The 115343-nt window shown below is 69.7% G+C and carries 107 protein-coding genes and 1 pseudogene (2 of these 108 cut by a window edge); 62 read left to right on the top strand and 46 right to left on the bottom strand.

The window, feature by feature from the left end; all coding sequences use genetic code 11:
• The 8 genes from EGT67_RS04760 to EGT67_RS04725 form a co-directional block, all read left to right on the top strand.
• Positions 1-1132, top strand: the 3' portion of a protein-coding gene (locus EGT67_RS04760) for a cytochrome P450 (RefSeq protein ID WP_127914914.1). 308 nt of this gene lie to the left of the window's left edge; only the last 1132 of its 1440 coding nucleotides appear in the window; the start codon falls outside the window, past its left edge; its stop codon occupies positions 1130-1132.
• A 2-nt stretch (positions 1133-1134) separates the two neighbouring features.
• Positions 1135-1329 (top strand): ferredoxin, encoded by a 195-nt coding sequence (locus EGT67_RS04755; protein WP_127914913.1) that lies wholly within the window; start codon positions 1135-1137, stop codon positions 1327-1329.
• 49 nt (positions 1330-1378) lie between these two features.
• Positions 1379-1930 (top strand): Cif family virulence factor, encoded by a 552-nt coding sequence (locus EGT67_RS04750; protein WP_127914912.1) that lies wholly within the window; start codon positions 1379-1381, stop codon positions 1928-1930.
• Positions 1924-3186, top strand: coding sequence for a hypothetical protein (locus tag EGT67_RS04745; RefSeq protein ID WP_127914911.1), 1263 nt, complete (start codon positions 1924-1926; stop codon positions 3184-3186). The genes EGT67_RS04750 and EGT67_RS04745 overlap by 7 nt, the downstream gene beginning before the upstream one ends.
• Before the next feature lie 27 nt (positions 3187-3213).
• Positions 3214-4839: an acyl-CoA synthetase gene (locus tag EGT67_RS04740; protein WP_127914910.1), complete on the top strand. Its 1626-nt coding sequence runs from the start codon at positions 3214-3216 to the stop codon at positions 4837-4839.
• A gap of 625 nt (positions 4840-5464) precedes the next feature.
• Positions 5465-7804, top strand: a complete 2340-nt coding sequence (locus EGT67_RS04735) for a beta strand repeat-containing protein (RefSeq protein ID WP_164877485.1) — start codon at positions 5465-5467, stop codon at positions 7802-7804.
• A 750-nt stretch (positions 7805-8554) separates the two neighbouring features.
• Positions 8555-9397, top strand: coding sequence for a hypothetical protein (locus EGT67_RS04730; protein ID WP_127914908.1), 843 nt, complete (start codon positions 8555-8557; stop codon positions 9395-9397).
• Positions 9398-9611: 214 nt separating this feature from the next.
• The gene (locus EGT67_RS04725; RefSeq protein WP_127914907.1) at positions 9612-10283 is read left to right on the top strand and encodes a class F sortase; all 672 of its coding nucleotides are present in this window, start codon (positions 9612-9614) and stop codon (positions 10281-10283) included.
• A gap of 23 nt (positions 10284-10306) precedes the next feature.
• Here the strand turns inward: EGT67_RS04725 and EGT67_RS04720 are convergent, their stop codons facing one another.
• Entirely contained in the window at positions 10307-10528 is a 222-nt protein-coding gene (locus tag EGT67_RS04720) for a PLD nuclease N-terminal domain-containing protein (protein WP_127914906.1), read from the bottom strand.
• A gap of 172 nt (positions 10529-10700) precedes the next feature.
• Here EGT67_RS04720 and EGT67_RS04715 point away from each other — a divergent pair, with 172 nt between their 5' ends.
• The gene (locus EGT67_RS04715; protein WP_127914905.1) at positions 10701-12311 is read left to right on the top strand and encodes an amidohydrolase; all 1611 of its coding nucleotides are present in this window, start codon (positions 10701-10703) and stop codon (positions 12309-12311) included.
• Between the two features lie 79 nt (positions 12312-12390).
• Here EGT67_RS04715 and EGT67_RS04710 read toward each other — a convergent pair whose 3' ends face one another.
• Complete coding sequence (locus EGT67_RS04710; protein ID WP_241565896.1) at positions 12391-13497, bottom strand: ABC transporter permease; 1107 nt, start codon at positions 13495-13497, stop codon at positions 12391-12393.
• 142 nt (positions 13498-13639) lie between these two features.
• Here EGT67_RS04710 and EGT67_RS04705 point away from each other — a divergent pair, with 142 nt between their 5' ends.
• The 5 genes from EGT67_RS04705 to EGT67_RS04685 all read left to right on the top strand — a co-directional run bounded on the left by EGT67_RS04705 (position 13640) and on the right by EGT67_RS04685 (position 18193).
• Positions 13640-14224: a TetR/AcrR family transcriptional regulator gene (locus tag EGT67_RS04705; RefSeq protein WP_127914903.1), complete on the top strand. Its 585-nt coding sequence runs from the start codon at positions 13640-13642 to the stop codon at positions 14222-14224.
• A gap of 121 nt (positions 14225-14345) precedes the next feature.
• Entirely contained in the window at positions 14346-15782 is a 1437-nt protein-coding gene (locus tag EGT67_RS04700; RefSeq protein ID WP_206612285.1) for an FAD-dependent oxidoreductase, read from the top strand.
• A gap of 121 nt (positions 15783-15903) precedes the next feature.
• Entirely contained in the window at positions 15904-16875 is a 972-nt protein-coding gene (locus EGT67_RS04695; protein WP_127914901.1) for a restriction endonuclease, read from the top strand.
• A 141-nt stretch (positions 16876-17016) separates the two neighbouring features.
• Positions 17017-17751 carry a DUF1906 domain-containing protein gene (locus tag EGT67_RS04690; protein WP_127914900.1) on the top strand — a complete coding sequence of 245 codons (735 nt, stop codon included), beginning with the start codon at positions 17017-17019 and terminating at the stop codon, positions 17749-17751.
• Positions 17752-17830: 79 nt separating this feature from the next.
• On the top strand, positions 17831-18193 hold the full coding sequence (locus EGT67_RS04685; RefSeq protein WP_127914899.1) for a hypothetical protein: 363 nt from the start codon (positions 17831-17833) through the stop codon (positions 18191-18193).
• 70 nt (positions 18194-18263) lie between these two features.
• Here EGT67_RS04685 and EGT67_RS04680 read toward each other — a convergent pair whose 3' ends face one another.
• The 3 genes from EGT67_RS04680 to EGT67_RS04670 all read right to left on the bottom strand — a co-directional run bounded on the left by EGT67_RS04680 (position 18264) and on the right by EGT67_RS04670 (position 20922).
• A complete protein-coding gene (locus EGT67_RS04680; protein WP_127914898.1) occupies positions 18264-18764 on the bottom strand; it encodes a nuclear transport factor 2 family protein in 501 nt (166 codons plus the stop codon).
• Positions 18765-18876: 112 nt separating this feature from the next.
• Positions 18877-19119 (bottom strand): maltose regulon activator MalT, encoded by a 243-nt coding sequence (locus tag EGT67_RS04675; RefSeq protein WP_127914897.1) that lies wholly within the window; start codon positions 19117-19119, stop codon positions 18877-18879.
• 357 nt (positions 19120-19476) lie between these two features.
• Complete coding sequence (locus tag EGT67_RS04670; protein ID WP_127914896.1) at positions 19477-20922, bottom strand: MFS transporter; 1446 nt, start codon at positions 20920-20922, stop codon at positions 19477-19479.
• Positions 20923-21040: 118 nt separating this feature from the next.
• Here EGT67_RS04670 and EGT67_RS04665 point away from each other — a divergent pair, with 118 nt between their 5' ends.
• Positions 21041-21529, top strand: a complete 489-nt coding sequence (locus EGT67_RS04665; protein WP_241565894.1) for a MarR family winged helix-turn-helix transcriptional regulator — start codon at positions 21041-21043, stop codon at positions 21527-21529.
• Here EGT67_RS04665 and EGT67_RS04660 read toward each other — a convergent pair.
• The gene (locus tag EGT67_RS04660; RefSeq protein WP_127914894.1) at positions 21526-21864 is read right to left on the bottom strand and encodes a hypothetical protein; all 339 of its coding nucleotides are present in this window, start codon (positions 21862-21864) and stop codon (positions 21526-21528) included. The two genes, EGT67_RS04665 and EGT67_RS04660, sit on opposite strands and share 4 nt — an antisense overlap.
• 136 nt (positions 21865-22000) lie before the next feature.
• Positions 22001-22738 (bottom strand): Rv1157c family protein, encoded by a 738-nt coding sequence (locus tag EGT67_RS04655; RefSeq protein ID WP_127914893.1) that lies wholly within the window; start codon positions 22736-22738, stop codon positions 22001-22003.
• Positions 22739-23129: 391 nt separating this feature from the next.
• Between EGT67_RS04655 and EGT67_RS04650 the strand changes: the two genes are divergently transcribed.
• Positions 23130-24398 (top strand): mannosyltransferase, encoded by a 1269-nt coding sequence (locus EGT67_RS04650; protein WP_127914892.1) that lies wholly within the window; start codon positions 23130-23132, stop codon positions 24396-24398.
• Here the strand turns inward: EGT67_RS04650 and EGT67_RS04645 are convergent.
• Complete coding sequence (locus EGT67_RS04645; RefSeq protein ID WP_127914891.1) at positions 24340-24630, bottom strand: 4a-hydroxytetrahydrobiopterin dehydratase; 291 nt, start codon at positions 24628-24630, stop codon at positions 24340-24342. The genes EGT67_RS04650 and EGT67_RS04645 overlap by 59 nt on opposite strands.
• A 33-nt stretch (positions 24631-24663) precedes the next feature.
• Here EGT67_RS04645 and EGT67_RS04640 point away from each other — a divergent pair, with 33 nt between their 5' ends.
• Positions 24664-25056, top strand: coding sequence for a (deoxy)nucleoside triphosphate pyrophosphohydrolase (locus EGT67_RS04640; protein ID WP_127914890.1), 393 nt, complete (start codon positions 24664-24666; stop codon positions 25054-25056).
• 9 nt (positions 25057-25065) lie between these two features.
• On the opposite strand, the gene EGT67_RS04635 is transcribed toward EGT67_RS04640, so the two are convergent.
• Positions 25066-25248 carry a hypothetical protein gene (locus EGT67_RS04635; RefSeq protein WP_005514508.1) on the bottom strand — a complete coding sequence of 61 codons (183 nt, stop codon included), beginning with the start codon at positions 25246-25248 and terminating at the stop codon, positions 25066-25068.
• 130 nt (positions 25249-25378) lie between these two features.
• Positions 25379-26791, bottom strand: coding sequence for an FAD-binding oxidoreductase (locus EGT67_RS04630; RefSeq protein WP_127914889.1), 1413 nt, complete (start codon positions 26789-26791; stop codon positions 25379-25381).
• 113 nt (positions 26792-26904) lie between these two features.
• Between EGT67_RS04630 and EGT67_RS04625 the strand changes: the two genes are divergently transcribed.
• The 6 genes from EGT67_RS04625 to EGT67_RS04600 all read left to right on the top strand — a co-directional run bounded on the left by EGT67_RS04625 (position 26905) and on the right by EGT67_RS04600 (position 33672).
• Positions 26905-28029, top strand: a complete 1125-nt coding sequence (locus EGT67_RS04625) for a LuxR C-terminal-related transcriptional regulator (RefSeq protein ID WP_164877484.1) — start codon at positions 26905-26907, stop codon at positions 28027-28029.
• Positions 28030-28283: 254 nt separating this feature from the next.
• On the top strand, positions 28284-30179 hold the full coding sequence (gene typA, locus EGT67_RS04620; protein ID WP_127914887.1) for a translational GTPase TypA: 1896 nt from the start codon (positions 28284-28286) through the stop codon (positions 30177-30179).
• Between the two features lie 119 nt (positions 30180-30298).
• Positions 30299-32074: an ABC transporter family substrate-binding protein gene (locus tag EGT67_RS04615; RefSeq protein ID WP_127915298.1), complete on the top strand. Its 1776-nt coding sequence runs from the start codon at positions 30299-30301 to the stop codon at positions 32072-32074.
• Between the two features lie 20 nt (positions 32075-32094).
• Positions 32095-32970 carry an N-acetyl-1-D-myo-inositol-2-amino-2-deoxy-alpha-D-glucopyranoside deacetylase gene (mshB, locus tag EGT67_RS04610; RefSeq protein WP_127915297.1) on the top strand — a complete coding sequence of 292 codons (876 nt, stop codon included), beginning with the start codon at positions 32095-32097 and terminating at the stop codon, positions 32968-32970.
• Between the two features lie 35 nt (positions 32971-33005).
• Positions 33006-33215 (top strand): hypothetical protein, encoded by a 210-nt coding sequence (locus EGT67_RS04605; RefSeq protein WP_127914886.1) that lies wholly within the window; start codon positions 33006-33008, stop codon positions 33213-33215.
• A gap of 49 nt (positions 33216-33264) precedes the next feature.
• Entirely contained in the window at positions 33265-33672 is a 408-nt protein-coding gene (locus EGT67_RS04600) for a hypothetical protein (protein WP_127914885.1), read from the top strand.
• 45 nt (positions 33673-33717) lie between these two features.
• Here the strand turns inward: EGT67_RS04600 and EGT67_RS04595 are convergent, their stop codons facing one another.
• Both EGT67_RS04595 and EGT67_RS04590 read right to left on the bottom strand, forming a co-directional pair.
• The gene (locus EGT67_RS04595) at positions 33718-35337 is read right to left on the bottom strand and encodes a 4-hydroxyphenylacetate 3-hydroxylase family protein (protein ID WP_127914884.1); all 1620 of its coding nucleotides are present in this window, start codon (positions 35335-35337) and stop codon (positions 33718-33720) included.
• 26 nt (positions 35338-35363) lie between these two features.
• Entirely contained in the window at positions 35364-35927 is a 564-nt protein-coding gene (locus EGT67_RS04590; protein WP_127914883.1) for a flavin reductase family protein, read from the bottom strand.
• Between the two features lie 200 nt (positions 35928-36127).
• On the opposite strand from EGT67_RS04590, the gene EGT67_RS04585 reads away from it, so the two are divergent.
• Entirely contained in the window at positions 36128-37054 is a 927-nt protein-coding gene (locus EGT67_RS04585; protein WP_127915296.1) for an AraC family transcriptional regulator, read from the top strand.
• A 10-nt stretch (positions 37055-37064) separates the two neighbouring features.
• On the opposite strand, the gene EGT67_RS04580 is transcribed toward EGT67_RS04585, so the two are convergent.
• Complete coding sequence (locus EGT67_RS04580) at positions 37065-37835, bottom strand: IclR family transcriptional regulator domain-containing protein (RefSeq protein ID WP_127914882.1); 771 nt, start codon at positions 37833-37835, stop codon at positions 37065-37067.
• 206 nt (positions 37836-38041) lie between these two features.
• On the opposite strand from EGT67_RS04580, the gene catA reads away from it, so the two are divergent.
• Genes catA through catC form a run of 3 tightly spaced genes read left to right on the top strand, consistent with a single transcriptional unit; the run spans position 38042 to position 40382 of the window.
• Entirely contained in the window at positions 38042-38899 is an 858-nt protein-coding gene (catA, locus tag EGT67_RS04575; RefSeq protein ID WP_127914881.1) for a catechol 1,2-dioxygenase, read from the top strand.
• 43 nt (positions 38900-38942) lie between these two features.
• On the top strand, positions 38943-40070 hold the full coding sequence (locus EGT67_RS04570; protein ID WP_127914880.1) for a muconate/chloromuconate family cycloisomerase: 1128 nt from the start codon (positions 38943-38945) through the stop codon (positions 40068-40070).
• Between the two features lie 30 nt (positions 40071-40100).
• Positions 40101-40382: a muconolactone Delta-isomerase gene (gene catC / locus EGT67_RS04565; protein ID WP_127914879.1), complete on the top strand. Its 282-nt coding sequence runs from the start codon at positions 40101-40103 to the stop codon at positions 40380-40382.
• On the opposite strand, the gene EGT67_RS04560 is transcribed toward catC, so the two are convergent.
• Entirely contained in the window at positions 40379-41920 is a 1542-nt protein-coding gene (locus EGT67_RS04560; protein WP_127914878.1) for a PH domain-containing protein, read from the bottom strand. The genes catC and EGT67_RS04560 overlap by 4 nt on opposite strands.
• The gene (locus EGT67_RS04555; RefSeq protein WP_127915295.1) at positions 41917-42396 is read right to left on the bottom strand and encodes a PH domain-containing protein; all 480 of its coding nucleotides are present in this window, start codon (positions 42394-42396) and stop codon (positions 41917-41919) included. Before EGT67_RS04555 ends, EGT67_RS04560 begins: the two co-directional genes overlap by 4 nt.
• A gap of 136 nt (positions 42397-42532) precedes the next feature.
• Here EGT67_RS04555 and EGT67_RS04550 point away from each other — a divergent pair, with 136 nt between their 5' ends.
• From EGT67_RS04550 to EGT67_RS04520, 7 genes are all read left to right on the top strand, one after another.
• The gene (locus EGT67_RS04550) at positions 42533-42742 is read left to right on the top strand and encodes a hypothetical protein (protein ID WP_127914877.1); all 210 of its coding nucleotides are present in this window, start codon (positions 42533-42535) and stop codon (positions 42740-42742) included.
• Between the two features lie 40 nt (positions 42743-42782).
• Entirely contained in the window at positions 42783-45407 is a 2625-nt protein-coding gene (locus tag EGT67_RS04545; protein WP_127914876.1) for a bifunctional FO biosynthesis protein CofGH, read from the top strand.
• 158 nt (positions 45408-45565) lie between these two features.
• Positions 45566-45889: a ferredoxin gene (fdxA, locus tag EGT67_RS04540; RefSeq protein ID WP_127914875.1), complete on the top strand. Its 324-nt coding sequence runs from the start codon at positions 45566-45568 to the stop codon at positions 45887-45889.
• A gap of 47 nt (positions 45890-45936) precedes the next feature.
• Positions 45937-47037 carry a succinyldiaminopimelate transaminase gene (gene dapC, locus EGT67_RS04535; protein WP_127914874.1) on the top strand — a complete coding sequence of 367 codons (1101 nt, stop codon included), beginning with the start codon at positions 45937-45939 and terminating at the stop codon, positions 47035-47037.
• Positions 47038-47236: 199 nt separating this feature from the next.
• Positions 47237-48886, top strand: a complete 1650-nt coding sequence (pruA, locus tag EGT67_RS04530) for an L-glutamate gamma-semialdehyde dehydrogenase (protein WP_127914873.1) — start codon at positions 47237-47239, stop codon at positions 48884-48886.
• Positions 48883-49851: a proline dehydrogenase family protein gene (locus EGT67_RS04525; RefSeq protein WP_127914872.1), complete on the top strand. Its 969-nt coding sequence runs from the start codon at positions 48883-48885 to the stop codon at positions 49849-49851. The genes pruA and EGT67_RS04525 overlap by 4 nt, the downstream gene beginning before the upstream one ends.
• A 25-nt stretch (positions 49852-49876) precedes the next feature.
• Complete coding sequence (locus EGT67_RS04520; protein ID WP_127914871.1) at positions 49877-51280, top strand: acyl-CoA synthetase; 1404 nt, start codon at positions 49877-49879, stop codon at positions 51278-51280.
• A gap of 68 nt (positions 51281-51348) precedes the next feature.
• Here the strand turns inward: EGT67_RS04520 and EGT67_RS04510 are convergent, their stop codons facing one another.
• Entirely contained in the window at positions 51349-52200 is an 852-nt protein-coding gene (locus tag EGT67_RS04510; RefSeq protein ID WP_127914869.1) for a 3-hydroxyacyl-CoA dehydrogenase, read from the bottom strand.
• 92 nt (positions 52201-52292) lie between these two features.
• Between EGT67_RS04510 and EGT67_RS04505 the strand changes: the two genes are divergently transcribed.
• On the top strand, positions 52293-53327 hold the full coding sequence (locus EGT67_RS04505) for an NADP-dependent oxidoreductase (RefSeq protein ID WP_127914868.1): 1035 nt from the start codon (positions 52293-52295) through the stop codon (positions 53325-53327).
• A gap of 17 nt (positions 53328-53344) precedes the next feature.
• Here EGT67_RS04505 and EGT67_RS04500 read toward each other — a convergent pair.
• From EGT67_RS04500 to dapD, 6 genes and pseudogenes are all read right to left on the bottom strand, one after another.
• Positions 53345-54295: pseudogene (locus EGT67_RS04500) on the bottom strand (TauD/TfdA dioxygenase family protein); the annotation flags it as partial.
• Positions 54292-54924 carry a TetR/AcrR family transcriptional regulator gene (locus EGT67_RS04495; RefSeq protein WP_127914867.1) on the bottom strand — a complete coding sequence of 211 codons (633 nt, stop codon included), beginning with the start codon at positions 54922-54924 and terminating at the stop codon, positions 54292-54294. The pseudogene EGT67_RS04500 and the gene EGT67_RS04495, both read right to left, overlap by 4 nt.
• A 117-nt stretch (positions 54925-55041) precedes the next feature.
• The gene (locus EGT67_RS04490; protein WP_127914866.1) at positions 55042-55851 is read right to left on the bottom strand and encodes an enoyl-CoA hydratase; all 810 of its coding nucleotides are present in this window, start codon (positions 55849-55851) and stop codon (positions 55042-55044) included.
• Positions 55852-55932: 81 nt separating this feature from the next.
• The gene (locus tag EGT67_RS04485) at positions 55933-57264 is read right to left on the bottom strand and encodes a YncE family protein (RefSeq protein ID WP_241565892.1); all 1332 of its coding nucleotides are present in this window, start codon (positions 57262-57264) and stop codon (positions 55933-55935) included.
• 109 nt (positions 57265-57373) lie between these two features.
• A complete protein-coding gene (locus EGT67_RS04480; protein WP_127914865.1) occupies positions 57374-58762 on the bottom strand; it encodes an amino acid permease in 1389 nt (462 codons plus the stop codon).
• A 10-nt stretch (positions 58763-58772) separates the two neighbouring features.
• Positions 58773-59726 (bottom strand): 2,3,4,5-tetrahydropyridine-2,6-dicarboxylate N-succinyltransferase, encoded by a 954-nt coding sequence (gene dapD, locus EGT67_RS04475; protein WP_127914864.1) that lies wholly within the window; start codon positions 59724-59726, stop codon positions 58773-58775.
• Positions 59727-59844: 118 nt separating this feature from the next.
• On the opposite strand from dapD, the gene dapE reads away from it, so the two are divergent.
• From dapE to EGT67_RS04425, 10 genes are all read left to right on the top strand, one after another.
• Positions 59845-60942 carry a succinyl-diaminopimelate desuccinylase gene (gene dapE, locus EGT67_RS04470; RefSeq protein ID WP_127914863.1) on the top strand — a complete coding sequence of 366 codons (1098 nt, stop codon included), beginning with the start codon at positions 59845-59847 and terminating at the stop codon, positions 60940-60942.
• Between the two features lie 18 nt (positions 60943-60960).
• On the top strand, positions 60961-61770 hold the full coding sequence (locus tag EGT67_RS04465; protein ID WP_127914862.1) for an LOG family protein: 810 nt from the start codon (positions 60961-60963) through the stop codon (positions 61768-61770).
• Positions 61767-62324 carry an LOG family protein gene (locus EGT67_RS04460; protein ID WP_421958091.1) on the top strand — a complete coding sequence of 186 codons (558 nt, stop codon included), beginning with the start codon at positions 61767-61769 and terminating at the stop codon, positions 62322-62324. The genes EGT67_RS04465 and EGT67_RS04460 overlap by 4 nt, the downstream gene beginning before the upstream one ends.
• A 78-nt stretch (positions 62325-62402) precedes the next feature.
• A complete protein-coding gene (locus tag EGT67_RS04455) occupies positions 62403-64184 on the top strand; it encodes a long-chain-acyl-CoA synthetase (RefSeq protein ID WP_127914860.1) in 1782 nt (593 codons plus the stop codon).
• Positions 64185-64213: 29 nt separating this feature from the next.
• A complete protein-coding gene (folP, locus tag EGT67_RS04450; protein ID WP_421958090.1) occupies positions 64214-65146 on the top strand; it encodes a dihydropteroate synthase in 933 nt (310 codons plus the stop codon).
• Positions 65143-66066 carry a glucosyl-3-phosphoglycerate synthase gene (locus tag EGT67_RS04445; RefSeq protein ID WP_127914859.1) on the top strand — a complete coding sequence of 308 codons (924 nt, stop codon included), beginning with the start codon at positions 65143-65145 and terminating at the stop codon, positions 66064-66066. Before folP ends, EGT67_RS04445 begins: the two co-directional genes overlap by 4 nt.
• Positions 66067-66111: 45 nt before the next feature.
• A complete protein-coding gene (locus tag EGT67_RS04440; protein WP_127914858.1) occupies positions 66112-66456 on the top strand; it encodes a DivIVA domain-containing protein in 345 nt (114 codons plus the stop codon).
• Entirely contained in the window at positions 66453-67052 is a 600-nt protein-coding gene (locus tag EGT67_RS04435) for a DNA-3-methyladenine glycosylase I (protein ID WP_127914857.1), read from the top strand. The genes EGT67_RS04440 and EGT67_RS04435 overlap by 4 nt, the downstream gene beginning before the upstream one ends.
• Before the next feature lie 153 nt (positions 67053-67205).
• Positions 67206-67373 (top strand): DUF3117 domain-containing protein, encoded by a 168-nt coding sequence (locus EGT67_RS04430; RefSeq protein ID WP_003931055.1) that lies wholly within the window; start codon positions 67206-67208, stop codon positions 67371-67373.
• Between the two features lie 101 nt (positions 67374-67474).
• Complete coding sequence (locus tag EGT67_RS04425; RefSeq protein ID WP_127914855.1) at positions 67475-68347, top strand: putative RNA methyltransferase; 873 nt, start codon at positions 67475-67477, stop codon at positions 68345-68347.
• Here the strand turns inward: EGT67_RS04425 and glgA are convergent.
• A complete protein-coding gene (glgA, locus tag EGT67_RS04420) occupies positions 68334-69506 on the bottom strand; it encodes a glycogen synthase (protein ID WP_127914854.1) in 1173 nt (390 codons plus the stop codon). The two genes, EGT67_RS04425 and glgA, sit on opposite strands and share 14 nt — an antisense overlap.
• Positions 69507-69606: 100 nt before the next feature.
• Between glgA and glgC the strand changes: the two genes are divergently transcribed.
• A complete protein-coding gene (gene glgC / locus EGT67_RS04415) occupies positions 69607-70821 on the top strand; it encodes a glucose-1-phosphate adenylyltransferase (RefSeq protein ID WP_127914853.1) in 1215 nt (404 codons plus the stop codon).
• Between the two features lie 3 nt (positions 70822-70824).
• Here glgC and EGT67_RS04410 read toward each other — a convergent pair whose 3' ends face one another.
• Positions 70825-71457: an O-methyltransferase gene (locus EGT67_RS04410; RefSeq protein ID WP_127914852.1), complete on the bottom strand. Its 633-nt coding sequence runs from the start codon at positions 71455-71457 to the stop codon at positions 70825-70827.
• A 341-nt stretch (positions 71458-71798) separates the two neighbouring features.
• Between EGT67_RS04410 and sigE the strand changes: the two genes are divergently transcribed.
• The 4 genes from sigE to tatB all read left to right on the top strand — a co-directional run bounded on the left by sigE (position 71799) and on the right by tatB (position 74937).
• Entirely contained in the window at positions 71799-72476 is a 678-nt protein-coding gene (gene sigE, locus EGT67_RS04405; RefSeq protein WP_241565891.1) for an RNA polymerase sigma factor SigE, read from the top strand.
• A 14-nt stretch (positions 72477-72490) separates the two neighbouring features.
• The gene (locus tag EGT67_RS04400) at positions 72491-72850 is read left to right on the top strand and encodes an anti-sigma factor (protein ID WP_206612283.1); all 360 of its coding nucleotides are present in this window, start codon (positions 72491-72493) and stop codon (positions 72848-72850) included.
• 103 nt (positions 72851-72953) lie between these two features.
• The gene (locus EGT67_RS04395; protein WP_127914850.1) at positions 72954-74462 is read left to right on the top strand and encodes a S1C family serine protease; all 1509 of its coding nucleotides are present in this window, start codon (positions 72954-72956) and stop codon (positions 74460-74462) included.
• Positions 74463-74544: 82 nt separating this feature from the next.
• On the top strand, positions 74545-74937 hold the full coding sequence (gene tatB, locus EGT67_RS04390; protein ID WP_127914849.1) for a Sec-independent protein translocase protein TatB: 393 nt from the start codon (positions 74545-74547) through the stop codon (positions 74935-74937).
• Between the two features lie 87 nt (positions 74938-75024).
• Here tatB and EGT67_RS04385 read toward each other — a convergent pair whose 3' ends face one another.
• The 4 genes from EGT67_RS04385 to EGT67_RS04370 all read right to left on the bottom strand — a co-directional run bounded on the left by EGT67_RS04385 (position 75025) and on the right by EGT67_RS04370 (position 79343).
• On the bottom strand, positions 75025-76161 hold the full coding sequence (locus EGT67_RS04385; protein WP_127914848.1) for an Mrp/NBP35 family ATP-binding protein: 1137 nt from the start codon (positions 76159-76161) through the stop codon (positions 75025-75027).
• Between the two features lie 34 nt (positions 76162-76195).
• Positions 76196-77254, bottom strand: a complete 1059-nt coding sequence (locus EGT67_RS04380; protein WP_241565890.1) for a lytic transglycosylase domain-containing protein — start codon at positions 77252-77254, stop codon at positions 76196-76198.
• Between the two features lie 291 nt (positions 77255-77545).
• The gene (locus tag EGT67_RS04375; RefSeq protein WP_127914846.1) at positions 77546-78079 is read right to left on the bottom strand and encodes a DUF1003 domain-containing protein; all 534 of its coding nucleotides are present in this window, start codon (positions 78077-78079) and stop codon (positions 77546-77548) included.
• Positions 78072-79343: a magnesium transporter MgtE N-terminal domain-containing protein gene (locus EGT67_RS04370; RefSeq protein WP_127914845.1), complete on the bottom strand. Its 1272-nt coding sequence runs from the start codon at positions 79341-79343 to the stop codon at positions 78072-78074. Before EGT67_RS04370 ends, EGT67_RS04375 begins: the two co-directional genes overlap by 8 nt.
• Positions 79344-79400: 57 nt before the next feature.
• On the opposite strand from EGT67_RS04370, the gene EGT67_RS04365 reads away from it, so the two are divergent.
• Both EGT67_RS04365 and EGT67_RS04360 read left to right on the top strand, forming a co-directional pair.
• Positions 79401-80363, top strand: coding sequence for an HpcH/HpaI aldolase/citrate lyase family protein (locus tag EGT67_RS04365; RefSeq protein WP_127914844.1), 963 nt, complete (start codon positions 79401-79403; stop codon positions 80361-80363).
• A 95-nt stretch (positions 80364-80458) separates the two neighbouring features.
• Entirely contained in the window at positions 80459-80947 is a 489-nt protein-coding gene (locus tag EGT67_RS04360; RefSeq protein WP_127914843.1) for a YflT domain-containing protein, read from the top strand.
• Here EGT67_RS04360 and EGT67_RS04355 read toward each other — a convergent pair.
• Positions 80878-82362 carry an MFS transporter gene (locus EGT67_RS04355; protein ID WP_127914842.1) on the bottom strand — a complete coding sequence of 495 codons (1485 nt, stop codon included), beginning with the start codon at positions 82360-82362 and terminating at the stop codon, positions 80878-80880. The two genes, EGT67_RS04360 and EGT67_RS04355, sit on opposite strands and share 70 nt — an antisense overlap.
• 257 nt (positions 82363-82619) lie before the next feature.
• On the opposite strand from EGT67_RS04355, the gene EGT67_RS04350 reads away from it, so the two are divergent.
• From EGT67_RS04350 to EGT67_RS04330, 5 genes are all read left to right on the top strand, one after another.
• Entirely contained in the window at positions 82620-83216 is a 597-nt protein-coding gene (locus EGT67_RS04350; protein ID WP_127914841.1) for a suppressor of fused domain protein, read from the top strand.
• A 35-nt stretch (positions 83217-83251) separates the two neighbouring features.
• Entirely contained in the window at positions 83252-84145 is an 894-nt protein-coding gene (locus EGT67_RS04345; RefSeq protein WP_127914840.1) for a PHP domain-containing protein, read from the top strand.
• The gene (locus EGT67_RS04340; protein ID WP_241565889.1) at positions 84142-84462 is read left to right on the top strand and encodes a hypothetical protein; all 321 of its coding nucleotides are present in this window, start codon (positions 84142-84144) and stop codon (positions 84460-84462) included. Before EGT67_RS04345 ends, EGT67_RS04340 begins: the two co-directional genes overlap by 4 nt.
• Before the next feature lie 382 nt (positions 84463-84844).
• Positions 84845-86035 (top strand): NAD(P)-dependent malic enzyme, encoded by a 1191-nt coding sequence (locus tag EGT67_RS04335; protein ID WP_127914839.1) that lies wholly within the window; start codon positions 84845-84847, stop codon positions 86033-86035.
• A 110-nt stretch (positions 86036-86145) separates the two neighbouring features.
• Positions 86146-87021 carry an alpha/beta fold hydrolase gene (locus EGT67_RS04330; RefSeq protein ID WP_127914838.1) on the top strand — a complete coding sequence of 292 codons (876 nt, stop codon included), beginning with the start codon at positions 86146-86148 and terminating at the stop codon, positions 87019-87021.
• Here EGT67_RS04330 and EGT67_RS04325 read toward each other — a convergent pair.
• Genes EGT67_RS04325 through EGT67_RS04310 form a run of 4 tightly spaced genes read right to left on the bottom strand, consistent with a single transcriptional unit; the run spans position 86984 to position 90461 of the window.
• Positions 86984-87691 (bottom strand): ABC transporter permease, encoded by a 708-nt coding sequence (locus tag EGT67_RS04325; RefSeq protein ID WP_127914837.1) that lies wholly within the window; start codon positions 87689-87691, stop codon positions 86984-86986. The two genes, EGT67_RS04330 and EGT67_RS04325, sit on opposite strands and share 38 nt — an antisense overlap.
• Position 87692: 1 nt before the next feature.
• Complete coding sequence (locus EGT67_RS04320) at positions 87693-88373, bottom strand: ABC transporter permease (protein ID WP_127914836.1); 681 nt, start codon at positions 88371-88373, stop codon at positions 87693-87695.
• Between the two features lie 4 nt (positions 88374-88377).
• Complete coding sequence (locus tag EGT67_RS04315) at positions 88378-89499, bottom strand: ABC transporter ATP-binding protein (protein WP_127914835.1); 1122 nt, start codon at positions 89497-89499, stop codon at positions 88378-88380.
• Positions 89496-90461 (bottom strand): ABC transporter substrate-binding protein, encoded by a 966-nt coding sequence (locus EGT67_RS04310; RefSeq protein ID WP_127914834.1) that lies wholly within the window; start codon positions 90459-90461, stop codon positions 89496-89498. Before EGT67_RS04310 ends, EGT67_RS04315 begins: the two co-directional genes overlap by 4 nt.
• 208 nt (positions 90462-90669) lie before the next feature.
• Between EGT67_RS04310 and EGT67_RS04305 the strand changes: the two genes are divergently transcribed.
• Positions 90670-91524 carry an ABC transporter substrate-binding protein gene (locus tag EGT67_RS04305; protein WP_241565888.1) on the top strand — a complete coding sequence of 285 codons (855 nt, stop codon included), beginning with the start codon at positions 90670-90672 and terminating at the stop codon, positions 91522-91524.
• 23 nt (positions 91525-91547) lie between these two features.
• Here EGT67_RS04305 and EGT67_RS04300 read toward each other — a convergent pair whose 3' ends face one another.
• The 4 genes from EGT67_RS04300 to EGT67_RS04285 all read right to left on the bottom strand — a co-directional run bounded on the left by EGT67_RS04300 (position 91548) and on the right by EGT67_RS04285 (position 98266).
• The gene (locus tag EGT67_RS04300; RefSeq protein WP_127914833.1) at positions 91548-93896 is read right to left on the bottom strand and encodes a hypothetical protein; all 2349 of its coding nucleotides are present in this window, start codon (positions 93894-93896) and stop codon (positions 91548-91550) included.
• Positions 93886-95742, bottom strand: a complete 1857-nt coding sequence (locus EGT67_RS04295) for an HSP90 family protein (protein ID WP_127914832.1) — start codon at positions 95740-95742, stop codon at positions 93886-93888. The genes EGT67_RS04300 and EGT67_RS04295 overlap by 11 nt, the downstream gene beginning before the upstream one ends.
• Before the next feature lie 89 nt (positions 95743-95831).
• Positions 95832-96662, bottom strand: a complete 831-nt coding sequence (locus EGT67_RS04290; RefSeq protein WP_127914831.1) for an SDR family NAD(P)-dependent oxidoreductase — start codon at positions 96660-96662, stop codon at positions 95832-95834.
• Positions 96659-98266 carry a flavin-containing monooxygenase gene (locus EGT67_RS04285; protein WP_127914830.1) on the bottom strand — a complete coding sequence of 536 codons (1608 nt, stop codon included), beginning with the start codon at positions 98264-98266 and terminating at the stop codon, positions 96659-96661. Before EGT67_RS04285 ends, EGT67_RS04290 begins: the two co-directional genes overlap by 4 nt.
• A 72-nt stretch (positions 98267-98338) precedes the next feature.
• On the opposite strand from EGT67_RS04285, the gene EGT67_RS04280 reads away from it, so the two are divergent.
• Positions 98339-98947, top strand: coding sequence for a TetR/AcrR family transcriptional regulator (locus EGT67_RS04280; protein ID WP_127914829.1), 609 nt, complete (start codon positions 98339-98341; stop codon positions 98945-98947).
• A 20-nt stretch (positions 98948-98967) separates the two neighbouring features.
• Here EGT67_RS04280 and EGT67_RS04275 read toward each other — a convergent pair whose 3' ends face one another.
• From EGT67_RS04275 to EGT67_RS04265, 3 genes are all read right to left on the bottom strand, one after another.
• Positions 98968-100374 (bottom strand): selenium-binding protein SBP56-related protein, encoded by a 1407-nt coding sequence (locus EGT67_RS04275; protein ID WP_127914828.1) that lies wholly within the window; start codon positions 100372-100374, stop codon positions 98968-98970.
• Between the two features lie 196 nt (positions 100375-100570).
• Positions 100571-104317 carry a multifunctional oxoglutarate decarboxylase/oxoglutarate dehydrogenase thiamine pyrophosphate-binding subunit/dihydrolipoyllysine-residue succinyltransferase subunit gene (locus EGT67_RS04270; RefSeq protein WP_127914827.1) on the bottom strand — a complete coding sequence of 1249 codons (3747 nt, stop codon included), beginning with the start codon at positions 104315-104317 and terminating at the stop codon, positions 100571-100573.
• A 112-nt stretch (positions 104318-104429) separates the two neighbouring features.
• Positions 104430-108284 (bottom strand): ABC transporter ATP-binding protein, encoded by a 3855-nt coding sequence (locus tag EGT67_RS04265; protein ID WP_127914826.1) that lies wholly within the window; start codon positions 108282-108284, stop codon positions 104430-104432.
• 89 nt (positions 108285-108373) lie between these two features.
• Here EGT67_RS04265 and EGT67_RS04260 point away from each other — a divergent pair, with 89 nt between their 5' ends.
• Both EGT67_RS04260 and EGT67_RS04255 read left to right on the top strand, forming a co-directional pair.
• Positions 108374-109231 carry a DUF1707 SHOCT-like domain-containing protein gene (locus tag EGT67_RS04260; RefSeq protein WP_127914825.1) on the top strand — a complete coding sequence of 286 codons (858 nt, stop codon included), beginning with the start codon at positions 108374-108376 and terminating at the stop codon, positions 109229-109231.
• 35 nt (positions 109232-109266) lie between these two features.
• Positions 109267-110124 (top strand): DUF1707 SHOCT-like domain-containing protein, encoded by an 858-nt coding sequence (locus EGT67_RS04255; protein ID WP_164877483.1) that lies wholly within the window; start codon positions 109267-109269, stop codon positions 110122-110124.
• Between the two features lie 12 nt (positions 110125-110136).
• Here EGT67_RS04255 and EGT67_RS04250 read toward each other — a convergent pair whose 3' ends face one another.
• The 6 genes from EGT67_RS04250 to EGT67_RS04225 form a co-directional block, all read right to left on the bottom strand.
• A complete protein-coding gene (locus EGT67_RS04250; protein ID WP_127914823.1) occupies positions 110137-110907 on the bottom strand; it encodes an ABC transporter permease in 771 nt (256 codons plus the stop codon).
• On the bottom strand, positions 110907-112031 hold the full coding sequence (locus tag EGT67_RS04245; RefSeq protein ID WP_127914822.1) for an ABC transporter ATP-binding protein: 1125 nt from the start codon (positions 112029-112031) through the stop codon (positions 110907-110909). The genes EGT67_RS04250 and EGT67_RS04245 overlap by 1 nt, the downstream gene beginning before the upstream one ends.
• A 120-nt stretch (positions 112032-112151) precedes the next feature.
• Positions 112152-112874 (bottom strand): DUF305 domain-containing protein, encoded by a 723-nt coding sequence (locus EGT67_RS04240; protein WP_127914821.1) that lies wholly within the window; start codon positions 112872-112874, stop codon positions 112152-112154.
• A gap of 79 nt (positions 112875-112953) precedes the next feature.
• Positions 112954-113352, bottom strand: coding sequence for a DUF6153 family protein (locus EGT67_RS04235; RefSeq protein ID WP_127914820.1), 399 nt, complete (start codon positions 113350-113352; stop codon positions 112954-112956).
• Between the two features lie 31 nt (positions 113353-113383).
• Entirely contained in the window at positions 113384-114202 is an 819-nt protein-coding gene (locus tag EGT67_RS04230; RefSeq protein ID WP_206612308.1) for an alpha/beta fold hydrolase, read from the bottom strand.
• Between the two features lie 28 nt (positions 114203-114230).
• Positions 114231-114971 (bottom strand): hypothetical protein, encoded by a 741-nt coding sequence (locus EGT67_RS04225; RefSeq protein ID WP_127915289.1) that lies wholly within the window; start codon positions 114969-114971, stop codon positions 114231-114233.
• Between the two features lie 208 nt (positions 114972-115179).
• Between EGT67_RS04225 and EGT67_RS04220 the strand changes: the two genes are divergently transcribed.
• Positions 115180-115343: the start of a VOC family protein gene (locus tag EGT67_RS04220; protein WP_127914818.1), read on the top strand. The gene runs 223 nt beyond the window's last position; only the first 164 of its 387 coding nucleotides appear in the window; the start codon lies at positions 115180-115182; its stop codon lies off the right edge, out of view.

Genomic DNA, 115343 nt, shown 5'->3' with positions numbered 1-115343 from the left:
GCACAACTCCGCGCTGCGCGGTGAGCAGATGAAGGGGCACGCCACCACCATCGGCATCGAGGTCGAGGACATGGTGTCCGATTGGGGCGACGAGGGCGAGATCGATCTGCTCGACTTCTTCGCCGAGCTGACCATCTACACGTCCTCGGCGTGCCTGATCGGCAAGAAGTTCCGCGATGAACTCGACGACCGGTTCGCCAAGCTGTATCACGAACTCGAACAGGGCACCGACGCGATCGCCTTCGTCGACCCGTACGCGCCGATCGAGAGCTTTCGTCGCCGCGACGCCGCGCGCGTCGCGCTGGTCGAGCTGGTCCAGGGGATCATGAACGGCCGGATCGCCGATCCGCCCCAGGGCAAGGACGATCGGGACATGCTCGACGTCCTGGTGTCGATCAAGGACGAGAACGGTGAGCTGCGGTTCAGTGCGGACGAGATCACCGGCATCTTCATCTCGATGATGTTCGCCGGCCATCACACCACCTCCGGCACGGCGGCGTGGTCACTGATCGAGTTGCTGCGCCACCCCGACGCCATGGCGGCCGTCACCACCGAACTCGACGAGTTGTACGCAGACGGTGCCGACATCAGTTTCCATGCGCTCCGGCAGATTCCGGTCCTGGAGGCGGTGATCAAGGAGACGCTGCGCCTGCACCCGCCGCTGATCGTCCTGCTCCGCGTCGCGCGCGGCGACTTCGAGGTGGGCGGGTTCTCCATCAACGAAGGGAACCTGGTGGCGGCCACGCCGGCGATCTCGAACCGGATCCCGGAGGACTTCCCGGACCCTGACCGTTTCGACCCGGGCCGGTACATCGACCCCAATCAGGAAGACATCGTCAACCGGTGGACCTGGATCCCGTTCGGCGCCGGGCGTCATCGATGTGTGGGGGCGGCCTTCGCGCAGATGCAACTCAAGGCGATCTTCTCGATTCTGCTGCGCGACTACGAGTTCGAGATGGCGCAGCCGGCCGACTCCTACCGCAACGACCACAGCAAGATGGTCGTGCAGTTGCAGCAGCCGTGCCGGGTGCGGTACCGGCGGCGGACGAACCGGGCGGCGTCCGTCGGAGGATCGGCGGCAGCGGCACTGGCACCGGCGGGATGCCCCGTCGCCCACACGAACGGGGCCTGATCATGCGCGTCGAAGTCGACCTCGACCTGTGTCAGGGACACGCCGCCTGTGAACTGGAGGCACCCGACGTGTTCGCGGTGCCCAAGCGTGGCAAGGTCACCGTCCTCGATCCGGAGCCACCCGAGTCGCTGCGGGCGGACGTCGAGAATGCGGTCCGGTACTGCCCGACGCAGGCACTGCGGATCGTCGAGGACTGAAGAGATTTCAGAACACCCACACACGAGGACCTTCGAAGGAGACGTGAGGATGAGCGGATTCGATCGCGGCGAGCTGGACGAGATGGTGCAGCGCTGGGTGGACGCGAACAAGAAGGCTGAAGCCGCCGGGGACTGGAAGCCGTTGGCGGACTTCTACACCGAGGACGCCACCTACGGTTGGAACTACGGACCCAAGCAGGACTTCATGGCGGTGGGACGGGACGAGATCCGCGATGTCGCACTCGGACTGGAGATGCAGGGGCTCGAGGGTTGGGAGTACCCCTACCAGGATTTCGTGATCGACGAGCGCGGCGGCAACGTGATCGGGCTGTGGAAGCAGATCTCCGACACCGCACGCCCCGACGGCACCAAATACTCGGTCTACGGTCTCGGCGGAAGCTGGTTCCGCTACGGCGGCAACTTCCAATGGTCGTGGCAGCGAGACTTCTTCGACTTCGGCAACGTCTCCGCGCTGTTCATGGAGATGATCCAGAACAACGCCCTGTCACAGGGCATGCAGGCGCGCATCCAGCGCTCGATCTCGGGCGAGAAGCTGCCGGGCTGGTACCCGGCCGGCCAGGCCCCGGTGCCGCTGTGGTGAGCACCGAGGCGCATCCGTCGCGATCGTTCGCGGCACTGTCACGAGCGGACCTCGCCACCCTCGTCCCGGAACTGCTGCTGTGCGGACAACTCATCGACCGTTCCGGCATGGCCCACCTGATCGTCGAGTTCGGGCGGGAGGGGATGGCGCAGGTCGCGATCGAGGAGTGGGAGGCGTCGAGCCCCTGGTACACCCGCCGGATGCAGCGGGCCCTGCGCTACGAGGGCGACGACGTGGTGACCATCTTCAAGGGCCTGCAACTCGACATCGGTGCGCCACCGCAGTTCATGGACTTCCGCTACAGGGTGGACGGCCCGCGCCACGGCGAGTTCTGGCTCGACCACTGTGGCGCGTTGATGGACGTCGAACCGCTCGGCGACGAGTACGTGACCACGATGTGTCACGACATCGAGGACCCCACCTTCGACGCGACTGCGCTCGCCACCAACCCGCATGCGCAGGTACGGCCGATCCACCGGCCGCCGCGTCGACCAGCGGACCGCCATCCGCACTGCGCCTGGACGGTGATCATCGACGAGGCGCACGTCCCACCGACGATGCAGCCCCACACCGAGCAGATCGGCCGAAGCGCCGCCTACACGGTCGACCTCAGTCCGGTCGAGAGCAGCGGCGACGGCAGCCACGACTATTCCGGACCGTTGCTGTCGAACCTGCGGTTCCAGGACTTCTCCCGATCGGCGTTGGTGCGCATCGCCGAGGAGGTCTGCCTGCAGCACCATCTGCTCGCGCTCGGCTTCCTGATCGCGGTCCGCAAGCGGGTGGACGAGGACAAGGCCAGGGAGATCACCCGCAAACAGTTGACCGGCATCGCCGGTGTGGCCGCACAGCGGATCCGGGACGCGCTCGGCCTGCCCGACGATCTCGAGGGCCTGGCAACGGTGCTGTCGCTGCACCCGCTCCTGAATCCGAAACAATACGTGGACAGTGAAATTCGGTTCGACGGTGACCGTCTCGAGCTGTGGCTCGGTCGCAGCGGCCTGGTGGACACCGACGGCGGCTGGCCCACGCTGATCGACGGTGCGCACGTCGAGGCCTTGCAGGCGCTGGTGCGCGGTGTGAACCCGCGCTTCGCCGTCCGCGTCGTCAGCGAGGGGGACGCGGGACTGCTCGTCGCGATCGATGTCGCGGACGAGCCCGCGCCCGAATGCGTCGAGGTCGCGATCACCAAGGTCAGCACCGGCGCAGCGTTCGTATTCGAAGACCGCGGAATCCCGTTGCCGCTCTACGTAGTCTGAGCGGCCGACCCTCGACAAGGACATTCGATGGCCTACACGTTCGCCGATCTGTTCGAGCACTCAGTGGACGCGATGCCCGACCGTCTCGCCATGATCGTGTCCGGCGAGGAAGTGACCTACCGCGGGCTCGACGAGCGGGCCAACCGGCTCGCACACCACCTCGAGAATGCCGGCTTCGGTGTGGGTACCCACGTCGGAATCCACATGCACAACTCGATCGAGACGATGGTCGCGATCATCGCGGCGTTCAAGATTCGCGCTGTCCCGCTCACCGTGAACTTCCGCTACACCTCCGACGAACTGCACTACCTCTACGACAACGCCGAACTCGAGGCCCTGGTGTTCCATCAGGGTTTCGCGGACCGGGTCGCCGAGGTCCTGCCCGAGGCGCCGCGGATCCGACACGTGATCGCTGTTCCGGACGTGCTGACGACCGGGGCCGAGGGCGAGGTGCCGGGTGCGCTGGCGTACGAGGACGCGCTCGCCGGGGGCAGCCCGGAGAGGGGATTCGGCGAGCGCAGCCCCGACGACCACTACATCTTCTACACCGGCGGCACCACCGGCCGGCCGAAGGGCGTGGTCTGGCGGCACGAGGACATCTGGCGCGTGCTCGGCGGCGGGCTGGACTTCTACACCGGCGAACCCGTCACCGACGAGTTCCAGCAGTCGCGCGGCGGCGTGGCCGCGGGCGAGGCGATGCGCTGGATGATGCTGCCGCCACTGATCCACACGTCCGCGATGATGCCCACCTTCACGGCGTTCTTCACCGGCAACACCGTGATCATGGAGCCGAAGTTCGACGCCGCCCGCGTCTGGGAGGTCGTCGCGGACTACCGACCACAGGTCATGGTCATCACCGGTGACGCGATGGGACGGCCACTCGTCGAGGCGTACGGGGAACAACACCGGGACACCTCCAGTCTCGGCGTCGTCGCGTCCGGTGCGGCGCTGTTCTCCGCCGCGGTCAAGGACGCCTTCTTCGAGGCGATGCCGAACCTGATGATCTCCGACTCGGTCGGGTCCTCCGAAACGGGATTCGGTGGAATCGGATTCGCGACCAAGGGATTCGAGCAGCACGGCGGACCCAGGGTCGGCGCCAACAGATACTCGGTCGTCGTGGACGACGAGAATCGCGTCCTGCCGCCCGGATCCGGCGGCGAGGGGTGGCTGGCCAAGCTCGGCAACGTGCCGGTCGGCTACCACAACGACCCCGCCAGGTCCGCCGAGATCTTCCGCCTCGTCGACGGGCAGCGCGCGGTGGTCACCGGCGATCGGGCCCGGATCGAAGACGACGGATCGATCACGCTGCTCGGCCGCGGCAACATGGTGATCAACACCGGTGGCGAGAAGGTCTTCGCCGAGGAGGTCGAGGCGGTCGTGAAGGCCCACCCCGACATCTACGACGCGATCGTGATCGGCGTCCCCGACGAGCGCTGGGGGTCCCGGGTGGCCACGGTGATGCGGGTTCGCGACGGCGTCGAGCCGGACTTCGGATCCATCGAGAAGCACGCTCGCAGCCAGCTCGCCGGCTACAAGATCCCGCGGACGTTCTGGATCGTCGACGAGGTGATGCGGACGCCGAGCGGCAAGCCCGATTTCGGTTGGGCGAAGGACCACGCGGCAGCCAACGAGCACGCCCACCGGATCGACTAGACCACGGCGCACGATCGGGCGGACATGTCGGTCGACAGTGACGGACGTTGTCGGCGCACAGCGGATTCCGCTTGGGCGGTCGGAAATCGGCGCGCGACGTAGGCAGAGGTACGGGACGGGCTCGGGTGGATCCTCCTTCGTGGGTTCGGACATCTCGGTTTGCATGACGAATCGGAGCCGCGGCGGCGGGCGTTACACGCGCAGTCGATGGATACGTCGGCCAGTCGCATCCGCCGACGCGCCCCACCGCTCGCGGGGTGCGTATCGGCTGTGAGGCCGTTTCGTTCGAACGTTCGTTGTAGAACGAAAGACACAGGTCAGCATGGTCTGCACTGCCGGAGCGATCAACGATGCGAACGGATTTCGCGGAAACCGCCGAGCGGGATCGGTGATCGATATCGATCCGAGGTGCTATCTTGATCGCGCCTGTATGCATGTGGCCGGGGGGATTGCTATCCGTTTCAGCGGGGGCTGGCGGGTTTTCGGGGGGCGTTTTTCGTCATTTCTGTCTTCATGCGACTGGGCTGTCTGTCTTGCATCTGGACACGCCGATCGAGGAGGTCGAAGAACGATGTCTACCCACAGAGCCGAGAACATTCGAACGCGAAAGATGAAGAGTCGCATCATGGTTGCCGCCACCGCGGTGGGGGCCTTGACGATTGCCACCCCTGCCATCGGTCACGCTGCGCCGGCGCCGGGAGGTGGAATCGGTAGCAGTGCGAACGGTGGTGCCGGCGGCGGACTCTCGGGTCTCGGGAGCAGTATCGGAGGCAACGGCGACGCCGGCCTCGGAAGCGCGGCGGGACCCGGTGGTGCGAACGGCGGCATCAACGCCGGCAGCGCCGGCAACCTCGACCTGGCGAACCTTGCGCAGGTCGCCCTCGGGAGCCTCGGAAACATCGGCGCCGGCAGCCTCGCCGGCGGCGGGCTGGACACCGGTAGCGCCGGTGGCGGTGGACTGGACACCGGAAGCATCGAGGAGGCCGCCGCGGATCTCGCGCTCGGCAGCCTCGGGAATGCGGGTGCCGCCAGCACCGGAGGGACGGGCAGCGGTGCCGACACCGGCAGCCTGGAGCTGGGCCTCGACGTCCTCGGCGGGCTCGCGGCGGGCAGCGCCGGACAGGTCGATTCGGGCAGCATCGGAGAGATCGGCAGCGGCAGCGCCGACAGTGGCAGTGTCGACGGCGGCAGTGTAGAAAGTGGCAGCGCAGAACTCGATCTCGGAAGTCTCGCCGATCTCGGCTCCGGCAGCGATGCCGGCAGCGTCGGCGGCACCGGGAGTGCGGCAGGCGGCAGCCTGGACGGGCTCGTCGAACTTGCACTGGGCAGCACCGGCAATGCCGGTCTCGACCTGGGGAGCCTCGCGGAACTGGCGCTCGGGAGTCTCGGGCTCGGCTCCGGAAGCCTCGACTCGGGCAGCGGCACCGGTAGTGACAGCAGTAGCGCCGGGATCGATCTCGGCAGTCTTGCCGACCTGGGGGCGGGGAGTCTGACCGACCTCGTGGCGGGTAGCTCGGGGGACACCGGCAGCGCCGGTGGTGCGGGTGTGGATCTGGGCAGCCTGGGGGAGGCGGCGCTGGGCAGTCTCGCGCTGCCCTTCGGCAGCCTCGTGCTTCCGGCGCCGGGAAGCGCTGCCGCCCTTGGCAGCACCGGCGATACGGGCAGCGTCGGCGACATGGTGAACGCGGGTAGTGCCGCCATCGACCTCGGAAGTCTGGCGGACCTCGGATCGGGCAGTACCGGCAGCGGCGATCTGGGCGCGGGCAGCACCGGTGACGCGGGTCTGGATCTGGGGAGCCTGGGTGAGTTGGCCGTCGGTAGCCTCGCGCTCCCGTTCGGCAGTCTCGGTGACCTGACGAGCGGTAGTGCCGGGGACACGGGCAGTCTCGGTGACCTGATGAGCGGTAGTGCTGGGGACACCGGTAGCGCCGGGGATACGGGCAGCGCGGGGGATCTGGGCAGCCTGGGCGAGGTGGCGCTGGGTAGCCTGGCGCTTCCGTTCGGCAGCCTGGCGCTTCCGGTGCTGGGAAGTGCTGCCGCGCTGGGCAGCACCGGTGACGCGGGCAGCGCCGGTGGCGTCGACACGGGTAGCGCGGGAGTCGACCTGGGCAGCCTCGCGGATCTCGGTGCTGGCAGCAGCGGCAACGGCGACCTGGGCGCCGGTTCCGCCGGCAGCGCCGATCTGGATCTGGGCAGCCTGACCGACCTGGCGCTCGGCAGCCTGGGCCTGGGCAGCGCGGGCGGCGTGGACGCCGGCAGTCTCGGTGACCTGACGAGCGGTAGTGCCGGGGACACGGGCAGTCTCGGTGACCTGATGAGCGGTAGTGCTGGGGACACCGGTAGCGCCGGGGATACGGGCAGCGCGGGGGATCTGGGCAGCCTGGGCGAGGTGGCGCTGGGTAGCCTGGCGCTTCCGTTCGGCAGCCTGGCGCTTCCGGTGCTGGGAAGTGCTGCCGCGCTGGGCAGCACCGGTGACGCGGGCAGCGCCGGCGGAACCGACACCGGCAGCATCGGCGACGCCGGGGCGGGAAGTTCCGGCAGCGCGACCGTCCCCGGTAGCTCGGGGGCCAGCGGCAGTGCCGGTGGTGGCGAGACCGGTGTCGATCTCGGCAGCGCGGTGCTCGGTAGTGCCGCACTCGGCAGCGCGATCGCCGGGGGCGCGGCGCTTGGTAGCCAGGCCGGTGGCGGCGTGCACGGCGCCGCGAACGTCGGTCTTCCCGTCGCGGTCGATGCCGTTGCTGCGCACAACATCAGTGCTCCGGTCCACACCGCCGCGACGAGTGTCGCCCGCACCGGCGGTCAGATCTCCGCGGTGCCGGTCGGGGGTGTCGAGGCCGGCGGTAAGAATCTCGCCGACGAATCCTCGAACCGTGGCATGCTTCTCGGGACGGCGTTCCTGCTCGCGGCTGCTGCCGCTGGTGGGGCGGTGGTCACCGGACGAAATCGAAATCGTCGCGAGTCCTAGGATCGGAGCGTTCCGATGAGCCACACGTCGACAGGTCGTTGCCGACGATCGTTCCGCAACGGCCTGTCGACGGCACTGATCGCGTGCACGGTGTTCGTTCTGGCGTTGAGCGGTTGCACCGCAAAACGAAACCGACTGTGAATCGCATCCGCTGACGCGCTGCACCGCCCGCGGGGCGGGCACCGGGTGGGGGTCGCGTCGTCAGAACGTTCGTTGTGGAAAGAAATACGCAGGTCATCCCGGTCTGCGCGGTCGGAGCGGTCAATTATACGAACGGATTTCGCGGAAATCGCGGGATCGATGATCGTTATCGATCCGAGGTGCTATCTTGATCGCGCTTGTACGCATGTGGCCGGGGGATTTGCTATCCGTTTCAGTGGGGGCTGACGGGTTTTCGGGGGCGTTTTTCGTCATTTCTGTTCTCATGCGACTGGGTTGCCTGTCTTTGTATCTGGAAACGCCGATCGAGGAGGTCCAAGAACGATGTCTACCCACGGGTCAGGGAAGTTACGAACACGAAAGATGCAGAGTCGCATCATGGTTGCCGCCACAGCGGTGGTTTCCCTGGCGATTGCCACTCCCGCCATCGGTCACGCTGCGTCGGCTCAGGGGGATGGAATCGGGAGCAGTGTGAACGGTGGTGCCGAAGGCGGGCCCTCGGGTCTCGGGAGCACTATCGGAGGTAACGGCGACGGAGGTCTCTCGGGTAGCGTTATCGGAGGTAACGGCGAGGTCGGTCTCGGAAGCGCGGTGGGACCCGGCATCAACGTGGGCAGCGCGGGCAACCTCGACCTGGCGTACCTCGCGCAGGTCGCCCTCGACAGCCTCGGAAACATCGTCGCCGGCAGCCTCGCCGGCGACGGGCTGAACGCCGGAAGCATCGAGGAGGCCGCTGCAGATTTCGCGCTCGGCAGCGTCGGGAATGTGGGTGGCGGCAGCGCCGGAGGGACGGGCAGCGGTGCCGACACCGGCAGCTCCGGCAGCTTGGGCAGCCTGGAACTGGGACTCGACTTGCTCGGCGGGCTCGCGGGCAGCGCCGGCCAGGTCGATACGGGCAGCATCGGCGAGATCGGAAGCGGTAGCGCCGAAAGTGGCAGTGCCGAAAGTGGCAGCGCAGAAATCGATCTCGGTGGTCTCGACCTCGGGAGCCTGTCGGAACTGGCGCTCGGAAGCGTCGGGCTCGCCTCGGGCAGCGCCGATCCGGGCAGTGCCGGTGACATCGTGAACGCGGGTAGTGCCGCCGTCGCCCTCGGTGCGGGTAGCGCGGGTGACGCGGGTCTGGATCTGGGGAGCCTCGGCGAGTTGGCCGTCGGTAGCCTCGCGCTTCCGTTCGGCAGCCTCGCGGCGGGCAGTGAGGGCGGCCTCGGCGGCCTCGGGGACCTCGTGGCCGGCAGTCTCGCGGCGGGCAGTGAGGGCGGCCTCGGCAGCCTCGGGGACCTCATGACCGGCACCGCGACCGCCCTAGGTAGCTTGGCCGGCAGCACCGGTGGCGGCGGGGCCCATGTCGATCTCGGCAGCGCGGCGCTCGGCAGCCAGACCGGTGACCTCGGCAGCGCGGTGCTCGGCAGCCAGGCCGGTGACAGCGCCACGTAGACCGCCGCGACGAGTGTCGCCCGCACCGGCGGTCAGATCTCCGCGGTGCCGGTCGGGGGTGTCGAGGCCGGCGGGTAAGAATCTCACCGACGGCTCCTCGAACCGTGGCATGCTTCTCGGGACGGCGTTCCTGCTCGCGGCTGCTGCCGCTGGTGGGGCGGCGGTCGCCGGACGAAATCGAAATCGTCGCGAGTCCTAGGAGCGGAGCGTTCCCATGAGCAACACTTCGACAGGCCGTGGCCGACGATCGTTCGGTAACGGCCTGTCGACGGTGCTGGCCGCGTGCACGGTGTTCGTTCTGGCGTTGAGCGGTTGCACCGCAAACGAAACCGGCGGACCGCCACCGCCGCCCGTCGTACAAGCGGCGCCCGGGCCGGCTGTCGACACGGGCACCGAGTCTGCGTCGGTCGCGGCTGCGCGACCGGTCCGACTTGCGATTCCGGCCATCGGAGTCGATTCCGACCTGATGAATCTCGGACTCGAGCCGAACGGGGCGCTGGAGGTGCCGCCGGGCGGGTTCCCGGCCGGATGGTATTCCGGTTCACCGACTCCAGGTGAACTCGGACCTGCGATCATCGCCGGACACGTCGATTGGGACGGCGAGCCCGGAGTCTTCTTCCGACTGCACGAACTGGCGCCGGGGGACGAGATCCGCGCAGACCGGGCCGACGGTGTCACCGCGGTGTTCCGTGTGGCGAGCGTGGAACGCTATGCGAAAGATGCCTTCCCGACCGCGAGGGTCTACGGCGACATCGACCACCCCGGGCTGAGGCTGATCACCTGTGGAGGGGAGTTCGACACCCAAGCGCGCAGCTACCGCGACAACACCGTCGTGTTCGCAGACCTTGTCGGGACACCGAACCGGTCGGGCGACGGCGTGAACTGACACCCGACCGTTTTCGGTCCGAGTCAGGCGGACTTCTTTCGGCCCCAACGGAAGTAGGACAGCGGGCCGATGAAGTTCACCGCGATGATCGCGGCCCACTTCCCCTTGCTGCCGTTCACCTGGTCGCGACGCCGCGTCGCGAGGTCTGCCCACGCACTGACGGCCAGGCTCAGCTGAACCGAGGCCAGGGCGATGATCGATGCACGCTTGGCCGGGCTCATGTCCGCCCACTTCGACTTCTCCATGGTGCCTTCCTTCCGGGTCCACGGTTGCTCGGGTGCCTTCGTCCTTCCTACCCGAAGCCGACACGATCGTGTCGTCGTGGTCTTGCGGGCGCGCGGAGTGAACGGTCGGTCTGTAGCCTGTTTCGTGCGAGGAGCCGGCCCTCAGGCGGCCGGGGCGGAACAGGGAGGGTCAATGGCTGACCTGGTGTTGTTCGGGGACGTGCTGACCATGGACGAGGCCAACCCTCGCGCGACCGCCGTGGCCGTGGAAGACGGGCGCATCGTGGCGGTGGGCTCGGACGCGGACGTCGCGCCGCTCATCGGTCCGGCGACGGTCGTCCACGACGTCGGCGCGGCCTGCATCATGCCCGGGTTCGTCGAGGCGCACGGCCACCCGATGAACGAGGCGGTTCTGCTGGGCGATCCGGTCGTCGACATCCGCCCCGTCACGATCCCCGACGTCGACGGTGTCCTCGCCGCGATCGAGAGGGCGGTCGCCGACGCGGGTTCCGAGGGCGCCGTGCTCAACGGGTGGGATCCCCTGCTACAGAAGGGACTCGCCGATCCGACGATGAAGTGGATGAACGAGTTGTCGCCCGACAAGCCGTTGATCATCCTGCACAACTCGGGTCATGCGGCCTACTTCAACGCGCACGCGGCCGCGGCCGCCGGCGTCACCCGCGACACCCCCGACCCGGAGGGTGCCCGCTTCGGTCGTGACGAGTCCGGCGACCTCGACGGCGCCGCGTACGAGTCGGCGGCAGTCATCGCGATCGCCGGCCCGCTGCTCGCGGCGGCGGGGCGATTCGGCGAACTGATCGCCGCCGAATGCGCCCGGATGAACGCCGTCGGCGTCACCACGGTGAGCGAGATGGCCTTCGACCCGAAGATGCGCGCACCGCTGGCCGCGGCGGCCGACGCGGGGGCGCTCACCACGCGACTGCGCCTGTACGAGATGTCGGGCCCGCAGCGGGCGTCCGACGTCGACCCGGGGGCCGGCGACGACCTGGTCCGGCAGGTGGGCATCAAGATCTGGTCGGACGGATCGCCCTGGATCGGAAACATCGCGCTCAGCTTCCCCTACCTCGACACGCCGGTGACCCGGGCGCTGGGCATGGCGTGCAGCCACGGCCACGCGAACTACACGGGCGAACAGATCCTCGACATCAGCACCCCGTACTACGAGCGGGGTTGGCAGATCGCGTGTCACGCACACGGCGACGAGGCGATCACGATGGTGCTCGATGCGTGGGAGAAGATGCTGGCCGCCGATCCGCGCCCGGACCACCGGTTGCGGCTCGAGCATGTCGGCGCGATGCGGCCCGACCAGTTCCGCCGTGCCGCCGACCTCGGGGTCACCTGCAGCCTGTTCGTCGACCATCTCTACTACTGGGGCGACGTCCTAGTCGGCGACCTCTTCGGATCCGATCACGGCGGGCACTGGGCCGCGGCGGGTTCGGCGCTCGCCGCGGGCCACCGCATCTCGTTCCACAACGACGGACCGGTGACCCCCACCAATCCGCTGCGCAACATCGCCGACGCGGTCAACCGTCGTTCGCGCAGCGGGCGGGTGCTCGCGCCCGACGAGCGCATCCCCGTCGAGGCGGCGCTGCGTGCCCAGACCGTCGACGCCGCGTGGCACCTGTTCAGCGACGACGCGATCGGGTCGCTGAAGCCGGGCCTGCACGCGGACATGGTTGTGCTGTCGGCGAATCCGCTCACCGTCGATCCGGAGGTACTCGCCGACATCGAGGTGAGGGCCACGGTGTTCGCCGGGGAGACGGTGCACGGCTCGCTGAGCTGACGCAGACCAGCGCCGCCCGGGACATCTCGTCCCGGGCGGCGCTGCGTGTGCGGGTGGATCTGCCGCCCAACGAGATTCGTCAGCCGGCCAGGTGCTTCGGAGCCTCTGCGGCCGAGGGCTTGCGGAGCTGGGTGAGCCCCAGCAGCGCAGCCGTGACCACCAACCATCCCGCGATCACCAGCAGGCCGTGGCCCACGCCCGTGCCGCCGAAGTAGACGATCGAGCGGGTCGCGTCGACCGCGCCGGCGCCGATCCAGAAGTGGCTCAGCCCCGACCAGAACCCCGGCAGGAAGTCGGCCGGGAACGCGCCGCCCGCACTGGGGAAGTTCACGAAGATCATGAGGATCATCACCACCATGATCGCGGCCTTGCCGAACACTCGGTTCACCAGGATGCTGACCAGCCCCACGACGATCGTGTAGGCAATCACCACCGCGAGCAACGCCAGGCTCGTCGCGAACGAGGCGCCGTAGAAGCCGACGAAGATCGCCGAAACGAGATAGGCCGCAACGACACCGATCACGGACATCACACCGAGGACGCCGACTTGCTGGCGCAGCTTCAGTCGCGGCGCCACCTGGGAGAGCACGGTGATCGTGAGGTACCCGACGATCGTGCTCACCATCACGAGGTAGAAGAGGCCGGTGCCGGTCGGGTCGTCCGCGGCCAGCGGCGCATGGTCGACGGTGTTCATCTCGACGCCCTGGGCTGCGGCGAGCGGCCCGGCGAGGCCCTCCACCGCCTGCACCCGCATCGTGCCCTCGGCGGACGCGATGTGCACGTTCATCGTCGAGCCCAGTTCGATGACACCCGCGATCTCGCGGTTCTGCAGGCGATCGAGTGCGCCCGCGGCATCGGTGGCGGTGCTCAGATCGAACTTGTCGCCGACGGTCGGTGCGAGCCGCTCGACCAGGGTGGTCGCGGCGGACTCCGGCCCGACCAGGACGACCTCGACGCCGCGGGGCGCCGGGTTGTGGAAGGCGCTGACGTAGCAGAGGGCGAACATCACCGCGAAGAACAGCGGAAACACCATCGACTCCACGATCATGCGCCACGGCGGGCGACCGGGACCGGCCGGCTGCGGTGCCGGTCCGTGATCGAGATGGAGCGCGGGAGCGACCGCCTCCGTATCGGCCTCGATGGCCTGGGTCCACTCCTGCTGTCGCTGATCGGTGGTGTTGGGCATCCGCATCGCCCTTTCTGAATCGTCGAAATGTCAACACTGTTGACGAGACGTTAGTCAACAGTGTTGACACCCGCTTGTCAACATTGTTGACGTAGGCTGTGCGGCAAGGTTGGCGGCAACCACTGCGAACGAAGGACGATCGATGACCGTCGAGACACCTGAACCCCACTCGCGTGCCGGGAGCGCGCACAACCGCGAAGCGGTGCAGGAGGCCGCTGCCGAACTGTTCGCCGAGCAGGGATTCGCCGCGACCGGGGTGCGGGACATCGCGCGGCACGCCGGGGTGGACCCGGCGCTGGTCATCCGCTACTTCGGGTCCAAGGAGAAGTTGTTCGTCCGGACCATGACCATGTCCAACGCCTTCGTCGAGGTCGTGGAGGGTCCGTTGGACGGATTGGGAAGGGCGCTGGTGGATTTCGTCGCCCGCAGGACGCGTCGCCGGCAGGCGGACAAGGCGACGGCCGTCTACGCGGCGCTTGTGCGGGCGTCCGATCGTCCCGTCGTGCGCGAGCATCTTCAGGAGGCGATCGACCAGATGATCGTCGCGCCCCTCGCCCCGCGCCTGCGTGGAGACGACGCGGAGTTGCGCGCGCACCTGCTCGCGGCGCAGTTGTCCGGGCTGATGGCCGCGTTGTACGTCATGGAGAGCCCGTGGCTGCGCGACGCCCCGATCGACGACATCGTCGAGCGCTACGGCGCCGCTATCCAGGTGCTCGTCGACAACTGACGCGGAAGTGTTCCGTTGGGTGGGAAGCGCCGCGCGCCCGACCTCGCCCCGATTGAAGGATGTCGTGGATCACATCGGGTGACGATGGCGATCCATGTCATATCAATCGAGAGGGGCGAACGTGGGCGTTGCGGGCTTCGACGAGGAATTCGACGTGGTGGTGATCGGGTCGGGGGCGGCCGGCGCGGCCGCCGCGCTCGGTGCGCACCAGGCCGGTGTGGATGTGTTGGTCGTCGAGAAGTGCGACGAGGCCACGGCCGGCGGCAACACCCGTGTCAGCGGTGGCGGCTGGTGGGTCAATCGCGACCCCGAGCGTGCGCAGGTCTTCCTGCGGTCGCTCAACGGGGCGTTTCCGGTGGCTGACGACGTCGTCGAGGCGTGGGCGACCGAGACCGCGGAGAACTCGCGGTGGCTGAAGGAACTCGGTGCCGACGTCGCCATGAGCGCCGAATACCACACGGAGCCCGAGTATCTGGAGTTCGAGGGCAGTGACTGCTACGCCGGGATGGACACCATCTCGGGACGCATGGGCCACGCCCTGCTCTACGACTTCCTGTGCCGGGCACTCGCCGAGCGCGGCATCGAGACCCGTTTCGGGACACCGGCGGTCGAGTTGATCACCGACGCCGGCACCGTGGTGGGCGTCGAGGTCGAAGGGCCGGACGGTCGGCGCCGGATCGGCGCGCGCGGCGGCGTCGTGCTGGCCACTGGCGGCTTCCAGGCTGACAGCCGGATGGTGCGCGACTACCTCCGCGTCGAGGACCACGTGTTGTGGGGTTCGCCCGCCTCGACCGGCGACGGGCACCGCATGGCGCAGGCGGTGGGCGCCGACCTGTGGCACATGGGCAACATGATGACGATCACCGGAGTGCGCGGCGACGACGACTGCGGTCACTACCTGGCGCTGTGGAACGCCCACAACTACCTGTGGGTGGGCGGCGACGGGCGTCGTTTCATGGACGAGGCCGCCGACCCCAACCACGGCCACGTCCTCCGCAGTGGGTCGTACGAGCTGTTCCCGCTCCGCCCCTTCCATCTGATCTTCGACGAGCAGATGCGCACGGCCGGTCCGCTGAGCCCCACACCCGACGTCCTGCCGGTCGGGTGGAACCTACTGATGCGCGGGACCCGCTGGAGCGTCGACAACAGCGACGAGATCGAGAAGGGCTGGATCAGGCGCGCCGACTCGATCGCCGAACTCGCGGCGATCATCGGGGCCGATCCGGCCACCCTCGAGCGCACCGTCGAGCAGTACAACGACGCCTGCGCGGCCGGTCGCGACGACCACTTCGGCCGCGACCCGGAGAAGCTGGGTGCGGTGGCCCAGGCGCCGTTCTACGTCCTCGAGGTCACCCCGCTGCTCGGCTGGAGCAACGGCGGCCCGCGCCGCGACGGGCGATCCCGGGTGCTCGACGCCCGCGGTTCCGTGATCGACGGTCTGTACGCCGCCGGCGAGGTCAGCTCGACCTACAGCTGGGCCAAGGACGGCGGATTCCACGTCGGCGACGCCCTCGCGTTCGGGCGTGTGGCCGGACGCGACGCGGCCGCCCGGGCCTGACCCGCCCCGGTGGCTCCGCCGCTCCGGCGGGGCCACCGGATTCGGGGCCGGACCCGTTTCCCGATAACATCCAGGTCGGCTGGCCGATCCGGTGTCGAACCGGCCGCCGACCGACGGTGCGATGGGAGCGGGTGTGCAGGTGCAGGAGCCACGGCGTGGGGACGTCGCCGGTCAGGTGAATCTGATCGCCCAGCTTCCGCCGTACACCGAACTGCTGTGGCCCACGCTCCAGGCGCTGATCGCTCTCGGTGGCTCGGCGTCCAACAACGAACTCGACGGCGCGGTCGTCGAGCGGGAAGGTTGGTCGCCCGAATTGCAGGGCATCCTGCACGGTGACGGTCCGGGTACCGAGGTCGAGTACCGATTGGCTTGGGCGCGTACGTATCTCAAGGGAATGGGCCTGCTCGCCAACAGTCGCCGTGCGGTGTGGAGCGTGACCAAGCGCGGACGCGCAGTGACCGAGGACGACATCCGTCCGCTGCTGGCAACGTTCACGGCCGACAAGCGTCGCCAACGTCTGAGCCGCAAGGCCAACACTCCTGGCCCGCAGGTTCTTCCGCTCTCGGCGGCCAATACCGCCGCCGAATCCGACGCATCGTACGGCGAATCGGGGGACTCCGTCGAGTGGAAGGCCGCGCTGCTCGAGGCGATCCTGCGAATGTCGTCCACCGGTTTCGAGCGACTCACCCAACGGTTGCTGCGCGAGGCCGGATTCTCGACCGCCACGATCACCGGTCGGGGGTCGGACGGCGGGATCGACGGCATCGGCATGTGTCAGATCTCGCTGCTCAGCTTCCCGGTCGCGTTCCAGTGCAAGCGGGTCAGCGGGAGCGTCGGGGCGGGGGCCGTGCGGGATCTGCGCGGTGCGATGGCCGGACGTGGCGAGAAGGGCCTGCTGATCACGACCGGCACGTTCACGAGCGAGGCGCGGGCCGAATCGCGCCGCGACGGCGCCCCGCCCGTCGACCTCATCGACGGCGACCGCCTGTGCGAACTCCTCAAGGAACACGCACTCGGTGTGCGCACGACGACCCGCGTCGTCGAGGACGTGACGCTGCAGACCGACTTCTTCGCGGGACTCGAATCCGACTGAACCCGAAGTCACTCATGTGACTGACGGAACCAGAGTGACTGTGGTGAAATAGCCCTCGAATCCACACGGTCCGAGACCGATCGGTCGTGGGCGCCCAGTCGAAGCGATGCCGGAATCCGCCGGTGATGCGAGGTTTTGCCAGTGCAGGTCTCCAGACGACAACTGTTCAAGTTCGCCGCGGCCGGCACCGCGGCCGCCGGGTTGGCCGCCGTGGCGGCTCCCGCGATGGCGAACGCCGGACCCGCGACGCTGGTCGATTACGCCGCGGGCGTCCCGTCGCCGCTGGGCATCCGGCTCGCCGGGCACGTCGGCGCCGTCCGGTACGTGTCCGACCGGCGCCCGGGCGCGGAGTGGATGCTCGGCAAGCCGATGCAGTTCGGCGAGGCCGCCGCGATGGCGGCCGTCGGGCTGCAGATCGTCTCGTGCTACCAGTTCGGCAAGGGCGCGACGTCGGACTGGCGCGGCGGTTACGACGCCGGTGTCCGGCATGCGCGGCGCGGTCGCGAACTGCACCTGGCCGCCGGCGGGCCGGAGGACAGCCCCATCTACGCCTCCATCGACGACAACCCGTCCGCGTGGGAGTTCGACAACCTCATCGCGCCGTACCTGCGCGGCTGGGAGAGCGTGCTCGGCCACTGGAGCGTGGGTGTCTACGCGAACTCTCCGACGATCGACCGCTGCCTGCGGGCGGGCGTCGGTTCCTGGTTCTGGCAGCACAACTGGGGCACCCCGGCCGGCTACGTGCATCCCGCGGCACACCTGCACCAGTTCGAGATCGACAAGCGCAAGATCGACGGAATCGGGGTCGACGTCAACTCGATCCTCAAGCCCGACTACGGGCAGTGGTCGATGCGCAAGCCCTTCTTCCTGTCGTAGCCTGACGAAACATCCAACCAAGGATTGAATTTCCGGTCGGCGCGCAGGTCCACCACAAACGTAAAGCTAAGGTAACGGTATGTCTGTCCTCTACAACATCCTCGTCGCCGTGCACCTGCTGGGCATGGCCGCGATCGTCGGCGGTTACCTCTCGGTCCTGAAGGCTCCCCGGATCAGCGAGGTGATGGTCTGGGGCGCCCGCGTGCAGTTGCTGTCCGGTGTCGTGATCGTCGGCCTGGGCGAGGCGGTCGACTCGCTCGGCAAGGACTACAACATGTCCAAGATCGGCGTGAAGCTGCTGATCACGCTGGTCATCGTCGCCGTCGCCGAGATCGGCCGGGCGCGCCAGAAGCGCGGCGAGGGCAACCCCAACTTCGCGCACATCGTGGGCATCCTGGGAATCGTCAACGCGCTCATCGCGGTGCTCTGGACGAGCTACTGACATCCGCCTCCGCGCAGACGAAACGGGCGCCCTCCCTTCGGAGGGCGCCCGTTTCGTCTGCGCATCGCGGTCAGCCCGGGACGTTGGCCATCTTGTCGAGCCAGGCCCGGGCGTCGTCGGGCAGGTTCCCCGACTTCTCGGCGTGCCGGCACCACTTCTTCGCCATCGCCAGGAAGTTCATCGGGTTGTAGGCGTCCTCTTCGTGGGACCACAGGTTGTCGCCCGCGTAGTGCAGGATCGTGATGTTCGCGGCGCCGTGCTCGGTGCCGTCACCCGGATCCTCCATCGGATTCTGCACCTCGCAGATCACCCAGCCGCGCTCCTCATCGATCACATACCACGAGACCGGGAACTCGGGCATCCTGTTGCCGGGGAACGCAGTCATGGTGCGCGTCACCCAGCGGCGGATCTCCTCCCGACCGGCGAAGCTCCCGAACGCATGCTCCAGGTAGGTCGCGTCCTCGGTGAACTGGTCGGCAAAGATGTTCCAGTCTCTGGTCTGCGTCGCCTCGACCACGGTCTTCTGGTAGTTCGCGAATGCGGCCTCGAGTTCGTCGCGGGTCCACGCCATCGCTGCGCTCCTCCTGCTCGGTTGCGGTCGCTCGCCACGTGGGCGGGCTCTCCTGCAACCTAACGCACGGCTGGAACGTGTTTCAGTTTTTTGCCCGGAATGGGATGAATCGTCAGGTTCCGTGAAGTTCCGTCCACTTACCGAACGGCGGCGGGCCCTCGCCGAGCACCTTGAGCGCATGTGCAGGAGTACCGGTTTCGGCGTCGTCGTGCTTGACGTGCATCCACTGGTATCCGGCCAGTACATGCTCCTCCGATGTGGACCGGTTGACGACCACGTGGTCGCCGTTGGGTCGCTGCTCGAGGGACCACCCACTGTCGGGCCCCGCCAGCACCCACCACTTCTCTTTGCTCATGGTCGTGACTCCCGTCTGGAGTGACTACACGATGCGTTTTCAACGCTACCGCACCGGTGGGTGGTGAAACGGAGTCGCGCAGACCCGCGATATGCCCGGTGCGGGTCCGACCGACGGACCGGTTCGGATACCGTGGACGGTCCGAATGCTGCTACTACGTGGAGGGTCTCGTGGATTTCCTCATCAACCTGCTGTATGCGATGGCCGCAAACCTGTGGGTGGGTTCGTCCGGCGGATCGTCCGGCGGCGGTCAGGCCCCGACTCCGAACCCGTAACGCCTGTACGACGCGGAAGGCCCGCACCGAATCGTCGGTGCGGGCCTTCCGCGTCGTGTGGCGCCGTGCGCCGGCGTCTCCGTCAGGCGTGCTGGCCGCCGGCGGCCGCGGGCCGCTTCGCCTTGGGGATCAGGGACGCGAAGGCGAGTGCGACGACCGCCGCCACGATGGCGATGACGAACGTGGCGCGGAACGCGTCGAACGAGGGGATCGTGGCCGTGCCGAGGGTGACCGTCATGCTGGCCAGCACAACGCTGATCACCGCTGCCGCGCTGGACGTACCGATCGAGCGCATCAGCGAGTTCAGGCCGTTGGCCGCCGCGGTCTCGGACACCGGGACGGCGCCGATGATGAGTGCGGGCATCGAGGAGTAGCTCAGGCCCACTCCCGCGCCGATGATCATGCCGCCGACCACGATCATCCACACCGACGAGGACAGGAAGAAGACGAACAGGTAGCCCAGACCGACCACGACCGAGCCCACCATGAGGGTGAACCGCGGCCCGCGCCACGCGGAGATCTTCGCGGAGACCGGCGACAGCGCCATCATCACGAGGCCGCCGGGTGCCAGTGCGATACCGGCCGTGATCATCGACAATCCCAGGCCGTAGCCGGTCGACTCCGGGGCCATGAGCAACTGGGGGAGCGTGAGCGAGTTCCCGTACATGCTGAATCCGATGGCGATCGACGCCAGATTCGTGAACAGCACGTTCGGTCGCGCGGACACCCGCAGGTCCACCAGCGGGCGCGCGGTCCGCAACTGGATGAAGCCCCACACGACGAACACCGCGGCCGACGCGGCGAGCAGGCCCAGGGTGAGGGGATCGCCCCAGCCCCACGTGCCGCCCTTCGTGATCGGCAGCAGGAACAGGATCAGGGCCGCGCTGAGCCCGACCGCGCCGACGAAGTCGAAGCGTCCCGGCGTGCGGACCGGTGACTCCGGGATCATGAAGATCGCGAGCGCCATGCACAGCAGGCCCAGTCCCGCGGAGACCCAGAAGAGCACATGCCAGTCCGCGACCTGCGCGATCGCTGCCGCAACCGGCAGGCCGACCGCGCCGCCCACACCGAGCGTCGCGCTGACGATGGCCATCGCGCCGGCCACCTTCCGCGGCGGCAGTTCGTCGCGCAGGATGCTGATGCCGAGGGGGATGACGCCCACGGAGGCGCCCTGGAGCGCGCGTCCGACGATCAGCGGGATCAGGGAGTTCGCGAAGGCGCAGACCACCGATCCCAGGACCACGAGCAGCAGGCTCGCGACGAGGATGCGCTTCTTTCCGTACATGTCGCCGAGGCGGCCGCTGATCGGCGTGACGACGGCGGCCGCGAGCAGCGTCGCGGTGACGGCCCACGAGGCGTCGGCGGGCGAGGCGGAGATCAGGTGTGGCAGCTGCGGAATGATCGGCACCACGAGGGTCTGCATCAGGGAGACGACGATGCCGCAGAATCCCAGGATCGCGACGATCCCGTTGCCGCCGGATCGGGAGTCTGCAGAGGCCGTCGACGCAGACGCGACGGATGAGGTCAAGGGGTTCTCCTCGAAAAAATGGCTAGAAGACCGAAGTCACAAGAGTGTGTACGGTACACAGCGTGTGCACGATGCACAAAGCGGACAATTCTGGCGACAGTCGAGAAGGGGAGAACACGTGTCCGACGCGGACCGGGTGTTGAGCGAGATCGAATACGAACTGACTCTGCTGTCGCGGTACCACGCGCTCGCGTGTCAACGCGGTGGCCAGCAGCTCGATCGGTCGGCGTATCTGATCCTGGCCCGGCTCGAACTGGAGCCGCCGCTGAGCCTCAAGGAATTGTCGGAGGCATTCCGCTTGGACATCTCGACGATCAACCGGCAGGTGGGCGCGCTGCTGCGCAACGGCCTCGTCGAGCGTCTCGCCGATCCAGCGGGTGGGATGGCGCGCAAGATCCGGCCGACGGCGAAGGGCCTCGACCGATTACGTGAGGACCGGGACCTCAACCTCCGCGGGATCGGCAGCGTCCTCGACGGCTGGTCCGATCGGGACGTGCACTACCTGCGGGACATCCTCACCCGGTTCAACAGCGACGTCGAGCAACTCGAGGGTCAGCCCTGGCCGCGGCCGTCCGAGGACCGGCGTCCGAACGAGAACGAGAACTAGGACTGCACGTGCCGGGTCGGTGACTCGACGAGGTCGGGTTCGTCGGGCACGACCACGAGCAGGGGCCGCTCCTCGGGGGAGTGGCCGACCGCGCGCCACGACAGCAGCGACCACCGCGACAGCCCCGACAGTGCCGATCCGACGCTCGCGAACGACAGCGACGACAGGGCCGATCCGGCCGAGCCGATCGACCCGATGGACAGGATCGATCCGACGCTGCCGATCGAGAGGATGGACCCGACGCTGCCGATGGACAGGATCGACCCCTCCGAGCGAATCGACAGGATGGACCGCCGCGAATTCCGGGAACGAATGGACTGCTTGTAGTCGGCCATTCCTCGGTCTACCACGAACGACCGGACCGTGAAAGCGGAAGGGGTGACGGCCTACCGGCGGCCTCCGCACGAACACGAACGCCCTGCCTGGACCGGGCGGGCCGGTCGAGGCAGGGCGGTGTGCGAGCGGGGGGAGTTACGCGACCGTGAACATTCCGACCGTCGGCAGGAAGTTGCACGTGATCGGTGCAGCACCCTCGGGTTCGGTGGTCAGATCGCCCGAGATGACCGCGAGGACGCGGCCGGGGCCGGTGTTCGCGATCGCCGACAGCGTGGCCGGACCGTCCGGGTTGATCCGCGCCTCGGTGGTGAGGTTCTGCGTCTCGCGACGACCGTTGTCGACGTTGATCCAGGTGACCGTCATGCCCTGGTTCGGGGCCGCCTTCGCGGTGCCGAGCGCGGTGAAGACGAAACCGGCTTGGCCGGCGGCCGGTCCCGGCGGGGGCAGGTGAGCCGGGCCGGGAACCGCGAGTGCGGTGCCGACGGAATCGCTCGACGGCGCGATGCAGCCCTTGCCGACGGTCGGGTAGAGGAACTGCGCGATGACGGGGCCGTCCTGCGGGATCTCCGGTCCGCCGCCGCCGCTGCCGTCGAGGAAGGTGATGACGCGCTCGAGCGTGGACTTGAGCTCCGGCGGCAGGTTCGCCCCCTCGAGCAGGGCGCGCGCCTGGGCCAGCAGATCGGCTTTGGCGTCGACGTCGTGGAGCTCCGCCGGGGCCGCGGCCGCGCCGAGGATGGCCGGGGCGAGGGACGCCAGCGCGTCGATCGAGACACCCTCGGGGAGCCCGGGAGGCGTCGGCTGCGCGGCCGCATTGGCCGGGACAGCGAGCGCTGCGGCGGCCGCAACTGCACACGCGGTGATCGCTCGTCGCATTCCTCGGTTACGAATCACGGTTTCCCCATCCTTGTCGTTACAGACGCCGGCGGTGCAGCGTCGGCCTACCGGGTCGGAAGCTGCGGTCCGTCCCGGTCGCGGGTCACTCTAGGGACCGACCCCCGATGTGTACAGACTTGTCCGTACGACCCATTCGTGACCTGCGTCGCGGAGAAGTCTATGCAAGCTGTGACGTGACTGCCATTGCCTGGTGACAATATCGCGTGGCATATGGGGAAAAAGTGATCCTTGATGCAACTGTTACGGATGAGCAAGGTATTTTCGGACGCCGTTCCCATCGGGTTAGGCTGACGCGACACCTGGTCCTTCCCGCCGCCGCGCCACACTGGGTGCCTCCAGTCAGCACAGAGATCAGGGAGAGCACCGACCAGTGACTCAGCTTCCACGCGCCGAGCGGGGATCGCGTGCCCTCGCGGTGTATCGCGGGCTCGTCCGTTGGGCGCCGCTCGCGCTCGCCGTGTCGGTGTTGGCGAGGCTGCTGTGGACCGTTCTCACGCCGAACGGCACCAACTTCGTCGACCTCCACGTCTACGTCGACGGTTCGGCGGCGCTGCTCCGCGGCGATCTCTACGGATTCACCTACTCGGAGGAGACACCCGAGTTCCCGCTTCCGTTCACCTACCCGCCGTTCGCGGCGCTGGTGTTCCTGCCGCTGCACTACCTGCCGTTCGGGCTGGTGGGCCTCTGCTGGCAGCTGGGTACCGTCCTGGCGCTGTTCTGGGTGATCCGGATCAGCCTGGAGTTACTGCTCGGCGAGACCGCCCGCGACCGCCACTGGCAGTACGTCGCGATGCTGTGGACCGCCGTCGGGGTGTGGACCGAACCGGTCCGCACGACCCTCGACTACGGCCAGGTCAACGTGTTCCTGGTGCTCGGCGCGATGCTCGCGGTCCGCAGCACCCGCTGGTGGGTGTCCGGCGGGATCGTCGGGATCCTGGCCGGCATCAAGCTCACACCCGCGGTCACGGGGCTGTACCTCCTGGCACAACGTCGGTGGCGCGCAGCGGTGTTCTCGGCCGTGGCCTTCGCGGCAACCGTCGGCGTGAGCTACCTCGTGATCAGCTCCCAGGCGCGCGACTACTTCTCCTCCAAGTTCGGCGACGCCGATCGGATCGGCCCCGTCGGGTCCGCGTGGAACCAGTCGCTGCGTGGGGCGCTGAGCCGTCTCGCGGGCCACGACGTGGGCTCCGGCCCCGTGTGGATCGCGGGGGTCGTGGTCTCGGCCGCGCTCGCCCTGTTCGCGTGGAGCGCGCTCGCCCGCGACGACCGGCTGGGCACGCTCGTGCTGGTGCAGCTGTTCGGGCTGCTGGTCTCGCCGATCTCGTGGGTCCACCACTGGGTGTGGGTGCTGCCGATGCTGATCTGGCTGTTCTACGGCCCGTACCGGCAGCTCGTCGGCACCCGCGTGGTCGCGGCGTGCTGGCTCGCCGTCACGGTGATCGGCGTGCCGTGGGTCCTCGAGCAGTTCGAGGGTGAGTCCATCTCCCGCGCCGGCGCGCTCGCGTGGGCCGGGACGGTCAACGTGACCGGCGCGCTCGTCGTCTTCCTGTGGGTCGGGTACGCGGGCCGCCGGTACGCGGCTACTCCGACGCAGCCAGTTCGTCGATCCGTCGAGCCAGCTCCAGATCGAATTTCGTGATCCCGCCCAGGGAGTGCGTCGAGAGCGAGTACGTGACCTTGCGCCAGCGGATGTCGATGTCGGGGTGGTGGTTCATCGACTCGGCGACCTCCGCGACCCGGTCGACCAGGGCGATCGCGTCCGGGAACGTCGCCGACTTGACGGTCCGTGTCAGTGCGGCGCCGTCGCGGCTCCAGTGCGGAAGATCCGTGAGTGCGGTGTCGATCTCGGTGTCGGACAGCAACTCGGCCATACCTCATGATGGTGCGACGGCGAAGGGACCGCAATGATCCGGGAGCGCGAGGTCGTCGCGGCCGCGGTGATCCGGGACGGGCGACTGCTGCTCGCCCAGCGCACCCGGCCGGTGGAATTGGCCGGTCTTTGGGAACTGCCCGGCGGCAAGGTCGAGCCCGACGAGTCGCCGGCCGACGCGGTTCGCCGCGAACTGCGCGAGGAACTGGGCGTCGAGGCGATCGCGGGCGAGCGCATCGGGGCCGACGTGCCGCTGCGCGACGGACTGGTGCTGCGTGCGTACCGTGCCGAACTCGTCAGCGGAACGCCCCGCGCGCTGGACCACTCGGCGCTGTGCTGGGTCGACGCACGGGAACTGCTCGAGATCGACCTCGTCGACAACGACCGCGGCTGGCTGCCGCAACTCGTGGCGCTGCTCGCCGAGTGACGGCAGACCTCAGGCCGCACGCGCCTTCTTGAGGCCCTTCTTGAGTTCCTTCTTGGTGGCGCCCTCGTTCTCGAGCTTCTTCATGCGCATGATCACGACCGGGCACTTGAGGCAACGCGTCTTCTTCCGGCAGCACTTCTTCTTGGGCTTGAGGCCAGAGACCTTGCTGGCCTTCACCTTTCCCTTGCCCATGTGCGCGACCGGCCTTCCTCCCGAGTGCGGCGCCCGGATCGCTGCCGCACGGAGTTAGCGTACCCTCATTCGGCGCCGACGCCCAGGTGGCCCGGCATCGATGCCGGGCCACCAGTCGGTCGGACGTTCGTCAGCGTCCGTGCAGCGGGTAGTTGCCGCGCACCACGTACGCCGGGTCGACGGCCTGCTTGAGCCGGCGCAGCGCCGCCAGGGTCCGCTCGTCGTACGCGCGCTCGGGCGACTCGCCGGGACCGAGCATCGTCGGGACGGTCGGACCGGCGGACCAGGGGGAGAGCTCGTCGAACAGGTCCGCCATGGCTGCGGCGCCGGCGTCGAGCAGTTCGGGGACGGGAGCGAGCGTCAACGTCATCACCGCGAACTCCGCGCCGTCTCGACGCAGATCCACGGCGCCGGTCCGGCCCGTTCGGGCGGGGCCGCCCAGGTGCCGGAACTGGACCTGCGTCAGCGGCGTCGCGCCGGGCGTTCCCGCGCGATCCAACACGAGGTCGACGACGGCGTCGTCGAGTGCCTCGAGCATCATCGACGAGTGGACGCCGGGGGACGGGTCGACGGGCTCCTCGCACACGCCGCCGAGTTCGCTCGGCTGCAGCGGCCGGACCGTGTCGCGCAGGACGGCGCCGGCCGCGCGGATCGGGGCCAGGTGCGCCGCGAGGGCATCGGCCGGACCGAGCAGCAACGCGTCGACGAAGCAGAACGACTGTCCCCGGATCTCCTCGGGCAGGTCCGGGATCGGCGGGAAGTGCATGATCGACGCCCACACCGTCAGCTCCGCCGGCGCGGCCGCGGTCAGCGCGGCGACCGCACGCAGCACCGATCGTGCCTCGGCCGCGGGGAAGGCGAGCCGTCCGCCGGTGATCTCGGGCGCCGGGAACAGGTCGATCTCGACGGCGGTGACGATGCCGAACTCGCCGCCGCCACCGCGCAGCGCCCACATCAGCTCGGGCGACTCGTCGTCGCTCACCCAGCGGTGCACGCCCTGCGCGTCGACGAGTTCGACCGCCGACAGCGATCCCGAGCCCGGCCCGTAGGGGCGCGTGAGCCACGACAGGCCACCGCCCAGGCAGAAGCCGACGACGGAGACGTCCGGGTTGGAGCCGACGAGCCCGGTCAGCCCGGTGCCGTCCAGCGCCGCCTGCAGCGCACCCCACTTGACGCCCGCCCCGACGCGGGCCGTTCGTGCGGCGGTGTCGATCCAGATGTCGTCGAGCGCCGTGGTCCGGACCAGGATCGTGTCGTCGAGGGCCCGGGTCGCGCCGTGGCCGCTCGGCTGCGCGGACACCCGGATGCGGTGGGCGGCCGCGAAACGCACCGCCTTGACGACATCGGCGGTGTTCGCGGCGGTCACCACCGCGGCCGGGCGCTGGACGATGCTCAGGTTCCAGGCCTGCGCGACGGTGGGCCAGTCGGCGGTGTCGGGCAGGTCGAGCCGGCCGTCGAGGTCGGCGGCGAGACCGTTCCAGGTTGCGTCGTCGAGCCGGACGGTGCGGCGGGCGGTGTCGGGGTGGATCGGTGTGGATGTCATGGCCGGAAGCGTCGCCCGGGTGCAGCGGTGGCCGGTATCCCTCGGCGCCGGGTTCTTCGGACCCCAGACTTCTGGGGGTTCACAAGTTCCGACCGGTCGGTCACACTTCTGGAATGACTACCTACCAGGCAGGATCTGCCCGGGATCGGGTGAGCTCACTGGCCCGCGCGGGGTTGCCGTGGACGGAGTTCGGTGAGCAGGCACTGGAGGTATTGACCAAGGCGGTGCCGTTCGACTCGGCGTGCTTCGGGACCATCGATCCGACGACGACGCTGGTCACCGGGTCCGTCAAGGCCGGGCTGCCCGAGCCGTGCGAAGCGGAGTTCGCTCGCCACGAGTACATCGAGGACGACGTCAGCCTCTTCGCGGATCTTGCGCGGCGCAGCGTCGACGTGAGCGTCCTGCACGAGGAGACAGGCGGTGACCCGAGGCGAAGTTCCCGGTTCCGGGAACTGTTCGAGCCGACGTTCGGGTTGGGGCACGAGATGCGCGTGATGCTCCGGACCGGTGGCGCCGTCTGGGGTGCGCTGGCGATCTATCGCCGCGCCGGCGCGAGTGGGTTCAGCCCGGCCGAGGCGGACTTCCTCGGTGGGCTGTCCGGCCAGTTGGCGCTGGGCATTCGGGCGGGACTCATCGCCGACGCGCTGCCGGGCCACGAGATCGCGGACACGGAGTCCGGTCCGGCGGTCCTCACGTTCGATCACGACAACGCCCTGTCCCAGGCCACTCTGGCCGCGCAGGTACGGGTCGACGAACTGGGCGGCAGCATGTGGGGTGAGCTGCCGCAGTCGGTACTCGCGACGGTGTCCGCGACGCGCGCGCTCATTGCCGGACGGACGGGGACCGTGCCGCGCATGCGGGTCCGGTCCCGGACCGGCGAGTGGCTGGCCGTGCACGGTGCGCCGCTCGCCGGCCGCGACGGCTGCCCGTCGCAGATCGTCGTCACCATCGAACGTGCCGGTGCACCCGAGGTGGTGCCGCTCGTGGTTGCGGCGTTCGGCCTGACGCCCCGCGAGCGCGACGTCGTCGACGGTGTCCTGCGGGGGGCCACCACGGCGGAGATCGCGAAGGGCCTGCACCTGTCGCCGTACACCGTGCAGGACCATCTCAAGACCGTCTTCGACAAGGCCGGCGTCTCGAGCCGCCGGGAGCTGACGGCGCGGGTGTACTTCGACCACTACGCGCCCCGGAAGGACTGTCGGCTCGGGCCGTCCGGGTGGTTCGTGCAGGACGCCTGACGGGGTAGTGGCGCAGATCACTATCCGCAGGTCAGGGGCTGTGATCTCGGCCCGCGATGCGAGAAGTTGCGGCGCGGGCGGGTAGGGTATTCGCTGGCCGCAATCCCTGCATCGGCGCAAATGTCGGAGACTCCCGATCGGCGTTCGGTGCCCTGGGGGTCGCGAATGGGAATCACGCATGCGCGTAGCGGCAGCCAGAAGCCGTACGACAGCACCTTCGTGTGGCCCCGTCAGCAGCCAGGAGAACGCCCCGCGTGAGCACCACCAACTTCCGTAACGTCGCCATCGTCGCGCACGTCGACCATGGCAAGACCACCCTCGTCGACGCCATGCTGCGCCAGTCCGGCGCCTTCGCCGAGCGCGCCGAGCTGGTCGACCGCGTCATGGACTCCGGTGACCTCGAACGCGAGAAGGGCATCACCATCCTCGCGAAGAACACCGCTGTTCACCGTCACAACCAGGACGGCACCGTCACCGTCATCAACGTGATCGACACCCCGGGTCACGCCGACTTCGGTGGCGAGGTCGAGCGCGGTCTGTCGATGGTCGACGGCGTCGTCCTGCTCGTCGACGCGTCCGAGGGTCCGCTGCCGCAGACCCGTTTCGTGCTGCGCAAGGCGCTCGCCGCGTCGCTGCCGGTCATCATCGTCGTCAACAAGACGGACCGTCCCGACGCCCGCATCGAGGAGGTCGTCACCGAGGCGCAGGACCTGCTCCTGGACCTGGCGTCCGACCTCGACGACGAGGCCGCCGCGGCCGCCGAGGCGCTGCTCGACCTGCCGGTCCTGTACGCGTCGGGCCGCGAGGGCAAGGCGTCGATGAACCGTCCCGAGGACGGCCAGGCGCCCGACACCGAGAACCTCGACGTCCTGTTCGACGTCCTCATGGAGCACGTGCCGGCCCCCAAGGGTGATTCCGCCGCGCCGCTGCAGGCGCACGTCACCAACCTCGACGCCTCCGACTTCCTCGGTCGCCTCGCGCTGGTCCGCATCCACAACGGCGAGCTGCGCAAGGGCCAGAACGTCGCGTGGATGCACGCCGACGGCGTCAAGAACGTCAAGATCACCGAGCTGCTGAAGACCGTCGGCGTCAACCGTGAGCCCGGCGAGGTCGCCGTCGCCGGTGACATCGTCGCCGTCGCCGGTATCCCCGAGATCATGATCGGTGACACCCTCGCGGACATCGAGAACCCGGTCGCATTGCCGACGATCACCGTCGACGAGCCCGCGATCTCCGTGGTCATCGGCACCAACACGTCGCCGCTCGTGGGCCGCGTCAAGGGCCACAAGCTGACCGCTCGCATGGTCAAGACCCGCCTGGACTCCGAGCTGATCGGTAACGTGTCGCTGCGCGTGCTCGACATCGGTCGCCCGGACGCGTGGGAGGTGCAGGGCCGTGGCGAGCTGGCGCTGGCCATCCTCGTCGAGCAGATGCGTCGTGAGGGCTTCGAGCTCACGGTCGGCAAGCCGCAGGTGGTCACCAAGCAGGTCGACGGCAAGCTGCACGAGCCCTTCGAGGAGCTGACGATCGACACCCCCGAGGAGCACCTCGGCGCGATCACCCAGCTGCTGGCCAACCGCAAGGGCAAGATGGTCCAGATGACGAACCACGGCACCGGCTGGGTGCGGATGGAGTTCATCGTCCCGTCGCGTGGCCTGATCGGTTTCCGCACCGACTTCCTCACCGAGACCCGCGGCACCGGTATCGCCAACGCCGTCTCGCACGGCTACGCCCCGTGGGCCGGCGAGATCCGCGCCCGCCACACCGGCTCGCTGGTCTCCGACCGCACCGGCTCGGTGACCCCGTTCGCGATGATCCAGCTCGCCGACCGCGGCACGTTCTTCGTGGAGCCGGGCTCGGACACCTACGAGGGCATGGTCGTGGGCATCAACCCGCGCGCCGAGGACCTCGACATCAACGTCACCAAGGAGAAGAAGCTCACCAACATGCGGTCGGCGACCGCCGACGCCACGGAGACCCTTGCCAAGCCGATCGAGCTGACGCTCGAGGCCGCGATGGAGTTCTGTGCCGCCGACGAGTGCGTCGAGGTCACTCCCGAGGTCGTCCGCGTGCGCAAGCTGCACCTGTCGCAGACCGACCGCGCCCGCGAGCGTTCGCGCGCGAAGTCGCGTGACAAGGCCGCACTGTAAGTGCGTGACGCTTTACGTGCGCGTTGTGCGAGGCTGAACCCTCGCGCAACGCGCACGGCGGTGAATGCCGCTCGCGGAGGGGAGGACCGGTAGTGGCGCTGCACTGGAGCGCGGGGGTGATGGGCCGACGCGTCGTCGGCGCCGTCGCGGTCGGGGTGGTGTTGACCGCCGCCGCCTGCACCGCCAACCCGCCGCCGCCCGTCGAGAGCACGGACAGCCCCAAGCCCACGACGGCGGTGCCCACCAAGAACACCGTCTCCGTCGCGATCGACGACGTGGGTGTCGGGTTCAACCCGCACCTGCTCGCCGATCAGTCGCCCGTGAACTCCGCGGTGAGTGCCCTGGTGCTGCCCAGCCCGTTCCGTCCGGTGCTCGACCCGGCGCGGCCGGGCGTCACCGACTGGGTGCTCGATCCGTCGGTGCTGGTGTCGGCGACGGTCAACCCGCCAGCGCCCGAGGCGCCGTCGTCGATCACCTACCAGTTGCGCAACGAGGCACAGTGGTCGGACGGTGCCCCGATCGCCGCCGAGGACTTCCGGTACCTGTGGCAGCAGATGATCAGCCAGCCCGGGGTCGTCGACCCGGCGGGATACGGGTTGATCGAGGACGTCGAATCGTCCGGCGGCGGCAAGACCGTCACCGTCAAGCTGTCCGCGCCGTATCCGGCGTGGCGTGAACTGTTCACCGATCTGCTGCCGTCGCACCTGGTGAAGGACTCGCCGGGCGGGTTCGCGCGAGGCCTCGCCGACAACATCCCGGTGTCGGGCGGACTGTTCCACATCAAGTCGGTCGATCGCGGCCGGGACGAGATCCTGCTCGAGCGCAACGACCGGTTCTGGGACACCCCGGCCAAGCCCGACCAGATCCTGATGCGCCGCGGCGGGTCGCCCGCTCAGCTGGCCGACTCCATGCGGTCGGGCGACGCGCAGGTCGCGCGCGTCCACGGCAGCGCCGCGACGCTCGCACAGCTGTCGGTGATCCCCGACGTGCGCACGGGCACCGAGCTGCAGCCGCGTGTGCTGTCGATGACCCTCAACGGTCGCGTCCCCGAGCTGGCCGACGTGCAGGTCCGCAAGGGTCTGCTCGGGCTTCTCGACCCGCAGCTGCTCGCCACCGTGGGCGCGGGTAGCGAATCGTCGGCGGCACCGGCGCGGGCACAGGTGCTCGCCCCGTCCGATCCGGGATACGCGCCGACGGCCCCGCCGCAGCCGACCCGCGAGCAGGCGTCCGGGCTGCTGGCCGCCGCCGGCTACCAGCTCGTTCCGAACGCCACCGAGAACGTCGACCCGGAGACCCTGACGCGGGGCCGGATGATGCGCGGTGACGAGCAGTTGACGATGGTGATCGGCGCTCCGGAGAACGACGACACCGCGATCGCCGTCGCGAACACGGTGGCGGATCAGTGGCGCGGCGCCGGGATCGCGGCGTCGGTCCGGGCGGTGCGCGCCGAGGATCTCTACGGTGACGCGCTCGCGTCCGGGCAGGTCGACGCGCTGGTCGGCTGGGAGCGTGCCGGCTCGGATCCGGCGACAGCGCTCGCGTCCCGCTTCGGGTGCCTGCCGTCGACGCTGCCGGTCGCGACCCCCGAGCCGTCGTCCGACCCGTCGTCGGCCCCCGACGCCGCGCCTACGCGACGTGCCCCGAGCAACCTGTCGGGGCTGTGCGATCCGACGCTGCAGCCGATGATCGACGAGGCGCTGCGCGGTCGGGCCGACACGGCCCGGGTGATCGCGGACGCCGAGCCGCGGCTGTGGGATCTGGCGGTGAATCTGCCGGTGCTGCAGGACAACACCGTCGTCGCGGCGGGACCCGGGGTGGAGGGTGTCGCATTGACCGGTCCGGTGCAGGTCGGGATCTTCGCGGATGCCGCCCAGTGGACCCGGACGTCGAAGTGAGTAGAGGTGAACCAGCCGTGCTGAGCGGTCGACGGATCCTGTTCGTGCACGCGCATCCCGACGACGAGACGCTGACCACCGGCGGCACCATCGCCCGGTGTGCGGCGGACGGCGCCGAGGTCACGGTGCTCACCTGCACTCTCGGCGAGGAGGGTGAGGTGATCGGAGACCGGTGGGCCGGTCTGGTCGCCGGCCTCGCCGACCAGTTGGGCGGCTACCGGATCCTCGAGCTGACCCGGGCGCTGCGGGCCCTGGGTGCGGCGGCGCCCCGGTTCCTCGGCGGTGCCGGCCGCTGGCGCGATTCCGGCATGGCAGGGACGCCGTCGGCGCGCAATCCCCGCGCGTTCGTCAACGCCGACCCGGACGAGGCGGTGGGCGCCCTGGTGGCGGTGATCCGCGAACTGCGCCCCGACGTCGTCGTGACGTACGACCCGGTCGGGGGGTACGGACACCCGGATCACGTTCAGGTGCACCGGTTCACGACGGCGGCGGTCGAGGCGGCCGGCACCGACGCGTTCCCGGGCGCGGGTGCGCCGTGGGAGGTCGCGAAGTTCTACTGGACCGTGACCGAGCGCGGTGCGCTCGAGGCGGGTGTCGCGGCGATCGACGACGTCCCCGCGGGGTGGCGGCTGCCGGAACCGGACGAGCTGCCGAGCGTGCCGGACGCCTCGGTGACCGCCGCGGTGGACGTCTCGGGCGTGATGGACGCCAAGCTCGCCGCGCTGCGCGCCCACGAGACGCAGGTGACGGTGGCGCCGTCGGCCACGGAGTTCGCCCTGTCGAACGACGTCGTCCAGCCGCTCCTCGCCGAGGAGCACTTCGTGCTGGTCCGGGGCCAGGCCGGCCCGGTCGACGACCGTGGGCGCGAGCGTGGTCTCTTCGGCGGGATTTCCTGACCGGCCCCAGTATGCTGTGACCTACGCCACGCGTCGTGGGGGTCCGATCGTCGGCGTCTCGGGATGTCGAGCGGGAGGGCCGACGCATGTACAACTGGGACGTGCAGAATGCGATCGTCGCGTTCGTGGACAGCCTGCGGCCGATGTCGCAGTTCTACCGCGATCTGTACTACGGCTCGCTGTACTCGTTCGCGGATCATCAGAGCGAATTGTTGACGATGCTCGGCTATCCGCCGGTGCCGTGATGGCGACCCCACTGTCGTCGCGCGTGCGGGCGCGGGGGACGATCGACGCATGACCGCCCCGAGCCTCGCCGCCGACATCCCGACCACTGCCGAGTCCCGCACGACTCTGGCGCTGCTCACGTTCGACGGGTTCCTGTGTGCGGTCCTGTCGGTGCTGTTCCTGCCCGCGTACATCGGCACGACGCCGTTCCCGCTGTCGATCCTGGTGGCCGCGGTGGTGAACCTGCTGCTGGTGCTGGGGGCCCGCAAGTTCACGGATCGGGCGCTGGGCGCCGCGTTGCCGCTGTTCGGCTGGCTGTTCGGGTTCGGGGTGTGCATGATCGGCGGGCCGGGCGGCGACCTGCTGGTCTTCGAGGACTGGCGGACCCTGCTGCTGTTCGTCGCGGCACTGCTGCCGGCGGGCCTGTACCTGTTCCGCGTGCGTCTCGAGTCGTTGGTCGCGAAGGCTCAGGGCTAGAACCGTGCGCGGGTGGGTGCCCCACCCGCGCACGGCCCGGCGACGCTACTTGTTGTAGAACGCGGTCACGTCGTCGTTCCCGATCAGGTCCGGAACGGTCCAACCGTCGAGGTCGTACTCGCTCATGAACTGCTCGGCGAGACCCTTCATCGCCGAGACGCCGCCGCGATTCTCCGCCGCGAACAGCAGTTCGGCCTTCACGTTCTCGTGGTTGCCGGAGTAGTTGCGTTCGTAGAGTTCGTGGCGGCCACCGAACTCGGAGCCGATCGAATCCCACAGCGCCTTCATGACCTTCACGCGCTCGACGGCGGTGATCCCGTCGCTGCCGCGCACGTACTTGTCGAGGTAGGGGCGCACGTCGGGATTCTTGAAGTCGGCCGCGCTCGAGGGGAGATAGATGAGCCCGGACGCGACGTCCTGCTCGATGATCTCCTTGATCCGCGGGTAGCCCTGGATCATGAACATCCGGTAGGTGAGGCCGTACTCGAGCTTCGGGATGACGGTGTCACCGACCCAGGGCTCCGGATCACGCGCCATGGATTCGCTCAGGGACCAGAACAGGTTGCGCCAGCCGATCACCTCGCCGACCCGCGTCTGCACGCCGCGGAAGCCGCCGGCGCCGGTGCAGTCGAGGGCCTTCATCAGCAGCCCGGCGATGAAGTCGAGCTTGACCGCGAGGCGGGTGCAGCCCTGGAAGGTGAACCGCGGCAGGAAGCCGGACTGCGGGAAGAACGCGTTGATCTTCTCGACGTCGCCGTACATGAAGACGTTCTCCCACGGCACCAGCACCTTGTCGAAGATGAAGATGGCGTCGTTCTCGTCCATCCGGCTCGAGAGCGGGTAGTCGAACGGCGACCCGACGACCGCGGCGTTCTGCGAGTACGAGGCGCGGGAGATGAGCTTGATGCCCGGTGCGTCCATCGGCACCGTGCAGATCAGCGCGTACTCCTTCTTCTTGATGGGCAGGCCGTAGTGCGCGATGAAGTTGTAGTTGGTGATCGCCGATCCGGTCGCCACGACCTTCGCGCCGGACACGATCAGGCCGGCGTCGGTCTCCTTCTCGACCTTCATGAACACGTCCCCGACCTGATCGGGCGGGAGCTGCCGATCCACCGGCGGGTTGATGATCGCGTGGTTCCAGTACAGGACCTTCTCCTGCGACTCCCGGTACCAGCGCTTGGCGTTGTCCTGGAACGGCGAGTACAACTCGCTGTTGGCGGCGAGGGTGCCGAGGAACGAGGCCTTGTAGTCGGGTGAGCGGCCCATCCAGCCGTACGTCATGCGCGCCCAGGTGGCGATCGCGTCCCGCTCCTTCAGCAGGTCGTCGGCCGAGTGGGGGGTGCGGAAGAACGGCATCGTCACGCCACCGTTGCCGGTGTCGGTGGGGCAGGTGAGGGTGTCGACGTGCTCGCCGGTGTGCAGTGCGTCGTACAGGCGCGCTGTCATCCGGATGGGGTTGCGGAACGCCGGATGGTTCCAGAATTCCTTCACCTTCTCGCCGTGCAGGTAGATCTCCCGCCCGTCCTTGATGGACTCGATGTACTCGTCGCCGGTCATCGGGCGGGAGGCGAAGTTCGCGGTCCGGTTCGCCTCGCAGTCCGCGGCGACGTTCACCCGGGAACGGTCGACTTCTTCGACGGTGGGGCGGGGTTCGGTGGTGGTCATCGTGTCTCCTGCGTCGGGGGGATGGGTCAGTTGGTCGCACCGGACAGGTGCATGGGCGTGAACGTGGCGGAGGCGTCGAACCAGCCTCGGTGCGGATCGTCCATCGATCCGTTCCAAGCGGCGCTCCCGCTCGGGGCGCCGAGATCGTGAAACGTGCTGCGGTAGAACAGCAGTGGATCGGTCTCGCGGCACTGAGCGTCGACGATCTCGCCGATGAAGATCACGTGGTCGCCGCCGTCGTACTCGCGCCAGGGGACGCACGACAGGGTGGCGGCGCTGCCGGCCAGGACGGGCGCGGTGGGCCCCTGGTCCCACACCGGTTCGGGTGACTGCGGGCGACCGGCGAAGTGGAGCGCGACGTCGGTCTGGTCCGCGGCGAGGATGTTGACGGCGAACGGTGCGCCGGACAGGAATGAGCAGGCCTTGGACGTGCGGGTCAGGGTCACCTGGCACAATCGCGGCTCGAGCGAGACCGCGGTGAAGGCCGTCACCGTGGCACCGTGCGGCGTGCCGTCCTCCTTGGCGCAGGTGATGACGGTGACCCCACTTGCGAACTGTCCGAATATGTTTCGCAGTCGACGCGAATCCATGTCGGGCTCCTTGCTGGTGGTCGTTTGCTGTGACCGAGACCATAGGTCGATCGGATCCGGGTCGGCGATCCGCTGAGCGGCGCCGCTATCCGGAATGCGCGGTCGGTTCGACCGCCCGTTGTTGCCAGAGGACGTGTTCCCGATCACACTGGGGCCGAAGTCCCGAATTGGACGGGGCGGGAAGGTGCGAGGGCATGGCGATGAACGGGACCGCCGATCCGGGTGATTGGGGCACGGCGGAGAACGTGGTCTCCGATGCGTACTTCCCGCACGACCTCTCGCCCCTGTCGGCGGGTTCGGAGCCGCGCCTGAACCTGCGGGCGACCACGATCGGGCCGTTGCGCCTGGCTCGGATCGGTTGGGGTGCAGAGGTTTCCGTCGACACGGAGCATCCCGGCGGGTATGCGGTCAATATTCCGCTGTCGGGTCGGATCGAATCCGAGAGTGCCGGCAGCGTCGTGATCTCGGGCGTGGGGACCGCGTCGGTGTTCCGGCCGGACACCCCGGCCGCCATCACGCGGTGGACCGCGGACTGTGAGATCGTCGGTGTCCGGTTCGACGGCGACTACCTGCGCCGCGAGGTCACCCGCGTCCTCGGGCGTCCGGACCGCCGACTGCCCGATCAGGTGAATCTGTCGACCGATGCCGGCCGGAACTGGATGGGTCTGCTCAACTCGATCGTCCAGCAGGTGCGCGGCGGCGAGGGGCTGTGGCAGACCCCGGTCGTCGCAGAGCAACTGTCGGGGGCCATCACCGGCGCATTCGTGCTGGCGGTGATGCCCGACGCTCCGACCGCGGCGCCCCGACCTCGGATCGTCAAGCGGGTGCTCGATCGGATCGACGAGGATCCGTCGCTCGCATGGACCGCCGGCGACATGGCCGCGGCCGCGGGCGTGAGTGTGCGCCGGTTGCAGGAGGGGTTCCGTGAGTACCTGGGTGTGTGCCCGCGGGACTACCTGCTGGACGTCCGGCTCTCACGGATCCACGACGACCTGGTGGCGGGCGACCCGTCGGTCACCTCGGTGACCGACGTCGCCCTCCACTGGGGCATCACCCATACCGGGCGGTTCGCGGCGGCCTATCGGCGCAAGTACGGGTGCGCACCGTCTGCGACGTTGCGTTCCTGACGTACTCGGATCATCCGCGGTGACCCAGGTCGGCACCGAGCGCGTCGGCGGCCGCGACGACGTGCGGCGCGGCCACGTCGCGGAACTGCTCGGGCGTGCTGCGGCCGGACGAGGTGGAGCAGGCGGTCACGGCGACGACGGCGCCGGTGGCGTCGTGCACGGGTGCGGCGAGCGAGATCAGGCCCTCCTCGAGTTCGGCCGCGGTCAGCGCGTACCCCTGATCGCGCACCCGTGCCAGTTCGGCGCGCAGATCGTCGGGTGTGCCGACCGTCGCCGCGGTCAGCTTGTCGAACCGGGTCGCCTCGATCACCCGATCGACGGTCTCGGGCGGCGCCCACGCCAGCAGGGCCCGGCCCATCGATGTGGCGTAGGCGGGCACCCGGGTACCGACCGACACGTTGATGCTCATGATGCGCCGCACCGGCACGCGCGCCGCGTACACCACGTCGGTGTCGTCGAGGACGCCGAGCGATGCCGACTCCCCGGTGTGCTCGGACAGTTCGACGAGTCGCGGCATGGCGGCGTCGACCAGGCTGTGCGACGCGGAGTAGTGCCCGCCGATGCTGAGTACCCGGGGGGTGAGCGACCAGCGGCTGCCCTTGGCGGTGACGTAGCCCAGCCGCTGCAGGGTCAACAGGATGCGGCGGACCGCGGGGCGCGAGAGCGTGGTCTTGGCCGCGAGTTCCGCGAGCGACGGTTCGGGATCGTGCTCGTCGAACGCGAGCAGCACGGCGAACCCGCGTTCGATGCTCTGGATGTAGTCGCGGTCGTCGTTGGCCATCGGCTCTCCTTGCTGGGTTTTCGTCTCCGGCGGCGTCGCCGGCTGTTGACAAAGTCTGTGACTCGACGCACAGTATCTACACGCACCGCGTGTACGCATAGCGATTCATGTGTACGCATAGCGTACATCCAATCGGGAGCCCGTCGTCCCGCTTCCGATCCCGAACTTCTCGACTGCATCGTCCGAACCCTCGACGAGGAGGATCCATGACCGACATCGACACCGCCGTCGCGACGGCCCACGCGTCCGGCAACGCCGCCACCGACAAGTTCAAGACCGAACGCGTCTCGTGCGACACGTCGCCCGAGCGGGCCGCCGCGATCTACTGCGACGTGCTCAGCGCGCTGGGGGAGGTCATCCACCGGCACGAAGTCACCTACGACGAGTACCGCGTCCTCAAGCAGTGGATGATCGACGTCGGCGAGTACGGCGAGTGGCCGCTGTGGCTGGACGTGTTCGTCGAGCACCAGGTCGAGGACGTCAACTACAGCCGGAACGGTCTCGCGGGCACCAAGGGCAGCATCGAGGGCCCGTACTACGTGCCGGACGCGCCGCAACTCCCGGCCGTGTGCACCATGCCGATGCGCGAGCAGGACCGCCGGTCCACGCCGCTGGTGTTCTCCGGGCAGGTCACCGACCTGGACGGCACCGGTCTCGGCGGCGCCACGGTGGAACTGTGGCACGCCGACGAGGACGGCTTCTACTCGCAGTTCGCGCCGAACATCCCGGAGTGGAACCTGCGCGCCACCATCGTGTGCGACGACGAGGGGCGCTACGAGATCACTACGATTCAGCCTGCGCCGTACCAGATTCCGCACGACGGTCCGACCGGGTGGTTCATCGAATCCCACGGCGGCCATCCGTGGCGGCCCGCGCACCTGCACCTGATGGTCAAGGCGCCCGGTCGGCTGCCGATCACCACGCAGCTCTACTTCCGCGGCGGTGACTGGGTCGAAACCGACGTCGCGACCGCGGTCAAGCCGGAGCTGGTCCTCGATCCGGTGCGGGGCGCGGACGGCGTGAACCGGGTCGCCTACGACTTCGCGCTCGATCCGACCCAGTAGTACCCGACCACGTCGAATCCGTTCTGCGAAGGTGAGTTTCCCGATGTCCGACCCCGATCTCGCGATCGTCTCCATCGAGACGACGATCCTCGACGTACCGTTGGTCCGTCCGCACAAGTTCGCCACCACGACGAGCGAGGCGCAGCCGATCCTGCTCGTCGCGGTCGCCACGGCCGGCGGCGTCACCGGATACGGCGAGGGCGTCGTGCCGGGCGGGCCGTGGTGGGGCGGTGAATCCGTCGAGACGATGAAGGTGCTCATCGATCGGCACATCGCGCCGACGCTCATCGGGCGCGGAGTCGACGAGATCACCGGGATCATGATCGATCTCGAACGGATCGTGGCGAACGCACGGTTCGCGAAGGCTGCCGTCGACGTCGCGCTGCACGACGCCTATGCCCGCTGTCTCGGGGTGGGTGTGCACACGCTGCTCGGCGGCGCCTTCCGGACCGGCGTCGACGTCCGGTGGGCGCTCGGCGCGGCCCCCGTCGAGGAGGTCCTCGACGAGATCGCCGAGAAGATGGACGCGAGACTGAACTTCGCATTCAAGCTCAAGATGGGGGCGCTCGACCCGGCGGTGGACACCGCTCGCGTCGTGAAGGTCGCGCAGGCACTGGACGGTCGTGCGGGCGTCAGCATCGACGTCAACGCCCGCTGGGACCGTCTGACCGCACTGCGCTGGGTTCCGGAACTGGTCGACGGCGGAGTGGAACTCGTCGAACAGCCGACCCCGGGCGAGCAGCGTGAGGTGCTCGCCGAGATCGCCCGCCGGGTGTCCGCGCCCGTCATGGCGGACGAGTCGGCGCACACGCCGCACGACGTGCTCGAGATCGCGAAGCTCGGCGCCGCCGACGTGATCGCTGTCAAGACCACCAAATGTGGTGGTCTGCAACGGAGTAAGCAGGTCGTCGCCGTGGCGGCGGCGGCCGGGTTGCGTTGTCACGGGGCCACGTCCATCGAGGGGCCGATCGGTACCGCCGCGTCCGTGCATTTCGCGTGTGCCGAGCCCGGGATCGACTACGGCACCGAGTTGTTCGGTCCGCAGCTGTTCGCGGTGGAGTTGTTGCAGACCCCGCTGGACTACTCGGACGGGCAGGTCCACCTGCCGCCGGGGCCGGGTCTGGGCGTGGAACTCGACATGGACGTCGTCAAACACGTCGCGCGCGACTGAATCCGATACCGAGTCAGGAGTATTCACACGATGGCACTGTTCCACGTCCGCATGGACGTCGACATTCCCCGCGACCTCGACCCCGCTCTCCGCGAGGAGACGATCGCCCGGGAGAAGGCGTACTCCCAGGATCTGCAGCGTGCCGGCAAGTGGGCGCACATCTGGCGAATCGTCGGTCAGTACAGCAACATCAGCATCTTCGATGTCGAATCCGCCGACGAACTCCACGAGATCCTGTGGAACCTTCCGCTCTTCCCCTACATGACGATCGACGTCGTGCCGCTCACGAGGCACGGCAGCTCGATCCGTTAGGTGGTGCGGCGCCAGATCCCGCCCGCTCCCGGGGTGACGGCGTCCACGAGCGCCCACGCCTGCTCGACCGGAAGATCGTGCACCGCGTACCTGCCGGTGCCCGCCGGGGTCGCGGCGATCACGGTGGCGACGCCCGCGCGGCGCTGGAAGAACGTCTGCCGCACCGTCCAGCCGATGATCCCCGCCGCCTCGACGCTGTCGCGGCGGCGATCGAGCGACCCGCTGCGGGTGATCAGCCAGCCCGGCAGCACGGCATGGCCGAGCCCGCGGTACCGGTCCCACGCCAGTCCGGTCCCGGCCAGCGCCAGCACCACGACACCCGCCCAGACGGGCCACGGGACCTGGCGTCCGGCGACGGCGAACCCGGCGGCGATCACGGCCGCGAGGGCCGCGGGCCACAGGGCCCGGGTGTATCGGCGACGACGGGCGGCCGGCCCGTGCGCGAGGAGCGGGACGTCGGCCTGCCGGTCGTCGCCGAGGACGGTCGCCATCACCCGGGTCGTCTCGGCGCGCGGGCTCTGCGGCAGCAACAGCGACGACTCGCGGTGCTCGGCGCTGACGCCGGTCATGATCGCGTCGAGCGCCGCGCCGCCCGCGAGGCGCAGCAGCAGCGGCTCCTTCAGCGTCGTCCCGCGCAGTCGGGCGCGGTCGAGCGTCGTCTGCCTGGTCCGCAACAGGCCGTGGCTCACGTGCAGGGTCCGCCCGTTGTCGGTGACCGTCATTCGCCCGTAGACGACCAGGTAGCGCACGCACGCGAGGACGGATGCGGCGACGAACAGGACGATCAGGGCGACCAGGCCGAGCAGGGCCAGGGCGAGCCCCCCGGCGCGCTCCGCGGAGTCGAAACCGTTCTCGAGCGCGGGCGAGTGCGCGATCCGGTCGGCCAGGCCGTACTGGAAGATCACGCCGACGAAGGCGCCGATCGCGATCAGTCCGGTCACGGAGAACGGGGCGTAGCGGACCCAGGACGGGGACCAGTGCCCGATCTCGCGGGCGGGCACGGCCACGGGTGCGGCGGGTGAGTCGGCGTCGGTCGCCGCCTCGGCGGGGTGTCGGTGCCCGGCCAGCAGTGCGGCGCGCATGTCCGGAACCAGCGACGCGTCGAGGGCGTTGAGTTCGAACCGGTCCTCGTGGCGGGCGCTCTGCCGTCCCGTCCCGATCCGCAGCACGGCCAGCCCGAGCAGACGGTGCAGGACGCCGGCCTCCACGTCGACGGACCGGATGCGGCTGCGGGGGACCGAGAGCACCTTCTTCTGGAACACCCCGCGGCGCAGTTGCACGTGCACCGGACCGATGCGGTAGGTCGTGGTGAACCAGCGCAGCACGCCGTACGTGACGAGCGCGGCGACCGCGATCAGCCCCCAGTAGTGGTTGCCGCTGTTGCTACCGACGATCCACGACACCGCGATGACCGGCAGCAGCTTGAGGACTTCGTTGACGGGATGCACCAGGAGCATCCGTTTGTCGAGGCGCAGCCACGGCTGGTCCTCCTCGGCCGCGAGGGCTGCCGCCCCGGACGCTTCGACGGGGACGCTCACGTGGCGTCCCCGGCATGGCGCGCGGCGATGTCGGTGAGGTGCTCGACGGCGCGGTCGGCGACGTCGAGGTCGAGCGCGGGGATCTTCACGGCACCGGCCGACGACGCCGTGGTGACGGTGACCGTCGCGAGACCGAACAGGCGGTCGAGCGGCCCGCGCTCGGTGTCGACGGTCTGGATGCGGGTGATCGGCGCGATGCGGCGCTCCTGGGTGAACCATCCGGTGCGCGTGTAGACCGCGTCGTCGCTGATCTCCCACCGATGCACGCGATACCGCCACCGCGGCACGACGAGGACGTCGGCCAGCGCGACGACCAGTGTCACGGCGAAGACCGTGACGTGCGGCCACACCGTCCAGCGCCCGACGACGACGGCCCACACGATCTGCGCGACGAAGACCGGCAGCCAGACCAGGGCGGCGGTCGTGGCCCACAACCGCGGCGCCCGCGTGCTCGGACGCCACCGCGGGTCGGCCATCGTCACCGTCCGTGCGGCACGGCTGGGGTCGGGAGGAAGGCTCACGATCTCATCCTGCCCGAGTCGGCGTGTCTCGTCCTATGGTGGAGGTGGCCGCACAGGCCGTGCGGGTCTGCCGAGACGGGAGGTGGTCGTGATGGTTCCGATCGAAGCCGAGGACACCGGGAACGATGCCGGATCTGCGGACGTCCCGGAGGCCGACCTCGTCGAGCAGTTGACGCCGGCCGAGTCGGAGGACGACCGCGACGAATCGACGCCCCCGCCGACGCCGCTGGAGGTCGACCCGGCCGACGCCGCCGAACAGCGTCGCAGCGTGCCCGTCGACGAGGATTACCCGCACGGATAGGCGGAACTCGGGACACCCGCGGTGGCAGGGGCACCGGTCGGTGGCGCATGATCGTCGGGTGAGTCACTCGAGCGATGACACCGATCGGTCCACGATCCTGCCGATGCCGTCGGTTCCGGGGCGTTCCGGGAACGTCGAAGCGCCGTCCGCGAGTGCGATGCGGCGCGTGCTGCGGCGGGCGCGGGACGGTTCGACACTCAACGTGGACGAGGCCGCGACGCTGCTGCAGGCGCGGGGCGCCGACCTCGAGGACCTGTGCGCGTCGGCGGCCAAGGTGCGCGACGCCGGCCTGGTCGCGGCGGGCCGCCCGAAGACGGTGTCGTACTCGCGCAAGGTGTTCGTCCCGCTGACCCGCCTGTGCCGCGACAAGTGCCACTACTGCACGTTCGTGACGGTGCCCGGCAAGCTGCGCGCCGCCGGGCACGGCATGTACCTGGAGCCGGACGAGATTCTCGAGATCGCCCGCCAGGGCGCCGAACTGGGCTGCAAGGAGGCCCTGTTCACGCTCGGCGACCGGCCGGAGGAGCGCTGGCCCGAGGCGAAGCAGTGGCTCGACGAGCGCGGCTACGACTCCACGCTCGACTACGTGCGGGCGATGGCGATCCGGGTGCTCGAGGAGACCGGCCTGCTGCCGCACCTCAATCCGGGTGTCATGAGCTGGGAGGAGATCTCACGTCTCAAGCCGGTGGCGCCGTCGATGGGCATGATGCTCGAGACCACCTCGAAGCGGCTGTTCACCGAGAAGGGGGAGTGCCACTACGGCAGCCCCGACAAGGATCCCGAGGTGCGCCTGCGCACGCTCACCGATGCGGGCCGGCTGTCGGTTCCGTTCACGACCGGCATCCTCGTCGGGATCGGCGAGACGGCCGCCGAGCGGGCCGACTCCATCATGGCGATCCGTAAGCTGCACAAGGCCTTCGGGCACGTGCAGGAAGTGATCGTGCAGAACTTCCTGGCCAAGCCGGACACCGCGATGCGCGACGCCCCCGATGCGAACCTCGAGGAGTTCCTCGCGACCATCGCAGTCGCGCGCCTGCTGTTGGGGCCGGGCATGCGGATCCAGTCGCCGCCAAACCTGGTGTCGGAGGCGGAGTGCCTCGCGCTGATCGGTGCCGGTGTCGACGACTGGGGCGGTGTGTCGCCGCTGACGCCGGATCACGTGAATCCCGAACGGCCGTGGCCGAATCTGGACACGCTCGCCGAGGTCACCGCCCGGGCCGGGTACACCCTCGTCGAACGGACCGCTGCGCAACCGCAGTACGTGCTGGCCGGACATCCGTGGATCGACCCGCGGATCGGTGCGCACGTGCGGGCGCTCGCCGACCCGGAGACGGGTATGGCCCGCGCGGACGTGAAGCCGGCGGGGCTGCCGTGGCAGGAACCGGACGAGGAGTGGGTGTCGTCGGGCCGCGTCGACCTGAACACCGAGATCGACACAGACGGCCGCAACACCGAGACCCGCTCCGACCTGGGCAGCGCGTTCGGTGACTGGGAGACCGTCCGCGAGCAGGTCCTGGAACTGGGGCGCGCCGCCCCGGCCCGGGTGGACACCGACGTGGTGGCCGCGCTGCGCAGCGCCGAACGGGATCCGGCCGCGCTGTCCGACGACGAGTACCTGGCGCTCGCGACCGCCGACGGGGACGGTCTCGAGGCCGTGGTCGCGCTCGCGGACGCGCTCCGCAGGGAGGCCGTCGGCGACAACGTCACGTACGTGGTGAACCGGAACATCAACTTCACCAACATCTGCTACACCGGCTGCCGGTTCTGCGCGTTCGCGCAGCGCAAGGGCGACGCCGACGCCTTCACGCTGTCCGCGGAGGAGGTGGCCGACCGGGCGTGGGAGGCGCACGTCGCGGGCGCCACCGAGGTGTGCATGCAGGGCGGCATCGACCCCGAGCTGCCGGTCACCGGTTACGCGGACCTGGTGCGGGCGGTCAAGCGGCGGGTGCCGTCGATGCACGTGCACGCGTTCAGCCCGATGGAGATCGTCAACGGTGCGTCCCGCGGCGGCCAGAGCATCCGCGACTGGCTCACCGAGCTGCGCGAGGCCGGCCTCGACACCATCCCGGGCACGGCCGCCGAGATCCTCGACGACGAGGTGCGGTGGGTCCTGACGAAGGGCAAGCTGCCGACGTCGGCGTGGATCGACGTCATCACCACCGCGCACGAGGTGGGCCTGCGATCCAGTTCGACGATGATGTACGGCCACGTCGACAGCCCCAAGCACTGGGTGGGCCACCTGCGGGTGATCCGCGGCATCCAGGACCGGACCGGGGGCTTCACCGAGTTCGTGCTGCTGCCGTTCGTGCACCAGAGCGCGCCGCTGTACCTGGCGGGCGCGTCCCGTCCGGGGCCGACGCAGCGCGACAACCGGGCCGCGCACGCGCTGGCCCGGATCATGCTGCACGGGCGCGTCGACAACATCCAGACCAGCTGGGTGAAGCTGGGCATCGCGGGCACGCAGGCGATGCTCCAGGGCGGCGCGAACGATCTCGGTGGCACGCTGATGGAGGAGACCATCTCGCGGATGGCGGGCTCGCAGCACGGCTCGGAGAAGACGGTCGAGGAGTTGCGGGCGATCGCGGAGGGGATCGGTCGTCCGGCCCGGGAGCGGACGACGAGCTACGCCCTCCGGGAGCCCACGACCGTCCTGCCGATGGCCTGACGGTGCCGTAACGGACCGCGATATGAGGACACCCTTACCGAACTGTCGCGGCCGCAACGCTTCATACTGGACCTTCCGGATGTTCGTCGGGCGGGAGCCCGGCGGCCGGCTCGCCGAGGCGCCCCGGCGCCCGTGTCAGAAAGGCAGGGAGAGCAGCAGTGACCTACACGATTGCCGAACCGTGCGTCGATGTGATGGACAAGGCCTGTATCGAGGAGTGTCCGGTCGACTGCATCTACGAGGGCGGTCGCATGCTCTACATCCATCCGGACGAGTGCGTGGACTGCGGTGCGTGTGAGCCGGTCTGCCCCGTCGAGGCCATCTTCTACGAGGACGACGTGCCGGACCAGTGGACCGGCTACGTCAGCGCGAACGTCGACTTCTTCGACGACCTCGGTTCGCCGGGTGGTGCCGCGAAGCTCGGGAAGGTCGACTACGACCCGCCGATGATCAAGGCGCTGCCACCCATGAGCGAGGACTAGTCGACGACCGGTCGAACAACAAGTAGGAACGGTTCGAGGAAGATCAGTTGCCGCGCATCTCTGTAGCCAAGACCCTGCCCGATTTCCCGTGGGACTCCCTCGCGTCCGCGAAGGAGAAGGCGAACTCGCATCCCGGCGGGATCGTCAACCTGTCCGTCGGGACACCCGTCGATCCGGTGGCTCCGGTCATCCAGGAGGCGTTGTCGTCGGTCGCGGCGGTGCCCGGCTATCCGACGACGCACGGCACCGACGAACTGCGTGAGGCGACGGTGGCGTCGCTGGCGCGGCGCTACGGCATGACCGGGATCGATCCCGCGGCGATCCTGCCCGTGATCGGCACCAAGGAGGTCATCGCGTGGCTGCCGAGCATGCTCGGTCTCGGCGCGGACGACCTCGTGGTCATTCCGGAGGTGGCGTACCCGACGTACGAGGTGGGTGCGCTGCTCGCCGGTGCCCGGGTGCTGCGCGCCGACGGCACCGCGCAGTTGGGTCCGGAGAAGCCGGCGCTGATCTTCGTCAATTCGCCGTCCAACCCCACCGGCAAGGTGCTCGGGGTCGAGCACCTGCGCAAGGTGGTCGAGTTCGCTCGTGAGCGCGGCGCGATCGTCGCGTCCGACGAGTGCTACCTGGGTCTGACCTGGGAGGCCGAGGCGGTGTCGATCCTGGATCCGCGCGTGTGCGGCGGCGACCACACCGGTCTGCTGGCGATCCATTCGCTGTCCAAGACGTCGAATCTGGCGAGCTACCGGGCCGGGTTCCTCGCCGGTGATCCCGCGCTGATCGCGGAACTGCTCGAGGTCCGCAAGCACGCGGGCATGATGATGCCGACCCCGATCCAGGCCGCGATGGCCGCCGCGCTGACCGACGACGGCCAGGAGAAGGAGCAGCGCGAGCGGTACCGCCGGCGCCGCGAGATCCTGTTGGCGGCGGTCCGCGGCGCGGGCTTCACGGTCGACGACTCGGAGGCCGGCCTGTATCTGTGGGCCACCCGCGGCGAGGACTGCCGGGACACGGTCGACTGGTTCGCCGAGCGCGGCATCCTGGTCGCACCGGGCGACTTCTACGGCCCGCGCGGCCGGAAGCACGTCCGGATCGCGCTCACCGCGTCGGACGAGCGCATCGAAGCGGCGGCCGCCCGCCTGTCCTGACCCATCGGGGAACCCGGGTTCTCGCGTTTTGCGCACTTGTCGCGCACGCGGGGCCCGGGTTCTCGCGTTTTGCGCACTTGTCGCGGGAGCGGGGCGCGGGTCCCGGCGCTCGGCGCACTTGTTGCGGGGCGCGGGAGGCGGTGTCGGGCGTAGCCTGAGCTTGGTCGCAGTCTCTCGGGCTCAGGCTGAGGAGGGCAGCATGGATGCCGTCACACAGGTACCGGCGCCGCACAACGAACCGGTCCACTCCTACGCGCCGGGCAGTCCGGAGCGGGACCGTCTGCGGAAGGCTCTCGCGGAGCATTCCGCCGAGGTGCTCGAGATCCCGCACGTCATCGGCGGCCGTCACCGTTCCGGTGTCGGCGAGCAATTGGAAGTAGTTCAGCCGCACCGCCATTCGTCGATCCTCGCGACATTCACCAATGCGACGTACGACGACGCGAGCGCCGCGATCGACGCGGCGACCGCGGCCGCCCCCGCGTGGCGGCGACTGCTGTTCGACGAACGCGCCGCGGTGCTGCTGCGCGCGGCCGATCTGCTGTCCGGGCCGTGGCGCGAGAAGTTGGCCGCCGCGACGATGCTGGGACAGTCCAAGTCGGTGCAGCAGGCGGAGATCGACGCCCCGTGCGAACTGGTGGACTTCTGGCGGTTCAACGTGCATTTCGCCCGGGAGATCCTCGCCGAGCAGCCGATCTCGTCGCCGGGGGTGTGGAATCGGCTCGAGTACCGACCGCTCGAGGGGTTCGTCTACGCGATCACCCCGTTCAACTTCACCGCGATCGCCGGCAACCTGCCGACCGCTCCCGCGCTGATGGGGAACACCGTGGTCTGGAAGCCGTCGCCGACGCAGACGCTGGCCGCCTACTGGACGCTGCGACTGCTCGAGGCGGCGGGCCTGCCGCCGGGGGTGATCAATCTGCTCACGGGGGACGGTCTCGCGGTTTCCGATGTGGCGCTGCGTGATCCGAGGCTGGCCGGGATCCATTTCACCGGGTCGACGGCGACGTTCCAGCGCCTGTGGCGTGAGGTGGGGGCGAACATCGGGAGCTACGACGGCTACCCGCGACTGGTGGGGGAGACCGGCGGCAAGGACTTCGTGGTCGCGCACGCGTCGGCCGATCCGGCGGTGCTGTCGACGGCACTGATCCGCGGCGCATTCGAATACCAGGGGCAGAAGTGTTCGGCGGCCTCGCGCGCGTACGTGCCGCGGTCGGTGTGGGCCGGGATGAAGGAGCAGTTCCTCGCCGAGGTCGACGCCCTCACGTACGGCGACGTCACCGATCTCGAGAACTTCGGCGGTGCGCTCATCGACCGCCGCGCCTACGACAAGAGCGTCGCGGCGATCGAGCGTGCCCGGGGTGCCGCCGGCGTGGAGGTGGCGGTCGGCGGCAAGTACGACGACAGCGTCGGGTACTTCGTCCGGCCCACCGTGCTGCTCGTGGACGATCCCCGGGACGAGGCGCTGGCGAAGGAGTACTTCGGTCCGATCCTCTCGGTGCACGTGTACGACGACTCGGCCCCGGGTGCGTTCGCCGACGTTCTGGCGGCGGTGGACACCGCCTCGCCGTACGCGCTGACCGGTGCGGTCGTCGCGGACGACCGGGACGCGGTCGAACAGGCCTCGGCCGCACTGCGTTTCACGGCGGGCAACTTCTACGTCAACGACAAGCCGACCGGCGCCGTGGTGGGCCAGCAGCCGTTCGGGGGCGGGCGGGCGTCGGGCACCAACGACAAGGCCGGCTCGCCGCTGAACCTGCTGCGGTGGGTGTCGGCGCGCACGATCAAGGAGACGTTCGTCCCGCCGACCGATCACCGCTACCCGCACATGGGACCGGAGCGGGGTCGATGACGCCGAGCGTCCTGTCGAATCCGCTGCGGCCGGCGATCCTCGCGGCCGCGCGGTCGGCCCGGGTCAAGGACGCGGTGACGCGGGCCCCGGTGACCAAGTCGATCGTGCGGCGCTTCGTCGCGGGGGAGACGCTCGCCGACGCGATGGCCGCGGCGTCGACCCTGCTGGTCGCGGGGCGCTCGGTGAGCATCGACTACCTCGGCGAGGACACGCTCGACGTCGATCGGGCGCGGGACACCGTGGTCGCGTACCTGGAACTGCTCGCCGAACTCGCGCGCCTGCCGCAGGCCGGGGCGAGCGGGGTGCGCCCGCTCGAGGTGTCGGTGAAGCTGTCGGCGTTGGGGCAGGGGTTGCCGGTGGACGGGGACAAGATCGCCCTCGACCACGCCCGCACGATCTGTGCGGCCGCGCACGAGCACGGGGTGTGGGTGACGGTCGACGCCGAGGACCACACCCGGACCGATTCGACGCTGTCGATCGTGCGCGAGCTGCGCACGGACTTCCCGTGGCTGGGCACGGTGCTGCAGGCGTACCTGCGGCGGACCGAGGGTGACTGCCGCGATCTCGCGGGCGCGGGCTCGCGGATCCGGCTGTGCAAGGGCGCCTATCGCGAACCCGAGTCGGTGGCGTTCCGGTCGCGGGCCGACGTGGACGCGTCGTACGCGCGGTGTCTGCGCATCCTCATGCAGGGCGACGGCTACCCGATGGTCGCGACCCACGACCCGTCGCTCATCGACTCGGTGGACGGACTGCTCACGGAAACCGGCAGGGGATCAGGCGATTTCGAACACCAGATGCTGTTCGGGATCCGGGACCTCGAGCAGGCCCGGCTGGTCGACGCCGGCCGACGCGTCCGGGTCTACGTGCCGTACGGCGTGCAGTGGTACGGGTACTTCATGCGCCGTCTCGCGGAGCGGCCCTCGAACCTGAGGTTCTTCCTGCGCTCGACGCTCACCAGGCGCTGACACGCGATGTGAGACAGTGGGCGTCGTGCTGCTCAGTTCGCTCAATCCTCTCGCCGTCGCGCGCGGCGACGACATGCCCGACGCCGTCCGGATCGGCGACACCGCGCTCTCGCGCACGGACATCCTCGGTGCCGCCGGGGCGCTGGCCAAGCGCATCGCCGGCGCCCGGGTGGTCGCGGTGCTGGCCGAGCCGACCCCGGCGACGGTGATCGCCGTCGTCGGGTGTCTCCTCGCCGGGGTCACGGTCGTTCCCGTCCCGCCGGATTCGGGTCCGGCCGAACTCGACCACATCCTGTCCGACTCCGGCGCGCAGGCGTGGCTCGGGCGGGCCCCGGAGGGATCCGCGCTGCCGGTGGTGCCGGTGCGCGTGCACGCCCGCGACTGGCACGGCCATCCCGAACCGCACCCGTCGTCGACCGCGTTCGTGCTGTACACGTCGGGCACGACGGGTCCGCCGAAGGGCGTGCTGCTGAGCCGCGGCGCGATCGCCGCGGGCATCGACGCGCTCGCGGAGGCGTGGGACTGGACGTCGAAGGACGTTCTGGTGCACGGCCTTCCGCTCTTCCACGTGCACGGGCTGATCCTCGGGGTGCTCGGCCCGCTGCGGGTGGGTAGCCGCCTGGTCCACACCGTCAAGCCGACGCCGCAGGCGTACGCGGAGGCCGCCCGCGCCGGCGGCACGTTGTTCTTCGGCGTGCCGACCGTGTGGTCGCGGATCGCCGAGGACGAGGAGTCCGCGCGCGCACTGAGCGGTGCCCGGCTGCTGGTGTCCGGCAGCGCGCCGCTGCCCGTGCCGGTGTTCGAGCGGCTGCGCGCACTCACCGGGCTCACCCCGATCGAGCGCTACGGCATGAGCGAGACCATGCTGACGGTCAGCACCCGCGTCGACGGGGAACGTCGCCCCGGGTGGGTGGGCCTGCCGGTGCGGGGCGTCGAGACCCGCCTGCGCGACGAGCGTGGTGAAGACGTCCCGCACGACGGCGAGAGCATCGGCGGTCTGCAGGTCCGCGGGGCGACGCTGTTCGACGGCTACCTGAACCGGCCCGAGGCGACTGCCGAGTCGTGGACCGACGACGGCTGGTTCAAGACCGGTGACGTCGCGGTGATCGATGCGGGCGGCTTCCACCGCATCGTCGGACGCGAGTCCACCGATCTCATCAAGTCCGGCGGGTACCGCATCGGTGCCGGCGAGGTGGAGACCGCGCTGCTCGGCCACCCCGGCGTCAAGGAGGCCGCTGTCGTCGGGTTGCCGGACGCCGACCTGGGACAGCGCATCGTCGCGTTCGTCGTCGGCGACGGACTCGACGAACAGGCGCTGATCGACCACGTGGCGTCGCAGCTGTCGGTGCACAAGCGGCCGCGTGAGGTGCGGATCGTCGAGTCGCTGCCGCGCAACGCGATGGGGAAGGTACAGAAGAAGCTGCTGTAGGCGGCTGCGCCGCCCGTGCGCCTTTTCGGTAGTTCCGACCACCATAAAGGCGCACGGGCGCGGAGCGCCTAGTAGCGGTAGAAACCCTCGCCCGACGCGATGCCGAGCTTGCCCTTGTCGATGTAGTTCTCCTTGAGCCACACCGCCAGCTTCTGAGCAGCCTCATCGCCGTGGGCCATGATGTTGTACGGCGTGGTGAGGCCGATGATGTCGAAGATCTGGAACGGGCCCAGCGGCGCGCCCGTCGCGATCTTCCAGGTCTTGTCGACGTCGGCCGGCTCGGCGTAACCGCCGGCGGCGAGGGCCGCGGCCGAGTTGAGGAACGGCACGAGCAGCGAGTTCAGCACGTACCCGGCCTTCTCCTTGTGAAGTTCGATCGGGACCATGCCGATCGCGGTCGCGAACTCGACCACCCGCCGGTACACCGCGGGATCGGTGCGCTCGGTGCCCATGACCTCGGCGGTGTTGGAACTCCACACGCGGTTCGCGAAGTGCAGCGCCAGGAACCGGTCGGGACGTCCGGTGGCGTCGGCGAGGTCGCTCGGCAGCAGCGTCGACGAGTTGGTCGCGAAGATGGTCCGCTCCGGTGCGGCACTGCCGATCCTGCGGTAGGTGTCCTGCTTGAGCGAGAGGATCTCGGGAATCGCCTCGATGACGAGATCCGCGTCGGCGACCGCCGCGTCGAGGTCGGACGTCAGCGCGAGCCGGTCCAGCGTGGCGGCGGCGCTGCCGTCGTCGGCGCCGGGCACCTCCCGTCGGTAGGTGTCGACCAGGCCGGCGAAGCGTCCGCGCGCCGCGTCGAGGGCCTTGTCGTCGATGTCGTACGAGGTGACCTCGAAGCCCTTGAAGGCCGTCTGGAAGGCGATCTGGGAACCGAGAACACCGGCGCCCAGCACGGTGACTTTCCGAATGTCCGTCATGAAACCTCCCGGTTGCGTCCGGCCGAATCGGACGACGGCCGGTTCCTTCCGACCCTATCCCCGCCGGGTGAGCGTCGGCGTACCGTCGGGGTATGAGCGCTGTCACGAGCACCCGCATCGTTCTCGCCTCACGACCGCACGGTGAGCCGACCGTCGACAACTTCCGCACGGAGACAGTCGAATTGCCCGACCTGTCCGATGGTCAGGTGCTGCTGCGGACGGTGTGCCTGTCGCTGGACCCGTACATGCGCGGTCGGATGAGTGCCGCGGAGTCGTATGCGGAGCCGGTCGAGGTGGGCGACGTCATGGTCGGCGGGGCGGTCGCGCAGGTGGTGCAGTCGCGGAACCCGCGGGTGGCCGCGGGGTCCTACGTCCTCGCGTACTCCGGTTGGCAGACCCACGCCGTGGTCGACGGCAACGCAGTGCGGGTCCTCGATCCGTCCCTGGCGCCGTTGTCGACGGCACTCGGTGTGCTCGGTATGCCCGGGTTCACCGCGTACTCGGGTCTGCTGAAGATCGGGCGGCCCCAGGAGGGCGAGACCGTGGTCGTGGCCGCGGCGGCGGGTCCCGTCGGGTCGGCCGTCGGGCAGATCGCGAAGATCCACAGCGCCCGGGCCGTCGGGATCGCCGGCGGGCCGGACAAGTGCGCGTACCTCCGGGACGAACTCGGGTTCGACGCCGCGATCGACCATCGGTCCCCGGACTTCGCCGATCGGTTGAAGGCGGCGGTGCCGGACGGCATCGACGTCTACTTCGAGAACGTCGGGGGCCCGGTCACGGCGGCGGTCCTCCCGCTGCTCAATCTGTACGCACGGATCCCGGTGTGCGGGTTGGTGTCCCAGTACAACGTGGCGTCGACGCCGGAGGGCCCGGACCGGTTACCGGCGTTCATGGGTCTGGTGCTCACCAAGAGCCTGACCGTGCGCGGCTTCATCCAGTCCGAGTTCGTGCGCGAGATGTACGCGGACTTCGAACGCGACGCCTCCCGATGGGTCGCCGACGGTCGGCTGAAGTACCGGGAGGACGTCGTGCACGGACTGGACAATGCGCCGGCGGCCTTCCTGGGAATGCTGCACGGCAAGAACTTCGGAAAGCTGGTCGTCCGGGTCGGCCCGGACGACGGATAGGCGTCAGGCCGGGGGGGGCCGACGGGCTTGTCGCCGACGATCGAGATGCGGTCCATGACCCGGCGGGCCGGGTAGTAGTCGCTCGCGGCGTAGTGCTGGCACGAGCGGTTGTCCCAGAAGGCGATCGTGTTCGGCTGCCACCGCAGCCGCACCTGGAACTCGGGGCGCTGGACATGGCGGTACAGCATCGTCAGCAACTCGTTGGACTCGGCCTCGGAGACGCCCAGGATGCGTTGGGTGAAGCCGATGTTCACGAAGAGTACGCGCCGGCCGGTCTCCGGGATCACCCGCACCACGGGATGCGTGACCGCGGGGAAATGGGGCCGCAGCATGTCGACGGCGTCCTGCGGCATGCCCCGGCCGAACGCGTTGATCCAGTCGTGCTCGGCCTCGAGATGGTCGATCCGCGTCCGGATGTCCTCCGGCAGCAGGTCGTACGCCGCACCGGTGTCCGTCCACAGCGTGTCGCCGCCCACCTCCGGAACCTCGACTGCACGCAGAACCGCTGCGAACGAAGGGAATTCGTGCCAGGTCACGTCGTTGTGCTACAGGTTCTCGACACCGACGGCCATAGCGTCCTTCGCGAGCGTCGCGACGTCGGCGTCGCTCTGGCCGGGTTGGGTGTACTTGAAGAACGGGTGCTGCTCGAGCTCGCCCCACCGGGCCGCGAAGGCGCGGTGCTGGGCGCGAACGATGTCCTGGTCGCGGAAGAACAGCACCTTCCACTCCAGCAGGGCCCGGCGCAGTTCGGCCAGCACCGCGTCGGACAGGTCGCCGCCGAGGCGGAGGCCGGTGATCTCCGCCCCGATCGTGGGGGTCGCCGGTGCGAGCGAGAACAACTCGTAGGGGCGCTGCTCGACCGATTCGGGCAGGCGCGGTGCGACGAGCGGGCCGAACGCGGCCAGCGGATCGGTCGGCCGCGGTGCGACCGAGGTGTGGAATGCCGGGGGAGTGGACGTGACGGTCATGGTGTTACTCCTTCGGAATCGGCGGTGGGGCTCTCTTCGGGGTCGATCGGAACAGGGGTGGAGGAAGGCGCCTCGAGTACGGCGACGCACGTGTCGATGAGATCGGCGATGAGCGCCGACGTCTCGGCCGCGGTGCGGTCGCGGCCCTCGCGGGCGGCCAGTGTGACGATGCCGAGCATCATCACGTTGTCGGCCCGCCAGAGCGCCACCTCGTGCGGCACCGGTGCCAGGTCGATCATCAGTTGCTTTGCCGACCAGTAGCTTTCGGCGCGAAGATGTCGCTGGACGGTGTCCGCGAGCGCCGGATCGAGCATGCTCTGGGCCAGGAACCGGGCGTAGTGGCTGCCGGGGCGTCCGAGCGTCTCGGCGGCCAGGGGTCGCAGCAGGGCCTCGACGGACCGGCGCACGGTCGGTTCGCCGGTCCGGGTGATCTCGTCGAGCAACTCCTGGCGGCGGGTGTTCACGGGTGCCATGCGGGACTCGATGACGGCCTCGATGAGCCCGTCGCGCGAGCCGAAGTGGTACTTCGCGGCGGATTTGTTCGCCTGGTTGGCCGCGATCTGCACGTCCTTGAGTGTCATCGCCGGCATGCCGCGCTCGGCGACGATCCTCTCGGCTGCGTCGATCATGGCTTGGCGAGAGGAGGTTTGAGTCACAACCGCGAGATTAAGGCTGTTGCCTTAGCCTGTCAACAGGTGGGTCGAATGCGCTCCCGCGGCGGCCTGCCCGGCCACCGCGAACGGCGCCTAGCGGGTGTCGCGGAACATCGGGTCGCGCTTCTCGCGCCGGGCCAGGGTGGCCTCCTCGAAGTTGTCGGTCATCAGTCGAATCATCAACTGGCCGAGTCCTTCCTGGTTCATGTGCTGCGCCATCGACGACGCGTCCAGGCTCGACCACAGGGTGCGCTTGGTGAGCTCGACGCCGGGACGCGAGAACATCGCGATCCGCTGCGCCATGTCGAACGCCTCCTCGAGGAGGTCCTCACCGGCGACAATCCGCGACACCAGCCCGATCCGCGCGGCCTCGTCGGCGTCGACGTCGCGGCCGGTGAGCATGATCTCGAAGGCGCGCGACGAGCCGATCGCCCGCGGCAGCAGGTAACTCAGGCCGAGTTCGCTCGCCGTCAGGCCGTTGTTGATGCCGGCCGCGCGGAAGTACGCCTCGGGGGCGGCCAGGCGGATGTCCGCGGCCAGCGACAGGCAGAGGCCGCCGCCGATCGCGGCGCCGTTGACCGCCGCGATCACCGGCTGATGCATCCGGCGCAGCGTCAGGATGACGTCGTCGAGCAGTTCCATCGAGCGCAGCGCGATCGACGGGCGGGTGAGACCCTCGATGTGCGGGATCGGGCCCGCCGATCGCTGATCGGCGCCCGAGCAGAAGCCCCGGCCGGCGCCGGTGATCACGACGGCCCGCACCGTGGTGTCGTTGCTGATGGCCTCGAGCGCTTCCCGGAACGGGATCATCACGTCGAACGCCATCGCGTTCATGCGTTCCGGGCGATTGAGGGTCACCAGTGCCACGTTCTCGCGCGGCCGTTCGACGACGATGAAGCTCAACGGATCTCCTACTGGCAAGGGGCGATTCCCGCCGACCCTACGCCGCGGGAGCGCCCGATGTGCCCGTTATTCCGCAGATCCCTAGCTGCCGGACGACCCCGAGCCGCCCGACGAGCCCGAGCTGCCGAACGGCGCCAGGCTGCCGCTTCCGCCGTCGCCGCCGGGCGGCGCGGTCCACCCGACCGGCACGTGGCCGAGGCGCACCCGCTGCGGGTGATCGCCCACCGGGACCGTCGCGACCTTCAGCCCGGTCGCGAAGTCGACGGCGCTGACCGTGTCGTTCGCGCTCTCGGAGACCACGCACTGCGTCCCGTCGCCGTTGACCGTGGCCCAGTACGGCTTGCCCGCCGGGACCGGGGGCGTCTCCTGCAGCGTCGCGGTGTCGACGATCGTCACGTAGTCGTCCATCGTCCCGGCGATGCACAGCTTGCTGCCGTCGGGGTTGATCGACATGCCGTGATGGCGGGAGTCGTTGACCCAGGTGGTGCGGTCCGGGTTGGTGGCCGGGTTCTTCGGCAGTTCCTTGATGCGGGTGATCCGGTCCGCGGCGACGTCGTACTCGACGAAACCGTTGAAGAACGACACCTGGAAGTACAGCTTGTCCTCGTTCGGGCTGAACGCCACCGGGCGCACGGCATCGGACAGGTCCGAGCGGCCGAACGCGTCGAGTCGGTCACGCATGTCGATCACCTTGACGACTTCGAAGGTGTTCGCGTCCACGACGGTGATCCGGCGATCGCCCTTGGTGGAGTCCTGCTCCGGCGCATCGGTGCTGGAGGTCACCTCGCCGATCGACATGTTCCACAGGTAGCGGCCGCCGTCGGTGAAGACGTTCTCGTGCGGCTTGTCGCCGGTCCGGAAAGACCCGATCTGCTGACCCGTGACGATGTCCAGCACGTGCACGGTGTTGCTGGTCGAGGCCGACACCGCGATCCGGGTGCCGTCGGGGGAGACCGCCATGTGGTCGGCGCGGAAACCGGACACCGGGAAGCGCCACTTGACCTTCCCGGTGGTCAGGTCGATCGAGACGACGTCGGCGAAGCTGGGGCGCGAGGCGACCACCGCGGACCCGTCCGGCGTCGTGTACATGTCGTCGACGAACTGGTCGTGTCCCTCGCCCGCGGTGGCACGGATGCCGAGGAAGAATCCGAGCTTGATCGGGTTGAGGTAGATCTCGCGCAGGCGCTCGTTCTTGTCGGGAATCATGTCGATCCGGCCGAGCTTGTCGTAGCTGCCCGTCGAGTCGATGACATCGGCGGTGCCGTCCCAGTTGTTGCCGACGAACAGCACCTCGTCGAGCCCCGCCGGGTCCGCGGCTGCCGCCGGCGCACCGACGGCCAGCGTCGAGAACACCGCGGCGGCCGCCACGGTGACGGCGCACCCTCGTCCGAGAACGGTCCTGCGTGACGTCATCCGTGCCCCCTCGTCGACTCGATCGGTCGGCGGCAGGTTAGCAAGAGAAGGCCGCGGCGTATACGAAAACACGAACACCGTCGCGGGACGGGACCGGTGCTGCCCGAGGCTAGTTCGCGGGCTCCGCCGGGGTCGCGGACTTGCTCGCACGGCGCCGCGCGGTGATCAGCCCCACGGCGAGGATCACGAGGAACAGCACCGCTGTGGAGATCAACTGCTCGCGCGCGTCGGCGTCGAACGCCATCAGCACCACGAACGCGGCCAGCAGTGCCAGGGTGAGGTAGCTGAGGTACGGGAACAGCCACATCCGCACCGACAGTTTGCCCTCGCGCTCGAGTTGTCGCCGCAGCCGCAGGTGGGCGATCACGATGAACACCCAGATCACCAGCAGTGCCGCGCCGACGGCGTTGAGCAGGATGCCGAGCAGCGAATCGGGAAGCAGCCAGTTCAGCAGCACGCTGACGAAGCCGAAGAACACCGACAGCAGCACCGCGTTGGTCGGAACCCCCGTCGTCGACAGCTTGGCGAGGGCCTTGGGGCCGTCGTTGCGCCGTGCCAAAGAGAACGCCATGCGGGAGGTGCCGTAGACGTTCGCGTTGAACGCCGACAGCAGCGCGATCACGACGACCAGTTCCATCAGCCCGGAGACGTACGGGATGTTCGCCCGCTCGAGGACGGCGACGAAGGGGCCGTCCTGCAGCGCGGGATCGTTCCACGGCAGGACCAGGACCATGATGGCGATCGCGCCGATGTAGAAGACGCTGATCCGCCACATGACGGTGCGCACGGCCGTGGCGATCGAGCGTTCGGGGTGCTCGGACTCGGCCGCCGCGATCGTCACGATCTCGATGCCACCGAACGCGAACGCCACGACCAGCAGGCCCGCGGCGATACCGCTGAACCCGTTGGGCATGAAGCCGCCCTCACCGAGCAGGTTCGTGAATCCGACGGGGTCGGTGTCCGGGAGCAGACCGAAGACGAGCAGGACGCCGACGACGAGGAAGCCGACGATCGCCGCGACCTTGAGGGCCGCGAACCAGAACTCGAACTCGCCGAAGTTGCTGACCTTCGCGAGGTTGACGACGGCGAAGAAGGTGACGAACACCAGCGCGATCACCCATTGGGGTACGCCGGGCAGCCAGTCGTTGACGATCGCGGACGCGCCGGTGATCTCGGCTCCCAGCACCATGATCAGCATGAACCAGTACAGCCAGCCCATCACGAAGCCGGCCCATTCGCCGATTCCGATGCGCGCGTAGTGCGAGAAGGATCCACTCGCAGGCAGAGCGGCGCCCATCTCGCCGAGCATGCGCATCACGCACACCACGACGAAGCCGGCGATGAGATAGGAGATGAGGACCGCGGGGCCTGCCTTCGCGATCCCGACGCCGGTCCCCAGGAAGAGACCGGCGCCGATGGCCGAGCCCAGGCCCATCATCGTGAGATGACGGACCTTGAGGCCGTGCCCTAATCGAACTGGGGTTTCGGTGGAGCTCACAAGCCTGGAATCAGTCGTTGGCGTGCAGTGCCGCGTTCAGTTCCACGCCGGTTCCCTTCCACGGCACCACCTCGACGGCGCCGGAGACGGAGTTGCGGCGGAACAGGATGTTCGACTGGCCACTGAGGTCGGCGGCCTTGACGACGGTGCCGTCGGGGCCGGTGACCTTGGTGCCGGCGGTGATGTACAGGCCGGCCTCGACCACGCAGTCGTTGCCGAGTGAGATTCCCAGGCCGGCGTTGGCACCGAGCAGGCAGCGCTCGCCGACCGAGATGACCTGCTTGCCGCCACCCGACAGGGTGCCCATGATCGACGCGCCGCCACCGACGTCGGAGCCGTCACCGACGACGACACCGGCCGAGATGCGGCCCTCGACCATCGAGGAGCCGAGCGTGCCGGCGTTGAAGTTCACGAAGCCCTCGTGCATGACGGTGGTGCCGTTCGCCAGGTGGGCGCCGAGGCGGACCCGGTCGGCGTCGGCGATGCGCACGCCCGACGGGACGACGTAGTCGACCATGCGCGGGAACTTGTCCACGCCGAACACCGTCACCGGGCCGCGGATCCGCAGGCGCGAGCGCACCAGTTCGAAGCCGTCGACGGCGCACGGGCCGAAGTTGGTCCACACGACGTTGGCCAGCAGGCCGAAGATGCCGTCGAGGTTGATCGAGTGGGGTGCGACCAGGCGGTGCGACAGCAGGTGCAGACGCAGGTACGCGTCGTGCGCGTCGACCGGCGCGGCGGACAGATCGGCGATGGTCGTGCGGACCACGACCTGCTTGACCTCGCGGGCCTCGTCGTGGCCGGCGAGCAGCGCCAGGTCCGACGGGATGTCGGTGCCCTCGAGTGCGACGGTTCCGTTCTCCTGGTACTCGCCCAGTTCGGGGGCCGGGTACCAGGTGTCGAGAACCGTGCCCGACTCGGTCACGTTGGCGACGCCTACTGCAGATGCTCCCTGTGCACTCACGGATGCACAGGTTACGCGAATACGCGGACGCGTTCCGGACGTGGTGAGCCGATCACGATCCGGCCCACGCGTTCCGACCGGTCGGGTAGCGCGGTCCGGCGGGCCCTAGTCTGGAACGGTGAGCCTTCTCGATCTGCACGCCGACCCCATCGATCTCACCGCCGCCCTGGTGGACATTCCGAGTGTGTCGCAGGACGAGGCGGTCATCGCCGACGCCGTCGAGGCCGCGCTGCGGGAACAGACCTCGGGGTTCGAGGTGATCCGCAGCGGCAACGCGGTGCTCGCCCGCACCGACCGCGGGCTGCCCAGCCGCGTCATGCTCGCCGGCCACCTCGACACGGTCCCGATCGCCGACAACGTGCCCAGTCGCCGGACGTCCGACGAGCGCGGCGACCTGCTGCACGGCTGCGGAACCGTAGACATGAAGTCGGGCGACGCGGTGTTCCTGCACCTGGCGGCGACCGTCTCGGACCTCGCCCACGACCTGACGCTGGTGTTCTACGACTGCGAGGAGATCGCCGCGCAGTACAACGGACTCGGCCGGATCGAGCGCGAACTGCCGGAGTGGCTGCGCGCCGACGTCGCGATCCTCGGCGAGCCGACCGGCGGCCTGATCGAGGCCGGCTGCCAGGGCACGCTGCGGGTGCGACTGACGGCGTCGGGCACACGCGCGCACTCGGCGCGGTCGTGGCTGGGCGACAACGCGATCCACAAGTTCGCCCCCGTGCTCGAGCGGTTGTCGTCGTACGAGGCCCGGTCGGTGGACATCGACGGCTGCGTCTACCGGGAGGGCCTGTCAGCGGTGCGGATCGCCGGCGGGGTCGCCGGCAACGTCGTCCCCGACGCCGCGGAAATGGACGTCAACTTCCGGTTCGCGCCCGACCGCAGCGTCGAGCAGGCCGTCGACCACGTGCGAGAGATCTTCGATCCGTCGGCCCTCGGCGGCCTCGAGCTGGGGTTCGATGTCACCGACAGCTCGGCGGGCGCGCTGCCGGGCCTGTCGCATCCCGCGGCCGCGGCACTGATCGAGGCGGCCGGCGGGCAGTACCGCGCCAAATACGGATGGACGGACGTCTCGCGTTTCTCGGCACTGGGGATTCCTGCGGTCAACTACGGCCCGGGCGACCCGAATCTGGCGCACAAGCGGGACGAGCACGTCCCGGTCCACCAAATCACCGACGTGGCCCGTGTGCTGCGTGGCTACCTGAGCGCGTGAACGCCTAGCCTTGGCCGCATGGCACCTGAGAGGAAGACCGGGGAGGCGGCCCGGCGAGGCACCGCCTCGGTGAAGCATCGCGGCCCGATCATGCTGCGGCGCGACCGCAAGGCCGAGGCCACGACATCCGACCGGCGGCTGCTCGACCAGCGTGGCCCCACCGACTGGGTTCACACCGACCCGTGGCGGGTGCTGCGCATCCAGAGCGAGTTCGTCGAGGGGTTCGGCGCGCTCGCCGAGGTGCCGCGCGCGGTGACGGTGTTCGGCTCCGCCCGCACCGCCGAGGACTCGGAAGAATACGGAACGGCCCGCGCGCTCGGCGCCGCCCTCGTGCAGGCCGGGTTCGCGGTCATCACCGGTGGCGGCCCCGGCGTGATGGAGGCCGCGAACCGCGGTGCCAGCGAGAGCGGGGGCTACTCGATCGGGCTCGGCATCGAGTTGCCGTTCGAGCAGCGTCTCAACGACTGGGTCGATCTCGGCATCAACTTCCGGTACTTCTTCGCCCGCAAGACGATGTTCGTGAAGTACTCGCAGGCGTTCATCTGCCTGCCGGGCGGGTTCGGCACCCTCGACGAGCTGTTCGAGGCGCTCACCTTGGTCCAGACGCGCAAGATCACCCGGTTCCCGATCATTCTGGTCGGCACCGAATTCTGGTCCGGCCTCGTGGACTGGCTGCGCGCCGTGATCGAGCCGTCCGGGAAGATCTCGCCCGGTGACATCGATCTGATCCACGTCACCGACAGCATCGACGAGGTGGTGCGCATCGTCGTCGAGTCTCAGCAGGGCGTCGACGAGGCGGCCCTTCTCGGGGACGAGGACGAGTGGTGAGCGACGAGCGGTCCGGCGAGAAGTTCGCCGTCTGCGTGTACTGCGCGTCGGGTCCGGTGGACGCGCGATTCCTGGCGCTGGCGTCCGAGGTGGGTGCCGCGATCGGTCGCCGAGGATGGCAACTGGTCTCCGGCGGTGGCAACGTCTCGATGATGGGTGCCGTCGCGGAGGCCGCCCGCGCGGCCGGTGCGTGGACCATCGGCGTCATTCCGAAAGCGCTGGTGCACAAGGAGGTTGCCGACGTCGACGCGGACGAGCTGATCGTCACCGACACGATGCGCGAACGCAAGCGGATCATGGAGGACCGGGCCGACGCCTTCATCACCCTCCCCGGTGGCATCGGCACGCTGGAGGAGCTGTTCGAGACGTGGACGGCGGGATACCTCGGGATGCACGAGAAGCCGGTGGTGATGCTCGACCCGGTGGACCACTTCCGGGCGCTGCTGGACTGGCTCGAGGGGCTGAAGGAGCAGGGCTTCGTGGCTCAGCGGGCACTCGACGGCCTGATCGTCACGGGCGATGTCGAGGACGCACTGGACGCCTGCACGAGGTGAAAGTGGTTCCCGTCGAGGGGTTCCGGGGGCGGGGCGCAAAGGTTACTGTGAAGTAAGAACCGCCCCCTCCCGCGAAGGATGCCGATGAGTTCCGATGCCACCGCCCCGACGATCGGTCTCGTGCAGCTGGCGCTGCAACTCCCGCGGATGGCCACCGAACTTCCCAGCCTGGCACGCGGGGTGCTGGGCCTGACGCGCAAGCCGGATACCCGACTCTCCATCGGCCGGGTGTTCCAGGACCTGGCTCGGCGGCAACCGCACCACCCGTTCATCCGGTTCGAGGGTGTGCCCCTCACCTACGGCGAGGCCAACGTCCGGGTGAACCGCTACGCCGACGTTCTCGCGCGGCGCGGTGTGCGGCACGGCGACGTCGTCGGGATCCTCATGAAGAACCGGCCCGAGACGCTGCTGGTGACGCTCGCGGCGGTCAAACTCGGTGCCGTCGCGGGGATGCTGAACCACAATCAGCGGGGCGACGTTCTGGCGCACAGCCTGTCGCTGCTGGACAGTCGGGTCCTCGTCGTGGGGGAGGAATGCGACGAGGCGATCGCGTCGCTCGACGGCGATCCGCAGGCCGGGACGGTGCTCTGGGACGCCGAACTCGAGGCGGCCGCCGAGACCGCGGATTCGTCGAACCCCCCTGTGTGCGAGCGTGTCCAGGGCAAGGATCGGGCGTTCTACATCTTCACGTCGGGCACGACCGGGCTGCCCAAGGCGAGCCTGATGAGTCACTTCCGCTGGCTCAAGAGCATGTCCGGTCTCGGCGCCATGGGAGTTCGCCTGCGCCGCAGCGACACTCTCTACTGCGCACTGCCGCTCTACCACAACAACGCGCTCACGGTGTCGCTGTCGTCGGTACTGTCGTCGGGTGCCACCTTCGCGATCGGGCGCACCTTCTCCGCATCCCGGTTCTGGGACGACGCGAAGGTCAACGGCGCCACCGCCTTCGTCTACATCGGCGAGGTGTGCCGGTACCTGCTCAACCAGCCACCCAAGCCGACCGACCGCGACAACGACATCCGCCTCGTAGTCGGAAACGGGCTGCGCCCGGAGATCTGGACCGAGTTCACCGAACGATTCGGTATCGACCGGGTCGCCGAGTTCTACGGTGCGAGCGAATGCAACATCGCCTTCGTCAACGCGCTCGGTGTCGAACGCACCGCCGGGATCTGCCCGCTGCCGTACGCCGTCGTCGAGTTCGATCCCGAGACCGGCCGCGCCCGGCGGGATTCGACCGGACGCCTGCGCCGGGTCGGCACCGGCGAGGTGGGGCTGCTGCTGTCGAAGGTCACCGACCGGGCGCCCTTCGACGGGTACACCGATCCCGACGCCAGCGAGAAGAAGCTCGTCCGAGACGGTTTCACGGACGGCGACTGCTGGTTCGACACCGGGGACCTCGTGCGCAGCCAGGGGTTCATGCACGTCGCGTTCGTCGACCGACTGGGGGACACGTTCCGGTGGAAGGGTGAGAACGTCGCCACGACCGAGGTCGAGGGTGCGCTGTCGGCGCATCCCGCGATCGACGAGTCCGTCGTGTACGGCGTCGCGGTGCCCGGAACCGACGGCAAGGCCGGCATGGCGGCGGTGACGGTGCACCCCGGGCACGAGTTCGACGGAGCGCTGCTCGCGAAGGAACTGTTCGACCGTCTGCCCGGGTACGCGATTCCCCTGTTCGTGCGGGTGGTCGACTCGCTCGAGACGACGTCGACGTTCAAGAGCCGCAAGGTAGGACTGCGCGAGGAGGGGTACTCGCCGGGCGTCGACCGGTTGTACGTGTTGGACGGCCGGGCCGACGGCTATGTGCCCGCCTACGACGACTACGTGCGTCACGTCGCCGAGGGGAATGCTCCAAGGGGGTAGTGCGATCCCCGTCATGCGACTATGGGGGCATGGCACCCCGCCCCGCCCCCGCTGACGTGTCAGCCGACGCGTCCGCCGACTCCTCGGCCCCCGGCCGTGTCCTGCCCACGCTCTGCGGCAGGCCGGTCGCGACCGACCGTGCACTCGTGATGGCGATCGTCAACCGCACCCCGGACTCGTTCTACGACCGCGGTGCCACGTTCACCGACGAGGCGGCCATGGCGGCGGTCGATCGTGCCGTCACCGAGGGTGCCGACCTGGTCGACATCGGCGGGGTCAAGGCCGGCCCGGGCGCCGTGGTCGACAGCGCCGAGGAGATCCGCCGCGTGGTCCCCTTCGTCGAGGCCATCCGGGCACGCCACTCGGACGTGATCATCAGCGTCGACACGTGGCGCAGCGAGGTGGCCCGCCTGGCGTGCGCCGAGGGCGCGGATCTGATCAACGACACGTGGGCGGGCGCCGACCCCCACCTGGTGGAGGTCGCCGCCGAACTGGGTGCGGGAATCGTGTGCTCGCACACCGGGGGCGCCGTGCCGCGCACCCGGCCGCACCGGGTCCGCTACACCGACGTCGTCGCCGACGTCGTCGACGAGGTGGTGCGGGCCGCCGAGCACGCGGCCCGACTGGGCGTGAAGCCGGACTCGATCCTGATCGACCCCACCCACGATTTCGGAAAGAACACCTTTCACGGGCTCGAATTGTTGCGGCGCGTGGAAGATCTCGTTAAGACCGGATGGCCCGTGCTGATGGCGCTGAGCAACAAGGACTTCGTCGGGGAGACTTTGGGTGTGGAACTGGCCGAGAGGTTGGAGGGCACGCTCGCGGCGACCGCGCTGGCGGCCGCCGGTGGTGCTCGAGTGTTCCGCGTCCACGAGGTTGCCTCGACCCGGCGTGTGGTCGACATGGTCGCCGCGATCATGGGTACCCGGCAGCCCGTCCGCACCGTACGGGGGTTGGCATGAGCATCACCGAAGCGTCACGCACTTGGACGGACGCCAACAGTTGGGATCACCCGTGCTGGAGCATCGCTGAACTCGAGCGAGCCAAGGCGGGGCGCACGGTGTCGGTCGTGTTGCCGGCGCTCAACGAGGAGAAGACCGTCGCGGGCGTCGTCGACACCATCCATCCGCTCCTGGGCGGACTGGTCGACGAGCTGATCGTCCTCGACTCGGGGTCGTGCGACGCGACGGCCGAGCGGGCCGCCGCCGCCGGGGCGACGGTCATCAGCCGTGAGGCCGCGGTCCCGGGCCTGCCGCCTGTGCCGGGCAAGGGCGAGGTGCTGTGGCGTTCGATTGCCGCGAGCACGGGCGACCTGATCGCCTTCGTCGACTCCGACCTGGTCGACCCCGATCCGGCGTTCGTCCCCAAGCTTCTGGGCCCGCTGCTCACGGTGGACGGGATCCACCTGGTCAAGGGCTACTACCGGCGTCCGCTCCGGGTGAGCGGCACCGAGGACGCCAACGGCGGCGGTCGGGTCACCGAACTGGTCGCGCGGCCCATGCTCGCGGCGCTGCGCCCCGAGCTGACGTGCGTGCTGCAGCCGCTCGGCGGCGAGTACGCCGGGACCCGGGAGCTGCTGTCGGCGGTGCCGTTCGCGCCGGGCTACGGTGTCGAGATCGGCCTGCTCCTCGACACGTACGACCGTCTGGGGCTCGCAGCCATCGGGCAGGTCAACCTGGGGGTGCGAAAGCACCGCAACCGGCCGCTGTCCGACCTCGGCGTGATGAGCCGGCAGATCATCGGCACGATGCTGCGCCGATGCGGCGTCGAGGACAGCGGTTCCGGCCTGACCCAGTTCGTCTCCGACGGCGACTCGTTCGTCCCGGCGCGGACCGACGTCTCGCTGGCGGATCGCCCGCCGATGAACACGATCTGTCCCTGACCCCGCCCCGGGGTGTGTGTCGGCGGTTCGTGACAGTATCGGGGCATGCTGACGGTCCTGCTGTACCTGGTGATCATGGCGCTGGTCGGTGGTCTGCTCTACCTCGCCGCGAGCATGGTCTTCGGTCGTTCCGAGGAACTGCCGCCGCTGCCCGCGGGCACCACCGCGACGGTGCTGCCCGCCGAGGGGGTCGCCGGTGCCGACGTGCGCGCGCTGCGGTTCCAGCAGGCGCTGCGCGGCTACAAGGCCAGCGAGGTGGACTGGGCGCTCGACCGTCTCGGTCGGGAGATCGATTCACTGAGAGCGCAATTGGCGGACCGTGCCGAGGTGGGGGCAGCCGATGGTCGCGACGGCGCGGACGGGCCCGACGAGGCGGAGGCAGGGCAATGAGTGCGATTGCGGGGGAGGACGTTTCGCTGTCGGACGGCCGGACTCGTTGTCCGTGGGCGGTCGACACCGGAGACTCCCGGATCTACAGCGACTATCACGATTTCGAGTGGGGGCAGCCGCTGCACGGCCGCGACGAACTGTTCGAGAGGCTGGCGCTCGAGGCGTTCCAGTCCGGGCTGTCGTGGATCACGATCCTGCGCAAGCGAGAAGCGTTCCGGGAGGCGTTCGCCGGTTTCGATGCCGAGGTCGTGGCGGCCTTCACCGAGGACGACGTCGCACGACTGCTGGGCGACGCCCGCATCGTCCGCAACCGGGCGAAGATCGAGGCCGTCGTCTCGAATGCGCGCGCGGTCCTCGACCTGGGCGACACCGACCTGGACACGTTGCTGTGGTCGTTCGCACCGCCGCGGCGCGCGCGGCGGTACGAACGAGTCGAGGACGTGCCCGCAGTGACCTCGGAGTCGACCGCGATGGCCGCCGAACTGAAGCGTCGCGGCTTCCGGTTCGTGGGTCCGACCACGGCATATGCACTGATGCAGGCCACCGGGATGGTCGACGACCATCTCGCCTCCTGCTGGGTCGAAGCGCACGGCTAGAGCTGTCTGATTCGAGCGGTTTCCTGCCTCAGCTACCCGGCAACCCGCTCGATAGGGAAGAATGGAGTACAGAGCCTCGCTAAGTGCTGGCGGGGCACCCACGGTAACCCGAGGCGCTAGCGAAATCCGGCGCAGATGTGGAGGGAGCAGAGGATGGCGGCCATGAAGCCCCGGACCGGGGACGGTCCCCTCGAGGCAACCAAAGAGGGACGAGGAATCGTCATGAGGGTTCCGCTCGAGGGCGGAGGACGTCTGGTCGTCGAACTCACCCCGGAGGAAGCTGCGGCACTCGGGGACGAACTCAAGGGTGTCACCAGCTGAGAGGGCCCACCCTCTTCGCTGTTTCCGGCCGGGTCGATCAGTCGACCCGGCCGGCGCCTGCGGGTCACGAAGGATCTTCCGGAAAGGGCACGGCGGTACAGGTGCTGGCGGATGTGTGCGCACTTCTCGCGTGCCCACAATGCGGTGACGAGCTCGACCTCGAGGAAGACTCCGGCCGCGCGTTGGTGTGTCTGCGTGGCCACAGCTTCGACGTCGCCCGTCAGGGCTACGTCACGCTGCTGACCGGCGCCGCGACCAAGTTCACCGGCGACAGCCCCGAGATGATCGCGGCGCGCAGTGAATTCCTCGGCTCGGGTCACTTCGACGCCCTGATGGACGCCGTGGCCGACGCCGTCGCGGAGACCGTCGGGGAGCCGGACGGCTCGACCGGGCCACGCATCCTCGAGATCGGGGCCGGCACCGGGCACTATCTCGCCCGGGTGCTCGACGCGATCCCGGAGGCGCAGGGCATCGGCCTGGACGTGTCCAAGCCCGCCGCACGGCGACTGGCTCGGGCCCATCCACGGGCCGCGGCGGTCGTCGCCGACGTCTGGCGGGCGCTGCCCGTCCGCGACCACGTGCTCACCCACGTCCTGTCGGTCTTCGCGCCGCGCAACGCCGCCGAGATCGACCGTGTGCTCGCCGATCACGGCACCCTCGTCGTCCTCACTCCGACGGACCGGCACCTCGCGGAGCTGGTGGACCTGCTCGGCATGGTCCGGGTCGACGACCGCAAGGTCGAGCGGCTCGGTGAGACGGTGGCGGGGCGGTTCGACCGGATCCACCGGACCCCGGTCGAGATCCGGATGCCGTTGTCGCGCCGGGACGTCGAGAACCTCGTGGGAATGGGGCCGTCGGCCCGCCACCTCACCGCCGAGCGGCGGGCGGAGGCGATCGCCGCGCTGCCCGAACCGTTCGCCGTGACGGCGTCCGTCGTCGTCTCGACCTACCGGAGGACCGCTACCGCCGGCTGAGCACGTCCGCGTACACCTCGAGGGTCTGCTGTGCGATGCGGGCCCACGAGAACTCCGCTGTCGCGCGCACCCGGCCCGCCCGGCCCATCGCCGCCGCCCGGTCCGCGTCGGTCGCGATCTCGTTCACCGCGGCCGCGAGCGCGTGCTCGAACGCCTCGGTCTCGTACGAGTTGTAGTGCACCAGCCGACCGGTGACACCGTCCTGCACCACCTCGGGGATGCCGCCGACGTCGGAGGCGACGACGGCCGTCTCGCACGCCATCGCCTCCAGATTCACGATGCCCAACGGCTCGTACACGGACGGGCAGACGAACACGGTTGCTGCGGAGAGTATCTCGCGCACCTGCTCGGTGGGGAGCATGTCCCGGATCCAGACGACGCCGGAGCGGCGCGCCGCGAGCCCGGCGACGGCCGTCTCCGTCTCGGCCGCGAGTTCCGCGGTGTCCGGGGCGCCCGCGCACAGGACGAGCTGGATGGAGGGGTCGAACGCGTGCGCGGCGGCGACGAGGTGGCCGAGGCCCTTCTGCCGCGTGATCCGACCGACGAACACGACGATCGGGCGGCCCGGGTCCACACCGTGCGCGGCCAGCACCGACGCCGTCCCCGGCGCCGCCGGGCCGGGATGCCACACCTCCGAGTCGATGCCGTTGTGCACCACGTGGACCCGCGCCGGGTCGATCGCCGGATACGTGTCGAGGACGTCGGCCCGCATGCCGGCGCTCACCGCGATGACGGCGTCGGCGTGCTCCATCGCGTTGCGCTCGGACCACGACGAGACCCGGTAACCGCCGCCGAGCTGTTCTGCCTTCCACGGCCGCCGCGGCTCGAGCGAGTGCGCGGTCACGATGTGCGGGATGTCGTGCAGCGCGCCGGCCAGGTGACCCGCGAGCCCCGTGTACCACGTGTGCGAGTGCGCGACGTCCGCGCCGTCCGCCGCCTGCGCCATCCGCAGTTCGGCCGACAGGGTGCTGAGGGCGGGATTGGCGCCGGCGAGTTCGGGGTCGGGACCGTGCACGAACGCCCCGTCACGGGGGGCGCCCATGCAGTGCACGTCGACGTCGCACAGTCGACGCAGGTGCGTCACGAGTTCCGTGACGTGGACGCCCGCGCCTCCGTAGATCTCCGGGGGATACTCCTTCGTCATCATCGCGACCCGCACCGGGTAAACGTAACCGCCGGAACCCGTTCCGGCCAACGGCCACGCACGTGTTCCGGGCAACGGTGGCGGCGGTCGGGGGCCGCCGGATAGGTTGACTGGTGTGAGGAGTCAGCCCCATGTGCTCGGGATCGTGCTCGCCGGCGGCGAGGGCAAGCGCCTGTACCCGCTCACCGCCGACCGGGCCAAGCCGGCGGTCCCCTTCGGCGGTGCGTACCGGCTCATCGACTTCGTGCTCAGCAACCTCGTGAACGCCGGGTACCTGCGTATCTGCGTGCTCACCCAGTACAAGTCGCACTCGCTGGACCGGCACATCTCGCAGACCTGGCGGCTGTCCGGGTTCGCGGGCGAGTACATCACCCCGGTGCCCGCGCAGCAGCGGCTCGGTCCGCGCTGGTACACCGGCAGCGCGGACGCGATCTTCCAGTCGCTCAACCTGGTCTACGACGAGGATCCCGAGTACATCGTCGTCTTCGGTGCCGACCACGTGTACCGCATGGATCCCGAGCAGATGGTGCAGCACCACATCGACTCCGGTGCCGGGGTGACGGTGGCGGGCATCCGGGTGCCGCGCAGCGAGGCGTTCGCGTTCGGCTGCATCGACAGTGACGAATCGGGCCGGATCACCCAGTTCCTCGAGAAGCCCGCGCACCCACCGGGCACCCCGGACGACCCCAATGTGACGTTCGCGTCGATGGGCAACTACGTCTTCACCACGAAGGTTCTCGTCGATGCGATCCGCGCCGACTCCGAGAACTCCGACTCCGACCACGACATGGGCGGCGACATCATTCCGGCGCTCGTCGACGCGGGCCTCGCGTCGGTCTACGACTTCAAGAACAACGTCGTCCCGGGCGCGACGGACCGCGATCGCGGGTACTGGCGGGACGTCGGGACGATCGACGCGTTCTACGACGCGCACATGGACCTGGTGTCGGTGCACCCGGTGTTCAACCTCTACAACCGGCGGTGGCCGATCCGCGGTGGCGCCGAGAACCTCGCGCCCGCCAAGTTCGTCAAGGGCGGGCTCGCCCAGGAATCCGTCGTCGGGGCGGGTTCGATCCTGTCCGCGGCGACGGTCCGCAACTCGGTGCTCAGTTCCAACGTGATGGTCGAGGACGGCGCCACCGTCGAGGGCAGCGTCCTGATGCCGGGCGTCCGGGTCGGCAAGGGCGCCGTGGTGCGCCGCGCGATCCTCGACAAGAACGTCGTCGTCGGGGAGGGCGAGATCATCGGCGTCGACCTCGAGCGGGACCGGCAGCGCTTCGCCGTCAGCAACGGCGGCGTCGTGACGATCGGGAAGGGCGTCTGGATCTAGGCGTCAGTGCCGCGCGGCGCACAGCAGGCCGTCGCCCACCGGGAACAGCACGCGCGTGAGCCGCTCGTCCTCGGCGATCGCCCGCGCGGCGTCCCGGACGGCGATCGTGGTGGCATCACGCTGACCGGGATCGGCGACCCGGCCGCCGAGGAGGGCGTTGTGGAGCACGATCACGCCGCCCGGCCGCAGCAGGCGCACACCCTCGCGCACGAAGTGCGGGTGGTCGGCCGGCGCGTTGTCGATGAACACCAGGTCGTAGGCCGAATCGGCGAGCCGCGGCAGGACGTCGAGCGCACGGCCGTTGATCAGCCTCGTCCGGGACGGGGCGACCCCGGCGAACCGGAACGCCTGCTTGGCCGCCCGCTGGTGCTCGGGCTCGCTGTCGATCGTGGTGAGGACGCCGTCCTCACGCATGCCGCGCAGCAGCCACAGGCCGCTGACACCGGCACCCGCTCCGACCTCGACCACCGTCTTGGCGTCGAGCATCCTGGTGAACAGCGAGAGGGCGGCACCGACCGGCGGCGGCACCGGGGAAGCGCCGAGTTCCGTCGCCCGGTCGCGGGCGGCGGTCAGCATCTCGTCCTCGAGGATCGAGTCCTCGGTATGGGTGAGAATTCGTTCGGCGTTCGTGTGCACGCAATAGAGGCTAGCCTTGCCGCGCGGTCGGGGTGTCGAGGCTCGCTCGCCGCCTCATGTCGAGGCCCGGCCGGCTCCCGTGCCGAGGCTCGGCCCGTCCACATCTCGAGGCTCGGCCTCGGCGAAATTCTCAGGCCCCGCTCAGGTTGCTCATAGTGCGCACATATCGCCGTCCGACAGGGTAGGTGCAACGCCGGACGACTAGACCGCACGGCGTGAAGATCGCGCAGACCGATCCCTGCGGACGGTGGCGGGAACAATTCCGCGCTCTCGGGAGTTGAACCTCCACAATCCGGTGTCTCGTGATCCGCGGTCCTGAGTAGGAGGATCCACCCATCCACATGATCAATGCCGAACGCACCCTCCACCACACCGCCGACGAACTCGTCGCGGCGGGCACAGATTCAGGTGTGTCCGCATTCGGCGTTGAAGATGTGACGTCGGAACCGACCGGTACCGCGGTGTTCGACGCGACCGGTGACAAGTCCGCGATGCCGTCGTGGGACGAACTGGTCCGCGAGCACGGCGACCGGGTCTACCGCCTCGCCTACCGGCTGTCCGGCAATGCGCAGGACGCCGAGGACCTCACGCAGGACACCTTCATCCGGGTGTTCCGGTCGCTGCAGAACTACCAGCCCGGCACGTTCGAGGGCTGGCTGCACCGCATCACCACGAACCTGTTCCTCGACATGGTGCGCCGCCGCAACCGCATCCGCATGGAGGCGCTGCCCGAGGACTACGACCGCGTGCCGTCCGACTCGCCGAACCCCGAGCAGATCTACCACGACGCGCGACTGGCGCCCGACCTGCAGTCGGCGCTCGACTCGCTGGCGCCGGAGTTCCGCGCCGCCGTCGTCCTGTGTGACATCGAAGGACTGTCGTACGAGGAGATCGGTGCCACACTGGGGGTCAAGCTGGGTACTGTGCGCAGCAGGATCCACCGTGGACGGCAGGCGCTGCGTGAGCACCTCGCCGCGAATGGCAAGGTGGACTCCGATCGGATCGGTAGCGGGTGTTGATGCAGGAGGGTTTGATGGCGCAGGCGCGCGGACCTCGTCAGTTCGGCTCGACCGAGCACCTGGCGAGCGAGGCGATCGCAGCGTACGTCGACGGCGAACTCCGCATGAACGCGTACCTCCGCGCCTCTCAGCACCTGTCCCTGTGCCCCGACTGCGCGGCCGAGGTCGACGCGCAGCAGCAGGCGCGGATCGCGCTGCGTCGCGCCGCCTCCGACGTCTCGATGCCGAGTTCGCTGCTCGGACAGCTGAGCCAGATTCCGCGGTGCCACCATCCCGAACCGGAACCGCCGTCCGGGCGCGATTCCGCCACCGGGATCATCTCGTTCGATCGCGACGACATCAGCCGGCGTTGGCCGTTCCGTCGTCGCCGCTGACGGCACGGATCGCGCCCGGGCCGAGCGCATCGGTGTCCCCGCCGCGGGACGAATCGGCGATACTGGCAGGCGTGACTGACGCACACGAGGGGGACATGCGCGCGTGACGGCCGATTCGAGGACGCCGGGAGCGGCGCAGGACGAGACCCCGGCGCAGGGTGCATGGCCCGATCGTTCCGAGGGGCCACGCCTGGCACCCCGCCCGATCTACCGCCCGGACGTCGACGCGGCCGCGCAGCACGCCTTCGGCCGCCCCTCGGACGTCGCGGGCCCGTTCGGTCCGCGGTCGGCGCCGGCCGGCCACTCGGCCGTCGCGGTCGGCCGCCCCGACGCGGCGCTCGCCGAAGCGTTCGGTCGACCCGCCGGTGAGCCCGACTCCCTCCAGCGCGGACCCGAAGGCGTCGCCGTCGCCCCCGACAACGAGGCCGCCGGCGATCCGTGGCGTGACCCCGACGCCCCCGTCCGACTCGGCCCGCCCGCGCAGGGCGCCGCCACCCCGCCGCGGCAACCGGACGCCCCCAAACTGACGGTGCGCGACGTGCTGTTCGGGGAGCGCGTCGAACGCAAGGCACTCGTGGTCCTGGCGGCGATGGCCCTCGCCATCGGTCTCGTGGGCGGGCTGATCGCGACCGTCGCGACGTCCGACCGCGGTTCCCTCACCAGCAAGCGCGTCACGCTCTCGCAGTCCGGCGGCGACGAGGACGCGCCCGAGGGCCGGATCGCCGAGGTCGCGGACGCCGTGCTCCCGTCGGTCGTGTCGATCCAGGTGGCGCACGGCGACCAGTCCGGGACCGGTTCGGGAGTCGTCGTCGACGGCGGCGGTTACATCGTCACCAACAACCACGTCGTCTCGATGGCCGCGGCCGATCCCGGGGCGGCGACGATCCGGGTCACCTTCTCCGACGGCACCAAGGTGCCGGCGCAGATCGTCGGCCGCGACACCAAGACCGACCTCGCGGTCCTCAAGACCGACGCGCAGAACCTCACGGTCGCCGATCTCGGCAAGTCCGCCGATGTGCGGGTGGGGCAGGACGTCGTGGCCGTCGGCTCGCCCCTCGGCCTGAACAAGACCGTGACCCGCGGAATCGTCAGCGCTCTCAACCGGCCGGTGCGGCTGTCGGGCGAGGGCACCGACACCGACGCCGTCATCGACGCGGTGCAGACCGATGCCGCGATCAACCCCGGCAACTCCGGTGGGCCGCTGATCGACATGGATGGCCGCGTCATCGGCATCAACTCCGCGATCCGCTCGGAGAGCGGCGGTTCGGTGGGTCTCGGTTTCGCGATCCCCATCGACGACGTCACCGCGGTCGCGCAGGAACTGATCCGCAACGGCGTGATGCACCACCCGGAGATCGGCGTGAACGCCCGCACCGTCATCAACGACGCCACCAGCGGCGCCGAGGTCGCGAACGTGCAGGCCGGCAGCCCCGCAGAGCAGGCGGGCATCGCGGAGGGCGACGTGATCGTGAAGGTCGGCGACCGGACCGTGGCCAACGCCGACGAGCTGGTCGTCGCCGTCCACGACCAGACGGTCGGTCAGCCGGTACCCGTCCAGCTGATTCGTTCCGGGCGGACCGTGGATGTCCAGGTCACCCCGACATCGGACTGACCGGGCGCATCGACAGCCAGAATTCATGTGATATTTCCAGATCGTGCGAGCGGTTCCGGCCGCGACCACGTACCCTGAAGCGGTGTTTGGCAACATCGGCTGGGGCGAGTTCATGGTGCTCCTCGTGGCAGCGCTCGTGATCCTCGGACCCGAGCGGCTCCCGGGTGCCGTCAGCTGGGTGACCAAGACCATGCGTCAGGTCCGCGACTACGCGAGCGGCGCCAGCCAGCAGCTCAAGGACGAGCTGGGGCCGGAGTTCGACGACCTGCGCAAGCCGCTGTCCGAACTCAACGAGCTGCGCGGGATGTCGCCGCGCGCGGTCATCACCAAGCACCTGCTCGACGGCGACGACTCGATCCTGACCGGCAACTTCGACAGCAAGCCGGCCACCAACGGATCGACGCCGACCACCGAGCCCGCCACCAAGCCCCTCGCGGCGGGAGAGCGGCCCCCGGTCGACCCCGACGCGACCTGAGACCAGCGCCAGACGGGCGACGTCATCCCGAGACAAGAGCAAGGGCCGGATCCGCACCGCGGATCCGGCCCTTGTCGGTCCGTAGGGTCAGAGGTGCCGGACGGTGTCGATGCCGAGCGACATGCCGGCCAGGCCGCGCGCCCTGACCGACAGCTTGTCCGCGATCTCGCGGAGCGCGGTGCCGGCGGGGGAGTCCGGGGCGCCGAGCACGATCGGCATGCCGGCGTCGCCGCCCTCCCGGACGGCCTGCTCGAGCGGAATCTGGCCCAGCAGGGGGACGTTCGCACCCACGGCGCGGGTGAGACGGTCCGCGACCGCCTGACCGCCTCCCGCACCGAAGACCTCCATGCGGGTGCCGTCGGGAAGCTCCATCCACGACATGTTCTCGACGACGCCGGCGATGCGCTGTCGGGTCTGCAGCGCGATCGCGCCGGCCCGCTCGGCGACCTCGGCGGCGGCCTGCTGCGGGGTGGTCACGACCAGGATCTCGGCGCCCGGGATGAGCTGGGCGACCGAGATCGCGACGTCACCAGTGCCGGGCGGCAGGTCCAGCAGCAGCACGTCCAGATCGCCCCAGAAGACGTCCGCGAGGAACTGCTGCAGCGCGCGGTGCAGCATCGGCCCGCGCCACACGACCGGCGTGTTGCCCTGCGTGAACTGGGCGATCGAGATCAGCTTCACGTCGTGCGACTGCGGCGGCATGATCATCCGCTCGACCTGCGTGGGCTTGGCGTCGGTGCCGAGCATGCGGGGCACCGAGTGGCCGTAGATGTCGGCGTCGAGCACACCCACCGACAGCCCCTTCGCGGCCATTGCGGCGGCGAGGTTGACTGTGACGCTGGACTTTCCGACGCCGCCCTTGCCGGACGCCACCGCGTACACGCGGGTGAGCGACCCGGGCTGGGCGAACGGGATCACCGGCTCGGTGGAGTCGCCGCGCAGCGAGCGGCGCAGCTCGGTGCGCTGCTCGTCGTTCATCACGTCGAGCTCGACGCGGACGGCGCCGGCGCCTTCGACGTCGGCGACGGCCTTGGTCACCCGCTGGGTGATCTCGGTGCGCAGCGGACAGCCCGCCGTGGTCAGGTAGATGCCGATGTCGACACTGCCGTCGTCACCGATCGCGATGCTCTTGACCATGCCCAGTTCCGTGATGGGTTTACGGATCTCGGGGTCCTGCACCTTGGACAGTGCGGTGCGGACGGCGGTCTCTGTCAGGGCTGCCATGCCCCCATGGTATGCGGCGCGGTGCGGGGGCCGATCAGGGCGTCGGGGCTGCGACCGGCGCGGGGGTGGGCGGAGGGCAGAAGACGAGGCACGGCAGCGGCGGCAGCTCCGGCAGGCCCGGCAGCAGCGGGGCGGGTGCCGGCGCCGGTGCCGGCGCGGCGGGAGGTGCCGTCGGGGTCGGGGTGGCGGGTGCGGTGCCCGAGGGCCCCGGCGCGGCGGCGTCGACGGCCGCCGACTCGGAGTCGGCGGAGCGCTCCGGCGGTGTCGGGGCGACCGGCACCGCGGGTGCGGCAGTTCCGCCCGTGCGGTACGCGGTGGACCAGGCGAGCACGTTCGCCATGTACGACGTCGAGTTGTTGTAGCGGAGCACGGCGCGCGACTCCTGGGCGGGATCGCGCAGGTCCAGGCCGCCCGCGCACAGGTAGCGCGCGGCCGCGAGGGCGGCGTCGAACACGTTGTTCGGGTCGGCGACGCCGTCGCCGTTCCCGTCGGTCGCGTACCGCGCCCACGTGCTCGGGATGAACTGCATCGGCCCGACGGCGCGGTCGTGGGTCGGGTCGCCGTCGAGCAGGCCGCGATCGGTGTCGGTGATGATCTCGTTGCCGGCCAGGTGACCGTTCAGTGTCGGCCCGAGGATCGGTGTCACGGTGGTGCCCGCCGCGTCGGTCTGTCCGCCACCGGCGTGGCCCGACTCGATCTTCCCGATGCCGGCGAGCAGGTTCCACGGCAGGCCACAGCCGGGCTGGGCGCCGGCCATCGCCAGCTCCGCGGACCGGTAGGCGTTGAGCACGATCTCGGGGATCCCGAGCGGGCCGACGACGACGGGGACCGGCACCGACCGCGGGGCGGCCCCCGGCAGCAGCCCGGTCGGATCGGGCAGCGTCGGGGCGGCTGCGGGCTTGGCCGTGCGGAGTTGGCGTTCGGGGCGCGGTGCCGCCGGCACCAGGCCGACCGTCGGGACGAGGGCCGCCTGCCCCTCCGGGGCGGCGGTGCCGGTCGGGGCGCCGGGGTCCAGCGCATAGGCTGCGGCCGTCGATGCGGACTCCGGGACCGGAGTCGCGAACACGCCACCCATGGATGACGCTGCTGTCACGAATCCGGCAAGAACGAGGGCGGACACACCGACAGTTCCACGGGCACGCACTCTTCAATCCCCTCCTTGCAGGAAACCTGCATCCGCGGTCACGGATCTCGTTCCGAGTGTTCCAGCCGGTACATCTCGGTCGATGTGACACACGTTACATATCGGTGACCGGTTGTGGGCGCGGAACAGCCGCAGGCGCGGAGAAGCTCCGGAGCGTCCGGGTTACTTCCGACCGCCACGCGACCGCGTCACTCGAGGCCGCCGCGCGGCCGCCTCACTCGAGGCCGCCGCGCGGCCGCCTCACTTGCGGCCGCTGCGCGACCGGGGAGTGGGGCCGGGCTCGTCGTCCTCGTCGCCCTTGGCGTCCCGCTCGACGAGCATCTGCCGGATGTCGTCGAGCTCGCGGCGCAGGTAGTCGCGCGTCGCGACCTCGCCGACCGCCAGCCGCAGGGCCGCGAGCTCGCGTGCCAGGAACTCGGTGTCCGCCTTGGTCTGCGCCGCGCGGGCCCGATCCTCTTCGAGCGAGACCCGGTCACGGTTCTCCTGCCGGTTCTGCGCCAGCAGGATCAGCGGCGCCGCGTACGCCGCCTGCGTCGAGAAGGCGAGATTCAGCAGGATGAACGGGTACGGGTCCCACTGCAGCCGCACCGCGAAGATGTTGAGGATGATCCACACGATGACGATCACGGTCTGGATCAGCAGGTATCGGCCGGTGCCGAGGAACCGGGCGATGCTCTCGCTCACCCGGCCGACGGCCTCGACGTCGATGTGCAGCCGCAGCCCGCGCGTGCCACGCGGGGTCTCCAGACGCTGACGCCCGCTGAGTTCACTCATCGTCGTCCTCCTCGCGCCAGTCGGTGGGCAGGAGGTGATCGAGGACGTCGTCGACGGTCACCGCGCCGAGCAGGTGGTGCTCGTCGTCGACCACGGGCGCGCACACCAGGTTGTAGGTCGCGAAGTACCGGGTGACGCTCGTGAGCGAGTCCTCCGGGTCCAGCCGGGGCAGGTCGTCGTCCAGGACGCCGCCGACGAGGCTCGCGGGCGGCTCCCGCAGCAGCCGTTGCAGGTGCACACAGCCGAGATATCGCCCGGTCGGCGTCGCGGTGGGCGGCCGGACCACGAACACCATGCTCGCGAGCGCCGGCGTCAGGTCGGCGTTGCGGGCGCGGGCCAGGGCCTCGGCGACCGTCGTCGACGGGGTCAGCACCACCGGCTCCGGGGTCATCAGGCCACCGGCGGTGTCGGGGGAGTGCTCGAGCAGGCGCCGGACGGGTTCGGAGTCCTCCGGGTCCATCAGCTGCAGCAGCGACTCGGCGTCCGTCTCCGGGAGCTCGCCGAGGAGGTCGGCGGCGTCGTCGGGATCCATCGCCTCGAGGACGTCCGCCGCGCGCTCGACCTCGAGGTGCAGCAGCAGGTCGGTCTGGTCGTCGGCGGGGAGTTCCTGCACGACGTCGGCGAGCCGCTCGTCGTCCAGCGCGAGCGCCACCTCGTGCCGGCGCTTCTCCGGCAGTTCCCGCATCGCGTGCGCGACGTCGGCGGCCCGCATGCCCTCGAACTGCATCAGCAGCTGGGAGACGCCCTGGCCGGGCATCGCGAGCGCGGTGGGGGTCAGGCCGTGGACGTGTTGCCAGTCGACGACGTGGATCGCCGAGCGGCGGCCCAGCCGCCCGCGGTGGGCCCGCACCGCGACACGGGAGACCACCCAGTCTCGGGTGCGGGTCAGTTCGATGCCGAGATCGACGATCACGACGTCGGCACCGATCGTGTCGGTGACCTCCGGATCGTCGATTCGGACGTGCGAGTCGAGGACCTGGGCGAGCGCGAGGACCTCGGTGGGGCGCTGGTCGAACCGACGCAGGCTCACGTTGCCGGTCTTGAGGGTGACCGAGCCCGGCTGGATCGCGGTGACACGGAGCATCGGCACGAAAATCCTTTTGCGCGTGAACATCTCGATGACCAGGCCGAGAACCCGCGGAGGTTGGCGGCCCATGCGGATCGTGAGCACCACGTCCCGCACACGCCCGATCGATTCGCCGTCCGGTCCGAGGACCACCAGGCCGGCGAGCCTGGCTGCGAATACCTTGTTCACGGCTGCCATGATGAAAAGGCTAAATCCTTGCTTACCGATCCACTGAATTCGGAGGGCCTGTCGGTCATGACTTCCCGCTTCCGTCCACGTCGTTCGGTTCTGGCCGTCCCCGGCTCGAGCCGCAAGATGATCGACAAGGCGAAGGGACTTCCGGCTGACGAGATCTTCCTCGACCTCGAGGATGCGGTGGCGCCGATCGCGAAGGCCGAGGCGCGGGGGCGGATCGTCGAGGCTCTCAACGAGGACGGCTGGGGCGACCAGATCAAGGTCGTGCGGGTCAACGACTGGACCACCGAATGGACGCACGCCGACATCGCGACCGTGGTGGGCGGGGCGGGCGCGAATCTCGACGCGATTCTGCTGCCGAAGGTTCCCGACGCCAGTCACGTTCAGGCTCTGGATCTCCTGTTGACGCAGATCGAGAAGGCCAACGGGCTCGAGGTGGGGCGGATCGGCATCGAACCGCAGATCGAGAACGCGATCGGCCTGACGAACATCAACGCCATCGCGACCGCGAGCCCGCGCGTGCAGACGCTGGTGTTCGGTCCGGCGGACTTCATGGCCAGCATCAACATGCGCACGCTGGTCGTGGGCGAGCAGCCCGAGGGCTACGACCGGGGCGACGCCTACCACCACATCCTGATGACGATCCTGATGGCGGCGCGGGCCCACGACCTGCAGGCCATCGACGGCCCCTACCTGCAGATCCGGGACGTCGACGCCTTCCGGCGCTCGGCCCAGCGCACGGCGGCGCTCGGGTTCGACGGCAAGTGGGTGCTGCACCCGACCCAGATCGAGGCCGCCAACGAGGTGTTCAGCCCCCGCCAGGAGGACTTCGACCAGGCCGAGATGATCCTCGACGCCTACGAGTTCCACACGTCCGCGGTGGGCGGTGCCCGCGGCGCGGTGATGCTCGGCGACGAGATGATCGACGAGGCGAGCCGCAAGATGGCGCTGGTGATCTCCGCGAAGGGGCGGGCGGCCGGAATGAGCCGCACGACATCCTTCACCCCGCCGGCCGACCGATAGGCGGGCTCGGGTCGGGGCGGGCACAATTGATATGAGGGCCGGAGATCGGTAGAACCGGACATATCGCACGCCCCGAGCAAAGAGAGAACGAGACGATGACGAACCCACTCTCACAGCCGAACCGCGCCGGGCGGGGGCTACCGACGCCGCCGACAGGGTGGCCGATCGGTTCGTACCCGACCTACGCCGAGGCGCAGCGCGCCGTGGACTACCTGTCGGACCAAGAGTTCTCGGTCGAGGACGTGACGATCGTCGGCGTCGACCTCATGCAGGTCGAGCGCGTCCTGGGGCGCCTGACGTGGGCCAAAGTCATTGGCGGTGGCATCGTTTCGGGTGCCTGGCTGGGCGTGTTCTTCGGTCTGCTGCTCGGCATCTTCACGAACGGGCTGCTCGGGCCTCTGCTGGTCGGCATCGTCGGCGGCATCATCTTCGGCCTGATCTCCACGACCATCCCGTACGCGGCCGCGCGCGGCACGCGTGACTTCTCGTCCACCATGCAGTTGGTGGCCGGCCGCTACGACGTGCTCTGCGATCCCAAGACGGCCGAGTCCGCGCGGGACATGCTGGCCAAGCTAGCGCTCTGATCCGGCTCGGTCGGCTCGTCGGTGCGGCGTCGCCCCGACGTGCCGACGAACACCAGTAGCGGCGCCACGACGGCGCACACCGCGCCGAACCCGAACGCGACGAGGTAGGCGTCGACCCGGGCATACGCGGTGTCGCCGATCGTGAGGGCCGCGAGTAACGTCGCCAGCAAGGCGCTGGCGACCGAACTGCCGGCGGTCCGGGCGATCGAGTTCACGCTGTTCGCGACGCCCGTCTGGTCCCGGTCCACCTCGGCGACCAGGAGGGCCGGCATCGCGGCGTACCCGAGGCTGGTGAACGCCGACGCCACCATCGATCCGCCGATCACCTGCCACGTGGTGTCGTGGGCGACGATGAGGGAGCAGAACCCGACCACGCCCAGCACGCCGGACGCGGCCATGACCGCCCGGGCGCCGAAGCGGTTGATGAGGGCGCCGCTGCAGATCGACACGACGACGCCGATCGTGGCGCCCGGCAGGATGTAGACCAGACCGGCCTGCATCGGGCCGGCGTCGAAGCCGTACCCGGTCGCGGCCCGCGTCGTCTGCACGAAGTAGGTGAGGGCGGTGATGTTGACGAACATCCCGGCCCCGACGAGCAGCCCGGCGAGGTGCGTGCAGACGACGGGCCGGCGGGTGAGCATCTCGGTCGGCACCAGTGGCTGGGCGATGCGGCGTTCGAACGCGAACCAGCCCGCGAGGACGACGATTCCGGCGACCGCGCACCCGATCGTCCGGGGTGACGCCCACCCCCAGCTCCCGCCCTCGGACAGCGGCAACAGGATCAGCACCAGCCCCGCCCCCAGCAACACGGCACCGGTCCAGTCGACCCGGCCCGGTGCGGGATTGGGGCGGGAGGGCACGACCGCGATCACGGCCACGATCGCGATCACGGTGAGCGCGGTCGCGAGCCAGAACGCCCGCCGGTAGTCGGCGCCGGCGGGCACCACCAGACCGGTCAGCACCATGCCGACGCCACCGCCGAAACCCAGCGTGCCGGACAGCAATCCCATCGCCGACGCCAGCCGGCGCGGCGGCAGTTCGTCCCGCAGGATCGCCAGGCCGACAGGGAAGGCGGCGAACGAGACGCCCTGCAGCACCCGCGCGAGGATCAGCAGCGGCAACGACTCGGTGACGGCCGCGAGGACCGACCCCGCGAGCATGATCGTCAACACGCCCAGCAGCACGGTGCGTTTGCGCCGCAGGTCGGCCATACGCCCCGCGACGGGCGTCATGACGGCGGCGGCGAGGAAGCCGGAGGTGATGGTCCACCCGATGGCGGTGGTGCCGATGTCCAGTTGGTGGCCGATGACGGAGGACAGCGGCATCACGATGGTCTGCTGGGTCGATACGACGAGGATGACGAAGCACAGCGTGGCCGTCAGCAGCGATGCCGAGGCCTTTGCGGGACGAGACAAGTGGGCTCCCGGGAATTCTGGTCAGAAGTCGAGCAAAGATGAAGCAAGGAGTGGCGCAAGAAATCGGTCAATTGGTTAGCTCATTAGCTAGTGGGTCCGTGCCGGTAAGTCCAATCGCTCTCCCTGTGGGCGGGAAGGCCGCCGAATCGGCTCGCGCCCATGGGCGTTCGACGCGGTGATCCGGGCCGCTCGGTGCGCGGGGCGGCCCGCAGGACAGCCGCACCCGGCCCTGCCCCGCGCGGGTGTTAGATGAACGTGTGACTGACAGCGTTGACTCCGCCGTGCGCGCCCATCTCGACCGGCACATCGGTGGACCCGATGCCACCGAACCGTCGGTGGCCTCGGTGACGTTCCTCGGCGTCGAGCCCATCGACGTCCTGCGCTACCCGGGGGACGACACCGCCCCGGTCCGGTACGCGACGCTGGGGTGCTCGCGGCACCCGATGGGCGACCCCAGCGAGATGATCGCCGACCCCACGCGGGGCCCGCGCGCCGAACTGGTGCTGAGCCTCACGGGTGGTGCCGGAGTGGCGTCGGGCGTGCACAAGACCCTTGCGGTGCTCGCCGCCGCGCCGTCGGTCGAGGGTGTGGTGCTCCGGCCGGACGGCTTGATCGACCTGGGCGAGCCGCTGTGGAAGGGCGCGCCGTTCACCGCGGTGCTGCTCGGTCCGAGTGGGATCCCCGACCTCGCGCTGCCCGAACCGCTCGATCCCGTGCAGTTCCTCGAGGTGGCGCCGCTGACCGGCACCGAGGCGGCGTGGGTGCGCCTGCGTGGTGCCGCCGCCCTCCGGGAGGCCTGGGCCGAGGCCGGCATCGACGTCCGCGACCCGAACCGCGGGGCGGCGGCGCTCTGACAGGACAACGCTTGCGGACCTGAGACACTGGACCGGTGCGTATCGATCTCCACACCCACTCGACCGCGTCCGACGGCACGGACACGCCCGCCGAACTGGTGCAGGCGGCGGCCGACGCGGGGGTGGACGTGCTCGCGATCACCGACCACGACACCACCGCCGGGTGGGTCGAGGCGGCCGCGGCGCTGCCCGCGGGTCTGCAGTTGGTGCGGGGCATGGAGATGTCGTGCGAGGGACGCGGCGAGGACGGGCGCCCGGTGGCCGTCCACCTGCTGGCCTATCTGTTCGACCCGAGCTCACGCGAGTTCGCCGCGGAGCGTGAGCGATTGCGCGGCGAACGGGTCGCGCGCCTGCGGGCGATGGCGACGCTGATGGCCGAGGACGGGCTGCCGATCGACCCCGACGCGGTGATGGCGGAGGCGGGTCCGGCGGTCGGACGCCCGCACCTGGCGCGGGCGCTCGTCCGGGCGGGCGTCGTGGACAGCGTGGGGGAGGCGTTCACCGACCTCCTGTCGACCCGCAGCCCGTACTACGTCGAGAAGGCGGACACCCCGCTCGAGCGGGCCGTCGAGATGGTTGCCGCCGCCGGCGGGGTCAGCGTCGTCGCGCATGCTCGGGCCCGCGCGCGCGGACGGCTGCTGTCGCTCGACCACATCCGTGAACTCGCGGGCCACGGGCTCGTCGGTCTCGAGGTGGATCATCCCGATCACGACGCGCGCGACGTCGCGCTCCTGCGGTCGCTCGCCGCCGAACTGGACCTGATCACCACCGGGTCGTCGGACTACCACGGTTCGAACAAGACGATCGAACTCGGCCGGCACACCACCGACCCCGAGGCGTTCGAGGCGTTGGTGGCGCGCGCATCCGGCGTGCCCGTGCTGTCTGGGGAGTCGAGCGGCGAGGTCGTGTCCCGCGGAGCCGGCCGGTGAGCCTGGACGGATTCGGCGGCGAGGGGCGTCGACGATCGGACATGTGGGCGGTACGGGCGCTGCGGGGGCTCTCGGGTGTCGTCGCCGGCGGGGTCGTGGTGCTCACCCTCGTCGTCGGGGGCGTCGCGTACCTGGCGTCGGATCGGGACTTCCCGGGGCCGGGCCGCGAATCGGTCGCCGCGCACGTCGTGGCGAGCGTCGTCGTCGTGGCGGCCCAGGTGTTGGCGGACCGCCGCCGCGGGGCGTCGGCGGCACTCGCGTCGGCCGCGGTCTTCGTGGTTACCGGCCTGTTGCTGTGGACGCAGTGGTGGATGTGACCTCCCGCTGACCGGAACCCGGCCTTGGCGTGGGTCACAATCGGGCCGTCGCGCGCATCCTCACAGGTAGATGCCGGTTTCGGTGAGGTCTCGGTCGATCCGGGAGATTTGATTCCTGCCCGTCGATGGTGCAAAATTACGGCACTCTCGCGTGGGTGCTACCGCCCTTCGCAGGAGGTTTGGAAGGTGGCAGAACTTGTGCCAGGGCCCACCCCGCCCGGCGCCATCACGCTCCCGCAGTAGTGCAGCCGATCGCGCGCCCCGGTAGTTGCAACTGATCAATCCTGTGTTCGAAGTGCCGTGTCGTATTTCATCCCCGACGACCCGGTTACTTCTCAGTAACCAGGACCCGAGTGAGTCTGGCCTCAAGAGGAGTGTCATCGTGTCCCCTGTGTCTGAAGCTTCCGTAACGCCAAAGGTCGAAATTACCGACGAGGAGATTTTCGCGGGCCACATCGGTGGCAAGCTCTCGGTCGAGACCACCGCGCCCCTCGATTCCCAGCGTGCGCTCTCGATCGCGTACACGCCCGGCGTCGCGCAGGTCAGCCGCGCGATCCACGCCGACGAGACGCTGGCCGATCGCTACACGTGGACCAACCGTCTGGTGGTCGTCGTGAGCGACGGCTCGGCCGTTCTCGGCCTCGGCGACATCGGCGCCCGCGCGTCGCTGCCGGTCATGGAGGGCAAGTCGGCGCTGTTCAAGAACTTCGCCGGCCTCAACTCCATCCCCCTCGTGCTCGACACGAAGGATCCCGACGAGATCGTCGAGACGCTGGTCCGTCTGCGCCCGAGTTTCGGCGCAGTGAACCTCGAGGACATCTCCGCGCCGCGCTGCTTCGAGATCGAGCGCCGCGTCATCGAGGCACTGGACTGCCCGGTCATGCACGACGACCAGCACGGCACCGCGATCGTCGCGCTCGCCGCGCTGCGTGGCGCCGCCAAGGTGCAGAACCGCGACATCACCGCGTTGCGCGTGGTGATCTCCGGTGCGGGTGCGGCCGGTGTCGCGTGCGCCAACATCCTGCTGGCCGCCGGCATCGCCGACGTCACCGTGCTGGACTCGAAGGGCATCGTCTCGTCCGACCGCACCGATCTCAACGAGATCAAGGCGGACCTGGCGGCGCGCACCAACCCGGCCGGCCGTAGCGGCGGACTCGTCGAGGCACTCGACGGCGCCGACGTGTTCCTGGGCGTCTCCGCGGGCACCGTGCCCGAGGAGATCATCGCGACGATGGCGCCGGAGTCGATCATCTTCGCGATGTCCAACCCGGATCCGGAGATCCACCCCGACATCGCCAGCAAGTACGCGTCGATCGTGGCGACGGGCCGCAGCGACTTCCCGAACCAGATCAACAACGTTCTCGCCTTCCCGGGTGTCTTCAAGGGCGCGCTGGACGCGGGCGCCCGCCGGATCACCGAGGGCATGAAGCTCGCGGCCGCCGAGGCAATCCTGTCCGTGCTCGGCGACGAACTCGCGGCCGACAAGATCGTCCCGAGCCCGCTGGACCCGCGGGTCGCCCCGGCCGTGGCCGCCGCCGTCGCGCAGGCCGCCAAGGACGAGGGCGTCGCCTGACGGCGTGATCGCGTTCGTCAGCGGGGCCCTGTCGCATCGGCGGCGGGGCCCCGCTGCGTGATGTGCGGATACGCCTGCGGGCCCCGGTCGCTGCGGTCAGGATGGTCCGCATGCGTGAGATCACCCTGGACCTCGACGCGGTCCGGTTACGGGCGCTGACCTGGGGGCCGGACACCGGCCGGCTGGCGGTGCTGTTGCACGGCTTCCCGGACACCGCGCACACGTGGCGGTACCTGGGCCCGGCCCTCGCGGACGCGGGCTGGCGGGTGGTCGCCCCGTTCACCCGCGGCTACGCGCCGTCCGCCGTGCCGGCCGACCGCAGCGGTCACGTCGCCGCGCTGATGGACGACGCCGTCGCGATCCACGCCCGTCTGGGCGGGGGCGTGGACGCGGTCCTGATCGGCCACGACTGGGGTGCGGCCACCGCGAACGCGCTTGCCGCGCACGCCGAGAACCCGTTCGTCGCCGTCGCCGCGCTCGCGGTGCCGCCGTTCGCGACGCTGCGCACGCCCGCGGTGCTGCCCGTGCTGCCGCGACAGCTGCGCAACAGTTGGTACATCCTGTTCAACCAACTGCCGGCCCTGCCCGAACGATGGGTGGATCGGATGGTTCCACGATTGTGGGCGGACTGGTCGCCCGGGTACGACGCCGCGGAGGACTTGCCCGCAGTGGCGGCGGCGATGGCCGATCCGGAGCACCGGCGTGCGGTGATCGGCTACTACCGCAACATAGCTTGGCCGTTCCCGCGTCCCCCCGCGCGCTACCGGCGGTGGGTCGGCGCGGAGATGCGGCTCCCGATCACTCCGACGCTCTACCTCCACGGTGATCGCGACGGGTGCCTGGACCCGCGTCTCGCGGCGTTGGCCGCGCCCGGGCTGCCGCCGGGGAGCGAGGCCGACATCGTCGCCGGCGCCGGTCATTTCCTGCAGTTGGAGCAGCCGGACAAGGTCAACGCACGGATTCTGAAGTTCCTCGCGACGCGGTGACCGCGACCGGGCGGCGCAGGCGCCCGGTTCCGGGCACCGAGGCCCACACCGCGGCCGCCAGGATCGCGTCGACGATCAGCGCGAGGACGGCGACCAGGATGGCGCCCACGAGGACGCGATCGTAGCTGTGCAGCGCGAGGCCGTCGAAGATGTAGCGGCCGAGCCCGCCGAGGTTCACGTAGGCCGCCACCGTCGCGGTCGCGATCACCTGCAGTGCCGCGCTGCGCACGCCGCCGAGGATCAGTGGCAGCGCGTTGGGGATCTCGACCCGGCACAACACCTGCAGCGGCGTCATGCCCATCGCCTCCGCGGCGTCGACCACCGAGCGGTCCACGTTCGCGACGCCCGCGTACGTGCCGGCGAGCAGCGGGGGAATCGCGAGCAGGACCAGTGCGAGGACGGGCGGCACCAGGCCCAGGCCGAGCAGCAGGACCAGCAGCGTGAGCACGCCGAGGGTGGGCAGCGAGCGCAGCGCGTTGACGACGCCCACCACCACGATCTGGCCGCGTCGGAAGTGTCCGATCGCGAGCCCGGCGGGCACCGCGACGACGGCCGCGCAGGCGACGGCCAGCAGGCTGTACCAGAGGTGCTGCAGGATCCGGGTGCCGATCCCGGTCGGACCGGGCCAGTTCGCCGGGTCGGTGATGAACTCCCATGCGCTCGTGAACATGTCAGGCGGGGCCCTCCGAGAGTTCCACCGTCGTGCGGCGCGCTCGGCTGCCCGGCCGCTCCCACGGGGTCAGCAGTCGGCCCGCCACGTACAACGCCGCGTCGAATGCCAACGCCAGCGCGACGATCGCGATGATGCCCGCGACGATCTGCTCCGGGTAGTCGCGCTGGTAGCCCTCGGTGAACAGTTCGCCCAGCCCGCCGACACCGATGAGCGCGCCGACCGAGACGAGCGAGATGTTGGTGACCGCCACGACGCGGACGTTCGCGACGAGCACCGGCAGCGCGAGCGGCAGTTCGACCGTGAGCGCGCGGCGCACCGCGGTGAATCCCATTGCGGTCGAGGCGTCGACGACGTCGTCCGGCACCGCGTCGAGGGCTTCCGGGACGGCACGCACGAGCAGGGCGGTCGAGTAGACGGTCAGCGCGATCACGACGTTGGCCGGATCGAGGATGCTCAGTCCGAGCACGCTCGGCACGGTGACGAACAGCGCCAGCGACGGGATCGTGAACGCTATGCTCGCGACGACGACGGTGACGCGACGCAGCCACGGCACCCGGCGCACCGCGGTCCCCAGCGGTACCGCGATCACCAGGCCGAGCAGCAGCGGCAGCAACGCCAACTGCAGGTGTTCGCGGGTCAGGTCGAGCACGCGCGGGAAGTTGTCGATCAGCCAGCGCACGGGTTCACCGCCCGTTCCGGACGCGGTCCTCCGCGCGCCGCTGCCCATCCAGCGCCGCGACCACCTCGCCGGCGTCGATGCCGCCGACCACGACGCCGTCGGCGTCGACCGCGACCCCGATCCCAGAGGGGGACGAGATGGCCGCGTCGAGGGCCTGGCGCAGATCGGTACCCAGTGTGAACAGCGAACCACCGGCGGCCGACGCGTCCGCGGCCGCGCGACCGGCCCGGACCGCGTCGACCCCGGCGGCGTCGATCCACCCGCGGGGGCGGCCGTCGTCGGAGACGATCAACGCCCACTCTCCGGCGCCGAGAACCGTTGCGGCGATCTCGGATTCACGGATGCGCCGGATGTCGTGCAGCGGGAGTCCATCGGCGCTGCGGAACGACAGCCCCCGGTAGCCGCGGTCGAGGCCCACGAAATCCGCGACGAAATCGGTTGCGGGGGAGGTGAGCACGGTCTGCGGGGTGTCGTACTGCTGGAGTCGGCCGTGCGGTCCGAAGACCGCGAGGCGGTCGCCCAGCCGCACCGCCTCGTCGATGTCGTGGGTGACGAACACGACCGTCTTGCGCAGCTCGGACTGCAGGCGCTGCATCTCGGCCTGCAGGTCGGCGCGGACGACCGGGTCGACCGCGCTGAACGGCTCGTCCATCAACAGGATCGGCGGGTCGGCGGCGAGCGCCCGGGCCACGCCCACCCGTTGCTGCTGGCCGCCCGACAACTGCGCCGGGTAGCGGCCCGCCAGCGCGGGGTCGAGCCCCACCCGGTCGAGTACCTCGAGTGCCCGGCGCCGCGCCGCCCGCCGCGACTCGCCGCGCAGCACCGGCACCGTCGCGACGTTGTCGACCACCGTGCGGTGCGGCAGCAGGCCCGCGCTCTGGATGACGTACCCGATGCCGCGCCGCAGTTCCACCGCGTCCACGGTGGCCACGTCCCGCCCGTCCACGCCGACGATGCCCGCGGTGGGCGCCACCATGCGGTTGATCATCCGCATCGACGTGGTCTTACCGCAGCCGGAGGGGCCGACGAAGACCGTGAACGAACCCGCCTCGACCTTCAGGTCCAGGCCGTCGACCGCGACCGTGCCGTCCGGAAAGCGTTTGGTGACACCCGAGAACGTGATCACGAGATCGGAGCGTCCAGGCCCTGCCGCGCCACCCACTGCTGCGCCGCAGCCTGCGGTTCGGTCTTGCTGTCGCCCGACACGGCGTCGTTCAGTGCCACCAGTTCCGCGGTGGTGAGCTTGGCCGAGATCGCGTCCAGTACCCGCGTCAACCGCTCCGTCTTCGCGTTCGCGCGCAGCAGCGGCACCACGTTCTGAGCGGGGAAGTTGTTCGCCGGATCGGCCAGCACCACCAGGTCGTTCGCCGCGATCGCCGGTGAGGTCGTGAAGATGTTGGCGGCGGTCACCTGCCCCGACGTCAGCGCTTTCACCGTGGCCGGGCCGCCGCCGTCGCCGATCGGCACGAAGTTGGCGGCGCTGATGTCCAGGCCGTAGTTCTCCCGCAGTCCGGGCAGGCCCACGGGCCGTTCCTGGAACTCCGCCGGCGCCGCGAACTTCACCTCCGCGGAGTGCGGCGCCAGGTCCGCGATGGACGTCAGATTCCACTTCTCGGCCGTCTCGCGGGTCACCACCACCGCGTCCTTGTCCTCGGCGGGTGCCGGGGTCGTGATCGCGAGATCGGGCGCCAGCGCGGCCGGCAGGGCCGCGTCGATCTCGGTGGCGCTCGTCGCCGTCGACGACGGGTCCAGATACTGCAGCAGATTCCCGGTGTAGTCGGGGATCACCGTCAGCGAACCGTCGCGCAGCGCCGGGACGTACACCTCGCGACTGCCGATGTTCATCTTCGTGTCGACGTCGAAGCCGTTGGCCCGCAGCACCTCGGCGTAGATGTGACCGACCGTCGTGGATTCGGGGAAGTTGGCCGAGCCGACCACGATCGCGTTCGGATCGCTGCCGCCACCCGAGTTTCCGCTGTCGAGCGGGTCGTTGCTCCCGCACGCGGTGAGGGTCGTCAGCGACAGCGCGACGACGGCGACCGCGCCGCGGACCAGACGGTGGCGCAGGCGAATCCGGGAACTCTTCATGTCGTCCTTCCATCGGATCCGGCGTAGCGGCTCCGATGCGGGCAGTCGCTGCGCTGTGACAAGCCGGATCTCTCGACCGCTCGTGATGGTGCGCGACCGTCAGTGTAACGATAGGTACGACGAATGCACGGGGACGAGCGGAGAGGGACACGTGTCACCGAACAGGAACGTACGGGCGGGCAGACTCGCGGCGCTGACGATTGTTCCGATGCTCGCGATCGTCGCCGCGTGCGGTGTCGACACGAGCAGCAGTGTCAGCGGCCCTGCCGCACCCGAACCGGTCGTGGTCGGTGCGTCGGACACCGTCGAGAGCGAACTCGTCGCGCGCCTGTACGCCGGCGCGCTCGAGGCGGGCGGACGCGGCACCGAACTGGTGCTGGGGCTGGGAGACCGCGCCGACCGCGTCGCCGCGCTCGACGCGAACCGGGTGGCGCTGGTGCCGGACTACACCGGACGGTTGCTGCACTGGTTCGACCCGGACGCCGACGTCACCGACGCCGAGGACGTGTTCGAGGCACTCAACAAGTCGCTGCCGGAGGGCCTTACGGTCTCCGACTACGCGCCTGCCGACGACCGGTCCGCACTCGTGCTGTCCGCGGCGCAGGCCGACCGTCTCGGTGCGCGCTCGATCGGCGACATCGCACCCGATTGCGGAGGCATGACGTTGTACGCGTCCGACGCGTTCCGTGAAGACGCGCAGGCACTCTCGCACCTGCAGTCGGTGTACGGGTGCACGTTCGGGGCGGTCGTCCCGGTCGGGTCGACCGCCGACGTGGCTCGCGAACTGATCGTCGGCGCGTCACCGGTCGGCGGCGCCACCGCCGCGTCGCCCGACGTCGCGCAGGACGAACTGGCGGTGCTCGCCGACGACGACGAGGCGTTCACCGCGCAGAACGTGGTGCCCCTCTTCCGGTCCGGCGTCCTGCGCGCCGACGACGTCAAGGCGTTGAGTGTGGTCATGCAGCTCACCACCGCGGATCTGACGGACATGGTGGTCCGGATCCGCGGCGGCGAGACCACGTCGGCCGACGCCGCGGGGGAGTGGCTGGCCGAGCACATCTGACGGCCCCGCGGCGTCGGCCGGTGTCAGGCGTCGACCCGCGCCCGCGCCGCCGCCACGGCGTCGTGCCGACCGAGGGCTTCGTGGGCGTCGCCCTCCATCAGCGCCACCCGGACCGCGAGCCGTGGCGCCTCGGTCACCCGAGGTGCGGCGTCGGCGAGCACCGCGAGGGCCTCCTCGTGACGCTCGGCCGTCAGCAACGCCTGCGCGACGACGATCAGCGCGCTGCCCGATCCGACGACGTCGTCGGCCGCGGCGTAGGCATCCGAGGCGGCGAGTCCGGTCCGCACGGCCTCGTCGAATCGGCCCAGCTGGGACAGAGCCCGAGCCGTGGAGTCCTCGATGTCCGCGCGGGTCCACGGGTCGGCGTGTTCGGCCGCGGCCCGCAGGTCCTGGAGCCCGTCCGCGTCGCCGAACTGGCAGCGGGCCCGCCCGCGCGCGTGCAGCAGGTCGGCGAGTGCGTCGGGCTGATCGGCGAGACGCCGCGCGTCCTCGACCGCCGCGTCGAGGACCTCGACGGCGTCCTCGTCGTCGAACTGCATCATCAGGAGCCCGAGTTCCTTGCCGACCCGCGCGGCCACCGCGTAGTCCTCGCCCGCGCGGGCCAGTTCGTGGCCCTCGATCCACGCCGCGACCGCCGCCCCCGGCTCGCCCGCGTCGCGCCGCGCGTACCCCAGCCACAGCAGGGTCAGGGCGCGGGATCCGGCCTCTTCGCCCCGGGCCTCCTCGGTCTCGGCCACCGTGGTGAGCTCGTCCACGGCCTCGTCCGGGTGCCCGGCGCGCACGAGTGTGACGCCGAGCCGGTAACGGTGACCGACGGTTTCGGCGCCGGCGAGATCCGACTCCCGCGCCGCCAGCCGCAGTCGGCCGACGGCCTCGTCCAGCCGGCCGAGGTCGTCGCAGATCTGCGCGCTCAGGGCGGCGAGCGGGGCCGTCACGGACCGTGCCGCGTGCGCGACCGACAGGTCGAGCGCGCCGTCGACGGCGGTCAGCGCCTCCTCGAGCAGGCCGGCGCCCGCCAGCAACTGGGCGAGCAACCGCAACAGCACCGCGCGGCGGCCGGGCGCGGTCGTCGCGGCCAGTTCGGCCTCGACCCAGGCCTGCGCCGCTTCCCGGCCCTCGGTGTCCAGGATCGTGTCGACCCGCTCCTCTGCCGGGCGCGAGCCCGCCACGTCGTCCACGAAGCCTGCGGCCGAGATCGGGTCGACGGCGGCCGGTGGCGGCGCCGGCACGGCGTGTGCGGTGCCGATCGGCAGATCCCAGCGCCGATCGACCAGAGTTCTTGCGGCGGAGACATTCTCGCTTCGGTACCCGGTTCCGTTGCGCTCGTCGAAGCGGGCGGCGAGCTCGTCGGCGGCACGCCAACAGGCCTGTGCCAGTTCGGTGACCGTCCACGGGCCGGCGTGCGGGCCCAGGAACCGGTGTAGCGCCGCGGCGTCGGCCCCGCGGACGTGCTCGTGACCGAGCCCGGCCCGCTCGGCCGCCGTGCACGTCACCGCGAAGGCGGTGAGCGCGTCGAGGTGCGCGGTCGCGTTGAGGGTGTCGTGCGCCAGCCAGCCGATGTGTCGCTCGAGCATCTCGAGGGCACGCTGACCGTTTCCGGTGACCGACAGGAAGTTCAGGTGCAGAGCGATCATGTCGATGTTGGCGGCGTTGCGGCGCGCGAGCCGGTAGCCCCGCACGTGCATCCGCTCGGCATCCTCGAGGCGGCCGACCTCGAGCAGTGGCACCAACGTGTAGGCCATCGCCCGCTCCGGTTCCTCGGCGCACCCCAGGTCCTGATCGAGCATCTCCTGGACGAGGGCCAGCCCTGCCTCCAGGTCCCCGGTGGCGAACCGGAATCGGGCCTCCTCGGACCGTACGCACGCCTCGCAGTGGCTGTACTCGTCGCGCGGGGTCCGGCCCAGTTCCTCGAGGTGGCCGGCGGCCTCCTCGGTCCGACCCGCCTCGAACGCCTGCCAGAACCGGGTCTGCACCACCCCGGACAGGCCGACGCCGGCCTGCCGGTAGGCGGTCTCCATCTGCTCGATCGACTCGTCGATCGTCGCGCGCGGGAACATCGGGTTCGAGGCCAGCGCGTCGGCGATCCACTTGTGGAACCACAACAGGTCGTGGTCGTCGACCTGGGTGGGGAACGTGGTCGGGTCGGCGGCATTCCGTCCGACGCACCACGCGAAGGTGGTGAGGACGGTTTCGGTGTCTCCCGTCATGGAGGCGGACTGGATCAGGCGCATCCGCACGGCGTAGGCGGCGGCCTCGTCGCCGGTCTCCTCGGCGAGCGTGATCGCCCGCTCGATCAGTTCGCGTTCGGCCGGTCCGTACGGCGTCGTGTCGATCTCGCTGATCAATGCGTCGACGGTGGTCTCATTCGGCATGGTCGTCCTTGTCGGGAGTGGAAGGGGTGTGCGGTACGGGATCGGTGGTGACGGCCGTGTCGAGGCCGACGGACAGATGAACGATGTCGGTCATGGCGTCGGTCAGGGCGGCGCGGTCGGCCGCCCGCAGCGGCCGGTGCCCGGCGAGCAGTGCCTGGACGTAGAGGATCCGCACGGCCCGCGACAACACTGCCTCGTCGTCGACCGTTGCGAGAGTGCGCACCAACCGGTTCCGCCAGTTCAGGGCCAGCCGGCCCGCGGTGTCCGCGCCGGCGGCCGCCGCGGCCTCGTCCACCCGGCCGAGGACGTCGGCCCAGAATCCGCCCGCCTCGCTCGCCTGCTCGCGCCGCAGGCTGCGGAGCACGGCCTCGTCCGCGACGTACAGGGCGGGGACGGTGTCCGGCTCGAAGGACCGCACCGCCGTGGCGCAGTCGAGATCCGCCAGGGCGGCGTCGGCACGCTCCTGCAGCCGACGCGAGGCCGCCCGCTCGGCCAGCGGCGGCACGTCCAGGTGGTCGATCTCGTCGGCAACGGTGACGATCTCGACCTCGGCGCCGGGCACGAACTCCGGCAACCGGGCCGCGATCTCCGCGTCGTAGACGTAGCCGCCGTTGACGATCGGGGCGCCGGGGCGGGAGATGCCGGCGAGCTGCCGGAACTCGTCGACCGTCCGGGTGTACCGCACGATGCCGCGGCGGGCCGCCTCGCCGAAGGTCGTCGGGCCCTCGGTGGTCTCGATCGGCAGGTGGGGGACGATGAACCGGGCCAGTTCGTCGTCGTGGACGACGAGCGCCCGCAAGGCGAGGTGGTGCACGGACAGGAACGCGGCCAGCCGGTGCGGCGCCTCCGCGGCCAGGCCGATGACCCAGCGGCGAACCGCCGCCCCCAGTTCGTCGCGGGTCGACTCGAGCGCACCGTCTTCGATCAGGGACTCGCGGGAGGCGGTCGGGTGCAGCCCGGTCGTGTCCACCACAGCACGGACGAAGAACGCCCAGTCCGGCAGGAGGTCGTCCATGCGCTCGGACAGCAGCATCCCGCCCAGGTAGACCCGGCTCGACTGCCGCTGACCGGGGGAGAGCTGGAACGGCAGCACGAAGGCGGTGCCGCGGGTGCCGGTCGACGGCACGTGCAGCGGAATCGTGTCGAAGGGTTCGGCGCCGACGATCTCCCGGCCCAGCTCGCGCAGCTCGGGCGACGGGACCACAGTGCGCTCGAGGAACGGCGCCGGGCGGGTCACCGTCTCGCCGCCCACGGTCACCCGCACAGGCAGGTGCCGGCCGAACCGGTCGGCCAGCTCGCGCGCCCCGGCGGGCGAGACGAGTCCGGCGGCATCGTGACGAGGGAACAGTTCGACCCGGGTTCCGGTCGGCAGGTCGTCGGCGAGCTCGGTCACCGTGAACGTTCCGTCGGTCCGTCCGATCCATTCGACGGCGGGCGCACCGGTGGCCGACCGGGACCGGACCCGGATCTCGTCGCTCACCATGAAGCAGCTGAGCAGACCGATCCCGAACTGGCCGAGCCGGTCGGTGCGGGGCAGATCGAGGATGTCACGTTTGGAACTGCGGCCCACCGTCGCGAGCAACTCGCCGACCTCGGCCGCGGTCAGACCGACCCCGTCGTCCTCGACCGCGAACGCGGACCCGGCACCGTCGGCGGGCAGCACCCGGATGGTGCCGACGTGGCCGGGTTCGCGCTCGCGACGGGCCGCGATCGCGTCGCACCCGTTCTGCAGGAGCTCACGGATGAAAACCTGCGGCCCGGTGTAGATGCTCGCGCTGAGCAACTCGATGATCCCGCCGAGGTGTACCTGGAATGGACGGCTGTTGCCGTCGGCTGTTGTCGTCATCGAGGGCAGAGCCTAGCGAGCGAATACGACATTTCGGCCGGGCCCAGCTTCTCGGCGGGGTCGAGCGGCAGGAGAGTTGCTCCCGCCCGTCAGCTCGACTTCGGCATCACGCGTGAGGTGACCGTCGCGACCACCCGCTGGTAGCTCGGGCCGACGATCCGCACCCAGGCGTCGAGGAACTTCGCGTCCGCGCCGATCAGCACCCGCGGCTTGCCCTTTCGGACGCCGTTCACGATCGTCTTCGCCGCGTCCTCGGGCGTGGTGCGGGCGAGGTGCTTGTCGAAGAACTGCGCGAAGGTCACCTGGTCGTCGCCGTCGGGCATCGTCGCGTTCCGCGCGATCGCGGTCTTGATGCCGCCCGGGTGCACGCAGGTGACCTTCACCGGGTGCTTGGCGATGAGCATCTCCTGGCGCAGCGACTCGGTGAACCCGCGCACCGCGAACTTCGCTGCGTTGTAGGCGCTCTGACCCGGAATCGACAGCAGGCCGAACAGGCTGGAGACGTTCACGACGTGCCCGTCGCCCGACGCGACGATGTGGGGCAGGAAGGCCTTGGTGCCGTTGACGACACCCCAGAAGTCGACGTCCATGATGCGCTCGATGTCCTTGAACTCCGAGCGCTCCACCTCGCCGTGGAAGGCGATGCCGGCGTTGTTGTAGACCTGGTGCACCTTGCCGAAGTGGACGACGACGGCGTCGGCGTACGAGAGCACCGCCTCCCGCTGCGTGACGTCGAGGTGGTCGGACTTCACCTCCGCGCCCAGGGCCTCCACCTGCCGTACCGTCTCGGCCAGACCCACCGAATCCATGTCGGACAGGGCCAGTTTCGCGCCCTGACCGGCGAGGTTCAGGGCCAGGGCCCGGCCGATTCCGGAGCCTGCGCCCGTGATGACGCAGACCTTTCCCGCGAACTCACTCACTGTGCCGCCACCTTGTCGTCGTCGAGATCGGTCGGTTCGGGTTCGATCGGGTCCGGGTCGACGGCCGGCGTCCGTGCGGTCATCGCGGGCACCGGCAGATCGCCGGTCGCCACGCTCCGGTAGGCACCCAGGTCGAACTGCTTGGTCATGCTGCGGAACTCGAACGTGAAGCCCGGCCACAGCGTCGTGTTGTTGCCGTGCTTGTCGAGATACCAACTGGCGCAGCCGCCGTTGTTCCAGACGCTCTTCGACAGCTTGGCCTGCAGGTCGCGGTTGTACGCGTCCTGCGCGTCCTTGCGGACCTCGATGGTGCCGATGTCGTACCGCTCGATCACCTTGATCGCATCGACGACGTAGTTGAGCTGAGACTCGATCATGAAGACCATCGAGGTGTGGCCCAGGCCGGTGTTCGGGCCGACCAGGAAGAACATGTTGGGGAAGTTCGCGATGGCCGAACCCTTGTAGCCCTGCTGGCCGCCCTCGTCGAAGGTCTGCGCGAGCGAACGCCCGTCCTTGCCGAAAATGCCTGCGAACGTGGGGGAGTCGGTGACGTGGAAGCCGGTCGCGACCACGATCGCGTCCACCTTGCGCTCGACACCGTTGCGGTCGACCACCGAGTCCTTGCGGACCTCGGCGATGCCGTCGGTGACGACGTCGACGTTGGGCTGTGCGAGCGCGGGGTAGTAGTTGTTGGAGATCAGCATGCGCTTGCAGCCGATCTGGAAGTTCGGGGTGACCTTGCGGCGCAGCTCCCGATCCTTGATCTGGCGCCGCAGGTGCCGCCCGGCCGTGAACTGCAACGGCTTCATGAAGATCGGGGCCTTCGCCAGACCGACGACCTGCGTCTCGCGCATCCAGTAGATGCCGGCGCGGCACAGCTTCTGGAAGCCGGGCACGTACTTGAACGCCAGGTGCTCGGCCTTGGTGTACTCGCGGTCGGCGCGCGGCAGGATCCACGGGGCGGTCCGCTGGTACACGTCGAGCTGGGCGGCGGTCTTCGCGAGCTGCGGGACGATCTGGATCGCCGACGCGCCGGTGCCGATCACCGCGATCCGCTTGCCGGCCAGCTCGGCGTCGTGGTTCCACTGCGCCGAGTGGAAGATCTCGCCCTCGAATCCCTCGATGCCCGCGATGTCCGGCAGCGACGGCTCGCACAGCGCGCCCACGGCGGCGACGACGACCTTGGCCACGAAATCACCCTGGGAGGTCTGGACCTCCCAACGGGCGCTGTCGCCGTTCCAGTGCGCGGACTGCACCTCGCACCCGAAGACGTGCTTGTCGAGCACGTTATACCTGCGTGCCACCGACGAGATGTAGCTCTGGATCTCGGGCTGCGGCGAGAACGACCGCGTCCATTCGGGATTGAGCGCGAACGAGTACGAGTACAGGTGCGAGGGGACGTCGCACGCGGCGCCGGGATAGGTGTTGTCCCGCCAGGTGCCACCCACGTCGGCGCCGCGCTCGAGCACGACGAAGTTGTGCTTGCCCTCCTGAACCAGCTTGATAGCAGCGCCGAGGCCCGCGAAGCCGCTGCCGATGATCAGTGTGTCGACCTGGCGCGGGGTCGCGACCCGGGCGGAAGTATCTGTGACTGGGAGACTCATGTAAGGGAGCGTAGGGCGTTGTTGATCGCCGGTCAATAGCTAATTGACTGCGATTCAGTAAGGTGGGGGATCATGGACGCCGTCAAACGCACGAGGCTCAGTCCCGAGGAGAGGCGGGCGCAACTCATCGACCTGGGCGCGCGCATGCTCACGGAACGTCCGCTGGAACAGATCTCGGTCGAGGAGATCGCCGACCAGGCCGGCGTGTCCCGCGGTCTGCTGTTCCACTACTTCGCGTCCAAGCACGACTTCCATCTGGCGATCGTCCGGCACGCGGGCACGGACATGCTCGCGCACACCGAACCGGACCCGGACCTCGAGCCGATGGAGATGCTGCGCGGGTCCGTCGCGGCCTACGTCGACTACGTCTCCGACAACCGCAACACCTACGTCTCGCTGCTGCGCGGCAGCGCGAGCGGGGACGCTGAGATGCGCGAGGAGTTCGAACGCACCCGCGCGGCCATGGCGGACCGCATCGTCACCCACCTGCCGCGCCTCGGCATCGCAGCGGACGCCCGCATCACCCTCGCCGTCCGCGGTTGGATCGCGTTCGTCGAGGAAGCCACCATCAGCTGGCTGCGCGACCCGCAGATCCCCCGCGCGGAACTCATCGCGCTGCACGTCGCCGCCCTGCCGGCCGTGGCGCTCGGCGCGTCCGCGGCCGCCGCGCTGCTGCAGTAGCGGTCCGTCGTCGCCGGTCGCTACCGGTAGCAGTACGAATCGGACGAGGCGTCGCCACCCTGCAGGCGGACCTGGTGCGGTCGCAGGCCCCGAAAGTCCTCGCCGTGCGGGAAGAAGCGTTCGTCGAGGGTCATCCCGCCGCTCGGATCGGCGTGGACCAATGCCATCCAGGCGCCGACGCCGTCGGGATAGAACTGGTCGTCCCAGGTGCTGTACAGGGAGTTGGTGACGTAGACCCGCTTGCCGTCCCGGCTGATCTCGACCATCTGCGTGGCCCCGGACAGCGGTCGGCTCGGGTCCGCCGGGTGCTCGAGGGGGCCGACGATCCCGCCGAGCCGGACGGAGCCGGTCTCCTTCGGGTGGGCGGGATCGCGCACGTCGAACTGCTTGAGCTCACCGGTTCCCCAGCACGAGACGTAGAGGAACTTGTCGTCGACCGACAGGTCGATGTCGGTGATCAGCGGTGGAACCGCCTCGAACGGTTTCAGCGCGGGCGGCAGCAGGTCCGGATCGGCCGGCTCGGCCGGGACGGTGATCACCTTGTCCACCGCCCACGTGCCGTCGTCGCGGTGCCAGCGCCACACCGAGGCCGACAGGTCCTCGGTCGAGATGACGACGCCGACGAAGCCCCACGTGGCCTCCGGGTCGTGCGACGGGCGAAGCTCGAGCGTCATCTGGTGCTGAGCGCCGAGGTCCACCCGCTGCCGGTGCTCGCCCGTGGCGAGGTCCCAGAAGTGGATCGCGTGGCCGTACTCGTTCGCCAGCAGCTTCTCGGGCACCAGCCCGTCCTCGACCATCGACGGGGTGCCCCATTCGCTGCTGATCAGCGTGTTCTGGCCCAGATGCCACCAGGCGTCGTACGCGAAGTACTGCGGCCCCCGGTCGGTCTCCCACTGCCGGAGCACGTCGAACGTGCCGTGGTCGAGCAGTGCGATGCCGCCCGGGCCGTCCGATCCGTCGGCGCCTCCGAGGCAGGTCATGAACACCCCGTCCGGCCCGCAGTGCAGGGTGTGCGGCCGGGAGTAGCCGGCCTTGGCGGCGAGATCCGCGGCGTCCACGACCCGGGTCACGGTGGGCTGACGCGGGTCCGGCCCGGTGTCGAGCACGAACAGGTTGGACGAACGCAGGCCCGGCACGATCAGATACCGGCGGGCCAGGCCCGACATGTCGTGGCCCTCGTGCTTGAACGCGCTGCTGCACGCGTTCCAACCGAAATGGTGCAGTTCGTTGCCCCGCCCCGGAAGCTCGGTCCAGCCGACCACCCGGCCGTAGGTGTCCGAGCCCGGATCCACGTCGACCACGCTCATCGCGTCGGGTTTGTCCGCGGCGCGATCGAACGCGGCCACGTACGCCAGTCGCTCGGGTGGGGCGGCCGCCGCGTCCGCCGGCGTCCTGTAGAAGGTGGGGTCCATCGCTGGCTGATTCATCTTCAGCCCCCTTCGTCGAGACCATGAGACCCGTTTTCAGACTATGAGATCCGGCCCGGCTGCGGAACCGTGGTCGGCGCGCGGCTCGCCGAACGGCACCGCCAGGCGCCTGCGAGTGCGGAACGACACCGGCCCGCCCACTCCGGAGAGTGGACGGGCCGGTGTCGTGTCTCAGCTTGTCAGCCGATCAGGGACATCACTTCGTCGGCGAGAACGCAGACTCGATGATCTCCTGCTGCTCGACCGCGTGGACCTTGCTCGAGCCCGACGACGGTGCCGACATCGCGCGACGCGAGACGCGCTTGATGCCTGCGAGCTTCTCGGGCAGCAGCTCCGGCAGGGCCAGGCCGAGGAACGGCCATGCACCCTGGTTCGCCGGCTCCTCCTGGACCCAGAAGAACTCGTTGACGTTCGGGTAGCGGTCCAGGGTCTCCGCGATGCGGCGACGCGGGATCGGGTACAGCTGCTCGATCCGGACAATCGCGACGTCGTCGCGGTTCTCCTTCTGCTTCTTCGCCAGCAGCTCCCAGTAGATCTTGCCGGACGTCAGCAGCACGCGCTTGACCTTGTTGCGGTCGCCGCCGTCGGTCTCGTACGAGGGCTCCTCGAACACCGAACGGAACTTGCCGGTGGTGAAGTCCTCGAGGTTGCTGACCGCGGCCTTGTTGCGCAGCATCGACTTCGGCGTGAACACCACGAGCGGGCGGCGGATGCCGTCCAGGTGGTGGCGGCGCAGCAGGTGGAAGTAGCTGGCCGGCGTGGACGGCATCGCAACCGTCATCGAACCCTCGGCGCACAGCTGCAGGAACCGCTCGATGCGACCCGACGTGTGGTCCGGGCCCTGGCCCTCGTGGCCGTGCGGCAGCAGCAGCACGACGTCGGACAGCTGGCCCCACTTGGCCTCACCGGACGAGATGAACTCGTCGATGATGGTCTGGGCGCCGTTGACGAAGTCGCCGAACTGCGCCTCCCACAGCACCAGGGCGTCGGGGTTGCCGACCGAGTAGCCGTACTCGAAGCCCAGGCCCGCGAACTCGGTGAGTGCCGAGTCGTACACCATGAACTTGCCGCCGTTGTCGGCCGCCGTCGCGAGGTCCGCGATCGGGTTGTACTCGTCGCCGTTCTTGCGGTCGATGAGGACCGAGTGGCGCTGCGTGAACGTGCCGCGACGCGAGTCCTGACCGGCCAGGCGCACCAGGGCACCCTGCTCGGCGAGCGAACCGAACGCGAGGAGCTCGGCGAACGCCCAGTCGATGTGGCCCTCGCGGGACATCTCGTGACGCTTCTCGATGACCGGCTTGACGCGCGGGTGGACCGTGAAGCCCTCGGGGACGTTGACGAACGCGTCGCCGATGCGGGCGAGCGTGGCCGCGTCGACCGCCGTGGTGAGGCGGGCCGGCGGGGTCTGGTCCAGCTCGACCGACTCGGACGGCTCCGGCTTGAACTTCTCGAGCTCGCGGACCTCGTTGAACACCCGCTCCAGCTGGCCCTGGTAGTCGCGCAGGGCGTCTTCGGCTTCCTTGAGCGAGATGTCGCCGCGGCCGATCAGGGCCTCGGTGTAGCTCTTGCGGACGCTGCGCTTGGTGTCGATCAGGTCGTACATCGCCGGCTGCGTCATCGACGGGTCGTCGCCCTCGTTGTGGCCGCGGCGGCGGTAGCAGATCAGGTCGATCACGACGTCCTTGCCGAACTTCTCGCGGAAGTCGACGGCGAGCTGTGCCACCCAGACACAGGCCTCGGGGTCGTCGCCGTTCACGTGGAAGATCGGGGCGCCGATCATCTTCGCGACGTCGGTGCAGTACTCGGACGAGCGCGAATGCTCGGGGGCGGTGGTGAAGCCGACCTGGTTGTTGACGACCACGTGCACGGTGCCACCGGTGCGGTAGCCGCGCAGCAGCGCCAGGTTCAGGGTCTCGGCCACGACACCCTGGCCGGCGAACGCCGCGTCACCGTGCAGCATCAGCGGCATGACGGTGAAGCCGTCCTGGCCCTTGTCCAGGAGATCCTGCTTGGCGCGCACCAGGCCCTCGAGGACCGGGTCGACGGCCTCCAGGTGCGACGGGTTCGCGGTCAGCGAGACCTTGATGTCGTTCTCGCCGAACATCTGGATGTAGGTGCCCTCGGCGCCCAGGTGGTACTTCACGTCACCGGAGCCGTGCGCGGCCGCCGGGTTCATGTTGCCCTCGAACTCGGTGAAGATCTTCGAGTAGGGCTTGCCGACGATGTTCGCCAGCACGTTGAGGCGACCGCGGTGCGGCATGCCGATGACGACCTCGTCGAGGCTGTGCTCGGCGGCCTGGTCGATGATCGCGTCCATCATCGGGATGACGGACTCGGCACCCTCGAGCGAGAAGCGCTTCTGGCCGACGTACTTGGTCTGCAGGAAGGTCTCGAACGCCTCGGCGGCGTTGAGCTTGCTCAGGATGTACTTCTGCTGGGCGACGGTCGGCTTGACGTGCTTGGCCTCGACGCGCTCCTGCAGCCATGCCTGCTGCTCGGGCTCGAGGATGTGCGTGTACTCGACACCGATGTGGCGGGCGTACGCGTCGCGCAGGATCGACAGGACGTCGCGCAGCTTCATGCGGGACTGGCCGTGGAAGCCGCCGACGTTGAACTCGCGATCGAGGTCCCACAGGGTCAGGCCGTGGCTCGTGACGTCGAGGTCGGGGTGGCTGCGGAACTTGTCCTTGACGAACTGCAGGGGATCCGTGTCCGCCATGAGGTGGCCGCGGTTGCGGTACGCCGCGATCATCTCGAGCACGCGGGTGCTCTTGTCGACGGCGCCCTCCGGCACGTCCTTGCGCCAGCGGACCGGCTCGTAAGGAATGTGCAGCGAGTGGAAGATCTCGTCGTAGAACTCGTCGCTGATCAGCAGGTTGTGGATCGTGCGCAGGAAGTCGCCGGACTCGGCGCCCTGGATGATCCGGTGATCGTAGGTGGAGGTCAGCGTCATGAGCTTGCCGACGCCCATCTCCGCGATGCGCTCGTCGCTCGCGCCCTGGAACTCGGCCGGGTACTCCATGGCACCGGCGCCGATGATGGCGCCCTGGCCCTGCATCAGACGCGGCACGGAGTGCACGGTGCCGATGCCGCCCGGGTTGGTCAGCGAGATCGTGACACCGGAGAAGTCCTCGGCGGTGAGCTTGCCGTCACGCGCGCGCCGGACGATGTCCTCGTAGGCGCTGTAGAACTGCACGAAGCTCATCGAGTCCGTGCCCTTGATCGCCGCGACGACCAGCGAGCGGCTGCCGTTCTTGCCCGGCAGGTCGATCGCCAGGCCGAGGTTGGTGTTCGCCGGGGTGACGACGTTCGGCTTGCCGTCGATCTCGGCGAAGTGCCGGTTCATGTTCGGGAACGCCTTGACCGCCTGCACGATCGCGTAACCGAGGATGTGGGTGAACGAGACCTTGCCGCCGCGGGTACGGGCGAGGTGGTTGTTGATGACGATGCGGTTGTCGAACATCAACTTCGCCGGGACGGCGCGAACGCTGGTGGCGGTCGGGATCGAGAGCGAGGCCGACATGTTGCGGGCGACCGTGGCAGCCGCACCGCGCAGGACCTGGTTGGTGTCCTGGGTGGGGGCTTCGGTGGCGGCGGGCTTCGGAGCAGCAGCAGGCTTCGGGGCGGCAGCTGGCTTGGGCGCGGGCGGCGCCGGGGGAGCCGGCGGCGGGGTCGCCGCCTGGGCTGCCGGGGCGGGCGCGGGAGCGGGAGCAGGAGCTGCGGCAGGCGCCGGAACTGCGGCACCGTTCGCGGCCTTGGTGGCGACATCACCGGCGCCGAGCGCCTCGCCGTTCCCGGTCGCGTTCGCCGCATCGGGCGAGTAATCCGTCAGAAACTCGTGCCAACTTGCGTCCACGGATGAGGGATCATCCTGGAAGCGTTGGTACATCTCGTCAACCAACCACTGGTTCTGTCCGAACTGGGAAGTAGAGCTGCTGCTCACGGCAGGTGTTCGCCTCGTTTCTTTCTTCGGTACCCGATCAGAGCGCCTATACACATGAGGCTAGCCTCCGCGCGTCGAGCCCGGGCATCCGGTCCGTCGCGTGTCGGCTGTCTCACATTGTTGCGATGGGATCACCATCGATGACGGTTCTCGCCGACGAATTATTCCCCTGTTCACTCTCTGCTGCATCACAGAGTCGCGCGTAATGCCCACCCGCACGCCGAAGTGCGTCGTGAGCACCGGTTTCGACGATGCGGCCCCGGTCCACGACCACGATGAGATCGGACCTCGCGGCGGTCGCGAGACGGTGCGCGACCACGACCGACGTGCGTTTTCTAGTGACCATTCGGTTCGATTCGAGGACCAGTTTCTCGGTTGCCGGGTCGAGCGTCGCGGTCGCCTCGTCGAGCAGCAGCAGGTCCGGATCGACCATCTCGGCGCGGGCGAGCGCGATCAGCTGGCGCTGGCCCGCGGACAGCCCTTGCCCGCGCTCGCCGATCGGCTGGTTCATGCCACCGGGCAGCGCCGCGATGGTCGGCAGCGCGCCCACCGAGCGCGCCGCGGCCTCGATCTGCTCGCGGGTCGCGTCGGGTCGCCCGTAGGCGATGTTGCTCGCCACGGTGCCGGTGAACAGGTGCGCCTCCTGCGGGACGACGCCGAGCCGCCCCCGGTAGCCGTGCAGCGGATAGCGCCGCAGATCCTGGTCGTCGACCCGAACCGAGCCGGACGTCGGGTCGTAGAAGCGGGCGAGGAGCTTGACGACCGTCGACTTGCCGGCGCCGGTGCGGCCCACGAGCGCGACCGTGGTGCCGGCCGGGATGCGCAGGTCGATGTCGCTGAGCGCGTCGGACTCGGCGCCCTGGTAGCGGAAGCTGACGTCGTCGAAGTCGACGTCGCCGCGCAGGTGACCATCGATCCGGACCGTGTCGGCCGGGTCGGCGGTCTCGATCGAACTCGGTGTCGCGAGCAGGTCGGCGATCCGGCGGAGGCCGACGTCGGCCTGCTGGTAGCCGTCGAACACCTGCGACAACTGCTGGATCGGGCCGAACAGCAGACCGAGGTAGAGCACGAACGCGACCAGCGTGCCCGCGGTCGCGGAGCCGTCGGCGACCCGCTGTGCGCCGACGAGCACGACCGCCGCCAGTGCCAGATCGGACAGCAGCGTGATGAACGGGAAGTACACCGAGATCGCGCGCTGTGACCGCATCCGGCTGCGGCGGTAGCTGTCGGCGCGCTCGGCGAACCGTCGCGCGGCGAATTCCTCGCGGCGGTACGCCTGGGCCGCCCGCAGACCCGCGATGTTCTCCTGGAACTCGGCGTTGACCAGCGAGATCCGCTCCCGCGACACGCTGTAGGCGGCACCGGACACGCGCCGGAACACGAGTGTCGCGACGGTCAGCGGGAGCAGCGCCGCGAGTGCGACCAGCGCCAGCGTCACGTCGGTCACGAGCAGTGCCACCGCGATCCCCGCGAGGGTGAGCAGTGCGACGACCGCCGTCGACAGGCCCGTCTGGATGAACGACGACAGCGCGTCGACATCCGTCGTCATCCGCGTCATGATCCGGCCGGACAACTCCCGTTCGTAGTAGTCCAGGCCGAGCCGCTGCAGGTGCGCGTAGCTGCGCACCCGCAGCCCGAACAACACCCGCTCGCCGGCACGCGCGGTGATGACCGTCAGGACCGCGACGACGAGCCAGCCGACGAGGGCCAGCGTGGTGCCGACGGCGGTGGCAGCCCACAGCGGGCCGGAGTCACCGGGGAGCACGCCGTGATCGATCGCGTACCGCACGATCGACGGGAAGGTGATGCCGATCAGCGAGTCCAGGGCCAGGCACACCACGACGCCCGCGAGGATCCAGCGCACCGGGTGGAGCAGCCGGCCGAGCCGGAACTCGGAGTTGTCGTGACGCAACCGGGTGGTGTCGGTGTGCGGATCCTCGTCGGCGGGCGGGAGTGCGTCGACGGCCCGCTTCAACTCCGGGGTGACGGCCACCCCGCCGAGCGCGCCGGCCATGTGCCCGCCACCGCCGTGCCCGCCGACACCGTGCCCGCCCGGGCCGGCGGCTCCACCGGTCCGGGCGGCCGCACCGTCGCCGGTGCCGGAGTCCGTGACCGTCTCCGGCCACAACTGTGCCGCGGTCGGCTCCACGACCGGCACGGCGTCCGCTGCGCCGTCGGGTCCGCCCGGCGCCGCGTCCGCCGGATCCGGGGCGGACAGCAGCGTCCGGAAGAGCGGGCACCGCTCGTCGAGTTCGTCGACGGTGCCGATGTCGACGATGCGGCCGCCGTCGAGCACGGCGACGCGGTCGGCGAGGGTGAGCGTCGAGCGGCGGTGGGCCAGGATCAGTGTCGTGCGGTGGCGGCCGTCCCGCAGCGCGTCGAAGATCGTTGCCTCGGTGCCGGCGTCCACTGCCGAGGTCGCGTCGTCCAGGATCAGCACGCGCGGATCGACGAGCAGCGCCCGGGCCAGCGCGACGCGCTGACGCTGGCCGCCCGACAGCGTCAGCCCGCGTTCCCCGACGACGGTGTCGTAGCCGTCGGACAGCGCGGAGATGAACTCGTCGGCCTGCGCGAGCTTGGCCGCGATGCGGATCTCCTCGGCGCTGGCGTCGGGGCGCCCGAGCGCGATGTTCGCGGCGATCGTGTCCGAGAACAGGAACGGTTCGTCGAACACGAGGCCCACCGCCTCGCGCAGCTGTTCGGCGCGCAGTTCTGAGACGTCGAAGCTGCGTCCCCCGCTCGTGAGCGACACGGTCCCGGTTCCGGGCGTGTAGAAGCGCGGCAGGAGCAGCGACAGTGCGGTCTTGCCGGCCCCCGCCGGACCGACGACCGCGACGGATTCGCCCGGTGCGATCGACAGGTCGAGGCCGGTCAGGACTTCACTACCCTCCGCGAAGCCGAAACCGACGTCGCGGAGTTGCACGCCGAGCGGGCCGCCGGGGAGATCGACCGGGTTCGGCGGATCGGAGACGTCGGGCTCGGTGTCGATGACCTCGTAGACGCGCTCGACGGCCGCGCGCGACAGCTGGGCCATGATCACGACCTGCGACAGCGTCCGGGTGGCGGTGGTCATCGTCGCGACGTAGGCGGCGAAGGCGAGGAAGGTGCCGACGGTGATCGAACCGTGCAGCGCGAGCCAGCCGCCGAGGGCGACGACGCCCACCAGGCCGAGCTGGGGGAGCGCCGCCATCGACGGCGCGAACCGCGCGTTGATCCGCGCCGCGCGCATCCGTTCGGCGTAGAGCGTGCGGCCGAGGCCCTCGAGCTGATCCACGGCACGGGACTCCTGGCCGAACCCCTTGACCACGCGGACACCGGTGACAGTCTCCTCGACGTGCTGGGCGAGGTCGGCCGCGCGCTGCTGGGCCGACCACGTCGCCGCGAACAGCGTCGGCCGCACCAGGTACACCACCAGCGCGACGGCGGGCACCACGACGAGCGCCACCACCGTCAGCAGCGGCGACAGCCACGCCATGATCACCAGCGCGAGCACGAACTGCAGCACCACGCCGGCCGACATCGGGACCATCGCCAGCAGGCCCTGCACCAGCTGCAGGTCGGTGATCGAGCGGGACACCACCTGGCCGGTCCGGATCTGGTCCTGGCCGCGGCCGTCGAGGCGTTGCAGCGAACCGAGCAGCCCGAGTCGCAGGTCGTGTTGGACGTCCAGCGAGAGCCGACCGGCGAGCATCCGGCGCCCGTACTGGCACGCGAAGCGGACGCACGCGAGGACCGCGATGAGCGCCGCGATCCCCGTGATGACCCTCGTGGCGGTGGATTCGCCGGCCGACGCGGCGTCGAGCGCGACCTTCGTCAGCAGCGGGAACACGATGTCGATGACCGCGGCGATCACCGTGACGGTGAGCGCGCCGACCGCGGTCCGGCGGTGGTTCCAGCATTCGGCGCCGAGTCGTCGTATCCAGCCGCGGTGACCGTCGGTCACCGATGTCGCGTTCTGTGTAGCCATCGCGACCCACGGTAGTCCGAGGTCCGGACACCCTCGGTCGGTCCGGCGTCGGTGTCTCTGTCGCAGGGCGTTTTCCATAGGATCGGCGCGTGCCCGATTCAAGATCACCCAAGACCCGGGCGCGGGACGTCGACCGCGCGCAGACCTGCAGCCAGCTCGATGCCGCGTACGGCGACGGTCAGCTCGGCGTCGACGACTACGAGACGCGCACCGCGGCCGCGATGCACGCACAGACGCTCGGCGAGCTGTGGGCGCTCACCGAGGATCTGCAGGTCCCCGACGACCTTCGCGAGTCGCCGGAGCCGCCCGCCGACGAGGCTGGCCAGTCGCGCCGCCGTGGCCTCGTCCTGGCCGCGGTGCTCGTTGCGGCGGTGGTCTGCGGCATCGTCGTCTACCTGCTGTCCAGCAGTGCCGGCGGCGGTGGCCAGTCGACCGGTGCGTCGGGATCGACAGCTGCCCGGCCTGCGGCGGCAGGTGAACCGGACCCGATCGCGGTCGAGCCGATCGACCTGCACACCGCCGACGGCATCCGCGAGTTCGTGCGCTTGTTCGAACTGCAGTTCCACGACACGATCGCGGATGATGTCGATCTGTACCGTGACGATGCCCTCGTCGTGCGGATGGTTCCCAACCAGCCGCACCGGTACCTGCGGTGGCGGTTCAGTGGCGGGTTCGAGCAGTGGACCGACCTACCCGGTGTCCGGGATCGGGATCAGCAGACGGTCGACCTCACTGAGCTCGACGCCGACCGCATCGGTGCCCTCATCGCCGACGCGCCGCAGCAGGTGCGTCGGCCCAGCGGCCGCATCGATCTCGTCGCGATTCGCGCCTACGACGGCCGGCCACTCGTCACGGTGTACGTCGTGGACAACGACGAGTCCAAGGGGAGCGTGACCGCGACACTCGACGGTGAGGTCGTCGACGTCCAGACCGCAGAGCAGCGCTGACGATGGGGACCGACCGCCGCCGACGCACTACGGCCGTGCCGCTACGCGCTCGCGACATCGACCGGGCCGACGCCCGCGCCCTCCTCGACGCCGCCTACGAGACCGGGCAGTTGAGCCCCGACGAACACGGTGCGCGCGTCGAATCCGCCACCGCCGCGGCGACCCTCGACGAACTCGACCGGCTCGTCGGCGACCTACAGCTCACCGACGAGGTCGTCGGGAGAACACGGTTCACGCCACTTCCTCCGGATCCGCAGCCCGCGCCGACGACGTCCACTGCGTCGACCCCCGCCGCGGCGACGCCCCCGCAGCCCGCGCCACGGCGCCGCGCCGCGGTCCTGGCCGGGGCGGCACTCGTCGGTGGGCTGCTGTTCGTGACGCTGGTGGGCAAGACGCCCGACTCGGGAACGAACTGGGCGTCGCCCGAGACGTCGGACCGCAATGCGCTGTTCACGGTCGCGGGGTTCGGGCAGATGCTCGACGACATGGAGCGCGAGTTCGGTGACCTGGCCGTCGACCACATCACGATCTACCCCGACCGCGCCGAGATCGAACGGCCCATCTCCGGCAAGCCCGGCCAGGACCAGAGCTACTCCTACCGCATCACCGCCGGTACCGGAGAACTCACCGACCAGGGCACGACCTCACGTAGCAGTGACGCGACCCCCGACGATCTCGCCGAGCTTCGGCAGAACCTGCCGCGCGTGATCGGGCTGTTCTCCGGGGCGGACCGGACCCTGCGGGTCGAGAACCCGACCTCGGCGCACATGATCGTCGGAGCGAGCGGGCCGATCGTGGAGATGAACCTGACGAACGACGAGCAGGGCACCAGGGGCTACCTCAGCGTCGGGTTCGACGGGGTCATCCGCCGCATCCACCGATCGGACCAGTGAGCGCGGACCAGCTCAGGTGATGTCGCGGGTGCGGGTGACCCACCATCCGAGGCCGCCCGCCGCGGCGGCCCACAGCGCCAGGCACAGCAGGGAGACCGCCGTGCCGGGCTCCGACGTGAGCGCGCTCTCGTCGACGATGCCGATGAACGCGCTCACCGTGAGCGATCCGGGAAGCCACTGGCCGGCCGAACCGAGATGGAATCCGGCGAGGATGGCCCGGACGATTCCTTCGCCCATCACGTACCAGACGACGATCGTGACCGTGCTCGCGATGGACGACGCGGTCAGCAGCGCCAGTCCGGCACCGATGAGGGCCCACAGCATCGAGGCGACCAGTCCGACTGCCAGGACCGCCGTCATCTGGCCGTCGAGTCGGACGTCGTCCGACCCGGCGATCAGGAGCACCGGGACGCTGACGATCTCGATGGCGAGGCAGTACAGGATTCCGAAGAGCGCGCTGACCAGGAGCTTGGCGGCAACGACGCTGTCCCGGCCCCGCGTGGTGAGGAAGGTTGTCGTGATCGTGCTGTGGCGGTACTCGGTGCCGGCGTTGACGGCGCCGAACAGCGCCGAGAACACGAACACCAGCGCGAGCGCGACGAGGAGTCCGATGGCGCCGACGGCCGCTTGCACTTCGTCGTCGGCCTCGTCGGAGAGCCCGGAGATCAGCGGAAGGCTGATCGCACCGGAGAACAGACCGACGAGCAGCGGTGCGAGGCCCAGCGCCCACCAGTACTTGAGAGTGGTCACCTTGCGGAACTCGGACCGCAGCAGGTTCGTCATCACTGTCCGACTCCATTCGGTCCGGGGCCGTAGCCGGGTGGGGGCGCATAGCCGGGCGGCGGGCCGTAGCCGGGCGGCGGGCCGTAGCCGGGCGGCGGGCCGTAGCCCGGTGGCGGGCCGTACCCCGGCGGCGGGGGTCCGTACCCCGGCGGCGGACCGAAGTGTCCGGCCTGGCCGGTGGCGGCGGGCGCCGCGAACTGCCCCGACGTCATCGCGAGGAACACCTGCTCGAGGTCCACGTTCTCGGTGGTGGCGCCGAAGACGGTGATGTCGGCGTTCGCGGCGATCCGCCCGACGGTGGTCGGATCGGATCCGGCGATGCCGATGCGGCCGTCCGGGAGATGCTGGACGTCGGTGACGCCGGTGGAAGCGAGTTCCGTCGCCAGGCGCGCCGGGTCGGAGCAGGCCACGAGGAGTCGGGCGCGGTGGCTCGCGCGGAGTTGGTCCATCGAGCCCTGGTGGACGAGGACACCGCGGCTGACGACGACGAGGTGATCGATCATCTGCTCCACCTCTCGGAGCATGTGGCTCGAGATCAGCACGGTGCGACCCGATCGGGCGAAGCCGACGAGGAACTCGCGCAGCCAGGCGATGCCCTCGGGGTCGAGTCCGTTGGACGGTTCGTCGAGCACGAGAACCTGGGGATCACCGAGCATCGCCGTCGCGAGGATCAGGCGCTGTCGCATTCCCAGGGAGAACGTTCCGGCCTTGCGATCCGCGGCCTCCGACAGCCCCACGAGGTGCAACGCCTGCCGGGCGCGCTCGTCCGGTACGCCGATGGCCGACGTGTACACCCGCAGGTGGTCGAGCGCTGTGCGCTTCGGGTGGAGAGCACGGGAATCGAGCACCGCGCCGACCGCGCGGGCCGGTTCGGTGATGGCACCGAACGGGACCCCGAGCACGCTCGAATGTCCCGCAGTGGGCCGGACGAGGCCGAGCAGCATCCGCAGGGTCGTCGTCTTCCCGGACCCGTTGGGGCCGAGGAACCCGGTGATCGAACCCTGCGGAACCGTGAAGCTCAGATTCGACACGGCCTGAACCGATTTGAACTGTTTCGACAACCCGTGCGCCTGGATGGCGGCGGGTGGTCCCGCCGGTACACCCGTGGGCGGTACGGGTGGCATGCCTGAAGTCACTGATCCCCCTCGATGTCAGTCGAGTGAGAGTACCCGGGGGACCGGTCGGTTCGGGCTGCGCACCGTGGGACGCCGCGGCGGCGACCCCCGGTGCGCAGCCCGTCCGGCCTACTTCTGGAGCAGGGCCTCCATCTGGGCGATCTCGGCCTGCTGGGTCGTCACGATCTGCTGCGCCAACTGCCGGACCTGCTCGCTCTCACCGGTGTTCAGGATCTGTTCCGAACCGGCGACCGCGCCCTGGTGGTGCTCGATCATCATCTCGAGCCACATGCGATCGAACTCGGGTCCCTTCGCGTTCTCGAGGGACTGCATCTGTTCGGCGGTCATCATGCCGTGGCCGCCGCCCTCCATCCCGGGCATCCCCGACATCCCGGGCGCGCTCGTCATCGGCATGCCGGGCATGGTGCCGCCGTGGTCCATCCCGTCGTGGTCCGTGCCGCCGGCGGTGGTCTCGCCGTTCCCGGGCATGGGGACCTTGCTCGGTTCGGGCGCGCCCCACGCCTTCAGCCACCCCTCCATCTGTTCGATCTCGGGCGCCTGGGCCTGCTCGATCTGCGCGGCGAGCGCGACGACGTCGGGGTTGCTGCTGCGACTCGGGACGAGTTCGGCCATCTCGACCGCCTGCTCGTGGTGCGGAATCATCATCTGGACGTACGCCACGTCGGCCTCGTTGTGGGCGCCGCCCTGTTCGGCGGTGCCGGAGGCGTTCGCCGACGTCGTCACGGCGGTGCCGTTCGTGCCGTCGCCGGACTCGTCGTCCGCGCAACCGACGAGGAGGGTGACGGCCGCCGCGGCGGCACCGATGCTGACGAGCATTCGCTTGCTGTTCATGACCTGTGCTTTCTTCGTGGGTGATCCGAGGAACCGGACTGCGGCCGGAACGGCTCTGCGCCGCGCCGCAGTGGCCCTGTCACACCCGCAGGATGCACAGAGACGACAGGAATTCCGAGGTCGTCGGAACGAACGGGGGAGCGCGTCCGGCGCGCCGCGCGGGACCCGACGCGCGATGGACCCACACGTGCTGCGCCCGGGCGGTTCTCAACAGCACCCACACCGCGAGGGTGAGTGTCGCGGCCAGCAACACGGCCAGGCACACGTGGAAGCCGAGGTGGTCGGTCGGGTGGTCGGGTGCGGGGGCCGGATCCATCGGTGATGCGGCGCCGCCGGTCGCGTGTTCGGAGCCGTGGTGGCCGACGGCGGCAACCGGGCCGAGGGGTGCCGTGGTCACGTGGTGCATCGCGAGGACGCCGAACGCGAGGGCACACAGCGCCGCGAAGCGAGTGATCGACGCTCGCACCTGCCCGGCCATGGGTTCAACTGTACCGACCGGGACGACGCCTTCAGCCGTCCAGGAACGGCAGTACCTCGGCGAGGAACTCGCTGGGACAGTCCAGTTGCGGGCAGTGTCCGCAACTGGGGATGATCGCGACCCGACGGTCCGTGGTGGTGGTGATTCGCCGGGCCGCCCGCGCCGGCGTGAGCAGGTCGTTCGCGCCCCACAGCAACAGCGCCGGCACCGTGAGGGCGTCGATCATCGCCGGGATCGGTAGGTCCGCGATCTCCCGGATGACGACGCGGCCGATCGCCAGCAGGTCGGCCACCTGCCGCTTGGTCGCGTAGTGCTGCGTGTAGTCGGCGCGCACGCGGGCGTCCGCGCGACGAGGATGCCGCAGCGCGGCGCCCGCGTACATCGCGCCGATCATCTGTTGGACGTACCGGTCGGGGACCGGCCCGGCGAGCACGCGCGCCATCCGGTCCATGCGCAGTTCCGTACCGCGCGTCCACGATCGGGGGATCCGGGAGATGCCCGGCATGTCGGACAGGACGACGTCGGCGACGCGGTCCGGGCGGGCCGACGCCCACGCGAGTGCGGTGACCGCGCCGAGCGAGTTGCCGATCACGCTGACCGGGCCGGGTTCGTCGTCGGTGAGCGCGCTGAGGGTCTCGACGTACCCGTCGATGAGCGGTTCCCGCCAGGTGCCCGCGCTGCGCCCGAATCCGGGCAGGTCCACCACGAGCACCCGGAAGTGCCGGGCCAGTGTCGGCGTCACCTTCTGCCAGGTGCCGCCGTGGTCCGAATAGCCGTGCAGCAGAACGACGGTGCGTCCGCCGGATCCGGCGGACAGGACGTGGGGACCTTCGAAACTGTCGGTGCGCACGGCGACGTCCTCTCGTCGGGTGGACCGGTCAGGACCGGACGCTGCGCGGCTCGCTCGGTGGCGGGACGACGTGCAGCCGGGCCCGGCTGTCGGTCGTGGCGACTCGATCCGGCCAGACCGCCGGGGCCGGGCCGAACGCTTCACGTGCATTGTCGATGACTCCGCGGCCGATCGCACGGTTTCCGGCTCCGCCGATCACCGCACCGACCCCGGCCGGGAGCAGTTTGCCCAGGATGAGGGCGCTGCGCTTCGCGGCGTACTTCGTGACGAACTTGCGTACGAGGGAGCTGTTCATCGCCCGCATGGTCCCGGGCGGGATCCGGCCCGTGACGAGTCGCGCCCAGTTGGTCGCGGTCAGGCCGGTTGCGCGCTCGACGATCTCCATGCCGGATTCGCCCAGGGCGACGGCGAGGACGAGCGCACGGCGTTGCTGATGGTCGTGCGGGGAGATGCCGTGGACGGAGGCGACCGCGAGCGTCAGGAGCGCCGACGCCTCCAGGAAGAACGCGGTCTCGGCGCCGACCGCGGCGATCGACGCCGCGGTCCCGACTGCCGGCACCGCCGCTGCGGCGCCGACCGCGCTGCCGCTGCTGGTCACCGCGGTCAGGAACATCTTCTCCATGCGCTCGACGATCTGTGCGGGCGTGTCGTCGGGGTGCGCCCGCCGCACCCGCTCGACGTACTTCGAGACGGCCGGCGCCTGCAGCCGGCTCGCGTTGTCGAGCACGGAGACGATCGTCGATTCGATCCGCCCCTGCTTCTCGGCCATCCCAGTCCTCATCTCGGTATCCCGGTCCCGGCACGCGGGCGGTCGCTCCGTATCCGACTATATGGAAACCGGGTCCACGACTCCGGAATTCCCAGGCAGGGCTGCATTGCCGCGGATAGGCTGGTGCAGTCCGCGACTCCGAGGCACTGGTGCAGTCCACGACTGCGAGGCACTGGTGCAGTCCACGACTGCGAGGCAGGTGAGCGACATGGGTGGTACCACCAGGGTGTGGCCGGCACTGCAGTACGCGAATGCGCGGGCGGCGATCGTGTTCCTCGTCGAGGCGTTCGGCTTCGAGGAGAAGGCGATCTACGGCGAGGGCGATCGGGTCGATCACGCGGAACTCGGGTGGCCGGGCGGCGGGGGCGTGAT

This window comes from Prescottella agglutinans, from assembly GCF_004011865.1.
In the GTDB taxonomy this organism is placed as follows: Bacteria; Actinomycetota; Actinomycetes; order Mycobacteriales; family Mycobacteriaceae; genus Prescottella; species Prescottella agglutinans.
This window is presented reverse-complemented; position numbering and strand designations above follow the sequence as displayed.

Excerpts from the sequence above, each read along its gene's own strand:
- EGT67_RS04485 (WP_241565892.1), bottom strand. The coding sequence starts at position 57,264 with ATGACGTCACGCAGGACCGTTCTCGGACGAGGGTGCGCCGTCACCGTG.
- EGT67_RS04370 (WP_127914845.1), bottom strand. The coding sequence starts at position 79,343 with ATGGCAGCCGTGAACAAGGTATTCGCAGCCAGGCTCGCCGGCCTGGTG.
- EGT67_RS04305 (WP_241565888.1), top strand. The coding sequence starts at position 90,670 with ATGCTCGCGATCGTCGCCGCGTGCGGTGTCGACACGAGCAGCAGTGTC.
- sigE (WP_241565891.1), top strand. The coding sequence starts at position 71,799 with ATGATCAATGCCGAACGCACCCTCCACCACACCGCCGACGAACTCGTC.
- EGT67_RS04635 (WP_005514508.1), bottom strand. The coding sequence starts at position 25,248 with ATGGGCAAGGGAAAGGTGAAGGCCAGCAAGGTCTCTGGCCTCAAGCCC.
- EGT67_RS04695 (WP_127914901.1), top strand. The coding sequence starts at position 15,904 with ATGGGAGCGGGTGTGCAGGTGCAGGAGCCACGGCGTGGGGACGTCGCC.
- EGT67_RS04275 (WP_127914828.1), bottom strand. The coding sequence starts at position 100,374 with ATGAATCAGCCAGCGATGGACCCCACCTTCTACAGGACGCCGGCGGAC.
- EGT67_RS04375 (WP_127914846.1), bottom strand. The coding sequence starts at position 78,079 with ATGAGTGAACTCAGCGGGCGTCAGCGTCTGGAGACCCCGCGTGGCACG.
- EGT67_RS04755 (WP_127914913.1), top strand. The coding sequence starts at position 1,135 with ATGCGCGTCGAAGTCGACCTCGACCTGTGTCAGGGACACGCCGCCTGT.
- EGT67_RS04640 (WP_127914890.1), top strand. The coding sequence starts at position 24,664 with ATGATCCGGGAGCGCGAGGTCGTCGCGGCCGCGGTGATCCGGGACGGG.
- EGT67_RS04225 (WP_127915289.1), bottom strand. The coding sequence starts at position 114,971 with ATGGCCGAGAAGCAGGGGCGGATCGAATCGACGATCGTCTCCGTGCTC.
- EGT67_RS04585 (WP_127915296.1), top strand. The coding sequence starts at position 36,128 with ATGAACGGGACCGCCGATCCGGGTGATTGGGGCACGGCGGAGAACGTG.
- EGT67_RS04245 (WP_127914822.1), bottom strand. The coding sequence starts at position 112,031 with ATGCCACCCGTACCGCCCACGGGTGTACCGGCGGGACCACCCGCCGCC.
- EGT67_RS04600 (WP_127914885.1), top strand. The coding sequence starts at position 33,265 with ATGACCGCCCCGAGCCTCGCCGCCGACATCCCGACCACTGCCGAGTCC.
- EGT67_RS04240 (WP_127914821.1), bottom strand. The coding sequence starts at position 112,874 with ATGAACAGCAAGCGAATGCTCGTCAGCATCGGTGCCGCCGCGGCGGCC.
- EGT67_RS04705 (WP_127914903.1), top strand. The coding sequence starts at position 13,640 with ATGACCGTCGAGACACCTGAACCCCACTCGCGTGCCGGGAGCGCGCAC.
- EGT67_RS04580 (WP_127914882.1), bottom strand. The coding sequence starts at position 37,835 with ATGGCCAACGACGACCGCGACTACATCCAGAGCATCGAACGCGGGTTC.
- EGT67_RS04675 (WP_127914897.1), bottom strand. The coding sequence starts at position 19,119 with ATGAGCAAAGAGAAGTGGTGGGTGCTGGCGGGGCCCGACAGTGGGTGG.
- EGT67_RS04555 (WP_127915295.1), bottom strand. The coding sequence starts at position 42,396 with ATGGCCGACCCGCGGTGGCGTCCGAGCACGCGGGCGCCGCGGTTGTGG.
- catC (WP_127914879.1), top strand. The coding sequence starts at position 40,101 with ATGGCACTGTTCCACGTCCGCATGGACGTCGACATTCCCCGCGACCTC.
- EGT67_RS04465 (WP_127914862.1), top strand. The coding sequence starts at position 60,961 with ATGGCACCTGAGAGGAAGACCGGGGAGGCGGCCCGGCGAGGCACCGCC.
- EGT67_RS04285 (WP_127914830.1), bottom strand. The coding sequence starts at position 98,266 with ATGAGTCTCCCAGTCACAGATACTTCCGCCCGGGTCGCGACCCCGCGC.
- EGT67_RS04400 (WP_206612283.1), top strand. The coding sequence starts at position 72,491 with ATGGCGCAGGCGCGCGGACCTCGTCAGTTCGGCTCGACCGAGCACCTG.
- folP (WP_421958090.1), top strand. The coding sequence starts at position 64,214 with ATGGCACCCCGCCCCGCCCCCGCTGACGTGTCAGCCGACGCGTCCGCC.
- EGT67_RS04250 (WP_127914823.1), bottom strand. The coding sequence starts at position 110,907 with ATGACGAACCTGCTGCGGTCCGAGTTCCGCAAGGTGACCACTCTCAAG.
- EGT67_RS04435 (WP_127914857.1), top strand. The coding sequence starts at position 66,453 with ATGAGTGCGATTGCGGGGGAGGACGTTTCGCTGTCGGACGGCCGGACT.
- EGT67_RS04680 (WP_127914898.1), bottom strand. The coding sequence starts at position 18,764 with ATGGCGTGGACCCGCGACGAACTCGAGGCCGCATTCGCGAACTACCAG.
- EGT67_RS04505 (WP_127914868.1), top strand. The coding sequence starts at position 52,293 with ATGAGCGCTGTCACGAGCACCCGCATCGTTCTCGCCTCACGACCGCAC.
- EGT67_RS04440 (WP_127914858.1), top strand. The coding sequence starts at position 66,112 with ATGCTGACGGTCCTGCTGTACCTGGTGATCATGGCGCTGGTCGGTGGT.
- EGT67_RS04655 (WP_127914893.1), bottom strand. The coding sequence starts at position 22,738 with ATGCGACGAGCGATCACCGCGTGTGCAGTTGCGGCCGCCGCAGCGCTC.
- EGT67_RS04445 (WP_127914859.1), top strand. The coding sequence starts at position 65,143 with ATGAGCATCACCGAAGCGTCACGCACTTGGACGGACGCCAACAGTTGG.
- EGT67_RS04525 (WP_127914872.1), top strand. The coding sequence starts at position 48,883 with ATGACGCCGAGCGTCCTGTCGAATCCGCTGCGGCCGGCGATCCTCGCG.
- EGT67_RS04595 (WP_127914884.1), bottom strand. The coding sequence starts at position 35,337 with ATGACCACCACCGAACCCCGCCCCACCGTCGAAGAAGTCGACCGTTCC.
- EGT67_RS04720 (WP_127914906.1), bottom strand. The coding sequence starts at position 10,528 with ATGGAGAAGTCGAAGTGGGCGGACATGAGCCCGGCCAAGCGTGCATCG.
- EGT67_RS04710 (WP_241565896.1), bottom strand. The coding sequence starts at position 13,497 with ATGCCCAACACCACCGATCAGCGACAGCAGGAGTGGACCCAGGCCATC.
- EGT67_RS04630 (WP_127914889.1), bottom strand. The coding sequence starts at position 26,791 with ATGACATCCACACCGATCCACCCCGACACCGCCCGCCGCACCGTCCGG.
- EGT67_RS04430 (WP_003931055.1), top strand. The coding sequence starts at position 67,206 with ATGGCGGCCATGAAGCCCCGGACCGGGGACGGTCCCCTCGAGGCAACC.
- EGT67_RS04280 (WP_127914829.1), top strand. The coding sequence starts at position 98,339 with ATGGACGCCGTCAAACGCACGAGGCTCAGTCCCGAGGAGAGGCGGGCG.
- pruA (WP_127914873.1), top strand. The coding sequence starts at position 47,237 with ATGGATGCCGTCACACAGGTACCGGCGCCGCACAACGAACCGGTCCAC.
- EGT67_RS04385 (WP_127914848.1), bottom strand. The coding sequence starts at position 76,161 with ATGGCAGCCCTGACAGAGACCGCCGTCCGCACCGCACTGTCCAAGGTG.
- EGT67_RS04235 (WP_127914820.1), bottom strand. The coding sequence starts at position 113,352 with ATGGCCGGGCAGGTGCGAGCGTCGATCACTCGCTTCGCGGCGCTGTGT.
- EGT67_RS04735 (WP_164877485.1), top strand. The coding sequence starts at position 5,465 with ATGGTTGCCGCCACCGCGGTGGGGGCCTTGACGATTGCCACCCCTGCC.
- EGT67_RS04360 (WP_127914843.1), top strand. The coding sequence starts at position 80,459 with ATGACGAACCCACTCTCACAGCCGAACCGCGCCGGGCGGGGGCTACCG.
- EGT67_RS04740 (WP_127914910.1), top strand. The coding sequence starts at position 3,214 with ATGGCCTACACGTTCGCCGATCTGTTCGAGCACTCAGTGGACGCGATG.
- EGT67_RS04615 (WP_127915298.1), top strand. The coding sequence starts at position 30,299 with ATGGGCCGACGCGTCGTCGGCGCCGTCGCGGTCGGGGTGGTGTTGACC.
- EGT67_RS04645 (WP_127914891.1), bottom strand. The coding sequence starts at position 24,630 with ATGGCCGAGTTGCTGTCCGACACCGAGATCGACACCGCACTCACGGAT.
- EGT67_RS04325 (WP_127914837.1), bottom strand. The coding sequence starts at position 87,691 with ATGTTCACGAGCGCATGGGAGTTCATCACCGACCCGGCGAACTGGCCC.
- EGT67_RS04295 (WP_127914832.1), bottom strand. The coding sequence starts at position 95,742 with ATGACGACAACAGCCGACGGCAACAGCCGTCCATTCCAGGTACACCTC.
- EGT67_RS04510 (WP_127914869.1), bottom strand. The coding sequence starts at position 52,200 with ATGACGGACATTCGGAAAGTCACCGTGCTGGGCGCCGGTGTTCTCGGT.
- EGT67_RS04715 (WP_127914905.1), top strand. The coding sequence starts at position 10,701 with ATGGCTGACCTGGTGTTGTTCGGGGACGTGCTGACCATGGACGAGGCC.
- EGT67_RS04300 (WP_127914833.1), bottom strand. The coding sequence starts at position 93,896 with ATGCCGAATGAGACCACCGTCGACGCATTGATCAGCGAGATCGACACG.
- EGT67_RS04265 (WP_127914826.1), bottom strand. The coding sequence starts at position 108,284 with ATGGCTACACAGAACGCGACATCGGTGACCGACGGTCACCGCGGCTGG.
- EGT67_RS04570 (WP_127914880.1), top strand. The coding sequence starts at position 38,943 with ATGTCCGACCCCGATCTCGCGATCGTCTCCATCGAGACGACGATCCTC.
- catA (WP_127914881.1), top strand. The coding sequence starts at position 38,042 with ATGACCGACATCGACACCGCCGTCGCGACGGCCCACGCGTCCGGCAAC.
- EGT67_RS04725 (WP_127914907.1), top strand. The coding sequence starts at position 9,612 with ATGAGCAACACTTCGACAGGCCGTGGCCGACGATCGTTCGGTAACGGC.
- EGT67_RS04590 (WP_127914883.1), bottom strand. The coding sequence starts at position 35,927 with ATGGATTCGCGTCGACTGCGAAACATATTCGGACAGTTCGCAAGTGGG.
- EGT67_RS04550 (WP_127914877.1), top strand. The coding sequence starts at position 42,533 with ATGGTTCCGATCGAAGCCGAGGACACCGGGAACGATGCCGGATCTGCG.
- EGT67_RS04330 (WP_127914838.1), top strand. The coding sequence starts at position 86,146 with ATGCGTGAGATCACCCTGGACCTCGACGCGGTCCGGTTACGGGCGCTG.
- EGT67_RS04685 (WP_127914899.1), top strand. The coding sequence starts at position 17,831 with ATGTCTGTCCTCTACAACATCCTCGTCGCCGTGCACCTGCTGGGCATG.
- EGT67_RS04625 (WP_164877484.1), top strand. The coding sequence starts at position 26,905 with ATGACTACCTACCAGGCAGGATCTGCCCGGGATCGGGTGAGCTCACTG.
- EGT67_RS04750 (WP_127914912.1), top strand. The coding sequence starts at position 1,379 with ATGAGCGGATTCGATCGCGGCGAGCTGGACGAGATGGTGCAGCGCTGG.
- EGT67_RS04310 (WP_127914834.1), bottom strand. The coding sequence starts at position 90,461 with ATGAAGAGTTCCCGGATTCGCCTGCGCCACCGTCTGGTCCGCGGCGCG.
- EGT67_RS04365 (WP_127914844.1), top strand. The coding sequence starts at position 79,401 with ATGACTTCCCGCTTCCGTCCACGTCGTTCGGTTCTGGCCGTCCCCGGC.
- EGT67_RS04495 (WP_127914867.1), bottom strand. The coding sequence starts at position 54,924 with ATGATCGACGCAGCCGAGAGGATCGTCGCCGAGCGCGGCATGCCGGCG.
- EGT67_RS04455 (WP_127914860.1), top strand. The coding sequence starts at position 62,403 with ATGCCGATGAGTTCCGATGCCACCGCCCCGACGATCGGTCTCGTGCAG.
- EGT67_RS04660 (WP_127914894.1), bottom strand. The coding sequence starts at position 21,864 with ATGGCCGACTACAAGCAGTCCATTCGTTCCCGGAATTCGCGGCGGTCC.